This is a genomic window from Streptomyces sp. NBC_01723, assembly GCF_036246005.1.
GTDB lineage: Bacteria > Actinomycetota > Actinomycetes > Streptomycetales > Streptomycetaceae > Streptomyces.
In genome coordinates this window covers 3,744,947-3,857,653 of the sequence record NZ_CP109171.1, presented here as the reverse complement: position 1 = coordinate 3,857,653, position 112,707 = coordinate 3,744,947, and the positions used below count along the sequence as shown (strand labels likewise).

The window sequence follows — 112,707 nt, the reverse complement described above, 5'->3', positions numbered from 1 at the left end:
TCCGGACATGACCGCCCACGAGAGGGCCGGCAGGCCCCTCCCCTACGTCCTTCTCTCCGCCGCCGTCTCCCTCGACGGCTGTCTGGACGACACCGGGCCCGACCGGCTCCTGCTGTCCAGCCCCGCCGACTTCGAGCGGGTCGACGAGGTGCGGGCCTCGGTGGACGCGATCCTGGTCGGCGCCGGGACGATCCGGGCCGACAATCCGCGGCTGCTGGTGAACTCCGCCGAGCGGCGGGCGGCGCGGGTGGCGGACGGCAGGGCCGAGTACCCGCTCAAGGTCACCGTCAGCGGCAGCGGTGAACTCGACCCGGCGGCGCGGTTCTGGCACACCGGTGGGGAGAAGGTGCTGCTGACCACGGACGAGGGGGCCGGACGGGCCCGGGCACTGGGGATCGCCGGCGATGTCGTCGTCCCGCTCGGCGACTCGCTCCACTGGCGGGCGGTGCTCGAGTACCTGTACGACCGGCGCGGGGTGCGGCGGCTCATGGTGGAGGGGGGCGGGACCGTCCACACCCAGCTGCTCCAGCAGGAACTCGCCGACGAGCTGCAGCTCGTACTCGCGCCCCTGCTCGTCGGTGACCCGGCCGCGCCCCGGCTCTTCGGGCCCGGCGCCTACCAGGGCGGGCGGCTGCGGCTGGTGGAGTCGCGGCGGATCGAGGACGTCGTGCTGATGCGGTACCTGCCGACCGCACCCGGCACCGGCGACCGCGTGAGCGCCGCCGACCGGCACTGGCTGGCGCTCGCCTGCGAGCTGGCGGAGCTGTGCCCGCCGTCCCGGACGGCGTTCAGCGTGGGGGCGGTCGTGGTCGCCGCCGACGGGAGCGAGCTGGCGCGGGGGTACTCGCGGGAGGGCGGCGACGCCGTCGTGCACGCCGAGGAGGCCGCGCTCGCCAAGGTCGACCGCTCCGATCCGCGGCTCGCGGGTGCCACCGTGTACAGCAGCCTGGAGCCCTGTGCGCGCCGCGCCTCCAGGCCCGCGCCCTGCGCCCGGCTGATCCTCGACGCCGGGGTGCGTCGCGTGGTCACGGCCTGGCGGGAGCCGGACACCTTCGTGCCGGGGGCGGACGGCGGCGGGGTGCTCGCCGCCGGGGGCGCCGTCGTCGTCGTACTGCCGGAGTACGAAGGGCGGGCGAAGGCGCCCAACCGCCACCTGGCGGGATAGAGGGATACCGATGTGCATTCGGCCCCCGGGATGACGTACAGTGGTGAACACAACGACGCGGGGTGGAGCAGCTCGGTAGCTCGCTGGGCTCATAACCCAGAGGTCGCAGGTTCAAATCCTGTCCCCGCTACTGAAGGCCGAGGGCCGGAATCCGAAAGGGTTCCGGCCCTCGGTGCGTTCACCCGCTCGGCCCTCACCACTCGCCGCCCACCCCCGTCGCGGGAAACCTGGAGTACGGCACGGCAAGCGGCGCGGACAGGGGGCGGCGGGAGACCAGTGGTGCGGGCAGGCGATGTGGAGGACGAGGGAGCGTACGCCAGAGCCGGCGGCCGGCTCCCCGGCGATCCCGTGCCCGACCCGGGCCTCGGGGGCGAGATGGCGCCCGTGCCGCCCGCCGGGCAGCCGAGGCCGTGGCGCACGTCCTACGGCCGCACCCTCGCGCGCTCGCTCCCCGTACTGCTGATCGTCGTCGCCGTCCTGTACGACATCTTCACCCCGCGCTACTTCACCGCCGGTCCCCTCTACACCGCCGCGCCGCTGGTCGCCGCCCCGATCTACTCCCGGCGGGGCACCGCGCTCACCGGGATCGCCGTGGTCGCCTCGGTCATCGGGCTGCAGCTCGGCAAGGGCGTCATCCACTACGTCGACTCCCTCACCGAGCTGATCACCATCGCGACGGTCGCCGCGCTCGCCGTCTTCGTCAACGCCTTCGTCCGCCGCACCGACGAGCGCCTCGCCATCGCCCGGGAGATCGCCGAGGCCGCCCAGCGCGCCGTACTGCCCGAGCCGGCCGAGCGGATCGCCGGCTTCGAGATCGCCGCCTGCTACGAGGCCGCGCAGGCCGGCGCCTTCATCGGCGGTGACCTGTACGCGGTGCAGGACAGTGCGCGCGGCGTCCGGCTCATCGTGGGGGACGTGCGGGGCAAGGGCATGGGAGCGGTGGCCGCCGTCGCCGTGGTGATCGGCGCCTTCCGGGAGGCCGCCGAACAGGAGGCGACGCTGGAGGCGGTGGCACAGCGCCTGGAGCGGGCGCTGGCCCGCGAGGGCACCCGGCGCGAGGGACTGGACGCCTTCGAGGGCTTCACCACCGCCGTCCTCGCCGAACTCCCGCACGGCGCCGGGACCGTACGCATCGTCAACCGCGGGCATCCGCCGCCCCTGCTGCTCCACGGCGACGGCACCCTGGGGCCGCTGCCCGCCCGGGAGTCGGCGCTGCCGCTCGGCATGGGCGAGCTGGGTGTGTGGCCCGACCGCGCGGAGGAGACGGCCTTCCCCGGTGGGGCCACGCTGCTGCTGTACACCGACGGACTGTCGGAAGCCCGGGACGAGCGGGGGGAGTTCTACGATCCGTACGCGCGGCTGTCCGGTCGCGTCTTCCGTCATCCGGCGAAGCTGCTCGAAACCCTCGCCCGCGACGTGCGCCGCCACTCAGGGGGCGGGATGGCGGACGACATGGCGCTGCTCGCCGTACGGCGGCCACGGCGCGGCGACCATGATCATTGTCACGAGCCGTGACGGGGTGGCATCCCTCCGCATAACAACTGACGTACCGTCAGAAAGAAATGCCGTGAAGGGGAATACCGAGGCGCGGTCAACTCGCCCGGTTTTCACCGATCCTGAGGTGTACGTCCCGGCTGTCTTCGTTAACGATCAAGAGGAACAGCTTGGAATCCGGCCCCCGGGTCTATTAACGTTCGATAACGCAGCGCGGTCGTCCCAGCCGTCACAGAAGGCGGCTCCGTGCGCACGCGCCGAATCCCGCAAGGGAACCGGGGAACCACCACATTGGGGTGAATCGGGCGTTTGACGCCGTGGCAACACGGCTGCATGCGCGCGTAGGAGACCTTCCTGCTCCGAACCCGTCAGCTAACCCGGTAGGCGAAAGGAAGGAAAGGAGTACGCCCACGTGGCGTCCAACCGGCCTGCCCCCGAGGCCCCGTTCGTGCCCAGTCGGCACGACACCGACACCTTCGGCTACGAGAACTACCGCACCGAAGAGGGTCCTTGGGAGGAGTGGAATCCCACCGAGGACTCCATCCGCCCCGTACGCGGCCGGCACCGCGTCGCCAAGCAGCGTGGCGGGCTCGCCCGCAGCTCCACCGTCCTCGGCGTCGGTGTCATAGCCGCCGTCGGTGCGGGCGGCATGGCCAGCGCGCAGACCGGCAAGCCGCCGGTGTCGATCTCCATGCCGGACCTGCCCAACGTCGGCTCGCTCATCTCCGACGACGCACCGCAGCCGGAGGGCTCCAGCACCCCGCTCAGCGGCATCGGCGTGACCGCCGCCGCCGACACCGCGGAGGGCACCGACACCGCCGGCGCCGGTGAGTCCCTGCGGGCCCGGATCATGGCGCAGGCCGAGCAGCAGCAGGCCCAGGTCGAGACCAAGGCCGCCGCCGAGGCCGCCGCGGCCGCCGAGAAGAAGGCCGCGGAAGCCGCCGCCAAGGCGGAGAAGGAGGCCGAGGCCAAGGCCGCCGCCGCCAAGAAGAAGGCGGAGGAGGAGGCCGCGAAGAAGGCCGAGGCCGAGCGCCTGGCCAAGCTGGCCATGCAGTTCACGCTGCCGACCTCCTCGTACACGATCTCCTCGACCTTCGGTCAGGCCGGCGCCTACTGGTCCTCCGGCCACCACACCGGCCTCGACTTCGCCGCACCCACGGGCACGCTGCTCAAGGCCGTGCACAGCGGCACCATCACGTCGGCCGGCTGGGACGGGTCGTACGGCTACAAGACCGTGCTCACCCTGGATGACGGCACCGAGATCTGGTACGCCCACCAGTCCTCGATCAGCGTCAGCGTCGGTCAGGAGGTCACCACCGGTGACGTCATCGGCCGCGTCGGCGCCACCGGCAACGTCACCGGCGCCCACCTCCACATGGAGGTCCACGCCGACGGCGGCTCCGGCATCGACCCGATGGCCTGGCTGCAGAGTAAGGGCCTCACACCCTGAGCCACCGGCCCATCCGCTTCCCCGCTGGTCCCCGGCGGTCCTGACGGCAACCCCCCGACGTCAGGGCTGCCGGTTTGCGGGGTTTTTGCGTCCGTGCCGGAATGACCTGATCCGGTGCGTTCGTTGACGCCCTACATGACTTCTCTGCGCAAGCTCGGCTCCTCCGACCTGGAGGTCTTCCCCCTCGCCCTCGGCGGCAACGTCTTCGGCTGGACCGCCGACCAGGACCGCTCCTTCGCCGTCCTGGACGCCTACACGGCGGCCGGCGGCAACTTCGTGGACACCGCCGACTCGTACTCCGCCTGGGTCGACGGCAACAGCGGCGGCGAGTCCGAGACCGTCCTCGGCCGGTGGTTCGCGGCCCGCGGCAACCGTGACGACGTCGTCCTCGCCACCAAGGTCAGCCAGCACCCCGAGTACCCGGGCCTGTCCGCCGCGAACATCAAGGCGGCGGCCGACGCCTCGCTGCGCCGCCTGGGCACCGATCACATCGACCTCTACTACACGCACTTCGACAAGCCCGAGGTGCCGGTCGAGGAGATCATCGGCGCGCTGGACGAGCTGGTGAAGGCGGGCAAGGTGCGGCACATCGCCGCCTCCAACATCTCCGCCGAGCGGCTCGCGGCCTCCCTGGAGTTCTCCGACCGCGAGGGGCTCGCCCGGTACGTCGCCCTCCAGCCGCACTACAACCTGGTCTCGCGCGACACCTACGAGGGCGGGCTGCGCGACCTCGCCGAGCGGTCGGGCCTGGCCGCCGTGCCGTACTACGCCCTCGCGGCCGGCTTCCTCACCGGCAAGTACCGGCCCGGCGCGAGCGTCGACAGCCCGCGTGCGGGCGGTGCGGGCAAGCACCTGGAGACCGAGCGCGGCCGGCGGGTGCTCGCCGCCCTGGACGAGATCGCCGAGGCCCACGACGCCCCCGTCGCCACGGTCGCCCTCGCCTGGCTGGCCGCGCAACCGACGGTGGCCGCGCCGATCGCGTCCGCGCGCACGGTGGAGCAGCTGCCCGCGCTGCTGGGCGTCGCGGAGCTGAGCCTGACGGACGACGAGGTCGCGCGGCTGACGCGGGCCTCGGCCTGAGTGTGACGCCGCCGGTGCCCGCCTACGGGCGGTAGGGGCCCGGCGGTGCGTACGGGTGGGCGTACGGGACGTACGGCGCCTGAGCGGGGTACGGCGTCTGGGCCGGGTACGGCGCCGGAGGGCCGCCGCCGTACGGGCCGTAGGTGGCGTACGGGTACGCCCAGGGCGGCGCGGGCCGGGGTACGGGTGGTGCCGTCGAGCGGGCCGCGTGGTCCAGGGCCGGGCGGGCCGCGCCGCGCCGGTGCCACAGGGCGTCCAGCATCTCCCGCTCCCGCGCGGCGTAGTCGGCGCCCGCCCGGCCCCGGCGGCCGCGCTGCCGCAGGAACGCCAGCGAGGTCGCGTACGCCTCGTACTGGGCCACCGCGCGTGCCGCCTCCTTCCCGCCGTGCCGCCGGGCGTGCTGCCGGGCGACGCGGCGGGCCCGCATCGAGCCGAGCGCGTGCGGCTCCGCGGGCGTCAGCCATCCGGCCAGGACATACGCGGGCAGCTCGGCCCGTACGGTGCCCAGTTCGCGCTGCCGGGTCCAGATCACCAGCCAGGTCAGCAGGCCGAAGGCCGGCACCATGAAGGCCGCGTACACGGCGTAGAAGCCGTACTCGCCGAACGCGGCCGAGCCGTTCCACAGCGCGTGCACGCCCATCGCGAGCAGCAGGCCGGAGAGCGGGAGCAGGGCGCGGCGCAGGCGGTGGCGGCCCGCGGAGAGCGCGGCGATGCCGAAGCCGATGCCGGTGAGCACGGTGAAGAGCGGGTGCGCGAACGGGGACATCACGACGCGGACGAAGAAGGTCGCCGCGGTGACGGAGGCGATGCCGCTGCCGCCGGTGAGCTGGTCGGCGCCGAACGCGGTGCCGAGGTACAGGATGTTCTCGGTGAAGGCGAAGCCGGTGGCGGTGACCCCGGCGATCACCACTCCGTCGACTATGCCGGTGAAGTCACGCCTGCGGAACAGGAAGACCAGGAGGACCGCGGCGGCCTTGGCGGACTCCTCGACGACCGGCGCTATCACCGTGGCGCCCAGGGTGTCCGCGCTCGCCGGGTCCGCGGTGGCGGTCGCTATCCATCTGGTCGCGAAGCTGTTGGCGACGATCGCTATCAGCGCCGCCGCGCAGGCGCCCCAGGAGAAGCAGAACAGCAGGTTGCGCCAGGGGCCGGGGTCGACCCGGTCCAGCCAGCGGAAGGCGGCCAGGAGCAGCGGCACGGGCAGCACCGCGAGGCCGAGCCCGACCAGGAACCCCCGGGTGCCGGTCTGCTCGCGGACCAGGGCCAGGATCACCAGACCGGAGAGCGCGAGCAGCGTGATCAGCGCGCCGTATCGCACCCAGGACCGCTGCCACCAGTGCGGATGCGTACGCGGGAACGTGGGCTGACGCGTCGGACACGGGGGACTGGCCACGGCATGGACCCTAACCGGTGGGGGGCTGCTCTTCGTGGGGATCGCGGAGCTGTACGCGGCGGAAGAGCAGGTCGTTCACCACATGTCCCTTGTCCAGTCCCTGGCCCTCGAACCGGGTCAGCGGCCGGTGCGCGGGACGCGGCGCGAAACCGCCGTCCGGGGCGGTGTTCTCGAAGTCGGGGTGCGCGGTCAGCTCGTCGAGCATCTGCTCGGCGTACGGCTCCCAGTCGGTGGCGCAGTGCACGAAGGCGCCCGGCGCGAGCCGGGTCGCGGCCAGGGTCAGGAACTCCCGCTGGATCAGGCGCCGCTTGTGGTGACGCTTCTTCGGCCACGGGTCGGGGAAGTAGACGCGCAGTCCGGCGAGCGAGCCGGGGGCTAGCATCTCGCGGAGCAGGATGATCGCGTCGCCGTTGGCCACCCGGATGTTGGACAGGCCGTTCCGCTCGGCGAGACCGAGGAGGTTGCCCTGGCCCGGGGTGTGGACGTCCACGGCGAGGATGTTGGTGCCGGGGTCGGCCTCGGCCATCTGCGCGGTGGCCTCGCCCATGCCGAAGCCGATCTCCAGGACGACCGGGCGCGCGTCGCCGAACAGCTCGCCGAGGTCGAGGTCGCGCTGCCCGTCGATGTCCAGACCCCACAGGGGCCACAGCCTTTGCAGCGCGTCCGCCTGGCCGGCCGTCACGCGGCTGCGCCGGGGCTGGAAGCTGCGGATCCGCCGCTCGAAGTGCGATCCGGCGGGATCGGCCTTCGGCCCGTCCGGGAAGCGCGGCTCCCCCTTGGCACGGGTGTGCCTCAGGGAGGTGCCGGTGTGGGTGGCGGCTGGCTGGTGAGCGTCGGGGGCGCTGGGGAAATCAGACACAGTGCCCCCAATTTTACGGCCCGCCCGTGCCGGGCTCACGAGCCTCCCAGCAGGGTCAGTGCCCTGCGGCCCACCTCCCGGCCGATCGGCAGGGCCGCGGTGGCCGCGGGCGACGGCGCGTTCAGTACGTGCACCGCGTGGGGGCCCTCCTTGATCAGGAAGTCGTCCACCAGCGTCCCGTCGGCCAGCACCGCCTGGGCCCGCACGCCGGCCGGCGCCGCGACCAGGTCGCTCTCCGTCACGGACGGCAGCAGTCTGCGTACGGCGGTGGTGAAGGCCGCCTTGGACAGGGACCGGCGCAGCTCCCCGGTGCCGTACCTCCAGTGCCGCCGCGCGATGTGCCAGGAGCCGGGCCAGGCCAGCGTCGCGGCCAGCTCGCGGGGGCGGACGACACCCCAGCCGTAGCCCTCGCGGGCCAGCGCCGGCACCGCGTTCGGCCCGAGGTGGACGCCGCCGTCGATGCCGCGGGTGAGGTGGACCCCGAGGAACGGGAACGCCGGGTCGGGCACCGGGTACACCAGTCCCCGCACCAGCTCGGGACGCGCCAGCTCGTAGTACTCGCCCCGGAACGGCACGATGCGCATCCCCGGGTCGTCGCCGGTCAGACGGGCGATCTCGTCGCAGTGCAGCCCGCCGCAGTTGACCAGGACGCGGGCGCGGAGCACCTCGCCGGAGCGGGTGCGGACGGCGACGCCGAGACCGGGGCGGCGGTCGATGTGCCGTACCTCGGCGCCGTAGCGCAGCTCCGCGCCGGACGCCTGGGCCAGCTGCCGCGCGACCGCGACGTAGTCGCAGACGCCGGTGGTGCCGACGTGTATGGCGGCGAGGCCCCTGACCTCGGGCTCGTACTCCTGGATCTGGGCGGCGCCCAGCTCGCGCACCGGAATGCCGTTCTCCCGGCCGCGCTGGACGAGGGCGTGCAGGCGGGGCAGCTCGGCGCGGTCGGTGGCGACGATCAGCTTGCCGGTGACGGCGTGGTCGATGCCGTACTCGGCGCAGAACTTGACCATCTCGGCGGCGCCCCGCACCGCGTAGCGCGCCTTGAGCGAGCCCGGGCGGTAGTAGACCCCGCTGTGGATGACGCCGCTGTTGCGGCCGGTCTGGTGCCGGGCCGGGCCCGGTTCCTTCTCCAGCACCGTGACCCGGGTGCCCGGGGCGGCGCGCGTGATCGCGTACGCCGTCGACAGGCCGACGATGCCGCCGCCGATCACCAGCACATCGCAGTCGAACACTCGTTCCATCTCCCGGCCCACCTCCCGGCTTCGATAGTGCACTGCGCCACTGACAATGCCTTCAAACCCGGAGGGGGCGGTGCGTCGGGCCGGCCGCGTCAGGCCGGAGTCACCAGCAGCGGCCGCGCGCGCTCGCGCAGCTCGACCACGCGCGGCTCGTCGCCGTAGGGCTCCAGGCGGTGCAGGAGGTCCTTCACGTACTCGGTGGTGCGGGCCGAGGAGATGCGGCCGGCCACCTCGACCGCCCGCACGCCCTGCTCGCAGGCCGCGTCCAGATTGCCCGACTCCAGCTCGGCCACCGCCGAGACGACGAGCCTGAGGCCGTGCGAGCGTACGAACTCCTCCGTCGGTTTCGACAGGGCCTGCTCGGTGAAGCGGCGCACCTGGCGTGGTGCCTTCAGGTCGCGGTAGCACTCGGCCGCGTCGGCGGCGAACCGGTCGTAGGAGTAGAAACCCAGCCACGAGGGGTCGCTGTCGCCGGGGCGGGCGCGCTCCAGCCAGCTCTCGGCGGCCTTCAGCGCGGCGCCGGCCGCCGGTGCGTCGCCCGCGCGCGCGTGGGCCCGGGCCTCCACCAGGCGGAAGAAGCTCATGGTGCGGGCCGTGGCCAGGCCCCGGTTGCGCTCCAGGGCGGCCTGGGCGAGGTCCACGCCCTCGTCGCCGAAGCCGCGGTAGGTGGCCTGCAGGGACATCGAGGCGAGGACGTAGCCGCCCAGGGGGACGTCGGCCGCCGCGCGGGCCAGGCGCAGGGCCTGGATGTAGTACCGCTGGGCCGCCTCCTGCTGACCGGTGTCGAAGGCCATCCACCCGGCCAGCCGGGTCAGTTCGGCCGAGGCGCCGAACAGGGCGCGGCCGACCTCGTCGGAGTAGGAGCCGAGCAGCAGGGGTGCCGCCTCGACGCGTAAGCACTCGGGGACCATCGACGAACGCCAGTCGCCGCCGCCGTACTTGGAGTCCCAGCGGCGGGCGTCCTCGGCCGCCTCCCGCAGTTTCTGCACGTCGCTGTGGCCGACTTTGAGCGGTGCGCCGGAGCCCTCGGCCGGACCCACGTCGCGCGCCACCGAGCTGTCGGCCGGGGTTATCAGCCACCGGGAGGCGGGCGTCGCGTACGCGTTCACCGCGAACGAACCGGCCAGCGACTGCCAGATGCCGCCGCCGGCCCGGCGGCCGGCGAGGTCGAGACGGTACAGCTCGGTGGCGGACCGCACCGCCTGGCCGACGTCCCGTGGGAAGGCGAGGCCCACTTCGGGGGCGGGATCCGCGTCCGCCAGGCCGATCTCGTGGAGCGGCACCGGGCGGCCGAGCTTCTGGCCGATGGCGGCGGCGATGAGGTGCGGCGCCGCACCCTGCGGCACCATCCCCTTCGACACCCAGCGCGCCACCGACGTCTTGTCGTAGCGCAGTGTCAACCCGCGTTGGGCGCCGAGGTCGTTGACGCGCCGGGCGAGTCCTGCGTTGCTGATTCCCGCGAGGGCGAGAACGGTGCCGAGCTTTTCGTTCGGCCCGCGTTGCTCCCTGGACATGCGCCACCCCTCGACACAGACGGCTGCCGCGCTGGCATAACCACGCGGCATTCGTAAACCCAGCGTAGTTCGCCGGATCCCAGGCGTTAAGAGGCATTGTTCCGGATGGCGGGATTGTGGTCCGTACTCAAGTGCGGTGCATGCACGGTCCGTTGCGACGTGCTCCCGTTGTGTGGCCGTGCGCCCGTCCGTGCGCTCTTCTCCGGCCATCGCGGGAGCGATTCCATGGGCGGTGCGTGGGTCGGCCCGCTGTACTGGATCCAGTGGGCTGGGGGACACCGCCGCCTACATCCCCGCGGGCGGCGGACCGGCCCGGGGGGCGAGTCCCGCCTCCCGGGCCGAACGCCGGCGAGTGGGGCGGGGGCCTGTACGCAGCGTGTTCGAGTCTGTCCGTGTGTCGTCGATTTGGCTGAAAATCGTTCCTGGTATTTCAGGCGTACATCCTTCCTCACCACGGGAGTTGAGGGCGCGTTGGGGAGCCAAACGGCGCGTTGCGGGGGCGCATTCGAGTCGTCTTCGCGCCCTCGGACGGAGCGCGGACGGAGCACTGATTGAGCGCCGAGCGGAAGCGGAAGGGGAGTTGACGTCCTCGCACGAGTGACCGCGAGGACGCATTCACGGGAGCCAGTGCGGCTCCGCCGCTGCTCTGTGGCGCGCCCTTCATGGCAGCATGGGGAACCAGTTCGTACGGTGCACTGGTTGTCCCCAGCCTGTGGAGGCGTCGATGCGGTGGTTGGTGGGGTGGAGCAGCGCCGCCGTGGGAGCCGCGGGGATCACCGGCGCGGCCGGCTCCGCGGGCGCCACCGGGTACGACGGCGAGACCGTGCAGCCCGTCGGCGCCCAGCCGTTGTGGGGTGACCCCGACCCCCTGTGGGCGGTCGGCGACTGGCGCCCCGACGAGGTCCGCGTCGTCGACGCCGACCCGCAGACCCGGATCGCCGTCCTCGGCATCTGCGGCGCCTCCGACGAGCAGCTGCGGGTCGCCCTGTTCGCCGCGCGCGGCGGCGCCCTCCGGCACCTGACGGCGTGGCCCGGCAGCTACACGGCCGTCGTCCAGGTCGGGCGGCGGATCACCGTCTGCGGCGATCTCGCGGGCGCGCGGCCGGTGTTCCACACCCCCTGGTCCGGAGGCACCGCCTACGCGACCGCCGCGCTCCCCCTGGCCGACCTCGTCGAGGCCAACCTCGACTTCGGCCACCTCGCCGCGCTGCTCGCCGCGCCCGACGTGCCCGCCGCGCTGGACGACTCCACCCCGTACGACGGCGTCAAACGCGTTCCGCCGGGGCATGCGCTGATCCTGCGCGCCGGGGCGCGCGAGATCGCCGGGTACGAGCCGGTGGCCTCGCTCGCCGTCGCGGCGCCCTCCGCCGACCCCGGCCGCGCGGTGGACGGGGTGCGGGACGCGCTCGTGGAGGCCGTGCGCACCCGGCTCGCCGCACCGCGGCACGTCCCCGGCGACGGCATCGACCCCGGGCCCGTACCGGGCATGGGGCCCGCGGAACGGCGTGCCGCGCGCGGGATGCCCGTTCCGGGGATCGGGGCCGACCTGTCCGGCGGGCCGGCCTCGGGCACGCTGGCGCTGCTGGCCGCCGGGCTGCCGGGGATGCCGGGGACCGTGCTCGGGCACGGCACCGGGGCCGGGGAGCGGCTGCTGGCCGTCACCTTCAACGACCTCGCCGTGGGCGGTCAGGAGTCCGAACTGGTGCGGGCGGGCGCGCTGGCGGCCAACCCGCGGCTGCACCACGTGGTGGTCACCGGCGGGGAGGACATGCTGCCCTACGCCGACCTGGACGGGCCGCTCACCGACGAACCGGGCTCGTCCCTGGTCGCGGCCGCGCGGCACCGGGCGCGGCTGGCGGCGGGCAGCGCGGACCACTTCACGGGGTACGGGGCGCGGCAGGTCCTCGACGCCCATCCGGCGCGCCTGGCCGACCTGCTGATGGACCGCAAACGGCGCCATCTCGTGCGGCCGGTCGCGGCACTGGCCAAGGCCGACGGGTCGGTGCTGGTCCCCGCGCGCGTGTACGGGGCGGCGCGGCGGCTGGCGCGGACGCCGTACCGGACGGGTCTCGAGGTGCTCGCCGAGCGGCTGCTGCGGCGGCGGTTCGACGCGCTCGGTGACGGGGCGATGGACGCGTCCCTGGCCGCGCTGACCTGGGCCGGGCCCGGGCCGGCGGCGCGGTGGCTGACCGGAGAGGCGCTGGCTGAAGTATCGGTTCGCCTCCAGACCTCGTCGCAGCGGTCGGGCGTGGGGCCGGGGCAGCGGCCGGGTGACTTCCGCGCGCGTACGGCGCTGGCGCGGCAGGCCGCGGACGTGCGGGTGCTGGAGCAGGCGGCCGAGATCCGCTTCCAGCGGCTGCACGCGCCGTTCCTCGACAACCAGGTCGTGCGCGCGTGCCGTGCCCTGCCGGAGGCGCTGCGGGTGCAGCCGGGTGCGCGGGCGTCGATCCTGCGGACGGTGCTGGAGGGGGCGGGGGTGAGCGAGCTGCCGAGCGGGTGGGGGGCGCCCACGCAGGGGCTGGCCGCCTCGGCCGCACGGGCGGGGCTGCGGGTCTCCGCGGACTCCCTGCTCGGCCTCTTCGACACGCCGTTGCTCGCGCAGGCGGGGCTGGTGGAGGCGCGGGTGGTGCGCAAGGCGGTGCGCGCGGTGGCGGCGGGCGAGGCGCTGCCGCTGGACGGCGTGGCCGACCTGGTCTCCCTGGAACTGTGGCTCCGCCGCCTCCTGGCCCGCCGAGGCACCTGCTGGACGGGCACCCCGGCCCGCCAACGCGCGGTACCGGGCGGGATCGCGCCGGAGCGGGGGGCGTTGGGCGGGGCGGGGGCGGTGGTGCGGCGGGGGTGATTCCCGCGGCACTCTTCTCGCCGTACGCGGCTCTCCCGCGTGGCCGCGGGCAGTCGTGCCGCTGGGGCGGCACTCGTCGCAAAGAGCGCGGCACCCGGCAAGCGCCGGCCCGCGACACCCACCCCCGGCCCGCGCCCACTCCGGGTGCGATACGGGCGCCGGGTCACTCACCGGACTCCTTCCGGCGACAATGAACCCGTGCGGTACGGAATCCTGGGCGTCGCCCAGACGGAGGAGCACGGCACCGTCGTCACCCCCGGCGGGCCCCGGCTCCGTACGCTGCTCGCCGCCCTCGCCCTGCGACCCGGCCAGATCGTCACCCCCGCCACCCTGATCGACGAGGTCTGGGCGGAGGATCCGCCGAAGGACGCCCCCGCCGCCCTCCAGGCACTGGTCGGCCGTCTGCGCCGTACCGTCGGCAAGGGCGCCGTCGCCTCCGCCCCCGGTGGCTACCGGCTCGAGGCGACCCGGGACGACGTGGACCTGTACGTCTTCGAGCGCCTTGTACGGCACGGCACCGCCGCCCTCGAACGCGGTGACGCCGCGGGCGCCGCCCGGCAACTGGACGAGGCCCTCGGGCTCTGGCGCGGGCCCGCCCTCGCCGACCTCCCCGACGCCGCCGCCCGCCCCGAGGCCCTGCGCCTGGAGGCGACCCGGGCCCGGATCGAGGCCGGCCTGCGCCTCGGCGAGACCCACGACGCCGTACCGCGGCTGCGGGAACTGACCGCCGCGCACCCGTACGACGAACCGCTGCACGCCCTCCTCGTCCGCGCCCTGCGCGCCGCCGGCCGCGACACCGACGCCCTGGCCGCCTACGAGGACGCCCGACGTGCTCTGGACGAGGGACTCGGGACCGGACCGGGGCCGCAGCTGCGCGCCCTGCACGCCGAACTGCTCGCCGCGCCCGCCGACGAACGGCGGCCGGCGCCCCCCGCCCGGACGGGCAACATCCGCCCCCGCCTGACCTCCTTCGTGGGACGCGAACGCGAACTGGACGCCATCCGTTCCGACCTGCGTACGGCCCGGCTGGTCACCCTCACCGGCCCCGGCGGCTCCGGGAAGACCCGCCTCGCCGAGGAGGCCGCCGCCGCGCTTCCGCAGGCCTGGCTGGTCGAACTGGCCCCTCTCGACCGGCCCGAGGCCGTGCCCGGCGCGGTCGTCAACGCGCTCGGGCTGCGCGAGACCGTCCTGGTGAGCAGCGACCGGGCCGCCGTCCCGCACGACCCCGTCGCCCTGCTCGTCGAGTACTGCGCGGCTCGCGACCTGCTTCTCGTCCTCGACAACTGCGAACACGTCATCGAAGAGGCGGCCCGGCTCGCCGAGACGCTGCTGACCCGCTGCCCCGGCCTCACCGTCCTCGCCACCAGCCGTGAACCGCTCGGCGTCCCGGGCGAGTCGGTGCGCCCGGTCGAGCCGCTCACCCCGGATCAGGCCCAGCGCCTCTTCGCCGCCCGCGCGGCCGCCGTACGGCCCGACGCCGGCACCGTGCTGCGCGACGAGACCGCGGTCGCCGAGATCTGCCGCCGACTGGACGGGCTCCCCCTCGCGATCGAGCTGGCCGTGGCCCGCCTGCGGGTGCTCACGCCCCGGGAGATCGCCGACCGGCTCGACGACCGCTTCCGCCTGCTCACCTCCGGCAGCCGCACCGTCCTGCCCCGCCAGCAGACCCTGCGGGCGGTGGTCGACTGGTCCTGGGACCTCCTCGACGACGCCGAACGGACCATGCTGTGCGAGCTGTCCGTCTTCGCCGGCGGCTGGGAGCTGGACGCCGCGGAGGCCGTCGGCACCGGGCCCGCGGCCGACCTCGTCGGCGCCCTCGTCGACAAGTCCCTCGTCGTCGCCGCCCCCGGCACCCACGGCGCCGGCACGCGCTACCGGATGCTGGAGACCATCCACGAGTACGCCGACGAACGCGCCGCCGAGCTGCCCGAGCCGCGCGCCCGAGCGGAAGAGGCCCACCGCGCGTGGGTACGCGCGCTGGTCGAGGAGGCCGACCCCCGGCTGCGGTCCGCCGGGCAGCTGCCCTGGATCGCCCGGCTGGAGGCCGAGCACGACAACATCCGCGCCGCCCTCGACCGCACCCTCGACGCCGGTGACGAGCGGGAGGCCGCCGCCCTCGCCCTCGCCATGGGATGGTTCTGGTGGCTGCGCAACTACCGGCACGAGGGCGTCCGGTGGTTCGACCGGACGCTGCGTCTCGGAGCCGCCCTGGACGCGGGCGGCGGGGAGGTGCCTGCGCCGGACGTCCTCGCCCGGCGCACGGCCGCCGCCGACCCCGTGGACGCCCTCCTCGCCGTACCGGAGGGCGACACCCGGCACCCGCTGCACTCCCTGCGCATGCAGGTGCGGATGATGCACCTCCTCCTCACCTTCGAGGCCGGGCCGGGGGAGGGGCGGCTGGACGAGCGGATGCGGCGGTACGTCCTCCGGCTGCGGGACCACTTCGCCGCGGGAGGCCCGGAAGCGGCCCGGCTACCCGGCCTCATCTGGCCGCTGACCCAGTTCTTCGTCAGCGACTCCGACGACGTACGCGAGGTCATGGACGCCTCCGTCGCCAACTGCCGCGTCTACGGAGGCGAGTGGGAGATCGCCGCCAGCCTCATGTTCCGCGCGCACACGGTGGTCGACTCCTCCGGGGGACTGGCCGGCGTCGACGAGGACCTGGCGGAACTGCGCGTGCTCAGCCGCCGGCTCGGTGACCGCCTGGTGGAGGCCCAGGTGTGCAGCGCCTTCGGCGAGCACGCCATGGCCCTCGGCCGCTACGAGGAGGCCAGGGCCGAGTACGAGGAGGCCCTGAGACTCGCCGATGAGGTGGGCGCCTTCGCGGAGTCGCCCTTTCTCATCGCCCGGCTCGCCGAGATCGCCTACCGCGCGGGCGACCGCGACACGGCGCTCACCGTGCTCGACCGGGCCGGCGCCGCCGCCGACCGGTACGGCGTGGTGGACTCCAAGGCGTTCGTCCTGATGCTGCGGGCCGGACTCGCGGTGGAGGACGCGGACTTCGCGCGCGGGCGTGCCCTGTGCGAGGCGGCCCGCGAGGAGTGCGTGCGGGGGACGCCGCCACCGCAGTTCCTGGCGATGCTGGGGCTGGTGGACGCCCTCGTGACGGCGGGCGAGTCGGGGCCGCGCGAGGGTCTGCCGCTGCTGGTGGAGACCTTCCGGACGGCCCTGCACAAGCGGTGCGCCGACCTGGTCGTGGCGGCCCTCGTGGACGGCTCGGCCGAACTGCTGTGCCGCCTCGGGAACCACGCCCGGGCGGCACGGCTGCTCGGCGCGGCCGCGCACTGGCGCGGCGGCCGTCCGCGCCCCATGCCCGACCGCGCGCACGCCGAGCGGGCCGGGGCCGCCGCCCGTACCGCCCTCGGCGGTGAGCGGTACGCCGCCGAGCAGGCCGAGGGCGCCGCCCTCGTCCCGGGCGACGTCCTGGCCGAACTGGACGAGGCGGTGCGCGACCTCCGGCCACGGCAGCCGGTCCCGTAGAGCGCGGGGTGGTACGGGGGCGCTACGCGCAGGTGAAACGCGACTGCGCCCAGTCCGCCGGCGCCGCCGAGTCGAGCGGCCCGTGCGGCTCGGCCACCAGGCGTACGGTCTCGTGCCCCGAGACGTCCACATGGACGGGCACCGCCGGGTCACCGCCCTCGACCGCCCCGGAGTTCCACAGCCGGGCCCCGTCGGCGAACACCGAGAAGTGGACCTTGCCGAGCTTCATCGCCAGGTCGTCGACGCCGATCAGCGCGTCGTAGGACGAGCAGGAGCGGTTGAGGTCGATGGTGACGGAGGAGCGGCCGTGCACGGTGACGCCGTGCGCGTACCGCACGCCGTCGATCGACAGGGCGGAGCGCTGCCACACCCAACTGCTCTCGGCCAGCCGCATCTCGGGCCGGGTGCCGTCACCGATCACGTCGTACGCCAGCTCGTTCCACTGGTAGACGGTCCGGGCGGGTGGGGGCGGTGATGCGGGCGGTGGGGGTGTGGGGGAGGGCGAGGGCGTGGGGGGTGACGGGGTCGGCGTGGGGGTGGGCTTCGGGGTGGGCGTCGGCTTCGGCGTCCGGGGCGGTTCGGGTGTCGGGGTGGGGGTCGGGGTCGGTTCGGGGGCGGCCGCCGGGGGCTGGGGGCGGGGTGGGCGCGGTGAGGGCGTGGGGGAGTCGGGGGCGGGCTGGGCCACCGGGGAGGAGGCGGGCGGGGCGGCCTTCGAGGGACGGTCCTCCGGCTCGTCGTCGCCGGCCAGCGCGAAGACCAGCGCCGCCGCGGCGGCCACCGCCACCACACCGGCCGCGATGCCCGCCTTCACCGGCGCGCCCAGCCCTTCGGAGGCCGCGGCACCGCCGCCCGCCCCGCCGGACGTACCACCGGCCGCCGCCGCACCGGCCGCGCCGACTCCCGCGCCGCCGGCGACGATCCCGGCCGCCTTGGCGTACCCGGCGGCGCCGAACCAGCCGATCACGGCGACCGGCACCACGGCGGGGATGCCGCTCGCCACCTCCTCGATCTGGGTGGCGGCCAGCCGGCAGCGTGCGCACTCCTCCAAGTGCTTGCGCAGCCCGCGTTCGGCCCGGACGCGCAGCCTGCCGCGCGCGTACGTGCCGAGCTGGTCGGCGTAGCGGGCGCACTCCTCGTCGCCGGTGAGGGTGTCGCTGACGTGGGCCTGGAGGTAGGCCTGCTTCAGACCCTCGCGGGCGCGGCTGGCGAGTACCCGGGTGCCGTTGGCGTCCAGCCCGAACAGCACGGCCACCTCGCTCGGGGACTCGTCCTCGACCTCGGTGTGCCACAGCACGGCCTGCCACCGCTCCGGCAGCGACCGGAAGGCCCGCATCGCCATCGACTGCTCGGCCTGGTGCATGGCCCGGACGTCGGCGCCCAGCTCCAGGGTGTCGTCGTCGGGGCCTTCGGTGGTCCGCGCGGACTGGGCGGCGAACACGGCGAAGTCGTCGACCAACTGCTCCCGCCCGGCCGACCGCGTCCAGCCCGCGGCGACCCGCCGGACCGCGGTGAGCAGGTAGGCGCGCACGGCGTGCTCGGGCCCCGAACCCCCGCGCACCGCCTGGAGCATGCGGGCGAAGACCTCGGCGGTGAGGTCGTCCGCGGTGTGGGCGTCGCGGCAGCAGGTGCGCGCGTACCGGCGTACCGCGTCCGCGTGACGCCGGAACAGCTCCTCGTAGGCCGTGTCGTCGCCCGCGCGCATGCCCTCGATCAGCTCGGCGTCGGACGACGGGACCTCACGCGGCGGGGGCAGGACGCTGTCCTCGTGCAGCTCGCGCTGGGCCGGGACGCCGGACCCCGCCGGAGACCCGGCCTCGGCCGTACCCCCACCCGGGCCGGGCCGACTCGCGTCCGTCGGCCCGCCGCCCCACGGTGACCTGGCCCGTCCGCCCTGGCCCGGCACCTGTGGTGAGCCGGCGGGTCCCGTGTCACCGGGCCCGCCTTCGCCGTCACCGAGTGACCCGCCCCGCCCGTCAACGCTCATCGCGGAAAGCCCCCGCCGCCTGCCCAGCCAGTCCGAACACGGCGCCAGAGTGCCATATTGGCTTTTGTTCAGGACCTCCTCGGGCCGATCACCACTCGTCCGTGGGGACTTCCCGTGCGGCGGTAATGACGCTCGGCCGTTCGGGGAAGGAGAAGTACCTCGGCCCCCCGCCCCGACGGCCGCCGCGGTTCAGGAGGGACGCGACCGCAGCCCCTCCAGCAGGATGTCCAGCAGCCGGGCCGAGGCCGCCGCCTGCTGCGCCGGGTCCGGCAGCGAGGGCGCCGCCGTGGCTATCACCAGCAGCACGTCCGACACCGAGACGCCCGGCCGCAGTTCGCCCGCCGCACGGGCCCGCTCCACGAGCCGGCCCACGACCTCCAGCAGCGCCGCCGCACCGTGATCGACCTCCACGGACGCCGCGGCATCGGCCGCCGCACCGGCAGGACCGTGCTCCTCCGACACCAGCCGCAGCTCGCCCGAGCCCGGCTGTATCCGCTGCTGCGGCACCCGCGGCTCACCGGCCGGAACGGCGGCGCCGTCACCGCCCGCACCGTCGCTTGCGGAGTCCGACACCCCGACCCGCAGGACCTGCGGCGGCAGCAGCCGGCCGGCGCCCGAGGCCACCGACGTACGCAGGAAGCGGGACAGCGCCGACCACGGTTCGTCCTCCTGCCCGAGCGCCGCCCGGGCCTGGTCGGTCAGCCGCGCCGTCTCCTCCTCGGCTATCCGCCGGACCAGCACGTCCTTGCTCGGAAAGCGCCGGTACACGGTGCCGACACCGACCCGGGCGCGTCGCGCCACGTCCTCCATGGGCGCGCCGTAACCCAGCTCGCCGAAGACCTCGCGGGCCGCGCGCAGGACGTGCTCCAGATTGCGCTGGGCGTCCACGCGCAACGGAGCGTTCCGTGCCGCGTCCCCGCGTCCGCCACCCGCCGCCGCACTCATCGCGCCACCGGGCGCGACAGCCGACGCGGACGACCAATGAGAGTCCTGAACATGCATAGACAATCCCCCGGTAATGACGTCTCCCCCCGGAGACTCTCCCCGCCATCGAAAGCCGGAGTGTGCGGAACTGGCCACTTCCGCGGTCCGCCCGTCGCGGACCCGGTGAGCGCATCCCCCTGCACCCCGTCGGAAAGAACATAGTTGAGCGAGGGTCAATTCAGAAGGGGCACGTTCCGCACGGAGCGCCCCCCGATCGGAGCACGGATCACATACGCCCCGAATGTGCCGTCGGCCGCCCCCGCCTCCACCCCCGCTGACCTGCACGACCGCACCTCACCACGGTTCCGCGGCCCTGGCCGCGCCTCCGCGATCTCCGGTCACACAAATCGACGAGCCTGTGGACAAACGCAAGCGCCGGGTGCGTCATGGGATGGTGAAGGAACGTGCGCGCATTCTCGTTGTCGGCGGTGGCTACGTCGGGATGTACACGGCTCTGCGTCTGCAGCGGAACCTCAGGGGTGAACTCCGGCGGGGCGAAGCCGAGATCACGGTCGTCACCCCCGACCCCTACATGACGTACCAGCCCTTTCTGCCAGAGGCGGCGGCCGGCTCCATCTCCCCGCGGCACGTCGTCGTGCCCCTGCGCCGCCTCCTCGGCCAGTGCCGCCTCGTCATCGGCGAGGCCCGGTCCATCGACCACACGACACGCACCGCCACCATCACCACCCTCGCCACCGACGAGGAGAGCACCGGCGCCCGCCGGCTGACCTACGACGAACTCGTCCTCGCGCCCGGCTCGGTCTCCCGCACCCTGCCCGTCCCCGGCCTCGCCGACCACGGCGTCGGCTTCAAGACGCTCGAGGAGGCCATCGGCCTGCGCAACCACGTACTCGAACAGATGGACATCGCCTCCTCCACCCGCGACCCCGCCATCCGCGACGCCGCCCTCACCTTCGTGTTCGTCGGCGGCGGCTACGCGGGCGTGGAGGCCCTGGGCGAGCTGGAGGACATGGCCCGTTACGCCGCGCGGTACTACCACAACGTCACCCCCGAGGACATGAAGTGGATCCTCGTCGAGGCATCGGGCCGCATCCTGCCCGAGGTCGGCGAGGACCTGGGCCGCTACACGGTCACCGAACTGCGCCGCCGCAACATCGACGTACGCCTGGACACCCGCCTGGACTCCTGCGCCGACCGCGTCGCCGTCCTCAGCGACGGCTCCCGCTTCCCCACCCGCACGGTCGTCTGGACGGCCGGCGTCAAACCCCACCCGATCCTCGCCGCCACCGACCTGCCCCTCGACGGCCGCGGCCGCCTCACCTGCACCGCCCACCTGTCGGTCGACGGCGCCCCGCACGCGTGGGCGGCGGGAGACGCCGCCGCCGTCCCGGACGTCACCGCGTCCGACCCCGGGCGGGAGTGCGCCCCCAACGCCCAGCACGCCGTCCGCCAGGCCAAGGTCCTCGCCGACAACGTCACGCACGCCCTGCGTGGCGAGCCCCTCGACACGTACGCGCACACATACGCCGGTTCCGTCGCCTCCCTCGGCTTCCACAAGGGCGTCGCGCACGTCTACGGACGCAAGCTGAAGGGCTACCCCGCGTGGTTCATGCACCGCGCGTACCACCTCAGCCGCGTCCCCACCGTCAACCGCAAGGCGCGCGTGCTGGCCGAATGGGCCCTCGCCGGACTCTTCAAACGGGAGATCGTCTCCCTGGGTTCACTCGAACATCCTCGAGCGGAGTTCGAACTCGCGGCCGGTGGAAAGCCTTCCCAGGAACCGCCGCACAACCCGAAGGGGTCGTCCTGACCGGAGTCCGGAACTCCCCCGCCGACTGACGCGTCTGACGGATGTCGGCCAGGCCGGCACCCTGCCAGACTGGTCCACCACCGCGGGCGCGCCGCCGCTCGCCCCGCGCGGCCCCCGGGGCCCCGGCCGGTCCCGGCCGTCCCGGTCTCCGGCCGCCGACAACTACACGAGGCAAGGATTCGTGAACTTCACGCGCTGGAGCGCCCGACTCCCCGGAACGCAGCGCCGCGCCGCAGCGCGGACCGACACGACGGTCTCCCCCGACCGGCGGAGCGACGGCTCCGTCCCCGCCGCCCGCGTCGAGCAGCTGACCGAGGAGGCCCCGCCCGTCCCCGCCGTGGACGACCTGCCCGTGCGCGACGTCCTCGACCGCGTCCCGGCCCTCGTCGCCCTCGTGCACGGCCCCGACCACCGCCTCGCCTACGTCAACGACGCCTATGTCGCCGCCTTCGGCATGCGCGACCTGGGCGCACGCGCCCGCGAGGCCCTCCCCGAGCTGGACGAGCCGGGCCTCTTCCCGCTCCTGGACCAGGTCCAGCGCAGCGGCCGGCCCCGCACCCTCAAGTCCCGCAAGACCCCCGACGGCCGCTCCTACACCTTCACCTGCACCCCGGTCACCGAGGACGGCAGCGGCGACCGCGGCGTTCTGGTCTTCGCCACCGACGTCACCGACCACGCCGAGGCCGCGGCCCGCCTTCGCGCGAGCGAGCGCCGCCAGCGCGAAACCGCCGTCACCCTCCAGCGCTCCCTGCTCCCGCAGGAACTGGAGGAGCCCGACGACCTGCGCGTCGCCGCCACCTACCACCCCGGCGGCACCGAGGCCGCGGTCGGCGGCGACTGGTACGACGTGATCACCCTCGGCGGCGGCCGCACCGCCCTGGTCATCGGCGACGTCATGGGCAGAGGCGTCCGCGCGGCGGCCGTCATGGGCCAGCTCCGTACGGCGGTCAGGGCCTACGCCCGCCTCGACCTGCCCCCGCACGAAGTGCTCCAGCTCCTCGACGGCCTCGCCACCGAGATCGACGCCAACCAGATCGCCACCTGCGTCTACGCCATCCACGACCCGAACGAGGGACGGCTGGTCTACGCGTCCGCCGGGCACCTGCCCATCCTGGTCCGCGACGAGAACGGCACCGTCCAGCGCGCCGACGAGCCCACCGGCCCGCCGCTCGGCACCGGCGGCTGGGTGCACACGTCCGGCTCGATCTCCCTGACCCCCGGCTCCACCGCCGTCCTCTACACCGACGGCCTGGTGGAACGCCGCGACGAGGACCTGGACGAGGGCATCGCCGCCCTGGAGCGCGCCCTGTCCGGCGCGACCGGCACCCCGCAGGTGATCTGCGACCGCCTGGTCCGCTCCGCGGGCGTCACCCCGGACCACGACGACGACGTCGCCGTCCTGGTCCTCCAGCACCCCGCGCGCACCGGCGCGGACGCCGAACTGTTCCGCAACGCCGCCCTCGAACTGCTCGGCGGCGTGGAAGCGGCCCCACGCGCGCGTGCCTTCGCCTCCGGCGTACTGACCAGCTGGCGCTTCCCCACCGACCTGCACGATCTGGGCGTCCTGGCCACCAGCGAACTGGTCGCCAACTCCCTCCAGCACGGCACGCCGCCCATGCGGCTGCGCCTGCGCCGCACCGACCGCCGCCTGATCATCGAGGTCACCGACGGCGACGACCACCTGCCCAGGCGCCGCCGCGCGGAGCCCGGGGACGAGTCCGGCCGGGGCATCGCCATCGTCGCGACCATCGCCACCAACTGGGGGTCCCGGCGCACACCCGGCGGCGGCAAGGCCGTCTGGTGCGAGTTCGTCCTGCCGAAGCCGTGACGGACGGGAGCCCGCCACGGCTTCACACCCGGCTCACGCCTCCGCGGCCGCCACCGCGTCCGCGGGCGCCCGGCCCTGCGTGACCACCCGGCTCCGCGCCAGCGACGGCTGGTTCTGTACGTCGGTCAGCTGCCGCCCCAGCCGCACCGCCAGCACCGTGATGCCCAGCGAGAACAACAGGAACGCCACGATGTACGGCGCGTGCAGCGAGGCCCCGAGCGGCCCGCCGACCGCCGGCCCGATCGCCAGCGCGAGCTGCTTCACCAGGGCGAAGGCGGAGTTGTACTGCCCGGCCAGCCCGGTCGGCGCCAGGTCCGCCACCAGCGGGGCCAGCGTCGGCGACAGCATCGCCTCACCCAGACCGAACAGCGCGTACGTCGAGATGAAGGCGGCCGTCGCCATCGTCTGGCTGCCGTGCCCGAGCCCGGCGTACCCGGCCACGGCCCACGCCACGGCCCAGATCAGACCCACGGCGGCGATCACGCGCGACCGCTTCCGCCGCTCCACGAACTTCAGTACCGCGAACTGCGCGATCACGATCATCAGCGTGTTCGCGGCCAGCGCGGTCCCCAGCGCGGACGTGGTGATCCCGGCGGCCTCGACGCCGTACGCGCTCAGCCCCGACTCGAACTGTCCGTAGCAGGCGAAGAACAGCACGAAGCCCAGTACGCACAGCTGCACCATCGCGCGGTTGCCCAGCAGCTGCTTCCAGCTGCCCCCGGCGGCCCGGCCCGGGACGGCCTCCACGTGCGGGGCGCGCGGCGCCCGTACGGTGGCCATCACCGCGACCAGCACCAGGAACATGGCCGCCTCGATCGCGAACAGCAGCGTGAAGGACGAGGCGCTGGTGGTGTCGACCAGGTGACCGCCGATGAGTCCGCCGACGCCGAGTCCCAGGTTCTGCAGGAAGAACTGCATGGCGAAGGCCCGCGACCGGGTCTCCGTCGTGGAGCAGTCCACGATCATCGTCGCGAGCGCCGGCTGCATCACGGCCTGCCCCGCGCCCAGCGCGGCGGCGGACAGCAGCACGGTGGCCGCCGAGGCCGAGAGCCCCAGGCTCAGCGCACCGAGCGCGGCGGTGACCAGGGCGATGAGCAGCACCGGCAGCGGGCCCCGCCGGACGATGGCCCGCCCGGCGAACGGCAGCACGATCAGCGCGGCCACCGCGAAGACGGCGAGCACGAGACCCGCCGTCATGGAGCCGAGCCCCCGGACCTGCGCCACATAGACGTACAGGTAGGGGACGGTGAAGCCGAGTCCGAACGCGCTGAGTGCGTTGCCCACGTGAATCCGGCGCATCGCGGCGCCCATTGCCCTGGTCACGTTCACCCTCTCTTGGGTCGATCGCTCCAGCCGTTAGAGCTGAAGACTTAGAAGCTAAAGTTCGAAGGTAAAGAGTACATAGTGAAGGACTTCAAGGCAAAGGAGCGGCGTGCCATACTGCGGCCATGGGCGACACCTCCGGCGCCGGCGAACCGCCACTCGAAGAACAGATCGCCGCCTACCAGCGCGAGTTCCAGGACCTCGACCCCCAGGTCGAGAAGATCGTCTCGGCGCTGTCCCGCCTCAACCGCCGCATGAACGTCGCGTACGGCCGGCAGACCGCCGAGCTGGGCATCAGCAACACCGACTGGGAAGTACTGAAGGCGCTGGTCCTCTCCGGCGCCCCCTACCGGCTGGGCCCCGGCGACCTCGCCAAGCGCCTCGGCCTGACCCCCGCGGCGATGACCCACCGCATCGACCGCATGGTGACCGAGGGCCTGGTCACCCGGGAGCGCGACGAGTCGAACCGGGTCCGCGTCATCGTCGAGCTGACGTCGGAGGGGCGCGAGAAGTGGCTGGAGGCCATGCGCCTCGCCTCGGTCTTCGAGGAGGACCTGCTCCAGGACCTCTCCCCGGACGACCGGACCGCGCTCGGCGAGGTGCTCACCCGCCTCCTGCGCCGGGTCGAGCACGCCCAGCCCGACGCGGGCGGCCGGCTCAGCGACCTCGAATAAAGATCTTGACAGAGATGGTTGACAGCCCACTACGGGGTCCGTACAGTTCTTCGGGTTGCCACGGCACCGTAACGGTTCTGCGGTAGCACCTCCGCCGCAGCAGCGGCACCCAAACCACCAGCACGAGCCCCCAGTGGGAATGACTTCGGCATGTCCGAATTCAATTCCGATTGTCGCTCGACGGCCCGGTAGCCCCCGATTGGGAAACACCGAGACAGTCCGCTAAGGTTTGGGACGTCGGAACGGCCCGAGGGCCGGGAAGACAACCCCCTCTGACGGGGAATCAGAGCCCGAAAGGATCTGATAGAGTCGGAACCGCCGGAAAGGGAAACGCGAAAGCGGGAACCTGGAAAGCACCGAGGAAATCGGATCGGAAAGATCTGATAGAGTCGGAAACGCAAGACCGAAGGGAAGCGCCCGGAGGAAAGCCCGAGAGGGTGAGTACAAAGGAAGCGTCCGTTCCTTGAGAACTCAACAGCGTGCCAAAAGTCAACGCCAGATATGTTGATACCTCCGGCCTGATCGGTTCATCCGGTTCAGGTTGAGGTTCCTTTGAAATACACACAGCGAGGACGCTGTGGACGGTCGGATTATTCCTTCGACCGTTCCGCTCTCGTGGTGTCACCCGATTACGGGTAAACATTCACGGAGAGTTTGATCCTGGCTCAGGACGAACGCTGGCGGCGTGCTTAACACATGCAAGTCGAACGATGAACCACTTCGGTGGGGATTAGTGGCGAACGGGTGAGTAACACGTGGGCAATCTGCCCTGCACTCTGGGACAAGCCCTGGAAACGGGGTCTAATACCGGATACTGAACCTCGCAGGCATCTGTGAGGGTCGAAAGCTCCGGCGGTGCAGGATGAGCCCGCGGCCTATCAGCTAGTTGGTGAGGTAATGGCTCACCAAGGCGACGACGGGTAGCCGGCCTGAGAGGGCGACCGGCCACACTGGGACTGAGACACGGCCCAGACTCCTACGGGAGGCAGCAGTGGGGAATATTGCACAATGGGCGAAAGCCTGATGCAGCGACGCCGCGTGAGGGATGACGGCCTTCGGGTTGTAAACCTCTTTCAGCAGGGAAGAAGCGAAAGTGACGGTACCTGCAGAAGAAGCGCCGGCTAACTACGTGCCAGCAGCCGCGGTAATACGTAGGGCGCAAGCGTTGTCCGGAATTATTGGGCGTAAAGAGCTCGTAGGCGGCTTGTCACGTCGGTTGTGAAAGCCCGGGGCTTAACCCCGGGTCTGCAGTCGATACGGGCAGGCTAGAGTTCGGTAGGGGAGATCGGAATTCCTGGTGTAGCGGTGAAATGCGCAGATATCAGGAGGAACACCGGTGGCGAAGGCGGATCTCTGGGCCGATACTGACGCTGAGGAGCGAAAGCGTGGGGAGCGAACAGGATTAGATACCCTGGTAGTCCACGCCGTAAACGGTGGGCACTAGGTGTGGGCAACATTCCACGTTGTCCGTGCCGCAGCTAACGCATTAAGTGCCCCGCCTGGGGAGTACGGCCGCAAGGCTAAAACTCAAAGGAATTGACGGGGGCCCGCACAAGCGGCGGAGCATGTGGCTTAATTCGACGCAACGCGAAGAACCTTACCAAGGCTTGACATACACCGGAAACGGCCAGAGATGGTCGCCCCCTTGTGGTCGGTGTACAGGTGGTGCATGGCTGTCGTCAGCTCGTGTCGTGAGATGTTGGGTTAAGTCCCGCAACGAGCGCAACCCTTGTCCCGTGTTGCCAGCAGGCCCTTGTGGTGCTGGGGACTCACGGGAGACCGCCGGGGTCAACTCGGAGGAAGGTGGGGACGACGTCAAGTCATCATGCCCCTTATGTCTTGGGCTGCACACGTGCTACAATGGCCGGTACAATGAGCTGCGATACCGCAAGGTGGAGCGAATCTCAAAAAGCCGGTCTCAGTTCGGATTGGGGTCTGCAACTCGACCCCATGAAGTCGGAGTCGCTAGTAATCGCAGATCAGCATTGCTGCGGTGAATACGTTCCCGGGCCTTGTACACACCGCCCGTCACGTCACGAAAGTCGGTAACACCCGAAGCCGGTGGCCCAACCCCTTGTGGGAGGGAGCTGTCGAAGGTGGGACTGGCGATTGGGACGAAGTCGTAACAAGGTAGCCGTACCGGAAGGTGCGGCTGGATCACCTCCTTTCTAAGGAGCACTTCTTACCAGCCTCTGGCTGGTCAGAGGCCAGCATGCGAGCGAATGTCTCGCACTGGTTGCTCATGGGTGGAACGTTGACTATTCGGTCCGGTTTCGGGCCGGTGGCTGCCAGTACTGCTCTTCGGAGCGTGGAACGCACGATCACCGGACGGGACTTGGCCGGGCACGCTGTTGGGTATCTGAGGGAATGAGTTTCCTTCAGTTGCCGGCCCCAGTGCACTCGGGATTCGTCTCGGGGTGATGGGTGGTTGGTCGTTGTTTGAGAACTGCACAGTGGACGCGAGCATCTGTGGCCAAGTTTTTAAGGGCGCACGGTGGATGCCTTGGCACCAGGAACCGATGAAGGACGTGGGAGGCCACGATAGTCCCCGGGGAGTCGTCAACCAGGCTTTGATCCGGGGGTTTCCGAATGGGGAAACCCGGCAGTCGTCATGGGCTGTCACCCGCTGCTGAACACATAGGCAGTGTGGAGGGAACGCGGGGAAGTGAAACATCTCAGTACCCGCAGGAAGAGAAAACAACCGTGATTCCGGGAGTAGTGGCGAGCGAAACCGGATGAGGCCAAACCGTATACGTGTGAGACCCGGCAGGGGTTGCGTGTGCGGGGTTGTGGGATCTCTCTTCCACGGTCTGCCGGCCGTGGGACGAGTCAGAAACCGTTGATGTAGGCGAAGGACATGCGAAAGGTCCGGCGTAGAGGGTAAGACCCCCGTAGTCGAAACATCAGCGGCTCGTTTGAGAGACACCCAAGTAGCACGGGGCCCGAGAAATCCCGTGTGAATCTGGCGGGACCACCCGCTAAGCCTAAATATTCCCTGGTGACCGATAGCGGATAGTACCGTGAGGGAATGGTGAAAAGTACCGCGGGAGCGGAGTGAAATAGTACCTGAAACCGTGTGCCTACAAGCCGTGGGAGCGTCGGACATCAAGCTTGCTTGGTGTCTCGTGACTGCGTGCCTTTTGAAGAATGAGCCTGCGAGTTTGCGGTGTGTTGCGAGGTTAACCCGAGTGGGGAAGCCGTAGCGAAAGCGAGTCCGAACAGGGCGATTCAGTAGCACGCTCAAGACCCGAAGCGGAGTGATCTAGCCATGGGCAGGTTGAAGCGGAGGTAAGACTTCGTGGAGGACCGAACCCACCAGGGTTGAAAACCTGGGGGATGACCTGTGGTTAGGGGTGAAAGGCCAATCAAACTCCGTGATAGCTGGTTCTCCCCGAAATGCATTTAGGTGCAGCGTCGTGTGTTTCTTGCCGGAGGTAGAGCACTGGATAGGCGATGGGCCCTACCGGGTTACTGACCTTAGCCAAACTCCGAATGCCGGTAAGTGAGAGCGCGGCAGTGAGACTGTGGGGGATAAGCTCCATGGTCGAGAGGGAAACAGCCCAGAGCATCGACTAAGGCCCCTAAGCGTACGCTAAGTGGGAAAGGATGTGGAGTCGCACAGACAACCAGGAGGTTGGCTTAGAAGCAGCCACCCTTGAAAGAGTGCGTAATAGCTCACTGGTCTAGTGATTCCGCGCCGACAATGTAGCGGGGCTCAAGCGTACCGCCGAAGTCGTGTCATTCATACAATAGGGCCAACGCCTGTATGGATGGGTAGGGGAGCGTCGTGTGCCGGGTGAAGCAGCCGCGGAAGCGAGTTGTGGACGGTTCACGAGTGAGAATGCAGGCATGAGTAGCGATACAAACGTGAGAAACGTTTGCGCCGATTGACTAAGGGTTCCTGGGTCAAGCTGATCTGCCCAGGGTAAGTCGGGACCTAAGGCGAGGCCGACAGGCGTAGTCGATGGATAACCGGTTGATATTCCGGTACCCGCTGTGAAGCGTCAAACATCGAGCATCGTGATGCTAAGGCCGTGAAGCCGCCCTGATCTCTTCGGAGTTGAGGGGAGTGGTGGAGCCGCCGAACCAAGCGGTTAGTAGGTGAGTGATGGGGTGACGCAGGAAGGTAGTCCATCCCGGGCGGTGGTTGTCCCGGGGTAAGGGTGTAGGCCGCAAGGTAGGTAAATCCGCCTTGCATACGGCTGAGACCTGATGCCGAGCCGATTGTGGTGAAGTGGATGATCCTATGCTGTCGAGAAAAGCCTCTAGCGAGTTTCATGGCGGCCCGTACCCTAAACCGACTCAGGTGGTCAGGTAGAGAATACCGAGGCGTTCGGGTGAACTATGGTTAAGGAACTCGGCAAAATGCCCCCGTAACTTCGGGAGAAGGGGGGCCACATCCGGTGACGAGTCTTGCACTCCGAGCTGGGGGTGGCCGCAGAGACCAGCGAGAAGCGACTGTTTACTAAAAACACAGGTCCGTGCGAAGCCGTAAGGCGATGTATACGGACTGACGCCTGCCCGGTGCTGGAACGTTAAGGGGACCGGTTAGCTCCATTTCGGTGGGGCGAAGCTGAGAACTTAAGCGCCAGTAAACGGCGGTGGTAACTATAACCATCCTAAGGTAGCGAAATTCCTTGTCGGGTAAGTTCCGACCTGCACGAATGGCGTAACGACTTCTCGACTGTCTCAACCATAGGCCCGGTGAAATTGCACTACGAGTAAAGATGCTCGTTTCGCGCAGCAGGACGGAAAGACCCCGGGACCTTTACTACAGTTTGATATTGGTGTTCGGTTCGGCTTGTGTAGGATAGCTGGGAGACTTTGAAGCTCACACGCCAGTGTGGGTGGAGTCGTCGTTGAAATACCAGTCTGGTCGTGCTGGATGTCTAACCTGGGTCCGTGATCCGGATCAGGGACAGTGTCTGATGGGTAGTTTAACTGGGGCGGTTGCCTCCTAAAGAGTAACGGAGGCGCCCAAAGGTTCCCTCAGCCTGGTTGGCAATCAGGTGTTGAGTGTAAGTGCACAAGGGAGCTTGACTGTGAGACCGACGGGTCGAGCAGGGACGAAAGTCGGGACTAGTGATCCGGCGGTGGCTTGTGGAAGCGCCGTCGCTCAACGGATAAAAGGTACCCCGGGGATAACAGGCTGATCTTCCCCAAGAGTCCATATCGACGGGATGGTTTGGCACCTCGATGTCGGCTCGTCGCATCCTGGGGCTGGAGTCGGTCCCAAGGGTTGGGCTGTTCGCCCATTAAAGCGGTACGCGAGCTGGGTTTAGAACGTCGTGAGACAGTTCGGTCCCTATCCGCTGTGCGCGTAGGAGTCTTGAGAAGGGCTGTCCCTAGTACGAGAGGACCGGGACGGACGAACCTCTGGTGTGCCAGTTGTCCTGCCAAGGGCATGGCTGGTTGGCTACGTTCGGGAGGGATAACCGCTGAAAGCATCTAAGCGGGAAGCCTGCTTCGAGATGAGGACTCCCACCCCCTTGAGGGGTTAAGGCTCCCAGTAGACGACTGGGTTGATAGGCCGGATCTGGAAGCACCGCAAGGTGTGGAGGTGACCGGTACTAATAGGCCGAGGGCTTGTCCTCAGTTGCTCGCGTCCACTGTGTTGGTTCTGAAACCACGAACAACCCGCCCCCGGTCACAGGGGCGGCTGGTTGTCTGTTTCATAGTGTTTCGGTGGTCATAGCGTAGGGGAAACGCCCGGTTACATTCCGAACCCGGAAGCTAAGCCTTACAGCGCCGATGGTACTGCAGGGGGGACCCTGTGGGAGAGTAGGACGCCGCCGAACAATCATTGTATGAAAGCCCCGCACCGGGAACGGTGCGGGGCTTTCTGCGTTTATGAGGGTCTCACCAGTTTCGTGTCATAGGCCAGGATCACCGCCTGGACGCGGTCGCGGGAACCGGTCTTGGACAGGATGCGGCCCACGTGGGTCTTCACCGTCGACTCGGCCAGGTGCAGGCGCTCCGCTATCTCCGTGTTGGTCCAGCCCTGGCCCATGACCCGCAGGATCTCGGTCTCGCGGTCGGTGAGGGCGGTCAGGCGGGTATCGAGGGTGTCGTCGGGCTCGGCGGATGCGTCCGGCAGGTGGTGGACGTAGGCGTCGAGCAGGCGGCGGGTGAGGCTGGGGGCGACCACCGCGTCGCCCGTGGCCACTGACCGGATGCCGGCGAGGAGTTCCTCGGGCTGGGCGTCCTTCACGAGGAAGCCGGACGCGCCGGCGCGCAGGCCGGAGTAGGCGTACTCGTCGAGGTCGAAGGTCGTGAGGATGAGGACCCGGGTGCCGCCGCCGGTCGCGACGATGCGGCGGGTCGCCTCGATGCCGTCCAGGCCGGGCATGCGGACGTCCATGAGGACGACGTCGGGGTGGAGTTCGGCCGTCAGGCGGACGGCCTCGGCGCCGCCCGGCGCCTCGCCCACGACGGTCATGTCGTCCTGGCTCTCCAGGAGCATCCGGAAGCCGAACCGCTGCAGGGGCTGGTCGTCGGCGATGAGGACGGTGGTCACTGCGGGATTTCCTCCGGTAGGTGCAGGTGGACGCGCCAGCCGCGTTCGGGGTGCGGGCGTGGGCCCGCCTCAAGTGTGCCGCCGTACAGGGACGTTCGCTCGCGCATGCCGGGCAGGCCGCGGCCGCCGGGGCGGGCGGGAGACGGGGCGGTCCGGCCCGTATCGGTGACGGTGAGGGTGACGGCGCCGCCGGCCTCGTAGGAGAGGTCGATGTGTGCGGTGGCCTCGGGGCCGGCGTGCTTCAGGGTGTTGGTGAGGGCTTCCTGGATGACGCGGTAGAGGGTGAGTTGGCGGCCCTCGGGGAGCGTGGCGCGGCCGTTGATGCTCGTACCGACGGGGAGGCCCGCGCGGCGGACGCCGTCGAGGAGTCGGTCGAGGTCGGTGAGGGCGGGCTGCGGGGCGAGTTCGGCGGGGCCGTCCTGTTCGTCGTCGCGCAGGACGTCCAGCAGGCGGCGGAGTTCGGCGAGGGCCTGGCGGCTGGTGGTGCCGATGGCGTCCAGGGCCTGGGTGGCGCGCTCGGGGGACTTGGCGGCGGCGTACCGTCCGCCGTCGGCGAGTCCGGTGATGACGGAGAGGTTGTGGCCGATGATGTCGTGCATCTCCCGGGCTATGCGGGTGCGTTCGGCGGCTGCGGCGAGCCGGAGCTGCTGGTCCCGTTCGGTCTCCAGGCGGTTGGCTCGGTCCTCCAGGACCTCGGTGTGGTCGCGCCGGGTCCGGGTGGTGATCGCGACGAGGGCGACCACGCCGATGGACAGGAGCATCGCCCCGATCTGCTGGTGCCAGGAGCCGTCGTCGCCGTAACGGGCGGCGGTGACGAGGGTCGGGGCGGTCACCAGAGGGGTCACCCACCACAGGGAGCGCAGGGGACGGCGCAGCGTGATGTGGAAGACGAGGACGAGCTGGAGGAGGGCGGCCTGGAGAGCGGTGCCGGTCCAGGCGTTGACGAGGTCCACGGGGACCATGAACAGGAGAACGGCCACGGGGTGGGTACGGCGCCAGAGGAGGGGGACCGAGAAGGCGAGGCTCATGGCGACGACGAGGCCGCCGGGCACGTCGAGGCTGTGGGCGTTGTGGCGCCAGCCGCCGCCGGCGTAGTCGGTCAGCGCCGCGGTGACCCAGAAGGCGGTGAAGTGCAGGTCCCACACGAGCGGACGGCGTCGGTCGAAGGCGCGCAGCCGTCGGGTGACGCGCTGGACGTACTCGGTGAGGGGTTCGGCCGCTCGGTCTTCCGGGACGGGCTTCACGGGCTCCATTCGACCATGGTCGGCGGCGAGGCGGACGGGTGCGTCCGTCCGGCGGCCGTATATGAGGTGAGGGGTGTAGTACCCGGGTATTACGGTGGCCCGCATGAGTGCCTCGGTCCCCGGTGACTATGTGATCCGCTCCATACGCGCCGACGAGTGGCCCGCCGTGAAGGAGCTGCGGCTGCGCGCGCTGCGGGATCCGCTGGCGCACCTCGCCTATCTGGAGACGTACGACGACGCGGTGGCGCGGCCGGACTCCTTCTGGCAGGAGCGGGCGGCCAAGGCCGCGGAGGGGCAGACCGAGGCGCAGCAGATCGTCGCGGTGGGGCCCGGAGGGCTGTGGCTCGGCACGCTGACGGTGCTGGTGGAGGCGGCCGGGACGACCGACTGGGCCGGGTTCCCCGTGGAGCGACGGCAGGGGCATGTCGTCGGTGTGTTCGTGCGGCCCGAGTGGCGGGGGAGCGGGCTGACCAAGGCGCTGTTCGCCGTCGGCCTGGAGTGGGCGTGGGCGAACGGCGCGGAGCGGGTGCGGCTCATCGTGCATCCGGACAACGGGCGGGCGCAGGGCGCCTACCGGAACGCGGGGTTCGTGGCGAGCGGGCGGACGGTGCCGCTGGTGGGCGGGCCCGGGGACCACGAGCTGGAGTTCGTGCTGGAGCGCTGACGCGGGCCCCTACACGGGGAGTTCGTCGTGGGGCCAGCGGGCTCGGCCCTGTTCCCGGGAACGGAGCAGGGCGAGGGTCGGCATGCCGTGGTCCGCGCCGGTGGCCAGCAGCTCCGGGAGCTGGGGAAGCGGCGCCACGGCCGCGACGTCGTCCAGGACGAGGGCCATTGGTGGGTCGAGGCGACCGGAGGATGACCGTTCGGCCATGCGCCGGCCGCGCTCGACCACGCTGGAGACGAGCGCCGTCAGCAGCGGCATCGCGCCGGGGCTCGTGCGAGGGTCCTCGATGGATTCCCCCACCACGTAAAGGGTGCCCTGTTCGTGGACGAAGGAATCCAAGGCGAGGGCATCATTTCGGTTGGGAGTACAGGCCTCGCGGATGTTGACCGTGGAGAGGGCCGCGAGGGCCCGGGCGGTCAACTGCTGTGCCATGTCCCGGCGTTCGGGGTGGGCGGTGAGGGCGCCTTCGAGTTCGCCCGCGGAGCCGGGCGCGGCCTTGGGGTGAGTGCGGAGGACGCGTACGGCGTCCTGGATCTGGAGGCCCTGGGACCAGCGGTGGACGTGGCGGATGGTGCGGCCGTCGATGGCGGCGGCGTGGAGGTAGCTGCGCAGCAGGAGTTCGGCGGTGTCGCTGACGGCCTGGTCGAGGCGGGCGGTGGGGCGGATGGGGGCGAGGAGGGCGGCCGCTCTGGTCGTGGCCGTCTGTCCGTCCTCGCAGCCGGCGGTGGGGGACCAGTGGAGGCGGGCGGGGGTGTCGCAGCGGTGGGTGGGGTCGTACAGGTGGACCGGGCCGAGCTTGGCGCGGGCGTCCTTGGTGTCCGACCAGAGGTCCGGGTTGGAGGTGATGACGAGGGCTGCGCCTTCCGCGTCGCGCAGGGTTTGTGCTGCGGTGGAGTGGCGGGTGGCCGGCGTCCCGTAGTGCACCACGCCTTCGGCGCGGTTTGTCTCCCACCCACCTGCCTGTTCGCCGTCGGCCACAGAAGTGAGGGGCTGTACCTCCGGGGCCGTCTGCTGCTCCGGTGCCCTGGGGACCGGTACTTCGTGCACCGGCTCCCGCGTGGGCTCCGGCTCCGGCTCCCGCACGGGCGCCGCCACCGCCTCCGCACGCCGTCGCTGTCGTACCGCCCGCCACCGGGCCACCGTGCCCATCACGAACACCGCCAGGACGACCAGCACCATCATCTGGCCGATGAACAGCCCCCAGAACAGCCCGTACCCGGAGAGCGCGCCCGCCGGGGTGTCCGGCCAGGCGCCGGGGATGTCGTGGGGCTCGGCGATCAGCTCGCGCATGGCCAGGGGGGTGCCGGTGAAGGTCACGCCCGGGGGCCAGGAGCCGTGGGTGAACAGGGCGGACAGGCCGGTCGCGGTCCACACCAGCAGGGTCATGCCGAGGAGGAAGGCGAGTATGCCGACCAGCAGGCCGTCCGGGATACCACCCTGGGCCGGCCGCTGGTCGCGGTGGTCGTCCGGTCTCATGCGTCCGGTCCCTCCCCGTGTTCCTACGCCACCGTCGATTCGGACGAGTCGCCGATGTGCTGCTCCATGAAGGCCGCCGCCCGTTCCTCCGCCTCCAGTTCGGCGGCGCGCAGGGCGTCGTCGTTGAAGTCGGCGGAGGACTGGGTCATCGCGCGGTCGGTGAAGACCAGGGGCCGTTCGGTCTCGGTGATCAGGTGTTTGACCACCTGGACGTTGCCGTTGACGTCCCACACCGCGATGCCTGGGGTGAGGGTGGGGATGATCTCCACGGCCCAGCGTGGCAGGCCGAGGACACGTCCCGTGGCCCGCGCCTCGTCGGCCTTCTGGGCGTAGATGGTCCGGGTGGAGGCCATCTTGAGGATGGCCGCGGCCTCTCTGGCGGCCGCGCCGTCGACGACGTCGGACAGGTGGTGGACCACCGCCACGAAGGACAGGCCGAGCCGACGCCCGAACTTCAGCAGCCGCTGGAACAGCTGCGCCACGAACGGGCTGTTGATGATGTGCCAGGCCTCCTCGACCAGGAAGATGCGCTTCTTCCGGTCGGGGCGGATCCAGGTGTGCTCCAGCCAGACGCCGACGATGGCCATGAGGATCGGCATGGCGATGGAGTTGCGGTCGATGTGGGAGAGGTCGAAGACGATCAGCGGGGCGTCGAGATCGATGCCGACCGTCGTCGGGCCGTCGAACATGCCGCGCAGGTCACCGTCGACGAGGCGGTCGAGGACGAGGGCCACGTCCAGGCCCCAGGCCCGTACGTCGTCTATGGCGACGTTCATCGCCTCGGCGGACTCCGGCTCGGGGTGGCGGAGCCGCTCGACGATGTCGGTGAGGACGGGCTGGCGTTCGACGATGGTCTCGTTGACGTAGGCGTGCGCCACCTTGAGCGCGAAGCCGGAGCGCTCGTCGAGGCCGTGCCCCATCGCGACCTCGATGATCGTCCGGAGCAGCGCGAGCTGGCCCGTCGTCGTGATCGCCGGGTCGAGGGGGTTGAGGCGGATGCCGTGGTCCAGGGCGGCCATCGGGTCGAGGCGGATGGGAGTTATGCCCAGCTCCTCGGCGATGAGGTTCCACTCGCCGACGCCGTCCTCGCCCTGGGCGTCGAGGACGACGACCTGGCGGTCGCGGAAGCGGAGCTGGCGCAGGACGTACGTCTTCTCCAGCGCGGACTTGCCGTTGCCGGACTCCCCGAGCACCAGCCAGTGCGGGGCGGGGAGCTGCTGGCCGTAGAGCTGGAAGGGGTCGTAGATGTAGCCCTTGCCGGAGTAGACCTCGCGGCCGATGATCACGCCGGAGTCGCCGAGGCCGGGCGCGGCGGTCGGCAGGTAGACGGCCTGGGCCTGGCCCGTGGAGGTGCGGACGGGGAGGCGGGTCGTCTCCACCTTCCCGAAGAGGAAGGACGTGAAGGCCTCGGTGAGGACGGACAGCGGGTCCCGCATCTGGCTCAGCCCCTACCTTCGGATGCCGGTGGCGAACGGAAGTGTGTTCACGAAGGCGCGATGGTGCTCACGGTCGCACCACTCCAGTTTCAGGTACGACTTCCCGGCCGACGCCCTTATGGTCCGCTTGTCGCGGGCCAGGGCCTCGGGGTTGCGGGAGGAGACGGTGATGTAGCCGACCAGGTTGACGCCTGCCGCGCCGCTGGCGAGGTCCTCGCCGCGCTGGTCGAGGCGGCCGTGGGCGGCGACGTCGCGCGGGTCCACGGTCCGGTTCATCTTGGCGGCGCGGGACGCCTCGGCGTCGTCGTTGGTCTTCTCGGTCAGCATGCGTTCGATGGCGACCTCGGTGGGTTCGAGGTCCATGGTCACGGCGACCGTGCGGATGACGTCCGGGGTGTGGACGAGGAGCGGCGCGAGGAAGTTCACGCCGACCGGGGTCATCGGCCACTCCTTGATCCAGGCGGTGGCGTGGCACCAGGGCGCGCGGGTGGAGGACTCGCGGGTCTTGGCCTGGAGGTAGGTGGGCTCCATGGCGTCCAGCTCGGCCGGCCAGGCGTTGCGCTTGGTCATCGCCTGGATGTGGTCGATGGGGTGGTCCGGGTCGTACATGGCGTGCACGAGGGAGGCGAGCCGGCCCTGGCCCAGCGGCTGGCGTACGCGGATGTCGGCTTCCTGGAGGCGGGAGCAGATGTCGGTCAGCTCGCGCGCCATGACGACGGCGAGGCCGGCGTCCCGGTCCAGCTTGCGCCCGTTCTGCGGGCGGGCGGCGCGGGCCATGGCGTTGGCCTCGGCGGCCAGCTCGCGGTTGTAGTGCATGCAGGCGATGAGGTACGCGCGGTGCTGCTCGCTGCTGGTCGACACCATCGACTGGAGCTGGTCGTACGACTGCTGGAGCCACGGCAGCGACTTGGCGTCGCCGCGCTGGGCGACGTCCTTGGCGTGCGCGTCGGGGTCGGCCGGGAGGGTGCGGGCCAGCATCTGGATGCGGGTGACGAAGCCGTCGCCGTTGGCCACGTGCTTGAGCAGGGTGCCGAAGCGGTCGACGAGGGCTTCCTGGTCCTCGGAGTCGCGCAGGCCGACGCCGGGGCCCTCGATCTCGATGGCGGCGGTGACGGTCTTGCGGTCGGCGTGCAGCAGTACGGCGATCTCGTCGGGGCCGAACGGCGCCGCCAGCCAGCTGATGCGGCCGATGCCGGGCGGTGGGCCGACCTCGACCTCACGCCCGTCGGCCCGGGTGCCGGCCTCGATGGCGCCGGAGCGGTAGGTGGTGCCGTTGCGCAGCGTCCGCTTGAAGCTGCGGTTGATCTCGAACCACTTGTAGAACGTCCGGTGCTTGTACGGCACGTAGACGGCCGCCAGCGCGAGCATCGGGAAGCCGCAGAGCAGCACGATGCGCAGGGAGAGGACGGGGACGAGGAGCCCGCACATCATGCCGAGGAAGGCGCCCACGACGATCAGCGCGATCTCACCGGTCTCGCGGTTGCGGCCGACGATCGCGTTCGGCCGGGCGCGGCCGATCAGATACGTACGGCGGGGCGTGACCGGATGGGACACGTGGGACTCGGTCGTCAACGCCCGTCACCTCCTGTGCTCTTGCTGTTGCGGGTGTTGCCGGCGTGGGGCGTGTTCACCGGGCTGGCGGAGCGCGGTGCGGGTGCGGCGGAGGGGACATTTCCGCCGCCGCCGTTCGAGGGGCGCGAGCTGTGCGCGGCGACTCCGCCGGAGGCGGGGTTCGAGGGGCGGGCGGCCGCGGAGGACGAGGACTGGCCGCCGCCGTCGCCGTTGTGGCGGGTGCTGTGGGTTCTGATGCCCTGGGCGACGAGGTTCGCCGGGGAGCTGATCACCGCGGCGGCCTTGCCTTCGGCGCCCTGCATGATGCGGTTGTTGCGGCCGTTCGCGATCTCGTCGCCGAACCCGGGGACGAAACGGTAGATCATCGCCGAGGCGAAGATCGCGAGCAGGATGATGGCGAGGCCGGAGACGACGGCCGAGAAGGCGTCGGGTCCGTCGTCGGCGGACAGGGCGCCGGCCAGCCCGAGGACGATGACGATGACGGGCTTGACGAGGATCACGGCGATCATGATCCCGGCCCAGCGGCGGACGTGGCCCCACAGGTTCTTGTCGACCAGGCCGGCGTAGACGACGGTGCCGAGCAGGGCGCCGACGTAGAGCAGGGCGGCGCGGATGACGAGTTCCAGCCAGAGGACGCCGGCGGCGAGGATCGACACCAGGGAGACGACGATCAGCATGATCGGTCCGCCGCCGATGTCCTCGCCCTTCTCCAGGGCGCCGGAGAACGTGCCGAAGAAGGTGTCCGTCTGGTCGCCGGTGGCGTTGGCGAGGACGTCCGTGACGCCGTCGGTGGCCGAGACGACCGTGTACAGGATCAGCGGCGTGAACGCCGACGCGAGGACGGTGAGCCAGAGGAACCCGATCGCCTCGGAGAGCGCGGTGGTGAGCGGGACGCCGCGCACGGCTCGCTTGGCGACGGCCAGCAGCCACAGGAGGAGCGTGAGGATCGTCGAGGCCGCGAAGACGACGGCGTACTGCTGGAGGAACGTCGGGTTCGTGAAGTCGACGTTGGCGGTGTCCTGGACGGCGTCGCTGAGCTTGTCGATGGTCCAGGAGGCGGCCTTGGCGCAGCCCTTGGCGAGGGAGGAGAGGGGGTCGAGGGTGGCGGTGGGGCTGTAGTCGCCTCCGCCGGCACCGCCGGTGGACCCGCCGCCTTCGCCTCGTCGGCAGTAGTCCTTGGCGGGGCCCACGATGAGATCGCAGTTGTCGTCCGACGGGGTCGGCGAGGGTGTGGGTGCGGCGACGGCGCGGCTGGCGAGCAGAACGGCCGTGGCCTGTACGGCGGTCAGCGCGGCGGCGACCTTGAGTACGCGGCGCGGGTTAGCGGGCATACGTGAACCCTCCGTACTCCTGGACGGCCTTGGACATCTCGTCGGCGCTGGACGCCTTGTTGTCCCCGGGGACGGGCGCGGGGCCGTCCTTCTGGGAGAAGGACTCGACCTTCCAGTCGCCGTCCGCCCAGCGCAGCTGCAGGGTCATGGTGAACCAGTCGCTGCTGACGGGGTTGGTGGTCTTCTCGCCCGCTGTGCCGAACACCCCGGTGCACCAGACCTCCACGGTCGTGGAGGCATCGGTGGACTGGGTGACCTTGGTGCCGATCGGCATGGTGCGCGAGACGTAGGTGCTGCCACGCGTGGCGTTGCCGTTCGCGTCCAAGCCGATGGAGCTGAGGAACTGCTTGCTGTAGGCCTTGTCGAACTTGTCTCCGAGCGCGGCCTGCTTGTCGGCCACGAAGACCTGACGCACGATCTCGTCACGCCGGGCCGGCTTGAGGATGTCGGCGGAGACGAGAGCCACCGCGTAGTTCGCCGCCGCGCTCTGTGCGCCCTGGTCGTCGTGGGCGAAGCCCGACTGGACCGGCTGGGTGCCGGACGGGGCCGTTGCCGAGGTTTTCGGGTTGCTTGCCGCCGCGTCGTCGTCCGGGGATGCGGAATCGTCTCCTCCACGGTTCGCGAAGGCGATCGCCGCGATGAGGAGGACGACGACGCCGACCACCGTGACCAGGCTCCGTGAGGACGAGCGGCCGCCGCGCCGCGGCCCCCCGTCCGCGTCGGGCAGTCTGGTCCGTGTCTGACCGGTGCCGCCGTAACCGCCGGAGGACTGGTGGTCGTCTCCGAGACTCATGCCGCGTACGCCCCCTCGACGTCGTGCCTGCCGTAGAAGTACGACGGTAGCCGTGCTGGTTCCCGCGCGGGCGCGGTGTGGTGACTCGACATCAGGGAAACGCAACCTCAGCCGGTTGGCACGACGGGCGGGTGGGGTGGGGGAGACAGGGACCGTGGGGTGCCGGGCTACACGGCCATCCCGTACACGATGGTGAAGAGGGTGCCGAGCGAGCCGATGATGAACACGCCCGTCAGCCCGGCAATGATGAGGCCCTTGCCCTGCTCCGCGCTGAAGGTGTCGCGCAGCGCGGTGGCGCCGATGCGCTGCTTGGCGGCGCCCCAGATGGCGATGCCGAGGCAGAGCAGGATGGCGACGGCCATCACCACCTCGATCATGATCTTGGCCTCGTTGCCCAGGCTGCCGAAGGGGCCCCAGTCCGGAGCGATCCCCCCGATGATGGTGTTGATGTCTCCCTCGTCGGCCGCAAAGAGCATGTAAGTCACCGCCCCTGTTGGGTAGTTCCGCGCCCTCTGCGGACGTGCAGAGGTCAGGCCTCATTGTCGCCGACAATGCCGCCGTCGTATGTCGACTTGGCGTCATTGATTGGCGGGTTTCGTACGAATAGCTTGCCACCACTTCACGCCGGGTGCTCAGGGAGGCGCGTGACGGAGTACGAAGTGTCGTATCGTCACTCTGTGTATCACGGCAGGTCACGAGGGGCAACGATGCGTGAGCGAAACCTGCCGGGTGGTTCGGTCGTTAGGCCCTTTCAGGCCGTCTTCGACTCCGGGTGGCGGATTCTGACGGGTGGTCGGGTGAAGGGCCGTTTTGGTGTTCGTCCGGTGACGGCCGCCGCAGGGGTGTCGCCTCTACACTGAACCGGGCGGCGACTCCTGGACGGCGAGGGGCGGTTGACGGTGCGTAAGGCGTGGATCGCGGGGACCGTGGTCGTCGGGTCCGGTCTCTCCTTCGTGATGCTGCTGGTCGTGGGCGTCTACCTGGTCGCCGGAGACCTCGCGGGAGGCGCCGGCGGAGGGACGAAGAAGCTCGCCAAGGGGTCGGTGCCCGCGGCCTACCAGCCGCTCGTGCAGAAGTGGGGCAATCTCTGCCCCGCCATCAACCCGGCGCTGCTCGCCGCCCAGCTCTACCAGGAGAGCGGCTTCAACCCGAAGGCGCAGAGCCACGCGGCGGCGCAGGGCATAGCGCAGTTCATCCCCGGTACGTGGGCGACCCACGGCATCGACGGGGACGGGGACGGCGACCGGGATGTGTGGGATCCCAACGACGCGATCCCGTCGGCCGCCTCGTACGACTGCTCCCTCGCGTCGTACGTGAAGGACGTGCCCGGGAATCCGACCGAGAACATGCTGGCCTCCTACAACGCGGGGGCCTACGCGGTGATCAAGTACCAGGGTGTCCCGCCGTACAAGGAGACCCGGAACTACGTGAAGGTGATCACCACCCTGGAGAAGAGCTTCGCGGCGCCCCAGACGCGGGTGGATCCGTCGGAGCAGGCCGCCGGGGCCATCGCGTACGCGCAGAAGAAGCTCGGCACGCTCTATCTCTGGGGCGGGAACGGGACGCCCGAGCAGGGCGGGCGGTTCGACTGTTCGGGCCTGACCAAGGCGGCGTACGAGAGCGTGGGGATCAAGTTGCCGCGCGTCGCGAACGATCAGTACAACGCGGGGCCGCATCCCTCGCGGGACGAACTGCTCCCCGGCGACCTGGTGTTCTTCTCGGACGATCTCACCAACTCCCGGGCCATCCGGCATGTGGGGATTTACGTCGGCGGCGGCTACATGATCGACGCCCCCCGCACGGGTGCTGTGATCCGGTTCGACCCGATCGACACCCCCGACTACTTCGGGGCCACGCGGGTGACCGAGGATGGCGCGAAAGCGCTGCCCACCACGGTGTGAATGCGAGGGTTTGAACCCAGCGTGAAACCCTGCCCTGAGCTGCGGCGACGTGTTTCTCTTCGATAACGTCTGCGTGATCATTCAGTGGAGTGTGGAACGTATCAACGGGGGCCGTGCGTTCCTGTGTTCGTGTAGGTGACCACGGGGGTGGCGCAAGAGGCGCGCGTTCGGCGCGCCGGAGGACATGACGAAGGGGCCGCAGCACCATGGCTGGACTCGCCGAATCCGGGTCGAACCCCGACGTCGAGCTGCTCTACGACATCAATGGCCTGGCCAAGGACGCGCCGCACTGGTTCGACCGGGTCATGGAGTTCGTCGGTGAGTACGGACTGCTGTTCGCGATCGTGCTGCTGGTGCTCTGGTGCTGGTGGGGTGTGCGGCGGCGCGGCGGTCAGGACGCGGCCTCCAACGTGGCGGCCCTCGTATGGGCGCCGCTCGCGGCCGGTGTCGCGGTACTGATCAACGTCCCGATACGGGGTTTCGTGGAGCGCCCCCGGCCCTTCAAGACGCATGACGGGCTCGAGGTGCTCGTCGACGGGAAGAACGACTTCTCCTTCGTCAGCGATCACGCGACGCTCGTGATGGCGCTGGCCGTCGCCCTGTTCGTGGCCCACCGCAAGTTCGGGATCGCCGCGATCGTGCTCGCGCTGTTCGGCGGCTTCGCCCGGGTCTACATGGGCGTGCACTACCCGACGGACGTCGTGGGCGGTTTCGCCCTCGGCACGGCCGTCGCGCTGCTGCTGTCGCCGGTCGCCATGGCCCTTCTCACACCGCTGACCCGCGCGATCGAGCGGTCGCCCCGGGTGGGGTGGCTGGTCAGCGCGCGCGGCCCGGAGGGCGCGGCCGGACGCGATGCCGTGATCCCCGGGGCGCGCAAGGAGAGCGCCGGGGCGGGAGAGCGGGATCTCGCCGCCTAAGGCGTACGCGGGCGCCTTTCTAGAGCGCCTGGGGGTTGTTGAAGACGCGGTCCGGGTCGTACTGGCGCTTGAGTTTCGCCAGGCGCGGGGCCGCGTCCGCGTAGTAGGCCTTCCGCCAGTCCGTCAGGGTCGGGTCCGTGTAGTTCTGGTAGGCGGCGCCCGAGGCGTACGGGCGCATCGACTTGTGGGCGGAGGCCAGCCAGGACTGGGCGTCCGTGCCGCTCGTGCCCGGCCGCCACGAGACGAGGTACTGGGCCAACGTGCGGGAGCGGCGGTGCACGAACGCGGTCGCCGTCGGGGAGACGCGGTTCACCGCGCCGCCGAGCGCGGTGAACGCGATGCTGCCGGCGCCGCCGCGCACCGAGGTGAGGCGGGAGAGCAGGGCGCGGATGCCGTCCGCCGGGATCGAGCGGTCGAAGAAGTCCGAGCGGGCCGCGTACGTCTCGCGGCCGAGTCCGCCCTCGGGCGAGCGGCCCGGGGTGGAGCCCGGGAGGTGGCAGCGGGCGTCGGTGGAGAACGACGAGCAGCCCGCGTACATCTCCATCGACTCCTCGTACGAACGCCGCTTGAGGTACACCTTGCTCGCGGATGAGCCGATGCGGCCGGCCAGGCGGTCCACGGCGTTCTGCAGTTCGCGGTAGCCGCCCAGGGAGAAGGCGGCGACCGAGACGGTGGGCGTGCGGCCGGGGGCGGCGGCCAGGTGGAGGGACGACCAGATCTCGTCGGGCTGGTCCGGCCCCCACTCCTGCCAGGCGCGGACGACCGCGGCGGCCCTGCGCCAGGGCCAGGTCAGGTACGCCGTCACGGCCCGCGGGGCCGGGTGGGTGCGGAACTGGAACTCGGTGACCACGCCGAAGTTGGCGTTGCCCGCGCCGCGCAGGGCCCAGAACAGGTCCTTGTGGCCGTTGGTGGCGTCGGCGGTGATCTGCTTGCCGTCCGCCGTGATCAGGGTGGCCCGGGTGAGGCTGTCACAGGTCAGGCCGTAGGCCCGGGAGACGACGCCGTGGCCGCCGCCGAGGGTGAGGCCGGAGACGCCGACGGTGGGACAGGAGCCGGCGGGGATGGTGACGCCCTTCGCGGAGAGGGCGCGGTACACGTCGATGAGCTTGGCGCCGGCGCCGACGGTGGCCTCGTTGCCGCTCGCCCGGACGCGGTTGAGTTTCGAGACGTCGATGATCAGACGGCCGTCGCCGGAGGACCAGCCCGCGTAGGAGTGGCCGCCGTTGCGGACGGCCACGGGGACGTGGTGGGCACGGGCGTAGGAGAGAGCCGTGCGGATGTCGTCTGGGTGGGCGGCGTAGGCGACGGCGGTCGGTTTGAGGGTGTCGAAGCGGGTGTTGTAGAGGCGGTGGGCCGATTGCCAGGCGCGGTCGCCGGGACGGATCAGGGGGCCGTCCAGGGATTTGGCCAGGGCTGCCCAGGAGGTGGGGGTGGGGGTGCGGGTGGAGGTTGCGGTGTGGGTGAGGCGGGGGGTGGTCTGGGGGTTCTTCGCCGGGCCGGGGCCCGTGCCGGGGTCCGTGCCGGGGCTTGTGCCTGTGCAGGCCGAGGCCGTGGTTGCGGTGAGGGCGGCGGCTGTGGAGCCGCCTAGGAATGTGCGCCGGTGCATGTCGCCTCCGCGTCCCGTGGGGGGGTCTTGGGAGGAGACGGGGGTGCGGTGGTGGGGGTTCCACGAATGGGCCTGGCGGGTGGTCCTGTGTGGGGACGGGGTGGGTGTCGCGGGCCGGCGGTGGGCGGGTGCTGTCGCGTTGGTGGGCCGGGGGTGGGTGTCGCGAGCCGGCGCTTGCCGGGTGCCGCTGCGCCCACCCGTGCCGCCCCGGCGGCACGATTGCCCGCAGCTATGGGGGGTGGGGCTACGTGCTGGGGTGGGATTCCGCGTCCGTGCGGGCCTGGCTTCTGGCTCTTCGGGCCGGGCCTCGCCAGCCGCAGGTGCAGCGGGCCAGGCAGAACGGGCCCTGCTCGACCGTCGTCGTGAGGTGTTCCGGGGCGTCCCCGGGGGCTTCGATGCCGTCCTGTTGCGCCACGCCCGCCACGTTACCGGGGTCGCCTGCCCCTCGTTAACCGGGACGGCAGCGGGTCCGGAACGGGCGGGACGGCTTGGGGCAGGTGGCGATGGTCGGGCGGGAGCGGGAGCGGCGGGGCAGGACGAGGGCGGGCGGTGGGCTCGCCCCGGCCGTGGGTGTCGTGTGCATGTGTCTGACCGGTGCCGCGTGCTCCGGGCCGGGGTCCACCGCGCAGGGGGCCGACGGCGGTGATCCGGTCGCCGTGCTGCACCAGGCCGCCGACCGGCTGGTGGCCGCCGGGAGCGCCAAGGCGCGCACCGCGATGGAGATGGCCAGCGGCGGGACCCGGGTGACCATCCGCGGCGAGGGTGTGTACGACTTCGATGCACGGCTCGGGCGGCTGAAGGTACGGCTGCCGCAGGACCCGGCGGGGGCGAGTGAGCATCGGCCGATCACCGAACTGCTCGCGCCGGGGGCACTGTTCATGAAGAACCGGGGCGCCGGCGTGCCCGACGACAAGTGGGTGCGGGTCGAGACCGCCTCGCTGTCCGACGGGAACCTGGTGACCGGCGGGGCGACGGACCCCTTCGCCGCCGCCGAGGTGCTGCGCGGCACGCACCGGGCGACGTTCGTGGAGCGCACCGAGGTCGCGGGGACCGCGGTGCGGCACTACCGGGGGACCGCCGATCTCGCGCGGGCGGCACGCGGTGCCTCGGACGGCAACAAGGAGGCGCTGGCCGCGGCGGCCGAGGGGTTCGCCACCGCCGAGGTGCCGTTCGACGCCTACCTCGACGACGAGGGGCGCATCCGCAAGCTCCGGCAGCGCTTCAGCTTCGTCAACGGGCGCGAGGAGGGCACCGTGGCCGTCGCCTCGACGACGCTGCTCTTCGGCTTCGGCACCGCCGTCCGCGTACGGCTGCCCGAGGAGCGGGACATCTACGCCGGCCGGATCGCGGCGGAGCCCGGTGAGGCGGCGGCCGGGGCCGCGGATGAGGCGGCGGACGGCAAGAACTAGCCCTTCCGTGCCATGCGCGGTGCGTAGGCCGCTCCCTACTCTAGGAAGCCGGTGACGGCAGAGACGAGGTGACGGGTGTGGCTCCGGTCGGCGGCACGGCGGTTCAGGACCACGTGGCCCTCGCCGAGATCGAGCTGTGCGGTGAGCTGATCATCGCGGCGTCGGCCGCCCGGGAGCGGCTCAGCCTGGAGAGCATCGACGAGGTGCTGCGCGTGGCCGAGGAACGCTCACGTGCGCAGTAGCCGTCCGATGGCCTTCGTCGCCTCTTCCACCTTCGCGTCGATCTCGGCGCCGCCCTTGACGGCCGCGTCGGCGACGCAGTGGCGCAGATGCTCCTCCAGGAGTTGCAGCGCGAAGGACTGGAGGGCCTTCGTCGAGGCCGAGACCTGGGTGAGTATGTCGATGCAGTAGACGTCCTCGTCGACCATGCGCTGCAGGCCGCGGATCTGGCCCTCGATGCGGCGCAGGCGCTTGAGGTGTTCGTCCTTCTGCTTGTGGTAGCCGTGCACGCCGCGGTCGTGGTCGGTCACGATCTCCGTGCCGGCCGTCTCCACCTGTTCCACGGCGGCGGAGGACGCACCCGCGCCGGCCTCGGTGGTCGTCATCGCGTCCTCCTGCTGGATTTCGGGGGTTCCGGGGGATTGCAGACATATACCCCTGACGGGTATATGGTAACGAACTTTCCTGGGTAAGGGGCCCTTGGCAGAGCCTCGGCATCGCCCCCCTGCTCATCACTCTGCCTGATGGGCGACACTGGGGGACGGCCCGTTAGCCGTGGCCGGATGATGCGCCTAGCATCAGCCTGACCGAAACCCATGCACCCCGAGGACCCCACGTGCGCTTTCGTCTGACCCCCAGGGAGACGAGCTTCTACGACATGTTCGCCGCCTCCGCGGACAACATCGTCACGGGCTCGAAACTCCTGATGGAACTGCTCGGGGCGGACGCGTCCGCCCGGGCCGAGATCGCAGAGCGTATGCGGGCCGCCGAACACGCGGGTGACGACGCCACGCACGCGATCTTCCACCAGCTGAACTCCTCGTTCATCACGCCCTTCGACCGCGAGGACATCTACAACCTCGCGTCGTCCCTCGACGACATCATGGACTTCATGGAGGAGGCCGTCGACCTGGTCGTCCTCTACAACGTCGAGGAGCTGCCGAAGGGCGTCGAGCAGCAGATCGAGGTGCTGGCGCGGGCCGCCGAGCTGACCGCCGAGGCCATGCCGAACCTGCGCACCATGGACAACCTCACCGAGTACTGGATCGAGGTCAACCGCCTGGAGAACCAGGCCGACCAGATCCACCGCAAGCTGCTCGCGCACCTCTTCAACGGCACCTACGAGGCAATAGAGGTGCTGAAGCTCAAGCAGATCGTGGATGTGCTCGAGGAAGCGGCCGACGCCTTCGAGCACGTGGCGAACACGGTGGAGACCATCGCCGTCAAGGAGTCCTGACCTCTTCATGGACACCTTCGCTCTGGTCGTGACCATCGGGGTCGCGCTCTTCTTCACGTACACCAACGGCTTCCACGACTCGGCGAACGCGATCGCGACGTCCGTGTCGACGCGTGCGCTGACGCCCCGGGCGGCGCTCGCGATGGCCGCCGTCATGAACCTCGCCGGCGCGTTCATGGGCTCCGGGGTCGCCAAGACCGTCAGCGAGGGGCTGATCGAGACGCCCGAGGGCTCGAAGGGGATGGGGATCCTCTTCGCCGCCCTCGTGGGAGCGATCGTCTGGAACCTCATCACCTGGTACTTCGGTCTGCCGTCCTCGTCCTCGCACGCGCTGTTCGGCGGCATGGTGGGGGCCGCGCTCGCCGGGAGCACGACCGTGTACTGGCACGGGGTCGTCGACAAGGTCGTCATCCCCATGTTCCTGTCGCCGGTCATCGGCCTGGTCTCCGGCTATCTGGTGATGACCGCGATCATGTGGATCTTCCGGCGTTCCAACCCGCACAAGGCGAAGCGCGGATTCCGTATCGCGCAGACGGTCTCGGCGGCGGGCATGGCGCTGGGGCACGGTCTGCAGGACGCCCAGAAGACGATGGGCATCGTGGTGATGGCGCTGGTCATCGCCGATGTCGAGGACTACGGCGACCCGATCCCGGTGTGGGTGAAGATCGCCTGTGCGCTGATGCTGTCCGCGGGGACGTACGCCGGTGGCTGGCGGATCATGCGGACGCTGGGTCGCAAGATCATCGAGCTGGATCCGCCGCAGGGGTTCGCCGCGGAGACGACCGGTGCGTCGATCATGTTCGGGTCGGCGTTCCTGTTCCACGCGCCGATCTCCACGACGCATGTCATCACGTCGTCGATCATGGGTGTCGGGGCCACGAAGCGGGTGAACGCCGTGCGGTGGGGGGTTGCGCGCAACATCATCATGGGGTGGTTCATCACCATGCCGGCGGCTGCGGCGGTGGCCGCGGTGTCGTTCTGGATCGTGGATCTGCTGATCCTCTAGCCGTCGCGCGCACCGGCCGGGTGTACGACGTTGGGCCCGCCCCCGGGTTCGGGGGCGGGCCCTTGTGCTCCTCGCGGTGGCACCGCCATGCAGCACCGCGAGGGGATCGGGAGGCGTGTCTAGCCGAAGCGGCCGGAGATGTAGTCCTCCGTGGCCTGGACCGACGGGTTGGAGAAGATGCGCTCCGTGTCGTCGATCTCGATCAGCTTGCCGGGCTGGCCGACGGCCGCCAGGTTGAAGAACGCCGTGCGGTCGGAGACGCGCGCCGCCTGCTGCATGTTGTGCGTCACGATGACGATCGTGAAGCGCTCCTTCAGCTCGCCGATCAGGTCCTCGATCGCGAGGGTGGAGATCGGGTCGAGGGCGGAGCAGGGCTCGTCCATGAGCAGGACGTTCGGCTCGACCGCGATCGCCCGCGCGATGCACAGGCGCTGCTGCTGGCCTCCGGACAGCCCGGAGCCCGGCTTGTTCAGGCGGTCCTTGACCTCGTTCCAGAGGTTCGCGCCCCGCAGGGACTTCTCGACGACGTCGTCCAGCTGCGACTTCTTGTACTTGCCGTTGAGGCGCAGGCCGGCCGCCACGTTGTCGTAGACCGACATCGTCGGGAACGGGTTCGGGCGCTGGAAGACCATGCCGACCTCGCGGCGCACGGCGACCGGGTCGATGCCGGTGCCGTAGAGGTTCTCGTCGTCCAGCATGACCTTGCCGTCCACCCGGCCGCCCGGGGTGACCTCGTGCATGCGATTGAGCGTGCGCAGGAAGGTGGACTTGCCGCAGCCGGACGGGCCGATGAAGGCCGTCACGGAGCGGGGCTCGACGGTCATCGAGATGTCCTCGATGGCCAGGAAGGAGCTGTAGTAGGCGTTGAGGCCGCTGACATCTATGCGCTTGGCCATGGGTATCACTGCTTCTTTCGGGTCAGGTCGCTGACTGTTTCCGCCGGTCGCGTCAGCGACCCGTCTTCGGTGCCTTCCAGCGCGCGACGCCGCGCGCGGCCAGATTGAGGATCATGATGAACGCGATGAGCGTCAGGGCCGCCGCCCAGGCACGGTCGTAGGCCGCGTCGGAGCCCGCGCTGTACTGGAGGTAGATGTACATCGGCAGCGACTCCTGCGGATCCTGGAACGGGTTCGCGTTGATGAAGTCGGTGCCCCAGACCAGCAGCAGCACGGGGGCCGTCTCGCCGGTGATGCGGGCGACGGCCAGCATGACACCGGTGACGATGCCGCCGATCGACGTCGGCAGGACCACCTTGAGGATCGTGCGCCACTTGGGCACGCCCAGGGCGAGCGACGCCTCGCGCAGCTCGTTCGGGACGAGCTTGAGCATCTCCTCGGTGGACCGGACGACCACCGGGATCATCAGGATGCACAGGGCGAAGGAACCGGCGATGCCGGACGGGCCCATGTCGAGGATCAGGACCCACAGGCTGAGGACGAACAGACCCGCGACGATCGACGGGATGCCCGTCATGACGTCGACGAAGAAGGTGACGGCCTTGGCGAGCCGGCCGCGGCCGTACTCGACCAGGTAGATCGCGGTGAGCACGCCGATCGGCACGGAGAACAGGGTGGCGAGGCCGACCTGCTCCAGGGTGCCGAGGATGGCGTGGTAGATGCCGCCGCCGGGCTCGCTGTCGGCGACCACGCCCATCGAGTGGCTGAGGAAGTAGCCGTCGAGGACCTTCACGCCCTGCTTCACGGTCTCCCAGATCAGGGAGAGCAGCGGGATCAGCGCCATCAGGAACGCGACCCAGACCATGCTGGTCGCCACCCGGTCCTTGGCCTGGCGCACGCCCTCGACGCGCGCCGAGATGGCGTACGTGCCGGCGACGAAGAGCACCGCGGCGATCAGGGCCCACTGGATGCTGCTGTTCAGCCCGGCCGCGGCGCTGATGCCCAGGCCGGCGAGGACCGAGCCGCCGGCGACCGCCCAGGGGAACCACTTGGGCAGGGTCGCGCCGCGCAGGGAGCTGCGGCTCTTGGGGGTAAGGGTTGCGTGGCTCATGCGTTGGCCCCCGAGTACTCCTTGCGGCGGGCGATGATCATGCGGGCCGCGCCGTTGACCGCCAGGGTGATGACGAACAGCACCAGGCCGGAGGCGATCAGCGCGTCCTGGCCCATCACGGTCGCCTCGTTGAACTTGCTGGCGATGTTCTGCGCGAAGGTGCCGCCGCCCGGGTCGAGCAGGCTGGGGCTGATGTCGAAGGTCGGCGAGAGGACCATGGCGACGGCCATGGTCTCGCCGAGCGCGCGGCCGAGGCCGAGCATCGAGGCGGAGATGACGCCGGAGCGGCCGAAGGGGATCACCGACATCCGGATGACCTCCCAGCGCGTGGCGCCGAGGGCCAGGGCGGCCTCCTCGTGCATGCGCGGGACCTGCCGGAATACCTCACGGCTGACGTTGGTGATGATCGGCAGGATCATGATCGCGAGCAGGATGCCCACGGTGAACAGCGAGCGCGGCGCGCCGCCGTTCCACTCCAGGATCCCGGTCCAGCCGAGGTACTGGTCCAGCCAGCCGTAGAGCCCGTTCAGGTGCGGCACGAGGACGAGCGCACCCCACAGGCCGTAGACGATCGAGGGCACGGCGGCGAGCAGGTCGATCACGTACGCGATCGGGCCGCCCAGCCTGCGCGGCGCGTAGTGCGTGATGAACAGGGCGATGCCGACCGCGATCGGGACCGCGATGACCATGGCGATGATCGACGACACGATGGTGCCGAAGGCCAGGACCGCGATGCCGAACTCGGCCGGGACGCCGCTCGGGTTCCACTCGAAGGTGGTGAAGAAGTTGGCCTCGTCCTTGCTGATCGCGAGGGTGGCGCGGTAGGTGAGGAAGGCCGCGATGGCGGCCATGATGACCAGCACCAGGATGCCGGACCCGCGGGAGAGCCCGAGGAAGATCCGGTCGCCGGGGCGGCCGGCGCCGCGGGCGGCGCGCTGGTCCCCGGGGGTGGTGGGCGGGGGTGTGGGGGAGGGCGTCGGCTTCTGGGTGTCCGTAGTTATGTCCATCGGGTTCTCCGGTCTGCGGAGCCGTCGTACGCGGCGGCTCGGGCGGAGCCCGTCGGGGGCTCCTGGCGGCGGTGCACCGGACGGTGCGGCCCGGCCCCCGTTCGGGGACCGGACCGCACTCGGGTCAGCTCAGGCCCGAGATGGTCTCGCGGACCTTGGTGATGATCTCGGTGGGCATCGGGGCGTAGCCGGCGTCCGCCAGCAGGCCCTGGCCGTCCTCCGAGGCGATGTAGTTCAGGAAGGACTTGGTGGCGGGCAGGGTCTCCGCCTTGTTGCCCTTGTCGCAGGCGATCTCGTACGTCACCAGGACGATCGGGTAGGCGCCGGCGGCGTCCGGGGTGTAGTCCAGCTCCAGCGCGAGGTCCTTGCCGGTGCCGACGACCTTGGCCGCGCCGATGGCGGCGGTGGCGTTCTCGACGGTGGCCTTGGCCGGCTCGGCGGCGGCGGTCTTGACGTCGACGGTCTTGATGCCGTCCTTGGCGTAGGACAGCTCGAAGTACGAGATGGCGCCGGAGGTCTGCTTCACCTGCGCGGCCAGGCCGGAGGAGCCCTGCGCGGACTGGCCGCCCTTGGCCTCCCAGGACTTGCCGCCCTCGTACTTCCAGTCCTTGGGCGCGGCGGCCTTCAGGTACTTGGTGAAGTTGTCCGTGGTGCCGGACTCGTCCGAGCGGTGGAACGCCTGGATCTTCAGGTCGGGCAGCTTGGCGTCGGGGTTGAGCTTGGCGATGGCCGGGTCGTTCCAGTTGGTGATCTTGCTGTCGAAGATCTGGGCGAGCGTCGCGGCGTCCAGGTTGAGGGTGTCGACGCCGGGGACGTTGAAGCCGACCGCGATCGGGCCGCCGACCATCGGCAGGTTGATGGCCTGGCCGTCCTTGCAGACCTTCTTGGAGGCCTCGACCTCGTCGGGCTTCAGCGCGGAGTCCGAACCGGCGAACGCGGTCTGGCCCTGCGTGAACGCGGTGATGCCCGCACCCGAGCCGGTCGGGTTGTAGTTGATCTGCACGCCCTGGCAGGCGGCGACGTACTGCTTGACCCAGGCGTCGATCGCGTTCTTCTGGGCGGAGGAGCCGGAGGCCTGGAGCTGGCCCTTGGCGTCCTCGCACTTGATGTTGCTGGCGTTGGCGCTGCTGTCCCCGCCGCTGCTGTTGCCGCCGGTGTCGTCGGAGCCGCACGCCGTGAGGGCCAGGGCGCCGGAGACGGCGAGAGCACCGAGAGCGAGGGCCCGCCGGTTCATGCGCTGAAGCTTCACTTGAGGGAGTTCCTTCCAGGAGCCGCCGTCCTGAATCCGGCGGCGTGCGAGGACTGCGATGCAGGCTGTGTGCTGCGGGGTCTTGCGGGTGGTGCGGGTCACGCGGGCTTGGCGATACGGACGCGTTTTCGGGATGCGGCCCGTATCGGCTAAGGCCGAAATTAGGCAGAACAGGTGAAGCCGCCGATGGGCGTAAATGAACGCGGGGTGAACCCCTGTGGACGGTGCGGTGAGGTCACGGAACGCTTACGTCAAGGACACGGAGTGGTCCCGGGCGGGAGGGTCCCGAGGAGGGCGTCCACGAGGGCCCGGTCGCGGGGCTGGGTGAGCCGGGCGCGGGCGGCCGCGGGCTCCAGCCACAGGATGCGGTCGACCTCGTCGGACGGGGCGAAGGCGCCGGTGGTGGCCGTCGCCGCCCAGTACCGGACCACTTTGGGGCGGCCGTTCGCCAGGTAGCGCACCGTGGGCAGCTCGACGCCCGGCCGGGCGGCGTACCCGGTCTCCTCCGCGACCTCGCGCAGGGCGGCGGCGAGCGGGTCCTCGCCGGGCTTGAGCTTGCCCTTCGGGTGCGACCAGTCGTCGTACTTCGGGCGGTGGACGAGGCACAGCTCCAGGGCGGAGGGGTGCTCCGGGGCGGAGCGCCACAGGACGCAGCCGGCCGCCTGGACGGTGTCTGCGGGGGTCACCACTGTGTGCTCGCGCCTCCTGTCCCGGTTCCGAGGAGAGACCCACGGCAGCGGCTACGGCAGCCTGATGGGTTCCTTGTGCCAGCTGTGCTGGAACGCGTACCTCGCCGCCTCCACCTCATGCCGCTGGTCGGCGTGGAGCACGCCCAGCGCGTACGCCGTCGCCGGTGCGATGCGCGGCGTACGGGCCGCCTGGGCCGCGGCCGCCGCGGCCTCCGAGGCGTCGCGGTGCAGGTCCAGGGCCTCGCCCGCGGCGAGCAGGCGTACGTCCGCGCAGTCGTCGGGGTCGGTGTCCGCGGTGTGCCCGGTGGCCTCGCCGGTCAGCACTTCGAGGGCGTACCGGTGCAGGCGCAGGAGCAGGCGGACCTGGTGCCAGGGGGCGTCCTGCGGGTGCGGCGACGGGTCGGGGGAGAGGCCGTGGACCAGCGCCTGGGCGTTGTACGGGCTGCCCGCGGTGACCAGCGGGAGGGCGGCCACGGCGTCGGTCAGGCGGTCCTCGGCCGCGGTGGCCAGGGGGCGGAGGCCGGTGGGGGTGGCGGCCGCGGGGGCGGTGAGGGGGCCGGTGGTCCGCAGCGGGACCTCGCTGGCCAGTAAGGCGACCTTGTCGGCGACCGCGTGGAAGCGGCTGCTGCCGAGGGCCTGGAGGGCGGTGGAGTGGGCCCGGGTGCGGGCCAGGGTCAGCTGACGGTCGAGCAGCGCGCCCGCCTTGGCGGCGCCCACGGTGAGGTTGCCCCGGTCGGGGTGGGCGGTGGGGGGCGTGGTCGGTGGTGGCGCTGCCGCCCCGGCGCTGCCGCTCACCGGGCGCGGGGACGGGAGCGGTGAGGAACCCGAGAGCCGGTGCAGGGCCTGTAGCAGGCGGTCCAGGCGGGACGCGTACGCGTGTTCCATCGCCAGCGTGCCGGACAGCCAGGCCAGCTCGGGGCGCATGCCCTCCGCCCAGTCGGCGTCCAGCAGGGGCTGGAACGTGTGCAGCGTGCCGCTGAGGCGGCGGGCGGCCCGGCGCAGGGCGCGGGCCGTGTCCACGTGGGTCGTGGGCGGGACGGGGGGCGCCGCCGACCTGGTCGCCGGTGACGCGCCGTTCGGGGACGCGCCCGACTCGCGGTGCCGGCGCAGGGCACGGAGGAACTCCGTGGCCTGGGCCCGCAGATAGGACGCCAGGGCGTCGGTGTCCGAGGCCGGGTGCGCCACCGCTTTCGCGGGGGCCCGGTCCGTCGGGTCAAGGTGTCGCTGTGCCACGCCGGCGCCTCCGGGCGTCTATGAGCATCTCCTGGATGTTGCGCAGGGGCTGGCCGTCCGCGTCGGCCGCGTGCCGGGTCCACTCGCCGTCCGGGCCGAGGTGCCAGGAGGCGGTGCCGTCGGACATGCCGGTCTCGAGCAGCCGGTTCAGGGCCGCCCGGTGGGCCGGGTCGGTGACCCGGACCAGGGCCTCGATCCGGCGGTCGAGGTTGCGGTGCATCATGTCGGCGCTGCCGAACCAGACCTCCGGCTCGCCGCCGTTGCCGAAGGCGAAGACCCGCGAGTGTTCGAGGAAGCGGCCGAGGACCGAGCGGACGCTGATGTTCTCCGACAGGCCCTCCACGCCGGGGCGCAGCGCGCAGATGCCCCGCACCCACACGTCGACCGGGACGCCGGCCTGGGACGCCCGGTAGCAGGCGTCGACCACGGCCTCGTCGACCATCGAGTTGACCTTGATGCGTATGTACGCGGGGCGGCCGGCGTGGTGGTGCTGGATCTCCTTGTGGATCCGGGAGACCAGGCCGTCGCGCAGGGACTTGGGCGCGACCAGGAGCCGGCGGTAGGTCTCGCGGCGGGAGTAGCCGGAGAGGCGGTTGAACAGGTCGGAGAGGTCCGCGCCGACCTGCGGGTCCGCGGTGAGCAGGCCGAGGTCCTCGTAGAGGCGGGCCGTCTTCGGGTGGTAGTTGCCGGTGCCCACGTGGCTGTAGCGGCGCAGGGTCTCGCCCTCCTGGCGGACCACCAGGGAGAGCTTGCAGTGGGTCTTCAAGCCGACCAGGCCGTAGACCACGTGGCAGCCGGCCTCCTCCAGCTTGCGGGCCCACTTGATGTTCGCGTGCTCGTCGAAGCGGGCCTTGATCTCGACCAGGACCAGGACCTGCTTGCCCGACTCGGCCGCGTCGATGAGCGCGTCGACTATCGGGGAGTCGCCCGAGGTGCGGTACAGCGTCTGCTTGATCGCCAGGACGTCCGGGTCGGCCGCCGCCTGCTCCAGGAAGGCCTGGACCGAGGTCGAGAAGGAGTCGTACGGGTGGTGCAGGAGCACGTCCCTGCTGCGCAGCGCGGCGAAGACGTCCGGCGCGGAGGCGGACTCCACCTCGGCCAGGTCGCGGTGGGTGCCGGCGACGAACTTCGGGTACTTCAGCTCGGGGCGGTCGAGACTGTGGATGCGGAAGAGGCCGGTGAGGTCCAGCGGGCCGGGGAGCGGGTAGACCTCCGCCTCGCCGATCTTCAGCTCGCGGACGAGGAGGTCCAGGACCTCGCGGTCCACGCTCTCCTCGACCTCCAGGCGGACGGGCGGGCCGAAGCGGCGCCGCATCAGCTCCTTCTCGAGGGCCTGGAGGAGGTTCTCCGCGTCGTCCTCCTCCACCTCCAGGTCCTCGTTGCGGGTGAGGCGGAAGGCGTGGTGCTCCAGGACCTCCATGCCGGGGAACAGCTCTTCCAGATGGGCGGCGATGACGTCCTCGATGGGGACGTAGCGGCCCGGGGACGCCTCCAGGAAGCGGGAGAGCAGCGGCGGGACCTTGACGCGGGCGAAGTGGCGGTGGCCCGTGACGGGGTTGCGGACGACGACCGCGAGGTTGAGGGAGAGGCCCGAGATGTACGGGAAGGGGTGGGCCGGGTCGACGGCGAGGGGGGTGAGGACCGGGAAGATCTGGTGCCGGAAGAGGGTGAACAGGCGGGCCTGTTCCTTCTCGGCCAGTTCGCTCCAGCGGACCAGGTGGATGCCCTCCTCGGCGAGGCCCGGGGCGACGTCCTCGTGGAAGCAGGCGGCGTGGCGGGCCATGAGCTCGCGTGAGCGGGCCCAGATCATGTCCAGGACCTCGCGGGGCTGGAGGCCGGAGGCGGAGCGGGTGGCCACGCCGGTCGCGATGCGGCGCTTGAGGCCGGCGACGCGGACCATGAAGAACTCGTCCAGGTTGCTGGCGAAGATCGCGAGGAAGTTGGCACGCTCGAGGAGGGGGGTGGCGGGGTCCTCGGCGAGTTCGAGGACGCGTTCGTTGAACGCGAGCCAGCTGCGCTCGCGGTCCAGGAAGCGGCCCTGCGGGAGCTGGGCGCCGCCGGCCTGGGACTCCTCCGACTCCTCGTACGCGTCGAGATCGGCGTCGATGTCCGGCTCCAGGTCGGAGACCGTGGCGGCCACGGTGTGCGAGCGGTGCGCGGCGATGGAGCCCACGGAGGGCTGCGTGTGCTGGACCTCTGCCTGGGTGTTCGGCTGCCTCATGAACCCATTCTTCCGCGCCGCGCGCCGGACAGGCGCGTCGGAGGGCACGGAAGGCTCTGGCTCGGTGGGCTTCATTCGGTGAGGGTCGCAAGGCTGTCTGAATCGATGGTTACGGGGACATGACGTGTGGGATAGCGGGAGACCTCTGGCGGGATGCCTGACGGCGGCCTGCGGCCGCTCCGGTGGGGCCGCCACGTCCAGCCGGCCCGCGTCCACGCCGGTGCACCCCGCACGAAAGGCTCACTGCGATCGTGTGAACCGATGCGTGGGGCTCGTGCGATGAGGAGATGTGAGCGAAACGAGAAGCGACGGGGAGCTGTTGCGGGCCGTCGCGGGGGACGGTGACCGGCGGGCCTTCGAGGAGCTGTACCGCCGGTACGCCCCCTGGCTGACGGCCCGCATGCGCAGCCGCTGCTCCGACGCCGGCGTCGTCGACGACGTCGTGCAGGAGACGTTCCTCGCGGTGTGGCGCGGTAGCGCTCGGTACCGGGAGGACGGGGACGTCCCGGGGTGGCTGTGGCGCATCGGGTCGCGGCGCCTCATCGACGTGCTGCGCGGCGACGGAGCGCGCGGACGCCTGCGGCAGGCGCTGGCGCGGTTGCGGCACCGGGACGAGGTCTCGGCGGAGGAGCGGGTGCTCGCCGGGGTCGAGCACGGCGACCTCGCCGGTGCGCTCGTACGGCTGTCGCCGGAGCTGCGCGCGGTGCTCCAGGCCACCGTCGTCGACGGGCTGACCACCCGCGAGGCGGCCGTCCTGCTCGGCATCCCGCCGGGCACGGTCAAGACGCGGGCCATGCGTGCCCGCCGGCAGCTGCGGGAGGCGCTGGCATGAGTGACGAGGACAGCCGCCGGCAGGGGTGGCACGTGGATGAGGGTGATCTTCGGGCCTATGCCCGGGGGGAGCTGGCGGCGCCCCTGCTGTGGTCCGCCGACGCCCATCTGAGCGCCTGCGCGGAGTGCCGGGGCGTGCTCGCCGAGGTGAGTGACCGCGCTGCCCTGGACCTGGGGTGGGAGCGGCTCGACACCGAGCTGGACGCACCCCGGCCGGGGTGGTTCGAGGGGCTGCTGGTGCGGGGCGGCGTCGGTGACGGCACGGCCCGGCTGCTCGCGGCCACGCCCGTACTGCGTCGCTCCTGGCTCGGTGCCGTCGCCGCCGTACTGGTCACGACCTTCTTCGTCGCCTTCTCGGCCGGTGCCGCCGAGCGGCCCACCCTCTTCCTCGCCCTCGCCCCGCTGCTGCCGCTGGCCGGCGTGGCCCTCGCCTACGGGCCCGTCATGGACCCGACGTACGAGATGGCCGTCGTCTCGCCCATGCACGGCTTCCGGCTGCTGATGATCCGTACGGTCGCCGTGCTGGTCGTGGCCCTCGGGGTGAACGGGCTGGCCTCCCTCGCCATGCCCGGGTACGGGCTGACCGCGCTGGCCTGGCTGCTGCCCGGGCTCGCGCTCACCACGGCCGGGCTCGCGCTGACCCCCCGGCTGGGCCCGGTGGCGGGGCCGGCGGCGGTGGCCGGGGCCTGGGTGGTGCTGCTGGTCGTGGCCAGTGCGGGGCGGGGCGAGGACGTTCCGCTCGCGCCGTTCACCGCGGCCGGGCAGGGCGTGTCCGCGGGGCTCGCCCTGCTGGGTGCCGGGCTTCTGTTCATCTTCCGGGACCGGTTCGACGTGCTCGGGCGGGGGGCCGTGTGAGGTCGCCGGCCGGTTCCTTGATCTTTCTCTTGTACGGGAGTGGCGTATGACCCCCACTGTTTCCGCGTCCGGGCTCAGCCTTCACTACGGGCGCACCCGGGCCCTCGACGACGTGTCGCTGCGGCTCACCCCGGGCGTCACCGGGCTGCTCGGACCCAACGGGGCAGGGAAGACCACCCTGTTGCGCGTACTCGCCACCGCCGTGCCCGCCGACCACGGGGCCTTCACCGTGCTCGGGCACGACCCGGGTACCTCGCGCGGGCGGCAGGAGGTGCGGCGGCGGCTCGGGTACCTGCCGCAGACGCCCGGCTTCCACCAGGACTTCACCGCCTTCGAGTTCGTCGACTACGTCGCGATCCTGAAGGAGCTGGCGGGGCGGCGGGAACGCCATCGCGAGGTGCGGCGGGTGCTGGAGGACGTCGGGCTCGGGGACGTACGCGGACGGAAGATCAAGAAGTTGTCCGGGGGGATGCGGCAGCGGGTCGCCCTGGCCGCCGCCCTGGTGGGCGACCCGGGGTTCCTGGTGCTGGACGAGCCGACCGTGGGTCTCGATCCCGAGCAGCGGATGCGGTTCCGCGAGCTGATCGCCGGGGCGGGGGAGGGCCGGACCGTGCTGCTCTCCACCCACCAGACCGAGGACGTGGCGATGCTCTGCCACCGGGTCGTCGTGATGGCCGAAGGCGTGGTGCGGTTCGACGGGACACCGGCCGAACTGACCGCCCGCGCCGAGGGGCGGGTCTGGAGCAGTGCGGAGCGGGATCCGGGGGCGAGGGCCGGGTGGCGTACCGGGACCGGTGCGTTCCGGAACGTCGGGGATCCGCCCGCGGGGGCGGAGCCGGCCGAACCCACCCTGGAGGACGGCTATCTCCTCGTCCTCGACGGTGACGGCAACGGTGCGGAGGTGGCCGCGTGAGTGCCGTGGTCGCCGATGCCCCGGCGGGTGAGGAGACCGGGGTGCGGGGCTCCTCGAACGGGACTCTGCTCGCGCTGGCGCGGTTCGAGGCGCGGCGGCTGCTGACGAGTCCTCCCGTGGTCGTCGCCTTCGTGGCGTATCTCGCCTGGATCGGCTGGCGTACGCCCGACTCCTGGGACGGGTATCCCGCCCTCCAGGACGCCGACCGGAGCACCCAGACGATGCCGATGCTCGTCGGGCTGGCCGTCCTGGTGTGCGCCAACTTCGCCGTGCTGCGCTCCGGACGGCACGGTACCGAGCACCACTTCGGGGTGCTGGTGATGCCGCGCCGGCGCCGTACGGCGGCCCACGCGCTGTCCGTCGTACCGGCCGCCCTGCTCACCGCGGTGTGCGTGGGCGGGCAGTTCACCTGGGAGGCGCTCAAGCCGGGCGCGGTCGGGCACGGTTCGCCGGCCGAGCTGGCCGTCGGTCCGCTGGTGGTGCTGGTGTTCGGGATGTTCGGGGTGCTGCTTGCCCGGGTGGTCCGGTCGGCGCTCGCGGGGCCGCTGACGGTGGTGCTGCTGCTGTACACGTTCGTCCTCGGCACGGGGCCGGACGGCGCGGACGGCATGTCCTGGCTGGCGCCGGTCGTCGTGGAGACCGGTGCCGGCGCCCTGCCGTCCGAGCTGCTGGGGCGGCCCGCCGCCTGGCACGCCCTCTACCTGGCGGGCGTGGCCCTGTGCCTGGCCCTCCTCGCGGTGCTCGTCGCCGGCGGGCGGAGCATCGTCGTCCGGACGGGTGTCGTCCTGGGGCTGGCCGTGGCGGTCACCGGGGGCGTCCTGCAGGCCCGGGGAGTCGCGCCGTCACCGGAGCTGACCGCCGCCCGTGAGCGTGCCGTGTCGGACCCGGGACTGAGGTGCGCCGAGCGCGGCCGGTCGACGTACTGCGCCTTCCCCGAGTGGACGCCCCGCGTCGGCACCTGGGCCGGAGTCGTGGACCGGGTCCAGGCGCTGGCCGGGGGCTCCGCGCACGAACGGCGGCTCGACGTACGGCAGCGGGTCGTCGCCACGTACGGGCTGGTCAACGACGCCGCGATGGCTCCGCAGACCGGCGCCGGACAGGTGACGGTGGGTACCGCCTGGGGCGGCAACCGGGTGCCCGAGTTCTCCAGCGCCGTCGCCGCCGTGCTCGTCGCGGGCAGCGAGAAGGCGGGGAGCGAGGTCTGCGACGGGCGGATGGTCACCCTCATGTGGCTCTCCCTGAGCTGGCAGGACGACCCGGTGAACGCCCTGCGCCGGGTCCGGGTGGACGACAGTGTGCGGGGGTCCGCGATCGTGCTGTCGCCCACCGAGCCGCTGTCCATGACGGCGGGCCAGACGGACGTCGTACGGCGGCTGCTGGAGAAGCCGCCCGCCGGGGTCGGCGAGCGGGTGAAGGCGCACTGGTCCGAGCTGACCGCGCCGGGCGTCACGACCGCCCGCGCCGCCGAACTGCTCGGTGTGGCCGGGCCGGAGAAGGCGGACTCGTGCGAGGAGTGACGGCGGATCTCGTGGGCGCCGTGTGGCGCACTCTGCCGTGGCGGGTACTGGCGGCGGCGGGGGCGCTCGGGCTGCTGATCGCCGCCACGCCGGTCGTCACCGGTGCCGAGCCCGGTCCCTGGGAGACGCTGGTGCTGCTGCGGGGCGTCGCCCTGACCGGCGCCCTCGGGCTGGCCTTCCTGCTGGACGACCCGGCCCGGCACCTCACCGCGCCCGTGCCCACCCGGCGGCCGGTCCGGCAGGCGCTGCGGGTGGCACTGGTCGCACCACTCGCCGCCCTGTGGTGGACGGCCGCGCTGCTGCTCACCCCGTCGGAGTCCCGGCCCCCGGCCGGTGACATCACCCTGGAGGCGGCGGTGGCGGCCCTGCTGGCGCTCGCCGGTGCCGCCGCGGCGGTACGGCTGACGGACGAGGCCCGCCCGGGGCCGCTCGTCGCGGCGGCCCTGCTCCTGGCGGCCGTCCTCGCGCCGCTGTCGCTGCCGGAGGGCTGGGCGCTGTTCGTGACGCCCGACGACCCCCGGTGGGCGGCCGGGCACGACCGGTGGGCGGTGCTGCTGGCGGCGGTGGCCGCGGCGGGGGCGTGGTGCGGGCCGGAGCCGCTGGGACGGCGGCGGGTGCGCCGGGCCGTGTGAGGGGGGCTCAGGATTCCGTGCGGTACATCAGGTCCGTCTCGTGGGTGACGAAACCCAGGCGCTCGTAGACGGACACGGCGGCCTTGTTGTCCGCGTCCACGTACAGCATCGCCGTGGGCAGTCCCTGTCCGGCCAGGTGCCGCAGGCCGATGGTGGTCAGGGCCTTGCCCAGGCCGCCGCCCTGGACGTCGGGGCGGATGCCGAGGACGTACACCTCGCCCAGGCGCTCCTCCGCGTGCACCTTGGTCCAGTGGAAGCCGATCAGCTCGCCCGCCCGCTCGGCCAGGAAGAAACCGGCCGGGTCGAACCACTCCTCGGCCTCGCGGTCGTCGAGGTCCCGCTGGGTGAGGGAGCCCTGCTCGGGGTGGTGGGCGAAGGCGGCGGCGTTCACCGCGAGCCAGGCCGCGTCGTCCTGCCCGGGTACGAAGGCGCGGACGGTGACCCCCTCGGGCAGCCGCGGGTCCGGCAGGTCGAGGCCGGCCAAGGGCCGTCGCATCTGCCGCAGTTCGCGGAACAACGTCAGGCCGAGCACCTGCGCGAGGTGCCGGGCGGCGGAGTGGCCGCCGTGCGCCCAGACCCGCAGCCGCTTGCCGGAGGCGGCGAGCAGCGCGGAGCCCAGGGCGCGTCCGTGCCCCTGGCCCCGGTGCGAGGGGTGGACGACCAGTTCGGCGGCCGGCGGCTCGATCGGGTCGGTGCCCTCGAGCTGGGCGTAGCCGACGAGTTCGCCGTCGACGGTGAGCAGGAGGTGCGCGATGCCCTCCCGCGCGGGGCCGCGCAGGTGCAGCCGGCCCTGCTCGGACACGGCGTGCTGCCCGTCGTTCCGGGCCGCCTCGGTGAGCAGGGCGAGGACCGCGCCGGTCTGCTCCGGGGTCAGTTCGGCGAGGGTCTCGATCGAGCGGGGGCGGCCGGGCCGCGCGGTGTCGTCGCTGGTCATGCGTACGAGGGTAAGGGGCGGGCCGGTGGGCGGGCGGGAAGGTAAACCAGGATGTAACCCGAACCCCCCTGTCGCGCTACGCGCGTTGACTCTAGGCTGCCGCTCCGACGAGCCGTCCCTCAGCGGCTCGCGCCACGCACACCCACAGGGGGGCGCATGCCAGCCACAGCACAGCCGCACCAGTCGCGCCGCAGACGCCGCACGGGCCGTCTCCTCGCCGCCGCCACGGTCGTCACCGCCGGGGCGCTCGCCGCCGCGGCCCTGCCGGCCTCGGCGAACGCCGACGCGAGCCGGCACGGACACGGGCACGGCCGCTACCAGGACGTCCAGCTGCTCTCCTTCAACGACCTGCACGGCAACCTGGAGCCGCCCGCCGGATCCTCCGGCCGGGTCACCGAGGTCCAGCCGGACGGCACGACGAAGACGGTCGACGCGGGCGGTGTGGAGTACCTCGCCACCCATCTGCGCGAGGCCCGCAAGGGCAACCGCTACTCCGTCACCGCGGCCGGCGGCGACATGGTCGGCGCGTCCCCGCTGCTGTCCGGTCTCTTCCACGACGAGCCGACCATCGAGGCGCTGAACAAGCTCGACCTGGACGTGACGTCGGTCGGCAACCACGAGTTCGACGAGGGCGCGAAGGAGCTGGCCCGCCTCCAGAAGGGCGGCTGCCACCCCACCGAGGGCTGCTACACGGACAAGAGGTTCAAGGGCGCCGACTTCCCGTACCTGGCCGCCAACGTCCTGGACGAGAAGACCCGGAAGCCCATCCTCGAGCCGTACTGGGTGTGGAAGAAGAACGGCGTCAAGGTCGGCTTCATCGGCGTAACCCTGGAGGGCACGCCGGACATCGTCTCGGCGGACGGCGTGAAGGGCCTCTCCTTCAAGGACGAGGCCGAGACGATCAACAAGTACGCCAAGGTGCTCCAGCGCCAGGGCGTGAAGTCGATCGTCGCCCTCATCCACGAGGGCGGCTTCCCGGCCTCGACCTCCTACAACTACGACTGCGACGCCCCGGGCGCCGGCGACGGCGTCTCCGGCCCGATCGTCGACATCGCGAAGAACGTCACGCCGCAGGTCGACGCGCTGGTCACCGGGCACACGCACAGCGCGTACGTCTGCACGATCCCGGACCCGGCGGGCAACCCCCGCATGGTCACCTCGGCCGCGTCCTTCGGCCGCCTCTACACGGACACCACGCTGACCTACGACCGGCGCACGGGCGACATCGCGCGTACGTCGGTGAAGTCGGCGAACCACGTGGTGACGCGGGACGTCCCGAAGGCGCCCGACATGACCCGGCTGATCGACAAGTGGGGCACGCTGGCCGCCCCGATCGGCAACCGCGCGGTCGGCCACATCTCCGCCGACATCTCCCGCGACGGCACCGAGTCCCCGCTGGGCGACCTGATCGCCGACGCGCAGCTCGCGTACGGGAGGGCCCAGGACCCGGAGACCGACCTGGCCCTGATGAACCCGGGCGGCATCCGGGCCCCGCTGACCTACGCGGCCTCGGGCGCCGAGGGCGACGGCGTGGTCACCTACGCCGAGGGCTTCACCGTCCAGCCCTTCGCCAACACGGTGAACCTCAAGGACTACACGGGCGCCCAGCTGGTCCAGGTCCTCAAGGAGCAGGTCAGCGGCCCGAACGAGGCGGCCCCGAAGATCCTCCAGGTCTCGTCCGGCCTCACCTACACCCTGGACCTGACGAAGTCCGGCGCGGACCGCGTGGTGACGGACTCGATCCGCCTCGACGGCGCCCCCATCGACCCGGCGGCCACCTACCGCGTCGCCTCCAACAGCTTCCTCGCGGGCGGCGGCGACGGCTTCCCCACCCTGAACGAGGGCGCGAACGAGCTGGTCGGCGGCGACGACCTGGCCGCGCTGGAGCAGTACCTGACGGCCAACTCGTCGGCCGGCGACCCGCTGGACCCGCCGTCGGCGGACCGGATCACGGTCGTGCGGTAGCCGGCAGCCCGAGGTTCCTTCCGAGGCCCGGCCCGCGCCCACCCGGGGTGCGGGCCGGGCCTCATCCGACCCGGGCGACCGCGATCCGCAGCACGTCCTCCGGGGCCTCCGCCGACCTGGCCGGCGCGAACCGCACCGCCCGTTCCCCGGCCCGCGTCGCCGAGCACGGCCCTGGCCCCGGCGAGCACCTGTTTTCCGGAGTCCAGCCGGGCTTCCTCGATGTGTCCGCGAGCCGTGACAGGAGGCTGCCGCGATCCTCAGGGCGTCGTTCGTACTCCAGCCGCAGATCGTGATCTTGCTGGTCGAGGCCCGGGCGGGGGCAGCATCCGGGGGGTAACCCCCTGCACCGCCCTGAGGACAGCGCATCGGTATGCCGGGGGAAAGCTGGATGGGGCGCCCCCTCCTCTTCTGGTGGGATGGTTGCCGACCGCCGGCTCCCGGGGGCGACACAGTCGCAGGTCACAGCCCGAGCGGTCCCTGCTCACGCGCGCAACCTGAAGCGAGAAGAGGTCGTCATGCACGGGTTAAGAAGGCGTCGGCGAGGTCTACTGGTCTTGGCCAGCCTGGCTACAGCCGTCCTCGTCGCACCGACCGCGTCCACGGCGGCGGCGAACCCGCGGCCGGCCGGTCCGCTCCAACGGCAGGTGGAGGCGATCCACGACACCGGGGCCGTCGGTGTGCACGCCGAGGTGACGTCCCCGGAGGCACGCGACAGCGCGTACGCCGGGACGGCCGCGACGAACACAAGGAGACCCATGCCGCGGGACGGCAGGTTCCGGATCGGCAGTGCCACCAAGACCTTCACCGCCACGGTCGTGCTGCAACTCGTCGGCGAGGGGCGAATGTCCCTGGAGGACACCGTCGAGCAGTGGCTGCCGGGAGTGGTGCGGGGCAACGGCAACGACGGCAGCCGGATCACCGTGCGGCAGCTGCTGCAGCACACCAGCGGCATCCCTGATGTGGGGCCGGAGATACCGGCGTTGAACAGCGCGGACGGCTATCGGGCCGAGCGGTTCCGCACGTATGCCCCCGAGGAGCTGGTGGATCTGGCGCTGAGGCAAAAGGCCTCCCCGGGCGCCGGCTGGTCGTACTCCAACACCAACTACATTCTCGCCGCGATGATCATTCACAAGGTCACCGGCCGGAGTTGGGCACGGGAGGTGAAGGGCCGGATCATCCGCCCCCTGGGCCTGAGGGACACCAGTACGCCCGGCGTCTTCCCGTTCGTCCTGGGCCCGCACGCCCAGGGCTACGCCGCGTTCGGCACCGACACCGGCATCGACGTCACGAAGCTCAATTCGAGTATGGCCGTCGGCTCCGGTTCGATCATCAGCACCGCGCATGATCTGAACCGGTTCTACGCCGCGCTGCTCGGCGGCCGTCTGCTGGCTCCGGCGCAGCTCGACGAGATGACGACCACCATGCCCGCGCTGCCCGAGCTGGGCGTGAGGTATGGACTCGGTCTTGCCGAGATCCCGTTGCCCTGCGGCGGCAGCTATTTCGGCCACCGGGGCGAACTCCTCGGCTATGTCACCTGGGGCGGCGCCACCCGAGACGGGGCCCGGACCGCCGTGGTGTACGTCACCAGTGACGGCGGCCAGGACACCCAGCAGGCCATGATCACCCTCGTGGGTCAAGAACTGTGCCGGGCCCGCTCCTAGCACGCCGGCCGTGGACATCGACTCTGCCGGTGGACCGGCTGCGGGAAGGCCACGGCCACCGCCGGGCCTGGCAGAAGCCCCGGCAGCCTCCGGCTGCTGATCCGCCGCAACCGCACCACCTCCGTGCCGCGCGCCGGGATCTCACCGTCTCGGCTCTGCCTGGGGAGGGGGCAGGGAGTGAAGCGGGTGGAGCGCCGCGGACACTCTCGGGTGAAGAGAGCGACGGACGCCACTCCCTTGGCTGTAATGAGATTACAGTAGCGCTATGGCGGAGAACACGACCATTCAGGTGTCCCGAGAGGCCCGCGACCACCTCGCCCAGGTGGCCAAGGAGCGGGGCATGACCCTCGGCCAGCTGGTCGAGCGGTTGGCCTCGGAGCAGTCGACGGCGGAGCAGATCGCGGAGCGGGTAGCGGCCACGCGCGCCGTGCTGCGTGAACGGCTGGGCTGCACACTCAGCGACGAGGAGTTCGACAGCGGACCGGACGTGCTGGCCAACATCTACGCGATGGCGGCGGACAAGACCCGGGCCCTCCGGGAGAACGCCAGGTGATCATTCTCGACTCGGGTGCGGCTCTGGCGCTCGCCCATGGTCACGAGGCTCTCCATCGCCTCGCCGACAACCTCGCGCACACGCCGGGTGACTGGCTGCACCTCCCGGCGCTGTGCCTCATGAAGGCCGAGGAGGGCGAGGCGAACGTCGGAGGCGCACTGATGGCGCTTCCGGGTCTCCAGGTCGATCCGCTCGGTCAGGCCGCGGCCGTCACCGTCGGCGGCATGGTGCGTGACGGCTGGGGCGGAGCCGACACGTGTCACGCGCTCTACGTGGCGACGCCGCACCTGGGCTCGGGGGGCATGTCGATCATCCTGACGGGGCGGGAGGACCTCTATCCGCCCGGCTTCCTCACCGTCGACATCGACGCCCCCGGCATGCTCGGCTACCACTGACCCGCGTCGGCCGCGCCCGGCTCCGGCGGTGGCACCGGCGCTCCCGGCAGCCGCACGGTGACGACCGTCCCGCCGCCACCGTCCTCGCCCGGGGTCAGGGTCACCTCGCCGCCCGCATGCTGCACCGTGCGGGCCACGATCGACAGACCCAGGCCGGATCCCGGCAGGGCGCGGGCCGACGGGGAACGCCAGAACCGGTCGAAGACGTGCGGGAGTTCGTCGGCGGGGATGCCGGGGCCGTGGTCGCGGACGGTGAGGACGCCGTCGGCGAGGCGTACGTCGACGGTGCCGGACTCCGGGCTGAACTTCACCGCGTTGTCGAGGATGTTGACGACCGCGCGCTCCAGGGCCGACGGTTCCGCCCGTACGTACCAGGGCTGTACGTCGGCCGTGATGGTCAGCTCCCTGCCGCGCAGGCGGGCGCGGCGCAGCGCCGACTCGACGACGTCGTGCCACGGGAGGATCCGCGTGCGGCCCTCGTGCTGGCCGGTGTCCGGGCGGGACAGCTCCTGGAGGTCGCCGATCAGCGCGGCCAGTTCCGTCATCTGCGCCTTCACCGAGGCGAGCAGCGCCTTGCGGTCCGCCTCCGGGATCGGGCGGCCGGTCTCCTCGCTGCGGGTGAGGAGTTCGATGTTCGTACGGAGCGAGGTGAGAGGGGTGCGCAGTTCGTGGCCCGCGTCGGCGATGAGCTGCTGCTGGAGGTCACGGGAGCTGGCCAGGGACGCCGTCATGCTGTTGAAGGAGCGGGAGAGGCGGGCGATCTCGTCGTCGCTGTCGTCCTCGACGGGGATGCGGACGGTCAGGTCCTCGGTGCGGGCGACGTGTTCGACGGTACGGGTCAGTTCGTCCACGGGCCGCAGTCCCGTCCGGGCCACCCACAGGCCGGCCGCGCCGGCGCCGACGACGCCCGCTCCCGCCACGAAGACGAGGACGAGCGCGAGGTTGTTGAGCGAGCTGTTCACCTCGCTCAGCGGGCGCGCGGCGGAGACGGCCACGTCGGACAGGCCCGGCACGGTGTAGGTGAAGACGCGGTACTGGGTCCCGTCCGAACCGGTGGCGTCGTGCAGGGCGTTGGCGGACGAGCCCTCGGCCACGGCGCGGTCGGCGTCCGTGAGCGGGACCTCCTCGGTGCCGATGATGAGGCAGCTCGTGTTCTGCCGGGCCACCAGTTGCACGGACGAACCGTAGGGGTTCTGCTCGTGCGTGAGCGGGTCGTGGGAGCAGAGACCGGTGCGCAGGTCCACGTACCGGCTCACCTGAGCCCTGTCCATCCGGTTCGCCTTCAGAGCCTCGTCCAGCGAACTCACCAGCACGCTCTTCACCACGAACCAGCACGCCACCGCCCCCGCCGTCACGGCGAACGCCACCGCCCCCGCCACCAGCAGCGCCAGGCGCGAACGCAGCGGCAGCGCGCGATAGCGGCGCACCAGACCTGTCACTCCGCGCCGCCCTGCCGCAGCACGTAGCCGACGCCCCGGACGGTGTGGACCAGGCGCGGCTCGCCGCCCGCCTCGGTCTTGCGGCGCAGGTACATGACGTACACGTCGAGGGAGTTGGACGACGGCTCGAAGTCGAAGCCCCAGACCGCCTTGAGGATCTGCTCCCGGGTGAGGACCTGGCGCGGGTGCGCCATGAACATCTCCAGCAGGGTGAACTCCGTGCGGGTCAGCTCCACCGGGCGCCCGGCCCGGGTGACCTCCCGCGTCGCCAGGTCCATGGTCAGGTCGGCGAACGTCAGGGTGTCGTCGTCCTCGGCGGTGGCCTCCACCGCCGCCGCGTAGGAGCTGCGGCGCAGCAGCGCGCGGATGCGGGCGAAGAGTTCGTCCAGTTCGAAGGGCTTGACCAGGTAGTCGTCGGCGCCGGCGTCGAGGCCGGTGACCCGGTCGCCGACGGTGTCCCGGGCGGTCAGCATCAGGATGGGCGTCGTGTCGCCCCCGCCGCGGATCCGGCGGGCGGCGGTCAGGCCGTCCATGCGGGGCATCTGGATGTCGAGGACGACGAGGTCGGGCCGGTACGCCGCGGCCTTCTCCAGGGCGTCGGCGCCGTCGACGGCGACCTCGGTGCCGTATCCCTCGAAGGCGAGGCTGCGCTGGAGGGCTTCGCGGACCGCCGGCTCGTCGTCGACGATCAGGATGCGCTGGACGTCACGGTCGCGGTCGGCGTCTGCGGGGCTCATGGGTTCAGCGTCGCACGTTCGTCGCAGGTACTCGTGACCGCTCAGTTGCTCGCGCCCGCGCGCAGGTCGGGCAGGTCCGCCTTGACGGTGTTGACCGGGATGGCGAAGCCGAGGCCGACGCTGCCGGCGCTCGCGGACGCCTCGGTCGCCGAGTACATCGCGGAGTTGATGCCGATGATGTTGCCGTTCATGTCGATCAGCGCGCCGCCGGAGTTCCCCGGGTTGAGGGAGGCGTCGGTCTGGATCGCCTTGTACGTCGTCGTGGACGAGCCGGTGTCGCCGTTGAACTCCTGGCCGCCGAACTCGAACGGCCACTGGCCGCCGCCCTGCCCCTGCTGTTGCTGCTGCTGCCCCTCGTCGGTCGAGACGGTCACGTCGCGGTCGAGGGCCGAGACGATGCCGCTGGTCACGGTGCCGGTCAGGCCCTCGGGCGAGCCGATGGCGACGACCTGGTCGCCGACCCCGACGGCGTCCGAGTCGCCGAGGCTCGCGGCCTTCAGACCGGAGGCGTTCTCCAGCTTGATCAGCGCGAGGTCCTTCCTGCTGTCCGTGCCGACGACCTCGGCGGTGTACTGCTTGCCGTCGCTGGTCCTCACCTTGACCGACGAGGCGCCGGAGACGACGTGGTTGTTGGTGATGATCTCGCCGTCGTCGGTGATGATCACGCCGGAACCGGTGGACGAGCCGGCGTTCGAGGTGGCGCTGATCTCGACGATGCTGGGGCTGACCGCCTTCGCGACCCCGGAGACCGTGCCCTTCTGGCTGGAGGGCACCACGTTCGTGCTGGTGGCGGAGGCGACGGTGTCGCCGCCGGCCAGCTCCTGGATGCCGTACGCGGTGCCGCCGCCGATGGCCGCCGCGACGATGGCCACGGCCGCGAGCAGCGCGACGGGGCCGCGACGGGCCCGGCGCCTCCGCGGCGGCTGCTCGGGCTGCCCGTCGGCGGCGAACCCGGCGTGGGGTGCCGCGGGCGGCTGGGCCGGCGGGGGCGGCCACTCGGGGTTGACGGGAGAGGAGGCGTGCTGCTGGGCGCCCTGGTACGGGTTCCCGTACGGGTTCTCTTGCGCGTGCTCGTACTCGCCGTTGCGGCGGAGGCTCTCGGTCATGTCCATGAGCTTCGCGCCCGAGGATGAGAGCGGCCTGAGTGCCGCCTGAGAAGCCCGGCAGAACCTCGTATGCCCGATACAAGGACGGCTGCCGGGCGGGTGCTACACGCAGCCGCAGGACTGCCGTACGACCAGCTGCGACGGGAACACCTTCAGCCGCTCGCGCCGGGAGCCCGCGACCCGCAGGCCGTCGTCCAGGACCAGGTCGACGGCGGCCCGCGCCATCGCCGGACGGTCCGAGGCGACCGTCGTCAGCGGCGGGTCGGCGAGATCCGCCTCCTTGATGTCGTCGAAGCCGGCCACCGCCAGCTCGCCCGGCACGTCGATGCGCAGCTCGCGGGCGGCCCGCAGCAGGCCGATGGCCTGGTCGTCGGTGGAGCAGAAGATCGCCGGCGGGCGGCGCGGCCCGGCCAGGATCTCCAGGCCCACCTTGTAGGCGTCGTAGCGGTTGTACGGCGCCTCGAAGAGCCGGTCCTCGGTGGACAGCCCGGCCTCCTTCATCGCGCGCTGCCAGCCCTCGACGTGGTCGGAGACGGGGTCGCCGACGGACGGGGTCTCGGCGGTGCCGCCCATACAGGCCACGTACTCGTAGCCGTGCTCCAGCAGGTGGCGCACGGCGAGCTGGGCGCCGCCGAGGTCGTCGGTGACCACGGCGACGTCGTCGATGGCCTCGGGCCGCTCGTGGAGCAGGACGACCCGGGCGTCCCAGGCGTCGATCTCGGCGGCGGCCAGGTCGTTCAGGGCGTGGCTGACCAGGATCAGACCGGAGACGCGCATCCCGAGGAAGGCCCGCAGGTAGTGGACCTCGCGCTCGCCGACGTAGTCCGTGTTGCCGACCAGGACCATCTTCCCGCGCTCGGAGGCGGCCTGCTCGACGGCGTGCGCCATCTCCCCGAAGAAGGGCTGGCGGGCGTCCGGGATGATCAGGCCTATGAGGTCCGTGCGCCGCGACGCCATGGCCTGGGCGACCCGGTCCGGGCGGTACCCCAGCTCCTTGATCGCGGCGAGGACACGCTCGCGCGTGGCCGGGGCGACCGGCCGGGGTCCGTTGTTGATGACATAACTGACGACGGCGGTGGAAGTTCCCGCCAGCCGCGCCACATCATCCCGAGTCACCTTGGCCACGCGCGGAGTCTACGCGGATGGACCCGCTCCGGGCAGGGCGTATCACACCTTGGATGACCTTGCCGCCGCCGTGTCCGGGGCCTCCGCCCCGGCGGGCGCCGCCTTCTCGCGCTCCGGCTTCTCCCGCTCCGTCTTCTCGGACTTCGCCTTCTCCGGCTTCTCCGGCGTGACGAAGCGGTAGCCGACGTTGCGGACGGTGCCGATCAGCGACTCGTGCTCGGGGCCGAGCTTGGCGCGCAGCCGCCGTACGTGCACGTCGACCGTGCGGGTGCCGCCGAAGTAGTCGTAGCCCCACACCTCCTGGAGCAGCTGGGCCCGGGTGAAGACCCGGCCCGGGTGCTGGGCGAGGTACTTGAGCAGCTCGAACTCCTTGAAGGTCAGGTCCAGGACCCGGCCCTTGAGCTTGGCGGAGTACGTCGCCTCGTCCACCGAGAGGTCGCCGTTGCGGATCTCCATCGGGGAGTCGTCGCCGACGATCTGCTGGCGGCCCATGGCCAGCCGCAGCCGCGCCTCGACCTCCGCCGGTCCCGCGGTGTCCAGCAGTACGTCGTCGATGCCCCAGTCGGCGGTGACGGCGGCGAGGCCGCCCTCGGTGACCACGAGGACCAGCGGACAGCTGAGCCCCGTGGACCGCAGCAACTGGCACAGGCTGCGGATCTGGGGAAGGTCACGGCGCCCGTCGACGAGGATCACGTCGGCGCCGGGGGTGTCGACGAGGGCCGGGCCCTCCGCCGGAGCCACGCGGACGTTGTGCAGCAGCAGGCCGAGGGCGGGGAGCACCTCCGTCGACGGCTGAAGGGCATTGGTGAGGAGCAGCAGAGAGCTCATCGCGCCCCACCTGCCTGGGTCGTCCTACGGTCGTGCACGCTTCGCTCGCCCATAACGTCTGGTTCCTCCTCGGTCCCTGCGAGGACGTTTACGGCACTGCTTCGTACGGTGCGGATCCCGTGCCCGTGGGGCCCGCTGTGCGTCCGGGAGGTGAACGATCGGCCACGCTCCTGGAAGCACAAAAGGACCCGGGGGCTACTTTGCCCGAGTCCTCTACGCAGCAGAATAGCCGACATGAGCTACCGAGCGTCAGGTCATGTGGCGCGTTCCACCTCTCGTCCAGGGAATCGTCCGCATTCCGAGACGCCGGGGGGAGCGCCCCGCCGCATGCCCGCACGCACCTTCCTGCGCAGCGCCGACGGGGTCCGGATCGACGCCGTGTACAAGCCGGCGGCGACCGGCGGTGACCCCTCCGACCTGGTGTTCGTCGTCGCGCACGGCTTCACCGCGGGCGCGGACGAGGCGCACGTGCTACGCATCGCGCGGACGTTCGCCCGGTACGGCGCCGTGGTCACCTTCTCCTTCCGGGGCCACGGTGCCTCCGGCGGACGGTCGACGGTCGGCGACCGCGAGGTCCTGGATCTGGCGGCGGCCGTCGCGTGGGCACGCGGCTTCGGGCACGCGCGCGTGGTGACGGTCGGTTTCTCCATGGGCGGCTCGGTGGTGCTGCGGCACGCGGCGCTGTACGGCCCGGACAGCGCGGCGCGGACGGACGCCGTGGTGTCGGTGAGCGCGCCCGCCCGCTGGTACTACCGGGGCACGGCGCCGATGCGCCGGCTGCACTGGATGGTGACGCGCCCCGAGGGCCGGTTCGTCGGCCGCTACGGCTTCCGCACCCGCATCCACCACCTGGCCTGGGACCCGGAGCCGCTGTCGCCGGTGGACGCGGTGCCGCGGATCGCCCCGACGCCGCTCCTCCTCGTGCACGGCGACCGGGACGGCTACTTCCCCCTCGACCACCCGCGGATGCTGGCCCGGGCCGCCGGTGACCACGGCGAACTCTGGCTGGAACCCGGCATGGGCCACGCGGAGCACGCGTCGGACGAGGCCCTGCTGGGCCGGATCGGCGCCTGGGCGGTCTCCAAGGCGGGCTAGCCTGACGGTGTTCACCGTCAACTGATTGAGGAACCAGATGGCAAAGGTCACGGTGCGCTACTGGGCCGCCGCGAAGGCCGCCGCGGGAGTGGCCGAGGAGCCGTACGACGCGGCCACGCTCGCCGACGCGCTCGGCGCGGTGCGCGAGCGGCACCCCGGCGAGCTCACGCGCGTGCTGCTGCGCTGCTCGTTCCTCGTCGACGGCGACCCGGTGGGCACCCGCGGGCATGACACGGTACGGCTGGCCGACGGCGGCACGGTCGAGGTGCTCCCGCCGTTCGCAGGAGGGTGAGCGATGACCGACCAGCCTTATCAGCCGCATCAGCCGCATCAGCGGTACGAGGGGTACGACGAGCACGGGAGATGGGTCGGGCAGGGCGGGTACGACGCCCAGTGGCCCGATCAGCAGGTCCACCAGACCCACCAGGCCCACCAGGCTCCTCAGGGGTACGAGGACCCGAACGCCGGCCAGTACACGCAGCAGTGGCACGGGCAGACCTGGGAGACGCAGGTGCACCAGACCCAGCCGCCGGTCCAGGCGGAGGAGACGGCCTACCTGCCGCCGTACGGGTCCGAGCCGCAGCAGCAGTACCAGCAGCCTCCGGCACAGACGTACGCACCTCAGTACCAGTACCAGTCCCAGCAGCCGCAGCCGCAGCCGCAGCCGCAGCCCCAGCCGTACGCTCCCGCGGCCCCGGCGCCCTCCGCCTCACCTGCCTCGCCCGCCTCGCCCGCCTCTCCTGGCGACGCCGGCTACGGTCCGGCCACCGTCGCCGGGAACACGCGGGTGACCGACGCGCAGCGGGCCCGTGCCGAGGGGCGTTCGCCGATCATCGACCCGGGGATGCAGCCGGCCGGGCTCACGGCGCTGCTCGGGCTGCTGCTGGCCGGCGCGGCGGCGCTCGGCACGTACGCCCTCCTCGTCCCGCTCGTCGCCCTCCAGGCCGTCACCGCGGCGGGCTGGTTCCGCCTGAACGGCATGTGGCCGGCCCGGCAGGGCATCGCGCTGGGCTTCGCGGCCGCGCTGGCCGCCGACGCGGCGATGCTGGTGTCGGACCGCTCCCCGGCGGCGATCCTCGGCACGCTCGGGGTGTGGGTGCTGCTCTCCCTCGTCCTGCAACTGCGCTCGCACGCCGACCCCGACGAGCGGATGTACGGCCTGATGGCGACCGTCGCCGCGGCGGCCCTGGCCGTGATCGCGGGCGGGTACCTCGCCGCCGACGCGGACGCGGTGACGGTCGGCGCGGTCGCGGTGGCCGTGGCGGTCGTGGCCCGCGCCCTGCCGCTGCCCACGGCGGGTTCCGTGGTCGTCGCGCTGCTCGCGGCGGCCGGCGCGGGGATCGCGGTCGGCTCGGCGACGGACTTCGGGGCGTCGGGAGCGCTGCTCGGCGGGGGAGCGGCGGTGTGCGCGCTGGTCGGCCTCCGGGTGGCGGCGTACGACTACCCGTCCCGTTTCGTCCACTTCACGGCGGGCGTGGCCCTGCCGCTGGCCGCCGCCGCGCCGGCCGTGTACGTGCTGGGCCGGGCGCTGGCCTGACGCGCCGGACGCCCGGCGCGGGTGTCACAGGTGGTCTACAGAACCCGGGCGGCGTCACCCGCCCGGGTTACGCTCGCGCCTGGACGGCCACCGGCCGTCGGGGGACCGCTGTCGTCGACCGTCCAGGGTTGGGGAACTCCACATGCGCGCACTGCGAATACTGTTGGTCGTCGTCGTGATCCTGGGCGGCCTCTTCGTGATCGCCGACCGCGTGGCCGTCAACTTCGCCGAGGACGAGGTCGCGGACAAGGTGCGCAGCACCGAGAACCTGCCGTCGACGCCGGACGTGTCCATCAACGGCTTCCCGTTCCTCACCCAGGTCGCCGGCGGTGAGCTGGACGACGTCCAGGTGGGCATCGACGGTTACGAGGCGTCCACCGGCAAGGGCGACGAGAAGATCCGCATCGCCGAGCTGCGCGCGGACATGAAGGGCGTCGCGTTCTCCGGCGACTACAGCTCCGCCACCGCGGCCACCGCCACCGGCACCGCGACCGTCGCCTACGACGAGCTGATGAAGGCCGCCAAGTCCGAGCCCACGGACATCGCTCCCGGCATCACCGCCAAGGTCATCGGCCTCTCCGACGGCGGCAACGGCAAGATCAAGGTGTCCCTCCAGGCCACGGTCCTGGGCGTGGACCTGCCCGAGCCGGTCGAGGTGCTCAGCTCGGTCAAGGTCAAGGACAACGACGTCGAGGTCGTCGCCGACGGCCTGCCGGAGATCGGCGGCCGGCAGCTCGCCGAGTCCCGGATCCGGGCCATCACCGACTTCCAGCAGACCATCGACGAACTGCCGGGCGGCATCGAGCTGGACAAGGTCGAGGCGGCGAAGGACGGCGTCGAGATCACGGTGAAGGGTTCGAACGTCAAACTGGCCGGGTAGGGGCCCAGGGGGCCGGAAGTCCGACAGGCGAGACGACGCTGTCCGTACCGCAGATGCGAAGGCGGGCCACCCGCCCGCCCCGGCGTCTGCGCTGCCCCGGGCTCTCCTTCGATCCCACAGTGCGGACGATCCCGTCTCAGGATGCGACACGTCGGTGACATGGCCCGGCATCCGTCCCTACGATCGGTACCCATGAAGCGACAGGCGGATCTGACGAAGCGGCGGGCAGTGGACCTGTGCCGCGTTGCCGCCATGCTCTGTCGCACCTTCTGACCGGACGGCGCCGTCGCCGTCCGTCCCCCTCACCCGCCCTGCCCAGGGCACCCGCGCGCCGCCGCACGGCCCGAGCGCGCGCACCCTCTCACCGCTCGCCCCGCCGCAACTGCCCCGGAGGAGAAAACATGAGCCGCAGCGACGTCCTGGTCGACGCCGACTGGGTGCAGGACCACCTGGACGACCCCAGCATCGCGATCGTAGAGGTGGACGAGGACACGTCCGCCTACGAGAAGAACCACATCAAGAACGCGATCCGGATCGACTGGACCCAGGACCTCCAGGACCCGGTCCGCCGCGACTTCGTCGACCAGGAGGGCTTCGAGAAGCTCCTGTCGAAGAAGGGCATCGCCAACGACACGCTGGTGGTCCTCTACGGCGGCAACAACAACTGGTTCGCGTCGTACGCCTACTGGTACTTCAAGCTCTACGGCCACGAGAACGTCAAGCTCCTCGACGGCGGCCGCAAGAAGTGGGAGCTGGACGCCCGCGAGCTGGTCGCCGGCGACGAGGTCCCGCAGCGCCCGACCACCGACTACAAGGCCAAGCCGCAGAACACCGCGATCCGCGCCTTCCGCGACGACGTGGTCGCCGCCATCGGCGCGCAGAACCTGGTCGACGTCCGCTCGCCCGACGAGTTCTCCGGCAAGCTGCTCGCCCCGGCGCACCTGCCGCAGGAGCAGTCGCAGCGTCCGGGTCACGTCCCGTCCGCCCGCAACATCCCGTGGTCGAAGAACGCCAACGACGACGGCACCTTCAAGTCGGACGACGAGCTGAAGCAGCTCTACACCGACGAGCAGGTCGACCTGGCGAAGGACACCATCGCCTACTGCCGCATCGGTGAGCGCTCGGCCCTGACCTGGTTCGTCCTGCACGAGCTGCTCGGCGTGGAGAACGTCAAGAACTACGACGGCTCCTGGACCGAGTACGGCTCCCTCGTCGGCGTGCCGATCGAGCTCGGCGCCAACAAGTAAGTCCGCCCCCCAACCCTCAGGAGTACGACATGTGCGGAGCGAAGGCCGGCGGCCCCGACGCCTCGACGATCAAGCCCGGTGAGACCACCATCCAGGGTCACGTGACCCGTGACGGCGAGCCGGTGACGGGCTACGTCCGTCTGCTGGACGCCACCGGCGAGTTCACGGCGGAGGTCCCGACGTCCGCGACGGGCCAGTTCCGCTTCTACGCGGCCGAGGGCACCTGGACCGTACGGGCGCTCGTCCCCGGCGGCACCGCCGACCGCACGGTCGTCGCCCAGCAGGGCGGTCTTGCGGAGGTCGCGATCGCCGTCTGACGGCACCCGCGCCACGCGACGGCCGAGGGGCCGCACCCACCGGGTTGGACGCCTGGGGTGCGGCCCTTCGGCATGTCCGGATCCGGCGTCCGGATCTACCCTTGAGGCATGTACGCGCGGCGGCGGCACGTCTACTTCGCCATGATGGGGACCTGCATCGCGCTCTTCGTCCTGGCGTGGGGAGTCGTGCGCCTGTGGTCCGTGCCGGCCGCGGTGGCCATGTGCGTGGTCGCCATGGTCATCCCCCCGCTGGCCGCGATGGTCGCCAACCGGCGCGGCCCGGACGACCGCTGGTGGGACGACCCGTCGGGCGACCCCAAGTCCGACGAGTGGTGGGACGAGCTGGACGGGAAGAAACCGCCGCGCTAGATCCGGCCCGGGAACCACGACGGCCCGGCAATGATGGCGGGCATGTCTCCGACGAAGCCGTCCACCGTCGTGCCGGACGCGCACGACGCCCACGAACTCGCCGGCTTCCACCTGCGCGCTTCCACCTGCGGCTGCTGGGCTACGAGGTGCGTGCCGAGGAACCGCACTGGGTGCTCATCGGCCCGCCGCCCGGCACCGGGGGCACCTCGCCGGCCTTCGAGACGGAGCCCGCGTACGTGCCGCCCGTCTGGCCGGGCCGGAACCCGGGCGACCAGCAGATGATGCTGCACCTCGACATCGAGGTCGACGACCTGGCGGCGGAGACCGCGCGCGCCGTGGCCGAGGGCGCGCGGCTCGCCGAGTACCAGCCCCAGGACGACGTACGGGTGCTGCTCGACCCGTCGGGACACCCCTTCTGCCTGTGGACGCAGGCCGCCATGGCCGAATCGTGATCAAGGCCGCCACAACCCCGGAGCCGCGTCGCAGGTCTCCTGTGCGCACGCTTGATCGAATTTCTGCGCGACGTTCCGTGGGGGGACGAGTTGGCACCAGAAGTGGGAGCTGAGGAAGCGACGGCACCCGGGGGAGGGGGCGGGGCGTCACCTGACGTGAGGACTGAGCAGGCCGCACGGCGTCGGTCCCGACGCGGACGCACCACATTGCTCATTTCCACCGCCGCCGCGCTGGGGCTGGTGGCCGGAACGTGCGGCGGTTACCTCGTACAGGCGGACCGCTCTCCGACGAAGCTGCCCTCACTGGCTCAGCCGCTGTCATCACCGGCCGCCGGCCAGACGTCGAAGCCGCTTCCGGCCGCTCAGGACCGTCGCGCGCGCACCAACGGCGACCTGCGCAAGCTTCTCGTGAAGAAGCCGCGGGGGGCGCGCGAGGCCGAGTGGGTCGCGGGCGCCGACGGTTGGATGGACCTCGCGAGCTACGCCGAGAAGTACGAGCAGACGGGCAAGAAGTTCTCGCAGTACATCCACGACGAGTTCCGTCGCGCGGCGGTCGCGAGCTGGACCGTCGACGGCTCGTACACCGTCGAGGTCTATCTGGTCCAGTTCCATCAGGAGGAGGCCCTGGCGGCGGTCGAGGCCAGCGACACCGGCCGCCACTGGGCGTCGTGGATGGCGGACGCGGACATCTCGGCGATTCCCGGGACCGGCGACGGCGAGACGTTCGTCCACAACCAGCCGAAGCCGGGAAGAGCCCACGGGCGCCAGGCGTATGTCGCCGAGGCCTACGCCTGGCGGGGCGACATCGAGATGGAAATCCTGATCACCGGCTCCGAGCGCATCAGCAAGAAGCTGATCGCGGATCTGGCGAAGCGGCAGATGGAGCGGCTGTGACCGAGAACGAACAGACCGCGCCGGGCGCGCGGGCGACGCGCCGGAGGTGGGTCGCTCCCGTCGCGGTCGCGGTGGTGCTGGTCGCCGCGGTCGGCGGAGCCGCCGGGTATACGGCCCACATCGTCAAGGAGGCCGACCGGACCGCAGGCGCACCCGTCTGGACGGCGCCCCGTGCCGCGACGGACGACGAGACGACGACGCCGGCGACCGGATTGTCCGCGGCCCTGGTGCCGTACCGGCCGGACGGGTGGACGCGGGGACCGGACCTCGGAGAATTCGGGGCCGACGTCGAACTGAGCGGCGCTCATGCGGCTGCCCTGACCAAGGAGTCGCTGAACGACCTGCCCCGCTCCCAACGCAGAGCGCTGGAGAAGGAGATCGACCGTCGGCACATCTCGGGCGTGGCCATGCGCAGTTACGCCACGACAGGGGGCTTCCACAACGGTGAGCACACCGGTGCGGCCACGGTGGCCGTCGTGCTGACGCGGATGAATCAGGACGCGGCCCGTTCCGGCGCGGTCGGTCAGAACGAGTTCTTCGAGGCACTGGACGGCCTCGAGGCGGGCCCGGCCGTCAAGGGCCACAAGAGCGCCCGTTGCTACCGCCTGCCGGGCGAATCGGACGAGGAACTGGACATCATGTTCTGCAGCGCCCACCAGGCAGACGTCCTGGTCTCCGCCGTCGCCGAGGGAGTGCCGCCCTTCGGTGCCAAGGGCGTCGCCGCGCTCCTGGCGGAGCAGCTCGACCGCATCGGCGGGACCGGGGAGGCGGTGTGACCGAGAAGACCGAGGACACGGAGCGGGCCGAGCAGCTACTCCCGCCGGCCCTGCCGCCCGACGATGCGCTGCCGGGCGGGGAGCCCACGGCCGTCGAGGTCCCACCCGAGGTGCGGAAGGACCGTCGGGTCCTGCGGGGCGTGCTGCGCTGGACCGCGGCCGTCGCCGTCTTCGCCGCCGTCGGATCGGCCGCGGCGTACGGCGTGACGCGCATGGAGCGGACGGACGTACCGGGCCTGGCGACCCGGACGGACGGGCGCTGGACGTACCCCGAGGTGACGATGCCGGCGCTGCCGTCGGGCAGTCCCCGGCCCTTCGCTCAGGCCAATCCGGCCGGCGCCCACTACGCGGATCTGCGGGAACTCGTGCTGCCCGCGCCCGAGGGCGCCCAGCCGGACGAGGCTCTGAGGGGCAAGGACGGCTGGCTGGCGACGGACCGGTTCCTCAAGGAGTACCGGGACGCGTCCGAGCACGGCGAGCTGCGGCAGCTGTTCGTCGATTTCGGGCTGCGGCACATCGCCGCTCGCGGCTGGACCACGTCCGACGGGACGCACACCCGGATCTACCTGCTGCAATTCGACACCGCGGCTGTCGCGGACGATCTACGCAACCGCCACCTCGTGTCGTACAGCGAGCCTGCTTACGCCGTGCGCGGCACGGACCGGAGCGTGCCCGACGAGGACTTCCCGATGGAGGCCCTGAGCGACGACCTGGTCCCCTCGGTCTACGTCGAGCCCGAGCCCTACGGCGCCGAGCAGGTGCGGCAGGCCTACCTCGGCGCCGGGGACGTGCTGGCCGTCGTCCTGCAGAGCCGCAAGGGCGAGGCCGCGGCCGTGCCCTTCCAGCAGACGGTCGCCCTGCAGAGCGGACTCCTCGGCTGATCCGCGGCGGGGCGGGGGCCTCGTCGACGACGCGGACCGCTCAGTAGACGAGCGCCTGCGTGTCGTCGGCGAGGGCCTCCTGCACGAAGACCTGCGCGCCCGCGATCCGCACGCCCTCGATGACGTCCTTCTCGGTGAGGTCGCGGCGGGCCGCGCACTGGGTGCACAGCGTCACCCGGCCGCCCGCCAGCAGCGAGTCGAGCAGGTCGGGCAGCGGCGCGGCGTGCGGCAGCTCGAACTCCGCGGCCCGGCCCGGCACCGCGAACCACGCGGACTCGCCGGTCAGCCACAGCGAGACGTCGACCCCACTGGCCACGGCCACCGCCGCCACCGTGAACGCCTGAGAACACCGCTCGGGCGCGTCCGCCCCCGCCGTCACCTTGATCACGAGCTTCTTCGCCATGCCGGGAAGCGTAGCCCTCCTCGGCGGCGTCAGAGAGCGACGGTGATCGTCACCAGGAGCGTCGCGACGCTGAGCACGGTGAGCAGGCCGCTGACGGTGGCGCCGTCCAGCCTGACGCACCGCCGGGGCCGGACCACACGCCTCGGCACGGGCCTGGGCGGGTGGGCCTGATGGAACGGGGGCGTCGCGAAGCCGGGTGAGAGGGGAGCCCGGTCCCGTCGCGGCGCGAGCCGCTGGGCCCGCTTGCACTCCTCGTAGGGCAGTCCGCCGTCGTACGTCATGCCTCGTGCTCCTTGCGCTGGTGCTGGCGCAGCAGGACGTTCGCGTCCGTCACCGCGCTGTGGTCGTGTGCCGCCCTCGCGTCCTCCCGCCGGTCGGCCAGCCAGGCGCAGGCCGCGCAGCCGACGACCGGCGTGGGGGCCCGGCTCAGGTCGCCCGGGTCCGGGGGCGCGGCGAGTGCCCGTGCGTTGGCCGTGCGGACGCCCGCGCCGAGCCGTTCACGGTCGGTCGCCGGGCGCAGACCGGCCGGCTCCGCCTCCCACTCCCGGCCGCCGCCGACGGGGCGGAGCAGCGCACGGGGACCGGCGAGGCCCTGGTACTCGCCGACCTTGGCGGTGGCGGGGTCGTAGAGGACGGCGCCGGGGTCGAAGGTGGCCGGTTCTGTTCTCACGGGTTCGCTCCCTTATGCCAACATCTATACGTAATGCGACAGTTGCCCTACTCTGCGTAGTGCTGGGCAGTACGAGCATGACCCACACCGGGGGTCGCCGAGCCCGGAACGGCCGCTAGTGCCACAAAGGGCGCTCCAAGTTCCACAAATTCCACAGCCGGGAGGGGTGCGGTGCCGCAGCGGAGGGCGATCACGGGTCGCAGTCAGGAGCCGAGGGCGCGGTTCGCGGAGGAGCTGCGGCTGCTCCGCCACGGGCGGGGCATGTCCCTGCGGGGCGTGGCGGAGGCGGTGGGGTGGGACGCGTCCCAGTTCGGAAAGATGGAGAACGGCCACACGCTGGGCGGCCCGGAGATCGTCGAGGCGCTCGACCAGTACTACGGCACGGGCGGGATGCTGCTCACGCTGTGGGAGCTGGCGGTGGCCGATCCGACGCAGTTCAAGGAGCGGTATCGGCGGTACATGGTTTTGGAGGCCGAGGCGGTGAGTATGTGGCAGTACTCGCCGAGCATCGTGCCGGGTCTGCTCCAGACGCCGGGGTACGCGGCGGAGCTGCTGAGCCAAGGCGGACTGGCGGGCGTCGAGCTGGAGAAGCAGGTGCTGGCACGCATGGGACGCCGTGAGCCGCTGCTGGCCGAGGGAGGGCCGCAGTTCCGGGCGCTGCTTTCGGAGACGGTGCTGCGTAGCACGCTGCGAAGTCCGGCCGAGTGGCGTGCGCAATTGGGCCATCTCCTGGCGATGGGCGAGCGCGCGAACATCAGCATTCAGGTGGTCCCCTGTGCGGCGGGGTTGCACGCCCTGACCAATACCGACGCCATGTTCTTGCACCGTTCGGGCCGGATCGTCGCCTGGGTGGAGACGGGCTACTCGGGCGAACTGGTCCAGGAAACAACGGCGGTCGACCAGTTGCAGCTCCGATACGATCGGGTGCGCGATACGGCCCTGTCTCCGGCCGAGTCGCGGGAGTTCATCGAGCGGATGCTGGAGGAAGCGCCATGCGAGCCATCGACCTGAGCGCGATCACTTGGTGCAGGAGCAGCTACAGCAACCAGGACGGCGGCAACTGCGTCGAGGTCGCCCACGGCATCCCCTCCCTCGTCCCCGTCCGGGACAGCAAGGCCCCCACCCTCGGTGCGCTGCTCTTCACCGCGCCCGCGTGGGTCGCCTTCGTGGGTGGAGTCCGACGGGAAGAGCCGGGAGGGGCCGCGTAAGCTGGGCCCCGGCCCTGTCGTATGCCCCCCCGCTCAAGGAGCACCCCGTGGAGATCTTCTTCGAAGCCCTGCTGGTCCTGGTCTGCGTCGGCGTTCTCGCCTTCGCCGGTCTGACCGTGAAGAAGCTGTACCAGGGCCAGCGCTGATCACCGACGCCAGGAAGTACCGCTCATGATCGAGATCCCGTCCGACCTCCACAAGGACCTCGTCCCGCTCGTCTTCCTGCTCGGCGACTGGGCCGGCGCGGGTGTGCACGACTTCCCGGGCGACGAGAAGTGCAACTTCGGGCAGGAGGTCTCCTTCACCCACGACGGCCGGGACTTCCTGGAGTACCGCTCCCACACCTGGGTGCTCGACCAGGACGGCAACAAGGTCCGCCCGCTGGAGTCCGAGTACGGCTTCTGGCGCATCGACGCGAACCGCAGGGTCGAGGCCACGATGACCCGCGACGACGGTGTCATCGAGATCTGGTACGGCGAGCTGGCCGACCAGAAGCCGCAGATCGACCTGGTCACCGACGCGGTGGCCCGCACCGCCGCCTCCCGGCCCTACACCGGCGGCAAGCGGCTGTACGGCTACGTCAAGAGCGACCTGATGTGGGTCGGCGAGAAGCAGACCCCCGAGGTCGAGCTGCGCCCCTACATGTCGGCGCACCTGAAGAAGGTCGTCACCCCGGAGGACGTCGAGCGCTGGGCCAAGGCCCTGCCGGACGACATGCCGGACGACGGGATCGCTTTCTTCAAGTAGTCCTAGACTCATGGGTGTGGTGAGCACCGACTGGAAGAGCGACCTGAGACAGCGCGGCTACCGGCTGACCCCGCAGCGGCAGCTGGTGCTCGAAGCCGTGGACACCCTCGAACACGCGACACCCGACGACATCCTCGGCCAGGTGCGGAAGACGGCGTCGGGTATCAACATCTCCACCGTCTACCGCACGCTGGAGCTGCTGGAGGAGCTGGGGCTGGTCAGCCACGCCCACCTCGGGCACGGCGCGCCGACGTACCACCTCGCCGACCGGCACCACCACATCCACCTGGTCTGCCGGGACTGCACCGAGGTGATCGAGGCCGACGTCTCGGTCGCCGCCGACTTCACCGCGAAGCTCCGCGAGGAGTTCGGCTTCGACACCGACATGAAGCACTTCGCGATCTTCGGCCGGTGCCGCGACTGCTCCCTGAAGGGTTCAACTACCGAGTCGTAGGCTAGGCGTATGAAGAGCCCCCTGCTGTCCCTGCCCGGCGCGGTCCCCGCCGAGGGCGTGGACGAAGGCGTCGCCGCCCATTACGGCGACCTGTTCCGGGAGCAGCGTGCCCTCGCCGACGGCACCGGCTTCGTCGACCTCTCCCACCGCGGTGTCCTCACCGTCACGGGCGACGACCGGCTGGCCTGGCTGCACCTGCTGCTCACCCAGCACGTCAGCGACCTGCCGGCCGGCGAGGCCACCGAAGCGCTGATCCTCTCCGCGAACGGCCACATCGAGCACGCCCTGTACCTCGTCGACGACGGAACGACCACCTGGGCCCACGTGGAACCCGGCAGCCAGGAGGCGCTGATCGCCTACCTGGAGTCGATGAAGTTCTTCTACCGGGTCGAGGTCGCCGACCGCACCGCCGACACCGCGGTCGTGCACCTGCCCGCCGGCTCCATCGCCGAGGTCCCCGCGGGCGTCGCCGTCCGCGAGACGCCGTACGGCCGTGATCTCTTCCTGCCGAGGGAGCGGCTGGAGGCGTTCGCCGACGGGGCCGGTCCCGCGGCCGGGATCCTCGCCCACGAGGCGCTGCGGGTCGAGCAGCACCGGCCCCGGCTGGGTTTCGAGACCGACCACCGGACCATCCCGCACGAGCTGGGCTGGATCGGCACGGCGGTGCACCTCCAGAAGGGCTGCTACCGGGGCCAGGAGACCGTCGCCCGGGTGCAGAACCTCGGCAAGCCGCCGCGCCGCCTGGTCTTCCTGCACCTGGACGGCAGCGAGGTGCACCTGCCGCCGGCCGGGGCGGAGATCCGGCTCGCGGACGACGGGCCCGAGGGCCGCAAGATCGGCTTCGTCACCACGTCCGTACGCCACCACGAACTGGGCCCGGTCGCCCTCGCCCTGGTGAAGCGGAACGTGCCGGTGGACGCCCGGCTGACGGCCGAGGGCACGGCCGCCGCCCAGGAGACGGTCGTGGAACCCTGAGCCTTCGCGCTCAGACCTCCACCAGGACCGTGAACGGGCCGTCGTTCGTCAGCGACACCCGCATCTGCGCGCCGAACCGGCCCGTCGCCACGGTCGCGCCCAGCGAGCGCAGCTGTGCGACGACCTCGTCGACGAGCGGTTCGGCGACGTCGCCGGGCGCCGCCGCGTTCCAGGTGGGGCGGCGTCCCTTGCGGGCGTCGCCGTAAAGGGTGAACTGGCTGATCACCAGGAGCGGTGCGCCGAGGTCGCTGCACGACTTCTCGTCGTGCAGGATCCGCACCGACCAGAGCTTGCGGGCCAGCTGGGCCGCCTTCTCCTTGGTGTCCTCGTGGGTGACGCCGACCAGGACGCACAGCCCCGCGCCGTCGATCGCCCCCACGGTCTCGCCGTCCACGACGACACTCGCGCCGTCCACCCTCTGCACCACTGCACGCATCCCGCCATGATGCCGTGCGCCCCCGGGGCCGGGACGGGCGGGCCCGTACGGGGTCTTTTTTTGCCACCTACCCCCCCATCTGGGGCCGATCATGGGCACTCGGTCACATAGCGGCCATCCGGGGTGGCACGATGCTTCCCAGACGCCGGGCGAGGGGACGGTAGGGCACATGAGCACACCGAGTACGGGACGGTCCCTGGGGACAGTCGCGTTCACATGTCCGGGTGGCCTGGAGGCGCCCCGGCCGCCCGTGCAGCGCACGGACAGCCCGGAGCTGCCGGCCGAGCACCCGGAGCGCGACCTGACCGCGCTGAGCCTGCCGGAGCTGCGCACGCTCCGCCGGGACGCACAGCGCGAGGAGGCGGACCTCAGCTATGTACGCCGGCTGCTGCAGGGGCGTATCGACATCCTCCGCGCCGAGCTGGCGGGGAGGGGGCCGGCGGCCGTGGTGACCACCGCGGTGACCGGTTCCGTGGTGGAGCGGCTGTCGGAGATCCTGGCCGACGCCCCGGCGCGGCACCGCTCCTCCGCCCGGCACGTGACGCTGGGCACCCCGCGGAGCGAGGAGTGCAGCCGGCTGGCCGCGGAGATGCTGGGCGAGGTGGAACTGTCGGACCTGACGGCCCGCACCGACACCGAGCTGACCAACGGGATGGGCCGGCTCGTGCGCTACGAGCAGCGGGTCTCCCGGGACCGGCAGCGGCTGCAGCGCACGGCGGACGGCTGCAGCGCGGAGATCGCACGCCGGTACCGTGAGGGGGAAGCACAAGTCGACGACCTGCTCGTGTGACGCGGGGGGCGGCCATCCGCGCCGCCCGCCGGTCCGGTGATCCCGGGCCGTCGCCGCGGCGGGTCACCCGTCCGGAAGGCCACCGCCGATGCCCGCGTCCCAGCCGTCGCAACCGTCCCAGCCCGCCCCCACCTCCGCCCTCTCGCCCGTCGTGCCGCCCGTCCTCGCCGAGGTCGTCCGGTCCGGCTTCGTCGAGGGGCGGCACCGGGGCAGTCTGGTCGTCCTGGGCGCCGACGGGGCCGTGGAGCTGGCCCTCGGCGAGGTGACGGCGCCGGTCTTCCCGCGCTCCGCCAACAAGCCGATGCAGGCGGCGGGCGTGCTGCGGGCCGGTCTCGACCTCGCGGAGGAGCGGCTGGCGCTGGCCTCCGCGAGCCACTCCGGAGAACCGTTTCACCGCGACCTGGTCCGCAAGATGCTCGCCGAGTACGGCCTCGACCCGGCCCAGCTCCAGTGCCCGCCCGACCTGCCGCTGGACGCCGAGGAGCGGGACACCTACCTCGCCTCGGGCGCGGTGCCCGACCGGGTCACCATGAACTGCTCCGGCAAGCACACCGCGATGCTCGCGGTCTGCGCGCAGCGCGGCTGGCCCCTGGAGACCTACCTCGACCCCGAGCACCCGCTCCAGCGCACCATCCACAGGGTTGTGGAGGACGCGGCGGGCGAGCCGGTCGCCGCCGTCGGCACGGACGGGTGCGGGGCGCCGCTGATGGCGATCAGCCTGGTGGGTCTCGCCCGCGCCTTCCGCTCCTTCGTGGGCGCCGAGCCCGGAACGGCCGAGCGCCGGGTCGCCGACGCGATGCGCGCCCACCCCGAGTACGTCGCCGGCACCCGCCGCGCCGACACCTGGCTGATGCGGGAGGTGCCCGGCAGCCTCTCCAAGATGGGCGCCGAGGCCGTCCAGGCGGTGGCCCTGCCGGGCGGCCGCTCCCTCGCCTTCAAGGTCGAGGACGGCGCGACGCGGGCCCTGGGCCCGGTCCTGGCCCGCGCGCTGGCGCTGCTGGGCGTGGAGGGGGACGTGGTCGACCGCATCGGCCGTACGCCGCTGCTGGGCGGCGGACGCGAGGTGGGGGAGATCCGGGCGGCCTTCTGATGACCTCACCGGCCGCCCCCACCGACCGTAAATCCGCGCGACGCCGGGGCGGTGGCCGACCTACGGTGAGCCCATGACCCGCCGCACCGACATAGACGTACGTCCCATCACCGAGGCCGACTTCACCGACTGGAACCGCGCCCTGAACACCGGTTTCCTGATGCCGCCCGCGGTGGCGGCGGCGCAGGTGGAGGCCCGTCGCGAGCTGTTCGTGCCGGGCCGGTCGCTCGGTGCCTTCGACGAGGGGCGCTGTGTGGCGACCTTCCGGTCCTTCCGCCAGGAGATCACCGCCGTCGGGGGCGCCCTCGTCCAGGCCGACGCGGTCTCCAACGTCACGGTCACCGCGACCCACCGGCGCCGGGGTCTCCTGACCCGCATGATGGCGCAGGACCTGGCGGCGGCGAAGGAGCGCGGGGACGTCGTCGCCACACTGATCGCGGCCGAGTACCCGATCTACGGCCGGTACGGCTTCGGACCCGCCACCACCATGACCGAGTGGGCGGTCGACGTGCCGCGGGCCGGTCTCGACCCGCGCTGGGCGGGCCCGGCGGACGGCGGGCGGATCGACCTGGTGGACGGCGAGGACGTGCGCAAGCTCGGTCCCGGGCTGCACGACCGGGTGCGCCGGTCCCAGCCGGGCGCCGTCAGCCGGCCCGAGCTGTGGTGGCGGACGCGGACCGGTGTCGTCAGCACGGACGGCGCCCCGTGGACCGAGCCCTTCTACGCCGTGTACCGCGCGGCGGACGGCGAGGTCGAGGGCATGGTCTCGTACCGGGCCGACGACCACTGGGGCGACGCCAAGCAGCCGATGGAGACGGCGACCGTCGACTGGCTGCTGGCCGCGACGCCCGCCGCCGAGCGCGCGCTGTGGCACTACCTGTGCTCGATCGACTGGATCACGACGGTGAAGAGCGGCTGGCGGGCCCCCGACGACCTGCTCCCGGACCTCCTGCCGGACCCGCGCGCGGCGAGGGTCGTCACGCAGGCGGACTGGCTGTGGGTGCGGATCCTGGACGTCGTGCGGGCGCTGGAGGCGCGGACGTACGAAGGGCGCGGGTCGGTGGTGCTGGAGACCGTGGACCGGGGAGGGCTGACCGGCGGGCGGTGGCGGCTGGAGGCCGGGCCGGACGGGGCGTCCTGCGCGCCGACCACCGAGAGCGCCCATCTCGTGCTCGACGTGGGCGAGCTGGGGGCGCTGTGGCTGGGCGACGAGTCGGCGGTGCGGCTGGCGGCGCTCGGCCGGGTGCGGGAAGAACGAGCGGGCGCCGCCCGTGTGGTCGACGCCCTGCTGCGTACCTCCAGGCGGCCTTGGTGCCCGGACGTGTTCTGAGGGGCTCTCCCTTCTGCCGGTGACGGTGGACGTGCGCATCCGTAGCGCGTGCTCTTCGGTTGTGGTTGTTGTGCCGCTGTTCGGTTGTGGTTGTTGTTCCGTGGTGCCTTGGTGCCGACTGACTGTCCGGGCTCCCGGCTCCCCTCCGGAAGGGGGCCCGGACAGCAGTACGTCGGTATCAGCCGGACTGGGCGAGCAGCATCACGAGGATCACCGCGCCCACACCGCCGATCATGGTGTTCTTCGCCTTGATGCCGATGGACAGCGCGACGAACGCGATGATGCCCATCGGCCCGTACTTCCATTGCACGAGCTGCTCGAAGCCGATGGCCAGAGCGGCGACGACGATCGCGATGAGCGGCATGGTGGACCCCCTGTTCACCGTGGTGGCCAACCCCCGTAAGGTCCGACCACGTTGCTCAAGTTGGCTGCCAACTTCACTGTACTTATCTCCGCTTGGACGCGTCTCATAACCACCTTTCCGTGAACTGCCTAAAGATGGCGAGAAGTTGTAGTGTTTGGTCGTGGAGCGGGAACATGCCTCCGTCAATGGGCGGAAGAGACCGCAGCGGCCACAGACGACACATCGCGAGGTGGCCGACGAGCTGCGCGCCCGGATCAGGTCCGGTCGGCTGCGGCCGGGCCAGCGCATGCCCACCCAGGCCCAGTTGGCCGACGAGTTCGGCGTGGAGCGCGGCGTCGTACGCCAGGCACTGCGCGTCCTCCAGTCGGAACGTCTGCTCACCAACGTGTCCAAGGGGAGCCCCGCGACCGTCGCGCCCGACCTCCACGGTGCTCCGACCGGCCCTCCGGCGCCGCCGATGCCCACCACCGTCGCCCTCGCGCCCCGGATCGCGGCGGCCTTCGCCGCCCCGCACGTGGAGATCGACGCCCTGTGCCTGACCTCCGTCTCCCTGACCCTCGCCCTCGGTGAATCGCTGCGCCAGATCCACGCGGGGCGACTGAAACCGGCCAAGGTCGACGTCCGCGTCCTGCTGCCGAGCCGCGACATCGACCTGGCCTTCCCGGTGCCGGTGGGCGGCGGCAGGGCCGGCGGCCCGGTGCACGAGCGGTGGCTGGCCATGCGCAACGCCCAGGGCCAGGTGCTCCAGCACAACCTGCTGAGCCTCAGGGCCACGCACGGCATCGACGTGCGGGTCTCCTTCCGCGCGCTGCCCTTCACCCCGCCGGTGAAGCTCTACCTGCTCAACGGCGAGGAGGCGCTCTTCGCGTACTACACGCTCAGCCGGCGCGAGCAGGAGATCGGTCACGAGCAGCTGGAGATGTACGACGCGGAGGGTGTCCGCTCGACGCTGTTCGCCTTCGACCAGCGCGGTGGCCTGCGCGACGGTGTGTTCGTGAAGCAGTCCCGGCTGTGGTTCGACGCGCTGTGGGGGACGATCAGCTCGGAGCTGACGCTCACGGGCTGACCGCCCCCCGGTCACAGCGCGGGACCCGCGACCAGGAGGGCCAGCAGGACCGCGCCGGCGGAGCTGACGGACGGGCTCTTGGCCTTGATGCCAATGGTGAGCATGAGCAGTCCGACGATCCCGGTGGCGCCGTACCGCCACTGGACGAACTGCTCGAAGCTGATGACGAAGACCGTGGAGACCAGGGCGAGGACAGGCATGGTGTTTCTCCCCCCTTCGGGAAGTCCGGCACGTTCTGGAAGTCAAACTTCCGCCAACTAGGGTAAGTTGGCAACCAACTCTGACTATGTTGTCCCCACTTGGCGACTACCTATAAACAAGTTTCAAACAACTCCCCGTAGGTAGGTCGGAGTTGTAGCGTTTGGTCGTGACTCAGGAGAACGTGTCCGTGAACGGCAGCAGAAGACTCTCGGCCCAGGAGATCGCCGACGTCCTGCGGGAGCGGATCCGCGGGGGAGACCTCAAGGCGGGCGACCGCCTGCCCACCCAGGCCGAGCTGGCCGACGAGTTCGGTGTGGAGCGCGGCACGGTGCGCCAGGCCCTGCGCGCCCTCCAGGAGGACGGTCTCCTCACCAACGTCAGCAAGGGCAGCCCGCCGCGCATCGCCGAACCCGCCACCTCCCGGGGCGAGCCCCAGCCGACGATGGTCTCGCTCGGGCCGCGGCTGGCGGCGGCGTTCGCGGCACCGCGCGTGCGCGTCGACGTCGTGTGCCACACCTCGGAGACGCTGATGCTGGCCCTCAGCGAGCCGCTCCGCCTGATCCACGAGGGCCGCATCCGGCCCGAGGCCATCGACTTCCGCGTCCTGATGCCCTCGCGCGACATCGAGCTGGCCTTCCCCGTCCTGGTGGAGGACGAGGAGGACGACCCGGTCCACCAGCGCTGGCTCCAGATGCGCAACGCCCAGGCCCGGGTGCTCCAGCACAACCTGCACGCCGTGCGCTCCACCCACCGCGTCGACGTGCACATCGCCTTCCGCGCCCTGCCGTTCACCCCGCCGATGAAGCTCTACCTGCTCAACGGCGAGGAGGCGCTCCTCGGCTACTACATGCTGACCCGGCGCGAGGAGGAGTACGAGAGCCGGACGCTGGAGATGTACGACGCCCTCGGCTCCCAGTCGCTGCTCTTCTCCTTCCTGAAGCGGGCGGGTCATCGGGACGCCGTGTTCGTGGAGGAATCACAGAAGTGGTTCGACGCCCTCTGGGAAACCATCACCACTGACATGACACTCTCCTAGTGACTCCTGATACGGACCAGACGGACCAGACGGATCAGATGGACCGGGCGGACCGGGCGGACCAGGCGGGCCCCGCGGAACCGGTGACCGAGGGGACCGGCGGCCTGGGGGACCTGGTCGGGGGTGCCCGCGTCGTCCTGTGGGACTTCGACGGACCCATCTGCAGGCTGTTCGCGGGCTACTCCGCCGACCGGGTGGCGGGCGAACTGGTGGACTGGCTGGAACGGCTGGGCCTCAAGGGGATGCTGACCCAGGAGGAGCAGGTCCACCCCGACCCGCACGTCCTGCTGGGCGCGGTCAACCGCCGGCGCCACGACAGCGACCTGGTCGCCGACTTCGAGGAGCGGCTGACCCGGGAGGAGCTGCGCGCCGTACCCACCGCGTGGCCGACCGCGTACGCGGACCCGCTGATCCGCACCTGGTCGGCGCTCGGGGTCGGGCTGGCGGTGACGACCAACAACTCCCCCCGCGTGGTGGGCGAGTACCTCGCCACGCGCGGTCTGCTGGACTGCTTCGCCCCGCACATCTACGGCCGCACCCAGGATCTGCACCTGCTCAAGCCCGACCCCTACTGCCTCAACCGCGCCCTCAGCGCCATGGGGGTGGCCCCCGCGCAGGCGCTGATGGTCGGCGACACCACCTCCGACCTCACGGCCGCCCAACGGGCCGGGGTGCCGTTCCTGGGCTACGCGCGCAACGAGGAGAAGGCGAAGGCCCTCAGGCAGGCGGGCGCGGAGACGGTCGTCGACTCCCTGCAGCCGGTCCTGCGGCTGCTGTGGAAGGACGCGGCGGGGCGGGTGCACGCGTGAGACGCAGTCGCTGCGGTCGCCGGCCACGGACACCTCCTGCGTCAACTGGGCTTCTTGGCTGCTTAATTGGACGGTTTCTCTCCCCAGGTTGGTCCCCTTGTTGGCTGATCGACTAACGGAAACCGGCGATTAATCAGTCCAACTGGCCGAAGGTTGACTGCCTGTTGTCTCCTTCGCGGACCGATGTGACGGAAAGCGGTTTGCGTGTCGGTGCCCGGCGGTACGGTCGCTGCATGAGCGCGGAACGCGGTGAGGGAGGCGGCAAGGAGTTCGAGCGCGTCCTGGAGGCGCTGCGCGAGCAACTGGCCGACGGCACCTACGGACTGCACGCGACCCTCCCCGCCCAGCGTGAGCTGGCCGGTGAGTTCGGCGTCTCGCGCGACACCGTGCAGCGGGTGCTCGGCGAGCTGAAGGCGGAGGGCTGGGTCGAGTCCCGGCAGGGCAGCGGGACCCGGGTGATCAAGCTCCCCATCCACGCGGCGGTCCGCCCGAAGGCGGAGCCGGCACCGGTACGGGTCTCGCTCGGTCCGTTCGTCGCACGCGCCTTCGACCGGCCGGACGTGCGGCTCGACGTGTTCACCCTGACCTCGGAGAGCCTGGACGCGCACATCCGGCTCCAGGCGGAGCGGATCCGGACGGGGGAGATCGAGCCCGACGGCATCACCCTGCGCATGCTGCTGCCCTCGGAGGGGCTGGAGCTGCCGTATCCGCGCCCCAGGACGGCCCCGGACGCCACCGGTCGCGAGGACTCCGCTCAGCGGCTGCGGGAGCGCTTGCAGCACCGCCTTCGCGGCATCACCGAGCGCCACACGGCTTCGCTGCTCGCGGCCCTGCACGACCTGAGGACCGAAGGGCTGGTGCCGTCCGTGGACGTGGAGGTCCGGCACGTGCCGCTGGTGCCCGCCTTCAAGCTCTACCTGCGCCCGGAGGCGGAGGCCCTCCACGGGCCGTACCAGGTCGTGGAGAGGACGATCCTGCTGGACGACGGCACCGAGGTCGAGGCACTGGACGTCCTGGGCCTGGGCTCGGTGCTGACCCGGCACGTGCACGACGAGGGGGACGCGGGCTCGGCGGGCTCGCTGTTCGTGCAGAGCATGCAGGCCTGGTTCGACTCGTGCTGGGAACTGCTGGCCGACCCGGTCTGACCGGCGGACTGTCCATTGGGAGCAGTGGTTCGCCCGTTCCGGTCACCCGGGTTGCCCCTGGGGGTCCCGAATACTGGAGTACTCACAGCGGACCGTGGGACGTGGCTGTACTGTGTGGCCACTTTCTTCGTCGCAGCGAAGATCTGGCGCGTGGCACGTCCCTCCTGGAGCACTCTGTGAGTCGTCCCTCCCCGCTTGGCAATCCGGCGCTGGAGCGGGCGGCGGACGACGCGTTCGACCGGTTCCTGGCCTCGGCGACGGCGCTCGGGAAGTTCGGCCGGGGGCACCACAACCTGAACTACATGGTGCGGCCGCTGACCGACGGGGACTCCAGGCTGGTCGCCGCCGAGCGCGGCGCGCGGGTCACCGTACGCAAGCGCATCCCCTCGGCGCTGCCGGTGGTGATCCGCACCTGGCAGGACGAGGCCGACCTGCTCAACCGGATCTGGGGGGTGCTGCACAACGTTCCGCGCTGCCTGGCCAAGCACCGCGACGTCGTCGTCCTCAGCTATGTCGAGGGCGTGCCCCTGTCGAGCATCTGCCCCAACGACACGCCGGTCGACTACGACCTGATCGTCGCGCTGGCCGGGCTGCTGGCGGACATGACGCAGGTGCGCCGGCAGCACCTGCCGCCGCTGCCCGCGTACTGGCCGCGGTCGAGCCGGGACGGCGGGGCCTTCCTGAGGGCGCTGGCGTTCGCGGCGGACGAGCAGATCAGGCGGCGCAACCGGGCCGACTTCGGGGGCCTGTTCGCCATGCTGGGCATTCCGGAGGACGCCCTGGTCCGGTTCGCCGAGCGGGTGCCCACGCTGGTCAGCCGGCCGTTCAGCCTGGTCCACACGGACCTGCACCGCGACAACGTGATCGTCTCCTACGCCGGGGACCCGCCGCTGATCTGCGTCGACTGGGAGCTGGCCAGCTACGGCGACCCCCTGCACGACCTCGCCACGCACCTGGTGCGGATGCGCTACCCCGACCACCAGTGGCCGGAGGTCGTCGAGGCCTGGCGCAAGGTGATGGGGGAGCGGCGGGGCAAGGCGGTCAACGGCCTGGACCGGGACCTGAGGCACTACGTCGCCTTCGAGCGGGCCCAGTCGGTCTATCCGGACGTCATGCGGGCGGCGAAGTCGCTGGGGGACTCCTTCGACCAGCGGGACCTGGACGCCGCGACCCGGGCGGTGCGCAGGGCGCTGCTGGCGGCCGAAGAACCGTTGCGCCTCAAGAGCGTGCCGGACGAGCCGGCCATCGAGCGCATCCTCTACCGGTGGCACGAGTCCCGGGGGGTGCGGTCCAGCCGCGAACGGAAGCTGTCCCAGATCGTGTGGCAGCGCGATTCGAGGCTCCCGGTCCGCAGCGACTTCCCGCTGTGGGCCGTCAACCGGGCCCTGCTGGAGGAGGGCGCCGCCTCCGCCGACCGGGTGTTCAAGGGCACGGCGCATCTGAACACGGCCGTGGACGTCGAGGGCATCGACTTCCCGGTCGTGGTGCGCCGCAAGGTGGGCGCCGCGGACTCCCGGGAGCGCAGGTTCCTCAGCGAACACGCCGTCCTGAGGGAGATCGAGAATTCCGGGGCCCGCGTCAAGGCTCCGCGCGTGCTGGCCCTGGGCAGGAGCGGGCTGCGGGAACCGTTCACCATCCACTCCTACGAGGGACCGGCGAACGGCTTCGCCCCGCCCGAACATCCGGCGCACGGGCTGCGGCCGTACGAGGCGGACGATCTCGTGGACCAGCTGGGCGAGCTGACCCGGGTGGGATGCGGGCGGCTGGACCCGCTGAAGGGGGCCGCCTTCTACCCGTGGCTGCGCAGCGAGCTGGTCCGCCTGGTGAGCGAGCTGCCCAAGGCCACGATGGAACTCGCCCGCGAACTGGGTCTGCCGGACAACGTGCGGCTCGCCGAGATCCTCGCCCGCCACACCCTGAGCCGACGGCGACCCGTGCTGCTGCACGGCGATCTGAACCCGTGGAACCTGGTGCGCCGCCCGGACGGTGGCGGCCTGACGCTCATCGACTGGGAGATGGCGATGGTGGGCGATCCCCTGTACGACCTCGTCCGCCACATGCACCTCACGCCCACCCGGCCGGAGATCCGCGACCGGATGTTCCGGCGCTGGGAGCGCCTGCTCCCGCCCGACTGCACCCACCACTGGCGGGACGACTGGCGGGTGTACCGGTGGATCGAGACCGTCCGGTCCGCCTACGTCGACCTCGATCGTCTGGTGACCGGCGTGAGTCTGGGCGCCCCGAACGTCAAACGCGCCGTCCAGACCTACGCCATGACCCTCGCCGCGGCCACCGCGGCCCTGGGCCTGCCGGACAAGTCCATGGCCAATCCCTACCTTGCCCGCGCGTTGCCCCTCGGCGACCATGGGGGGTCACGAGCGGCCAGGTTCCCGGCGGACGTCTGAGCCGCTCCCGACGCGACGGCGGGGGGCCGCGTATGTCCGGCAGGTCGGGCGGGACGGATTCCGAGGGAATGGCGCAGCGTTTCCGGCGTCTTCAGGCCCGTTACGAGCCGACGGTGACACGAACCCTGCTCCTCGGCCTCTTCGTCGTCGGTGTCAGCGCCCAGTTGGTCAAGCCGATCGGCGACGCCCTGGAGGACAAGGCCTTCCTGGGAGGCGCGCTGCTCAGCCTGGTGGGCTACGTGCTGTACGAGTCGGTGAAGGACCTGGCGTCGTCGCTGCGGCTGCCCGCGCGTGCGCAGGTCGAGTCCCGGGAGCTGGGCACGTTCGTGAGCGAGGCCTTCGGGGCCCGCACCGTGGAGATCGGCTTTCTCGGGTACACCGGGGAGACCCTGTACAACGAGCTCTACCACCGCCTGGAAGGGCTGCTGGAGGACCCCGGCCCGATCCGGCACGTGAACGTGCGGTTCCTCATCCCAGACTTCGGGCGGCCCATGACCGTCCCGTCGAGGGTCGGCGAGGGCGGCAGGCCGGTGGACGACCCGGACTTCCGCAAGCGGCTCGAGGAGAAGTGCCGGGAGTACGACGAGACGCTCTCGGTCATGGCGGAGCGACTGACCCTGCTCGGCAGGGTGACGGCTCACTGCGAGTACCGTCTGCATCCCGGCATACCCACGGACAAGGTCTGCGTCTTCAACCGGGAGCTTGTCCTGCACGGGCTGTACGACGTGACCGCGCGGACCGTCCTGCGCAGCACCGATCCGGAGTACTACGACCCCAAGGGCTACCGCACCGACCTCACGGTCTGGTCCCAGGAGGGCGGCGACGACGCCAAGGCCGCCCTGGCCACCTGGAACCGGCACTTCGACAGCCTGTGGGGCCTGGCGGCGACACCTCCCTGGCGTGCGGCGGCCGCCGCGTGAGCGGGCCGGCGGCGCCTCCGGCGTAGGGTCGTCGCATGGTGGAGAGCGGGCTGCGGGAGCGGAAGAGGCAGCGGACGTTGCAGGTGTTGTCGGACGTCGCCGTCGGGCTCTTCCTGGAGAAGGGGTTCGACGCGGTGTCCGTCGCGGAGGTGGCCGCCGCGGCCGAGGTGTCCAAGCCGACGCTCTTCCGGTACTTCCCGGCGAAGGAGGACCTCGTCCTGCACCGCATCGCCGACCACGAGGACGAGGCGGCGCGGGTCGCGGGGCAGGGGCCGGATCCGCTCGACGCGCTGCGGCGGCACTTCCTGGCGGGCCTGGAGCAGGGTGATCCGGTGACCGGGCTCAACGACCATCCCGCGGTACTGGACTTCCACCGGCTGCTGTACGGCACGCCCGCCCTCGTCGCCCGGATGCACACGCAGCTCGAACGGTCCGAGGCCGCGCTCGCGCGGGTGCTCGGCGGTGATCTGGAGGCCCGGCTGGCCGCCGGTCAGATCATCGCCGTACAGCGGATCCTCGCGCTGGAGAACTGGCGGCGGATCGCGGCCGGGGAGCGGGTGGCGGACGTGCGGCCGGACGCGGTGGCGGCGGCGGAGCGGGCGTTCGGGGGGCTGGCGGCCGGGCTGCCGGGATTGGCCATTACTCGGTAAGAAATGTAACTCGGTCACGTCATCCGGTACGGTTGCTGGAATGACGTCGACCGAACCCGCCCTCCAGCACGCCCTCGCCCTCGAACGCGCCCGCCACGAGCGCTGCCGGGACGTCCTCGCCGCCATGATCGACGGGGCCCGGGAGCACGTCGTCACCGGCGAGGACGTCTCCGCCTCCGGTGCCGACGCCGAGGTGCTGGGGTACCGGCTGCGCAGCCGGGCCAAGGAACTGCGCGAGCTGCCCGAGGGCCCGCTGTTCTTCGGGCGGCTGGACTTCGCGGAGGCGGAAGAAGTGGCGGAGGCGTCGGAGGCCGAGGCGCGGGTGCTGCATCTGGGGCGGCTGCGGATCGGTGAGCATCCCGCCTCCCCGCCCCTCGTCGTCGACTGGCGCGCCCCCGTCTCCCGCGCCTTCTACCAGGCCACCGCCCGTGACCCCCGGGGCGTCGCCGTCCGCCGCCGTTTCGGCTGGGCGCCCGGCAGTCGCGGGGACTCGGCCGACCTCACCGGGCTGGAGGACGAGCACCTCGGCCGGGGCGAGTCCCGGGCCAGTGTCCTCGTCGCCCGGGAGATCGAGCGGCCCCGCGTCGGGCCCATGCGGGACATCGCTGCCACCATCCAGCCCGAGCAGGACGACCTCGTCCGGGCCGGCCTCACCACCACCGTCTGCGTCCAGGGCGCCCCGGGCACCGGCAAGACCGCCGTCGGCCTGCACCGGGCCGCGTACCTGCTCTACACCCACCCGCAGCGCATCCGGCGCGGCGGCATGCTGATCCTCGGACCCAACCCCACCTTCCTCTCCTACATCGCCGAGGTGCTCCCCGCCCTCGGTGAGACCGGCGTACGGCAGTCCACCCTCCTGGCGGAGATCGCCCGGCACCCGGTCACCGGCACCGACGGCGAGCGGACCGCCGCCGTCAAGCACGACGCCCGGACGGCGGAGGTGCTGCGCCGCGCCCTGTACGCGCGCGTGGCGCCCGAGGCGGCCGGCGACCTCGTCGTGCCGGACGGGTCCTACCGCTGGCGCGTCCCGGCCGACGCGCTGGCCCGGATCGTCGCGGACGTGCGCCAGGAGGAGCCGCCGTACACCGTGGGGCGCGAGCGGGTGCGGACCCGGATCGTGCGGTACGTCCAGGAGCAGGCCGAACGGCGCGCCGGACCCCGCCCGCACGCCTGGGTGCGCCGCGTCGAACGGGCCCGGCCGGTCGGCGCCCACCTCGACGCGGTGTGGCCCCGGGTGCGTCCGGAGGAGGTCGTCGCACGGCTGCTCGGCGACCCCGGCGCGCTGGCGCGGGCCGCCGAAGGGCTGCTGGACGACGACGAGCGGCGGGCGCTGCTGTGGCCCACGGGGGCGCCGCGGTCGTGGAGGTCGGCGCGCTGGTCCGCCGCCGACCTGGTCCTCCTCGACGAGGTGGCCGGACTCCTCGAACATCCCGAGGGCTACGGTCACGTCGTCGTCGACGAGGCGCAGGACCTCTCCCCGATGGAGTGCCGGGCGATCGCCCGTCGCTGCGCCTTCGGCTCGCTCACCGTCCTCGGCGACCTCGCCCAGGGGACCACGCCGTGGGCCGCGCGGTCCTGGGCCGCGACCCTCGCCCACCTGGGCCGGCCGGACGCCGCCGTGGTGCCGCTGACCACGGGGTTCCGGGTGCCCCGGGAGATCGTGGGCCTCGCCAACCGGCTGCTGGCGCGGCTGGACGTGGACGTACCGCCGGCCCGCTCGCTGCGCGGAGACGGCGAGCTGTGCGTGCGCGAGGTGGCGCCCGGTGCGGTGCCGGGGGCGGTCGTGGACGCCGTACGGCATGCGCTCACCCGGGAGGGCTCGGTGGGTGTCGTCGCCGCCGACGCGGACGTGCCCCGCCTGCGGGAGGTCCTGGACGCGGCCGGGATCGAAACGGCCGGCCCGGAGGTGCCCGGCGCCCGGGGGGCCCTGCTGCCCGCGAGCGTCGTCAAGGGCCTGGAGTACGACCACGTCGTCGCCGTCGAACCGGCCGCGATCGCGGCGGCGGAGGGCTCCTCGGGGCGGGGCCTGCACCGCCTCTACGTGGTGCTCACCCGCGCGGTGTCCCGGCTGGACGTGGTGCACGGGCGGCCCCTGCCGTTCTGAACCCCCGGGGTGCGGGAGTCAGCGCCGGGTGATCACGTCCGCGACCCGGGTGTACCCGTCCGTGCCGTGCCCGAGCGCGACGACCCGCCGGGCCTGCCCCTCGATGACGCGCATCAGGCTCGCGTCGATGCCGTGCGCCTCGGAGGCGTGGACGATGTGCGCCATGGTCGACACGGCCGAGGTGATGGGGTTCAGCTCGCCCGAGTACGTACCGGCGTCGGTGTCGGCGGCGAACTCGGTGAACAGCGGCGGCAGGATCGCGGCGATGCCCTGCGCGAAGGGGGCGAGTTCGGCGCCGGTGACACCCTCCGCCCGGGCCACCGCGAGCGCGTGCGCGTAACCCGCCATCGCCGTCCAGAAGATGTCGAGCAGGGCGACGTCGTAGGCCGCGGCCCGCCCGGCGTCCTCGCCCAGGTGGGTGTGGCTGCCGCCGAGCGCGGCCAGCACGGGCCGGTGCTCCCGGTACAGCTCCTCGGTGCCGCTGTACAGGAACACCGCGTCGTCCGTGCCGATGGTCGGGGTCGGTGTCATGATCGCGCCGTCCAGGTAGCGGACGCCGTGCCGCCCGGCCCACTCGGCCGTGTCCCGGGCGCGCTCGGGGGTGTCGGCGCTCAGGTTCACCACCGTGCGGCCCTTGAGCGCGGCGGCGACGGGCTCCTGGCGCATTACGGCGTCCGAGGCGTCGTAGTTCACCACGCAGACGACGGTCAGCGGCGATGCGGCGACCGCCTCCTCGGCCGACGCCGCCACGGCCGCGCCGCGGGCGGCGAGGTCGCCGTCCCGGCCCGGGGTGCGGTTCCAGACGGTGGTGCGCAGCCCGGCGTCCAGGAACGCGCCGGCCAGCGCCCGGCCCATGGGACCGAGCCCGAGAACGGTGACGGCGGCGGCAGACTGGTCGGTGTGCATGGTCATTGGATGAACTCCCTTAATGTAATGAGAAATTGGTGTACGTGAGGGTCGTGCCGCACGTGCCGCCGCGGCGGTTGACGGCCGAAGGGTGACGGAAGGGGTACGGCATGGCGCACCGGCGTCAGGACGCGAACGCCTGCGGAGTGGCCGCCGCGATCGCCGTGATCGAGGGCAGGTGGAAGACCACACTGCTGTGGCTGCTGGAGTCCGGCCCGCGCCGTCCGGCCGAACTGCGGCGGCTGGTGCCCGGCCTCAGTGAGAAGGTGCTGACCCAGGCGCTGCGCGAGATGGAGGCGGACGGGCTCGTGGACCGGCGGGTGTACGACGTGCTTCCGCTGAAGACCGAGTACTCCCTCACCGAGTTCGGCCGTGATCTCGCCGAGGCTCTCTCTCCTCTCTCCGACTGGGGCTACCGGCGCATGGCCAGGCAGTCCGGGCCGGACGCCGCCGCCCGCGCGACCTCCTGACGTCCACCCGCCTCATCAGCTTCGGCGGGGTGGGCGCCGCTGCCAAGTACGCACAAAAAAGTGGGTGCGTGGGCCGAATGGCGCACTATTGCAAGCAGCTTGCTTGCAATAGTTAGCACGGTCGGGCATGGTGGAGGCATGGCCTCGCTCAACGTCGGCAATCTCGGTGAGTACCTGCGCGAGCAGCGGCGCAACGCGCAGCTGTCGTTGCGGCAGCTCGCCGATGCCGCGGGCGTGTCCAACCCGTACCTGAGTCAGATCGAGCGCGGGCTGCGCAAGCCGAGCGCGGAGGTGCTCCAGCAGGTCGCCAAGGCGCTGCGGATCTCCGCCGAGACGCTGTACGTCCGCGCGGGGATCCTCGACGCCGAGCGGGACCGGGACGACGTGGAGACGCGCGCGGTCATCCTCGCCGACCCCTCGTTGAACGAGGGACAGAAGCAGGTCCTGCTCCAGGTCTACGAGTCGTTCCGCAGGGAGAACGGGTTCGGGACCGATGCGGACGGCGACGGCTCCGTCATACCGGGCCCGCCGACCGCGAAAGCACCACAAAACCCTCAGTAACACGTCATTCCGGAGGACCAGCACCATGGCCATCACCGACGACCTGCGCAAGACCCTCAGCGACCCCACCCCGCTCTACTTCGCCGCGGGCACCGCCGACCTGGCCTTCCAGCAGGCCAAGAAGGTGCCGGTGCTGGTGGAGCAGCTGCGCACCGAGGCGCCGGCGCGTATCGACGCCGTGCGCAACACCGACCCGAAGGCCGTCCAGGAGAAGGCGACCGCCCGCGTCAAGGAGACCCAGGGCACCCTGCAGGCCAAGGCCAACGAGCTGTTCGGCTCCCTCGACGCCGACTTCAAGAAGCTCGGCGAGACCGCCCAGGACCTCGCGCTGCGCTCGGTCGGCGTGGCCGCCGAGTACGCCGTCAAGGCCCGCGAGACCTACGAGAAGGTCGCCGAGCGCGGCGAGCACGCGGTGCGCACCTGGCGCGGCCAGGCCGCCGAGGGCATCGAGGACATCGCCGAGGACGTGGAGGAGCTGGCCGTCGCCGTCGAGCCGGCGAAGCCCAAGCCCGCCCCGTCCGAGCCCGTCCGCCTCACGGACGACAAGGCCGCCGCGGCGAAGAAGACCCCGGCTCCGCGCAAGGCCCCGGCCAAGAAGAGCCCCGCCGCCAAGAAGACGACCCCGCCCGCCAAGTAGGCGGCGGAGCGGTCACTGGGAGCGGGCCGGGCACCCTTGGGGTGTCCGGCCCGTTCTCCGGGTACGGTGACCGCGTAATGACGACCCGAGTCTGGTGGTGGACGTTGTGCTGATGCAGGGTTTCGCAGGCTTCATGTGGCTGCTGAGCATCGCCCTGATCCTTTTCAGCGGCTTCGCTTTGATCGACGCCGCCACGCGCCGCGAGGACGCCTACCGCGCGGCCGACAAGAAGACCAAGCCCTTCTGGCTGATCATCCTCGCGCTCGCCTTCGTGGTGAACCTGATCTTCAACATCCTGTCGTTCCTGCCGATCATCGGCCTCATCGCGACCATCGTGTACATGGTCGACGTGCGGCCCGCGCTGCGCGGACTGCCGGGCGGCGGCCGCAGCACCCGCCGCGGCTCCAGCAGTGACGGCCCCTACGGCCCGTACAACGGCGGCCGCTGACGGGCCTGACCGGCCCCCGCGCGGCGCGCGGTCACCGGGACCGGGCGGCTCAGGCCGTCCGGTCCAGCAGGACCACCGCCAGGTCGTCCGCCAGCTCGCCGCCGTTCAGCTCGCGGACCTCGTTCACGGTCGCCCGCAGCAACTGCTCGCCCTGCAGCCCCTCGGCGAACTGGCGGCGGACCATCTCCACCATGCCGTCCTGGCCCAGCCGCTCCCGGCCCTCGCCGATGTGGCCCTCGATCAGGCCGTCGGTGTAGAGCATCAGGCTCCACTCGGCACCCAGCTCCACCTGCATGCGCGGCCAGCGGGCGCCCGGCAGCAGACCCAGCGCCGGGCCGTTGTTGTCGTACGGCAGGAGCCGTGCGGGCCTGCCCGGGGCGGCGACCAGCGGAGCCGGGTGCCCGGCCAGGCACAGGCCGGCCCGGCGGCCGTCCGGGGAGATGTCCACCGCGCACAGCGTCGCGAAGATCTCGTCGTCGGCGCGCTCGTGCTCCAGCACCTGCTGGAGGGTGCCGAGCAGTTCGTCGCCGCAGAGCCCCGCCAGCGTCAGCGCACGCCACGCGATCCGCAGCTCCACGCCGAGCGCCGCCTCGTCCGGGCCGTGCCCGCAGACGTCACCGATCATGGCGTGCACGGTGCCGTCGGGGGTGCGCACGACGTCGTAGAAGTCACCGCCGAGCAGCGCCCGGGAACGGCCCGGGCGGTAGCGGGCGGCGAAACGCAGCGAGGAGCCCGCGAGCAGCGGGGTCGGCAGCAGGCCGCGCTCGAGACGGCGGTTCTCCTGCGCCCGCAGCCGGCCCTCGGCCAGGCGCCGCTCCGCGAAGTCGGAACGCTTGCGCTCCACGGCGTACCGGATCGCCCGGCTCAGCAGACGGCCGTCCAGCTCGTCGCGGAACAGGTAGTCCTGGGCGCCGACCGCCACGGCCTCCGCGCCGCGCTCGGCGTCGCTGGAGGAGGTGAGCGCGAGCACGGCGTGCCGGGGCGCCAGCTCCAGCACGTGCCTGAGCACCGCCAGCTCGTCGTGGCCCTCCCCGCTCCCGTCGCCGTCGGCGTCCGCGTTGGCGCGGGCCGGGGCGGGAGCCGACAGGGCGAGGTCCAGCAGGATGCAGTGGACGTCGTCGGTCAGCAGCCGCGCGGCCTCGGTGAGGTTGCGGGCGGTGCGGACGCGGATCGGCTTGCCGGTCTGGTCGATCAGGTCGGGCACGAGCGGCGAGCCGGCCGGATCGTCCTCGATCAGCAGCAGCGTCAGGTTCGTGGGGATGGTGCTCCCACGGCGGCTGGTGGGGCTCTCGCTCTTCTCCGTCGTGTTCTCTCGCTGACTGGTGAGGTTGTCGGCCGGGTTCGTCCCGGGCGGGGCCTGTTCCTTGGAAGGGCCGCTGTCCGGGGACGCGGCGGGCGCCTGACCACACTCCACGGCCGGGATCGCCCTCTGCCGCGGTACGGGTACGGGCATTGTCTTGGTTTCCTTCCCTCCCCCCGAGGGCATGGCGGGGCGAGGGACCTCGACCCACCGACGGGGACCATAACGGGTGACGGCGCCGCTGCGGAATGGTCCAGCACACGCCGGTCCGCCATCGGCCACTGTCATATGCCGCGTTATCGGCCGCAGTTGGACAGGTCGCCCCCCGACCGGGGATGACGAACGTCACGCGGGGGGTGCGCCAGGGCGTGCGGTGGGTCACGTGGCCCGCTTCACGTCCCCGGCGCGGGGCGCGTGGCCCGCGTCACTGATCCGGTGTCGCCGGGTCCGGCCGGACCACCCCGAGGATCGGCATCGTGCCCGCTCCGGCGATCGTGATCGAGCGCCCCGGACGCGGGGCGTGTACGACGGAGCCGTCGCCGACGTACATGCCGACGTGGCTGGCGTCGTCGAAGTAGATGATCAGGTCGCCGGGGCGCATGTCCTCCACGTCGACGCGCGTCAGCTGCTTCCACTGCTCCTGAGAGGTGCGCGGGATCGTCTGCCCGGCCGCGATCCAGGCCTGGGAGGTCAGGCCGGAGCAGTCGTAGGACTTGGGCCCCTCGGCGCCCCACTGGTACGGCTTGCCGATCTGGGCGGTGGCGTATTCGACCGCCTTGCGGCCCCGCTCGGTCGACTCGCGGTCGAGGTCCTTGAGGATGCCGGAGTCGAGCCACGCGGTCTGGGCCTTGGCCTGGGCCTCCCGCTCCAGCTTGGCGAGGCGCTCCTTCTCCTCCTTGGCCAGCTCGGACTCCAGCTTCTCGGCCGCCGCGATCTGCTTCTCGATCTTCTTCTGAGCGGTGGCCTTGGCCTTGCGGTTCGCCTCCAGCTTCTTGAAGCGGGCGGAGGCGTCCGCCGCGTAGGTCTTCAGGTCCTCCTGCGCGCGGGACAACTCGCCGAGCAGGCCCTTGGTCGCCCGCTGGCCCTGGAGCACCCGGCCGCTGCCGTCCAGGAAGGCGCTCGGGTCTTCGCTGAGCATCAGCTTGGCCTCGTCGGGCAGGCCGCCGGTGCGGTACTGGGCGCGGGCCGCGGCGCCGGCGCGGTCCTTGAGGCGGTCCAGCTTCTCCTGGCCCTTGACGATCTTCTTGGCCAGCTCGACGATCTCGGCGTTCTGCTTCTCGGCCTTCTCCTCGGCGGCGTTGTACTCGTCCGTGGCCAGGGCGGCCGCGCGGTAGAGGGAGTCGAGCTTCTTGCGCACGGCCTCCAGGTCCTTGGCGCGCCCGGGGCCCGGGGCGGGGGAGGCGCTGGGCGCGCCCCGTGACGGTGCGGGGCCGGGGTCCGCGAACGCGGTGCCCGGCGCCGCGAGCACGGTGACCGCGCAGACCACGGTCACGGCAGCGGTCATCAAGCCATGCTTCCCCGTACGCATCCGTCGCCCCCAAGCTGGTTAACCGTCAGTAACATAGCGCTCGGGGGATCGTGCCATGCCGGCGCGGAAAGCGACAGAGGCCGCGCTTCCCTCCTGCTTCCCCTCTTCTGCCGCGCCGTACGACGATTCCCCTCGGTGTGTGACGAACGCCGCACGGAGATCGTTCCCGCCCGGCGGGTTCAGCCGCGCGGCGCCAACGCCTCCCAGCGCACCGTCACTTCGCCCTGGCGCCAGCGCGCCGGTCCGTCCGTCACCGGCCAGTCGGCCGTCAGGTCCCGCACCGCGCGCATCCAGCGCTGGCGGGCGCCGTAGGAGGCGTAGGGCGCGGCGGCGGCCCAGGCGCGGTCGAAGTCGCGCAGGAAGGCGTGCACGGGCTCGCCGGGGACGTTGCGGTGGATGAGCGCCTTCGGCAGCCGCTCGGCCAGGTCGGAGGGGCGGTCCAGGGAGCCGAGGCGGGTCGCGAGGGTGACCGTGCGCGGACCCTCGGGACCCAGCGCCACCCACACGTGCCGGCGCCCGATCTCGTCGCAGGTGCCCTCGACCAGGAGCCCTCCGCGCGAGTGCTCGGACGCCGGCGCGAGCCGCGCGCACAGCCGCCGCCAGACGGCGGCGACCTCGTCCTCGTCGTACTGGCGGAGCACGTTCGCCGCGCGGATCAGCGACGGGGCCGGGGAGACGGGCACCTCGAAGCCGCCGTGCCGGAAGACGAGCCCCGCGCGTGCGTACGGTTCCGCCGCCGCGACCCGGGCCGGGTCGATCTCGACGCCCACCACGCGCGCGTGCGGGGCGACGGTGCGCAGGCGGCGCAGCAGCTCGACGGCCGTCCAGGGGGCGGCGCCGTAGCCGAGGTCGACGGCGACGGGGTCGGCGGCGCGGCGCAGTTCGGCGCCGTGCGTGGCCGTGATCCAACGGTCCATGCGGCGCAGGCGGTTCGGGTTCGTGGTCCCGCGCGTGACCGTGCCCAGGGGGCGGGGGGCGCGGGGAGGTGGCATGCGTACGAGGGTATGCGGCCGGGCGGGGGGCGCGGTTCCGGGCAGTCGGGGCTTGACTGGCTAACGGCGTTAGCCTTACTGTCCAGATAGGGCTAACGACGTTAGCTCACTCGCTCCCCGGGAGGCACCCATGAGCACGGTCGCACCAGCAGGCACCGCCCGCACGGTCACCGCCCGCACGGTCACCACCCGCACCGTCGTCAGCCGCACCGCGTGGCTGCTGAACGCCCTCTTCTGGTCGGCGTTCGCCGTCCTGGAGGCCGTCGACCACGGCTGGGTCGCGGGCCTGCTCGCCTTCGCCTTCTTCCTGGCGCCCGACCTGACCTTCCTCGTCGGCCTGTCCGACGCGCCCCGCATGGAGAAGGGGCGGCTGACGCCCCGCGCGGTGCCGTACTACAACGCCGCCCACCGCGCCCTGATCCCGCTCGCGCTCATGGTGCTCCACGCCGTGACGCCGGTGACCTGGGCACCCGCGTTCGCGGCGCTGTGCGGGTGGCTCGCGCACATCTCGTACGATCGCGCCTTCGGTTACGGACTGCGCACCAAGGAGGGCTACCAGCGTGGCTGACCGCCTGTCCCCCCGGGCCCGGGAGATCGCCGCGGCCGCCCGCACGCTCCTGGAGGAGTCCGGGCCCGCCGCGCTCACCCTGCGGGCCGTCGCCGACCGCCTCGGCATCAAGGCCCCCTCCCTGTACAAGCACTTCCCCGACAAGGAGGCGGTCGAGACCGAGCTGATCGTCCAGGCGCTCGCCGAGGCGGGCGAGGCCATGGAGGCCGCGGAGGCGAAGGAGCCCGGCTCGTTGGCGGCGCTGGCGGAGGCGTACCGGGCCTACGCGCTGGCCCACCCCCACCTGTACTGCCTGATGACCGAACGCCCGCTGCCCCGCGCGTCCCTCCCGGCCGGCCTGGAGGACCGGACCGCGGCGCCGCTGATGCGGGTCTGCGGTGGGGACCAGGACCTGGCCCGCTCGTTCTGGGCGTTCGCCCACGGGATGGTGGTACTCGAGATCCACGGCAGGTTTCCGGCCGACGCGGACCTGGGGGCGGCCTGGGCGCGGGGGGTCGGGGCGCTGCGCCCGTAGGGCGCAGGGGGTGCCGGGTGGCACGCGCCCGATGCTCGAACGGTTGAGCGACAGCCGGTAATGATTCGGCAAAGGTCGGGAAACCGGAAATGGAGCACGGCCGTCCGGTGTTCCACACCCTTGGAGGGCGGCGCGTGTCCTCCGACCGGCATGCCCGCAGCGAGGAGGAATGGCTCGTGAGCCAGTACGTCAGCATGCTCGGGCGTCGCTCACCGGCGGCCTCCCCGCGGCTCCGGCTGCTGCGCAGGCCCCGCCGCGTCGCCATGCTCTCCGTGCACACCTCACCGCTCCACCAGCCCGGCACCGGCGACGCCGGCGGCATGAACGTGTACATCGTGGAGCTGGCTCAGCGCCTCGCCGCGATCAACATCGAGGTCGAGATCTTCACGCGCGCGACGGCCGGGGGACTCCCGCCGTCCGTCCAGCTCGCCCCCGGCGTCCTCGTCCGGCACGTCGACGCGGGCCCCTACGAGGGACTGGCCAAGGAGGAACTGCCCGCCCAGCTCTGCGCCTTCACCCACGGCGTCATGCAGGCGTGGGCCGGACACCGCCCCGGCCACTACGACCTGGTCCACTCCCACTACTGGCTCTCCGGCCACGTCGGCTGGCTCGCCGCCCAGCGCTGGGGCGCCCCCCTCGTGCACGCCATGCACACCATGGCCAAGGTCAAGAACGCCAACCTGGCCGACGGCGACACCCCCGAACCGGCCGCCCGCGTCATCGGCGAGACCCAGATCGTCTCCGCCTCCGACCGCCTCATCGCCAACACCGCGGAGGAGGCCGACGAACTCGTCCGCCACTACGCCGCGGACCCCGCCAAGGTCGCCGTCGTCCACCCCGGCGTGAACCTCGACCGCTTCCGCCCCTTCCCCAAGGGCGCCGTCCCCGGACCGGACCGCAGCGGCAACGCCCGCGCCGCCGCCCGCGCCCGCCTCGGCCTGCCCCAGGACGCGCTGATCCCGCTCTTCGCGGGCCGCATACAGCCCCTCAAGGCACCGGACGTACTGCTGCGCGCCGTCGCCGTACTCCTCGACGAACGCCCCGAGCTGCGCTCCCGCATCGTCGTCCCGGTCGTCGGCGGCCCCAGCGGCAGTGGCCTCGCCAAGCCGGAGGGCCTGCAGAAGCTCGCCGCGCGGCTCGGCATCGCCGACGTCGTGCGCTTCCGGCCGCCCGTCGGGCAGGAGCAGCTCGCCGACTGGTTCCGGGCCGCGTCCGTGCTGGTCATGCCGTCGTACAGCGAGTCCTTCGGTCTGGTCGCCATAGAGGCCCAGGCGGCCGGCACGCCGGTGCTCGCCGCGGCGGTCGGCGGCCTGCCGGTCGCCGTGCGGGACGGGATCACCGGCCGTCTCGTGCAGGGCCACGACCCCGCCGCGTACGCGCGCGTGCTGGGCGACTTCGCCGACAACCCGGAGCTGACGCCGAGGATGGGCGACGCCGCCGCCCGGCACGCCCAGTCCTTCGGCTGGGGCAGTGCCGCCGCCGCCACGGCCGACGTCTACACGGCCGCCATCCAGGCCCACCGCCGTCGCGTACGCTCGCACCATGGCTGACGCGCGCGGGACGACGGCAGAGGTGATCGAGGAGGCGCTCAAGGACGCCGACGTCGAATGGGAGAGCCCGGAACCCGGCAACTACGTCGTCAAACTCCCCGGCACCCGCAAGCTGTCGACGACCGTCTCCCTCCTCCTGGGCCGCCACTCGCTCTCCCTCAACGCGTTCGTCATCCGCCACCCCGACGAGAACGAACCGGCCGTCCACCGCTGGCTGCTGGAGCGCAACCTCAAGCTCTACGGCGTCGGTTACGCCGTCGACCGCCTCGGCGACGTCTACGTCACCGCGAAACTCCCCCTGGCCGCCGTCACCGCCGACGAGATCGACCGGCTCCTCGGACAGGTCCTGGAGGCCGCCGACGGCGCCTTCAACACCCTGCTGGAGCTGGGCTTCGCGTCCGCCATCCGCAAGGAGTACGAGTGGCGCACCGCGCGCGGGGAGTCGACGCGGAACCTGGAGGCGTTCCAGCACCTGATCGAGCGCGGCAGCGACTGACACCGGTGGCCGCGCCGCCGGTCAGCGGCCGCCGCTGCCGCGGTAGCGGCCCGGAGTGACGCCCACCAGACGCTTGAAGTACCGGGTCAGATGGGCCTGGTCGTAGAAACCGGTGACGCCGGCCACGTCCGCCGGGGCGTGTCCCGCCAGCAGCAGCCGCCGGGCCCGGTCCACCCGGCGGGACATCAGGTACTGGTGCGGTGCGATGCCGTAGGCGCCGCTGAACGCCCGTACCAGGTGGGCCGGATGGGCCGGCACCAGCGCGGCCGCCTCCGCCAGGCCGATGCCCTCGACGACCCGTTCGTCCAGCAGCTCCCGCAGCCGCCGGGCGAGGTCGGGGTCCCGGCGCCCCACGCCCGCCTCGTGCCGGGGCACCAGGTGGGACCGCAGCCGCTCGCCGACGAACGTCAGCCGGCTCTCCGCCTCCAGCTCGTCACCGGGCAGGGCGAGCGCGGTGTGCAGCTGCCCGACCCGGCGGCGCAGCAGCGGATCACGCAGGTCCGGGGCGTCGACGGCCGGCCCGATCAGCTCGTCGCCCAGCCGGGAGGCGTCCAGGTACAGGACCCGCTTGCGGAAGCCGTCCGGCGTCGCGGGGGAGCCGTTGTGCGGCACGTGCGGCGGCAGCAGCGACACCGTGTCGTGCGGGGTGCCGTGCTCGTGCCGGTCCAGGTCGTACCGTACGGCGCCGTCGTCGACGATCAGCAGCGTCCACGCGTCGTGCACGTGCATCGGGTAGGCGTACTCGGTGTAGTGGGCGTGGAAGACCTCGACGACGCCCGGGACGCGGGGTCGCCAGGCGGACACGCTCCGCTGGTCGTTCCGCCGGCCGTCCATGCAAAAAACGTACAAGACCCGGCGGGGTGCGGGTCGGCAGTCTCATCGTATGAGCACGCACGATGCAGCCCCTGAGGCTCCCGAGGCCGAGACCCCCGTCCGCTTCGACACCAAGATCGCCGTCCTGCTCCGCGAGGACCTGGAGACGTGGCAGCGCCTGAACGTCACGGCCTTCCTGGTCAGCGGCCTGGCCAAGGAGTTCCCCGAGGTGATCGGGGAGCCGTACGAGGACGCGGACGCCGTCGGCTACCTGCCGATGTTCCGTCAGCCGGTGCTGGTCTTCGAGGGCACGAAGGAGACGCTGACGAACGCCCACGCGCGCGTGCTGTCGCGCGCCCTGCCCCGCGCGCTCTTCACGTCCGACCTCTTCGCCACGGGCAACGACCGCGACAACCGCGCGGCGGTACGGGCCGTGCCCACGGCGGAGCTGGACCTGGTGGGGCTCGCGGTGTACGGGCCGAAGAACGCGGTGGACAAGGTGCTGAAGGGGACGCGGATGCATCCGTGAGGGCAGGGCGGGTGGGGCGCCCGGTGCCGGGTCAGGCGGTGCTGACCTCGGTCTCGGACTTCGCGGGCGAAGGCGTTCCGGCCGTGGCCGCGGCCACCTCCGCCTCCTCCGTCGGCAGCCCCCGCATCAGCGCCCAGTACCCGGCCGCCGCCACCGTGCCGACGACGGCGCAGATGCCCCACAGCCACTCGGCGCCCCAGCGGTCGATGACGAAACCGGACATCAGCGGGGCGACGAGCGAGGCGACGGCCCAGGACATGGTGTACATGCCCTGGTAGCGGCCGCGCCCGTGCACCGGGGAGAGGCGGACGACGAGCCCGGTCTGCGTCGGCGCGTTGACGATCTCGGCGAGCGTCCACACGCACACGGTGAGCGCGAAGACGCCGACCGACCCGGCGAAGGCGGTGAGCCCGAAGCCGTACCCGGCCAGCAGGGACGAGGCGACGAGCAGCAGTCGCGGATCACGGTGCTCGATGAACCGGGTGACGGGAATCTGGAGTACGACGATCAGGACGCCGTTGACGGCGATGGCCATGCCGAAGTCCGCGGGCGTGAACCCGGCCTCGCCCATGGCGATCGGCAGCCCCAGGTACCCCTGCTGGAAGATCACGGCGACGAGGAACGACAGCCCGACGACGCTCATGTACCGCCCGTCGCGCAGCACGGTCCCGAGCGAGACGGCCGCGTCCTTGCCGGCGGCGTCGGTGCCGCCCTGCGGCTGCGGCCGTGACTCGGGCAGCTTCACGAAGACGAGGACGGCGCAGACGAGGGTCATCCCCGCCTCGATCATGAATCCGGCGAGATAGCTGACCTCGGCGATGAACCCGGCCGCCATCGAGGAGATCGCGAAGCCGAGGTTGATCGCCCAGTAGTTGAGCGAGAAGGCCCGGATACGGTCCTCGGGCCGCACGATGTCCGCCATCATCGCCTGCACGGCGGGCCGGGAGGCGTTGCTGGCCATGCCGACCACGAACGCGACGGCGGCGATGGCGACGGGGTGGTGCACGAAGCCGAGCGCGGCGACGGACAGGGCGGTCGAGGTCTGCGCGACCAGCAGCGTGGGCCGCCGCCCGAGCCGGTCGGTCATCACCCCGGCGCCCACCGAGGACACGACCCCGCCGAGCCCGTGCAGGGCGGCGACCAGACCGGCGTACGAGGCGGAGTAGCCGCGGTCGATGGTCAGGTACAGCGCCATGAAGGTGGCGACGAAGGCACCGAGCCGGTTGACCAGGGTGCTGGTCCACAGCCACCAGAACTCGCGGGGGAGCCCGGAGACGGTCTCCCGTGCGGCACGTCTGAGACCGGCGACGGACATGGGACCCCCGTGGATGTGTAAGCGGCTGGAGCGGCACGCACAACTTACGAACTCGGGGTCGCCGGAGGCCACCGGATTAACACTTCCCGTCAACCGTCCGCCCACCGGGCGCCCCGCGCGGGTGGCCGGAGGGTTCGATTACGCTCGGAGCCATGGCCGACGCACCGTACAAGCTGATCCTCCTCCGCCACGGCGAGAGCGAGTGGAACGAGAAGAACCTGTTCACCGGCTGGGTGGACGTCAACCTCACCCCGAAGGGCGAGAAGGAGGCGACGCGCGGCGGCGAGCTGCTCAAGGACGCCGGCCTGCTGCCCGACGTGCTGCACACGTCCGTCCAGAAGCGCGCGATCCGCACGGCCCAGCTCGCGCTGGAGGCCGCCGACCGCCACTGGATCCCGGTCCACCGCCACTGGCGCCTGAACGAGCGCCACTACGGCGCCCTCCAGGGCAAGGACAAGGCGCAGACCCTCGCGGAGTTCGGCGAGGAGCAGTTCATGCTGTGGCGCCGCTCCTACGACACCCCGC

105 protein-coding genes, 1 tRNA gene, 3 rRNA genes and 1 riboswitch (1 of these 110 running past the window's edge) are annotated in these 112,707 nt (G+C 71.6%); of the genes, 66 read left to right on the top strand and 43 right to left on the bottom strand.

All coding sequences use genetic code 11. The features are described from left to right. Positions 1-7 precede the first annotated feature (7 nt). The 5 genes from OIE75_RS17685 (at position 8) to OIE75_RS17665 (ending at position 5,189) form a co-directional block, all read left to right on the top strand. Positions 8-1,165, top strand: a complete 1,158-nt coding sequence (locus OIE75_RS17685) for a dihydrofolate reductase family protein (protein WP_329471444.1) — start codon at positions 8-10, stop codon at positions 1,163-1,165. Positions 1,166-1,221: 56 nt separating this feature from the next. Then, positions 1,222-1,295: transfer RNA gene (locus OIE75_RS17680), tRNA-Met, on the top strand. A 149-nt stretch (positions 1,296-1,444) separates the two neighbouring features. Beyond that, the gene (locus OIE75_RS17675) at positions 1,445-2,680 is read left to right on the top strand and encodes a PP2C family protein-serine/threonine phosphatase (RefSeq protein WP_307013532.1); all 1,236 of its coding nucleotides are present in this window, start codon (positions 1,445-1,447) and stop codon (positions 2,678-2,680) included. Between the two features lie 224 nt (positions 2,681-2,904). Further along, positions 2,905-3,061: riboswitch (cyclic di-AMP (ydaO/yuaA leader) on the top strand. 10 nt (positions 3,062-3,071) lie between these two features. Then, a complete protein-coding gene (locus OIE75_RS17670; protein WP_329471443.1) occupies positions 3,072-4,109 on the top strand; it encodes a M23 family metallopeptidase in 1,038 nt (345 codons plus the stop codon). Positions 4,110-4,244: 135 nt separating this feature from the next. Beyond that, a complete protein-coding gene (locus tag OIE75_RS17665) occupies positions 4,245-5,189 on the top strand; it encodes an aldo/keto reductase (protein WP_329471442.1) in 945 nt (314 codons plus the stop codon). Between the two features lie 22 nt (positions 5,190-5,211). Here OIE75_RS17665 and OIE75_RS17660 read toward each other — a convergent pair whose 3' ends face one another. The 4 genes from OIE75_RS17660 to OIE75_RS17645 form a co-directional block, all read right to left on the bottom strand. After that, positions 5,212-6,582 carry a PrsW family intramembrane metalloprotease gene (locus OIE75_RS17660; RefSeq protein WP_329471441.1) on the bottom strand — a complete coding sequence of 457 codons (1,371 nt, stop codon included), beginning with the start codon at positions 6,580-6,582 and terminating at the stop codon, positions 5,212-5,214. A 10-nt stretch (positions 6,583-6,592) separates the two neighbouring features. Further along, entirely contained in the window at positions 6,593-7,441 is an 849-nt protein-coding gene (gene trmB / locus OIE75_RS17655; protein ID WP_373462977.1) for a tRNA (guanosine(46)-N7)-methyltransferase TrmB, read from the bottom strand. Positions 7,442-7,476: 35 nt separating this feature from the next. Continuing rightward, positions 7,477-8,682 carry an L-2-hydroxyglutarate oxidase gene (gene lhgO / locus OIE75_RS17650; protein WP_307013526.1) on the bottom strand — a complete coding sequence of 402 codons (1,206 nt, stop codon included), beginning with the start codon at positions 8,680-8,682 and terminating at the stop codon, positions 7,477-7,479. A gap of 89 nt (positions 8,683-8,771) precedes the next feature. Beyond that, a complete protein-coding gene (locus tag OIE75_RS17645) occupies positions 8,772-10,193 on the bottom strand; it encodes an MFS transporter (RefSeq protein WP_329471440.1) in 1,422 nt (473 codons plus the stop codon). Positions 10,194-10,917: 724 nt separating this feature from the next. Between OIE75_RS17645 and OIE75_RS17640 the strand changes: the two genes are divergently transcribed. Next, positions 10,918-13,035 (top strand): asparagine synthase-related protein, encoded by a 2,118-nt coding sequence (locus tag OIE75_RS17640; protein ID WP_329471439.1) that lies wholly within the window; start codon positions 10,918-10,920, stop codon positions 13,033-13,035. Positions 13,036-13,233: 198 nt separating this feature from the next. Next, positions 13,234-16,515, top strand: coding sequence for a BTAD domain-containing putative transcriptional regulator (locus OIE75_RS17635; protein WP_329471438.1), 3,282 nt, complete (start codon positions 13,234-13,236; stop codon positions 16,513-16,515). Between the two features lie 22 nt (positions 16,516-16,537). On the opposite strand, the gene OIE75_RS17630 is transcribed toward OIE75_RS17635, so the two are convergent. Both OIE75_RS17630 and OIE75_RS17625 read right to left on the bottom strand, forming a co-directional pair. Next, the gene (locus OIE75_RS17630; RefSeq protein ID WP_329471437.1) at positions 16,538-18,499 is read right to left on the bottom strand and encodes a sigma-70 family RNA polymerase sigma factor; all 1,962 of its coding nucleotides are present in this window, start codon (positions 18,497-18,499) and stop codon (positions 16,538-16,540) included. A gap of 189 nt (positions 18,500-18,688) precedes the next feature. After that, positions 18,689-19,501 carry a helix-turn-helix domain-containing protein gene (locus tag OIE75_RS17625; protein WP_307013519.1) on the bottom strand — a complete coding sequence of 271 codons (813 nt, stop codon included), beginning with the start codon at positions 19,499-19,501 and terminating at the stop codon, positions 18,689-18,691. 373 nt (positions 19,502-19,874) lie between these two features. Between OIE75_RS17625 and OIE75_RS17620 the strand changes: the two genes are divergently transcribed. Continuing rightward, the gene (locus tag OIE75_RS17620) at positions 19,875-21,254 is read left to right on the top strand and encodes an NAD(P)/FAD-dependent oxidoreductase (protein ID WP_329471436.1); all 1,380 of its coding nucleotides are present in this window, start codon (positions 19,875-19,877) and stop codon (positions 21,252-21,254) included. A gap of 181 nt (positions 21,255-21,435) precedes the next feature. After that, positions 21,436-23,082, top strand: a complete 1,647-nt coding sequence (locus OIE75_RS17615) for an ATP-binding SpoIIE family protein phosphatase (RefSeq protein WP_329471435.1) — start codon at positions 21,436-21,438, stop codon at positions 23,080-23,082. Positions 23,083-23,115: 33 nt separating this feature from the next. Here OIE75_RS17615 and OIE75_RS17610 read toward each other — a convergent pair whose 3' ends face one another. Then, the gene (locus OIE75_RS17610) at positions 23,116-24,393 is read right to left on the bottom strand and encodes an MFS transporter (protein WP_329474009.1); all 1,278 of its coding nucleotides are present in this window, start codon (positions 24,391-24,393) and stop codon (positions 23,116-23,118) included. Between the two features lie 137 nt (positions 24,394-24,530). Here OIE75_RS17610 and OIE75_RS17605 point away from each other — a divergent pair, with 137 nt between their 5' ends. The 4 genes from OIE75_RS17605 to rrf all read left to right on the top strand — a co-directional run bounded on the left by OIE75_RS17605 (position 24,531) and on the right by rrf (position 30,877). After that, positions 24,531-25,079 carry a MarR family winged helix-turn-helix transcriptional regulator gene (locus tag OIE75_RS17605; protein ID WP_307013514.1) on the top strand — a complete coding sequence of 183 codons (549 nt, stop codon included), beginning with the start codon at positions 24,531-24,533 and terminating at the stop codon, positions 25,077-25,079. A 642-nt stretch (positions 25,080-25,721) separates the two neighbouring features. After that, positions 25,722-27,247, top strand: a 16S ribosomal RNA gene (locus OIE75_RS17600). A 303-nt stretch (positions 27,248-27,550) separates the two neighbouring features. Continuing rightward, positions 27,551-30,673, top strand: a 23S ribosomal RNA gene (locus OIE75_RS17595). 87 nt (positions 30,674-30,760) lie between these two features. Continuing rightward, positions 30,761-30,877 (top strand): 5S ribosomal RNA (gene rrf / locus OIE75_RS17590). The 16S, 23S and 5S rRNA genes sit together here, the layout of an rRNA operon. 50 nt (positions 30,878-30,927) lie before the next feature. Here the strand turns inward: rrf and OIE75_RS17585 are convergent. Continuing rightward, on the bottom strand, positions 30,928-31,596 hold the full coding sequence (locus OIE75_RS17585) for a response regulator transcription factor (RefSeq protein WP_329471434.1): 669 nt from the start codon (positions 31,594-31,596) through the stop codon (positions 30,928-30,930). Next, a complete protein-coding gene (locus OIE75_RS17580; protein ID WP_329471433.1) occupies positions 31,593-32,849 on the bottom strand; it encodes a sensor histidine kinase in 1,257 nt (418 codons plus the stop codon). The genes OIE75_RS17585 and OIE75_RS17580 overlap by 4 nt, the downstream gene beginning before the upstream one ends. Positions 32,850-32,943: 94 nt before the next feature. On the opposite strand from OIE75_RS17580, the gene OIE75_RS17575 reads away from it, so the two are divergent. Beyond that, positions 32,944-33,504, top strand: a complete 561-nt coding sequence (locus OIE75_RS17575) for a GNAT family N-acetyltransferase (RefSeq protein ID WP_329471432.1) — start codon at positions 32,944-32,946, stop codon at positions 33,502-33,504. 9 nt (positions 33,505-33,513) lie between these two features. Here the strand turns inward: OIE75_RS17575 and OIE75_RS17570 are convergent, their stop codons facing one another. From OIE75_RS17570 to OIE75_RS17545, 6 genes are all read right to left on the bottom strand, one after another. Further along, on the bottom strand, positions 33,514-34,980 hold the full coding sequence (locus tag OIE75_RS17570; protein ID WP_329471431.1) for a type IV secretory system conjugative DNA transfer family protein: 1,467 nt from the start codon (positions 34,978-34,980) through the stop codon (positions 33,514-33,516). A 23-nt stretch (positions 34,981-35,003) separates the two neighbouring features. Then, a complete protein-coding gene (locus tag OIE75_RS17565; RefSeq protein WP_125495625.1) occupies positions 35,004-36,416 on the bottom strand; it encodes an ATP-binding protein in 1,413 nt (470 codons plus the stop codon). Positions 36,417-36,428: 12 nt separating this feature from the next. Beyond that, positions 36,429-37,988 carry an SCO6880 family protein gene (locus OIE75_RS17560; protein WP_122621152.1) on the bottom strand — a complete coding sequence of 520 codons (1,560 nt, stop codon included), beginning with the start codon at positions 37,986-37,988 and terminating at the stop codon, positions 36,429-36,431. Next, positions 37,985-39,319 (bottom strand): hypothetical protein, encoded by a 1,335-nt coding sequence (locus OIE75_RS17555; RefSeq protein ID WP_307013504.1) that lies wholly within the window; start codon positions 39,317-39,319, stop codon positions 37,985-37,987. The genes OIE75_RS17560 and OIE75_RS17555 overlap by 4 nt, the downstream gene beginning before the upstream one ends. Then, complete coding sequence (locus tag OIE75_RS17550; RefSeq protein WP_307013502.1) at positions 39,309-40,112, bottom strand: hypothetical protein; 804 nt, start codon at positions 40,110-40,112, stop codon at positions 39,309-39,311. Before OIE75_RS17550 ends, OIE75_RS17555 begins: the two co-directional genes overlap by 11 nt. Before the next feature lie 167 nt (positions 40,113-40,279). Further along, positions 40,280-40,588, bottom strand: a complete 309-nt coding sequence (locus tag OIE75_RS17545) for a hypothetical protein (protein ID WP_055417641.1) — start codon at positions 40,586-40,588, stop codon at positions 40,280-40,282. 417 nt (positions 40,589-41,005) lie between these two features. On the opposite strand from OIE75_RS17545, the gene OIE75_RS17540 reads away from it, so the two are divergent. Both OIE75_RS17540 and OIE75_RS17535 read left to right on the top strand, forming a co-directional pair. Next, on the top strand, positions 41,006-42,013 hold the full coding sequence (locus tag OIE75_RS17540; protein WP_234961481.1) for a C40 family peptidase: 1,008 nt from the start codon (positions 41,006-41,008) through the stop codon (positions 42,011-42,013). Between the two features lie 206 nt (positions 42,014-42,219). Next, the gene (locus OIE75_RS17535) at positions 42,220-42,930 is read left to right on the top strand and encodes a phosphatase PAP2 family protein (protein ID WP_307013500.1); all 711 of its coding nucleotides are present in this window, start codon (positions 42,220-42,222) and stop codon (positions 42,928-42,930) included. 19 nt (positions 42,931-42,949) lie between these two features. Here OIE75_RS17535 and OIE75_RS17530 read toward each other — a convergent pair whose 3' ends face one another. Next, on the bottom strand, positions 42,950-44,536 hold the full coding sequence (locus OIE75_RS17530; RefSeq protein ID WP_329471430.1) for an FAD-binding oxidoreductase: 1,587 nt from the start codon (positions 44,534-44,536) through the stop codon (positions 42,950-42,952). Positions 44,537-44,780: 244 nt separating this feature from the next. After that, on the bottom strand, positions 44,781-44,951 hold the full coding sequence (locus OIE75_RS17525; protein WP_307013498.1) for a hypothetical protein: 171 nt from the start codon (positions 44,949-44,951) through the stop codon (positions 44,781-44,783). 88 nt (positions 44,952-45,039) lie between these two features. Here OIE75_RS17525 and OIE75_RS17520 point away from each other — a divergent pair, with 88 nt between their 5' ends. Beyond that, positions 45,040-45,945: a hypothetical protein gene (locus OIE75_RS17520; protein WP_329474008.1), complete on the top strand. Its 906-nt coding sequence runs from the start codon at positions 45,040-45,042 to the stop codon at positions 45,943-45,945. Between the two features lie 77 nt (positions 45,946-46,022). Beyond that, the gene (locus OIE75_RS17515) at positions 46,023-46,187 is read left to right on the top strand and encodes a hypothetical protein (RefSeq protein WP_007451049.1); all 165 of its coding nucleotides are present in this window, start codon (positions 46,023-46,025) and stop codon (positions 46,185-46,187) included. Here OIE75_RS17515 and OIE75_RS17510 read toward each other — a convergent pair. Next, entirely contained in the window at positions 46,173-46,550 is a 378-nt protein-coding gene (locus OIE75_RS17510) for a metal-sensitive transcriptional regulator (protein ID WP_307013496.1), read from the bottom strand. The two genes, OIE75_RS17515 and OIE75_RS17510, sit on opposite strands and share 15 nt — an antisense overlap. A gap of 230 nt (positions 46,551-46,780) precedes the next feature. On the opposite strand from OIE75_RS17510, the gene OIE75_RS17505 reads away from it, so the two are divergent. Both OIE75_RS17505 and pitH read left to right on the top strand, forming a co-directional pair. Then, positions 46,781-47,401, top strand: coding sequence for a DUF47 domain-containing protein (locus OIE75_RS17505; RefSeq protein ID WP_122621147.1), 621 nt, complete (start codon positions 46,781-46,783; stop codon positions 47,399-47,401). Between the two features lie 7 nt (positions 47,402-47,408). Next, positions 47,409-48,407, top strand: a complete 999-nt coding sequence (pitH, locus tag OIE75_RS17500) for a low-affinity phosphate transporter PitH (protein ID WP_307013494.1) — start codon at positions 47,409-47,411, stop codon at positions 48,405-48,407. Positions 48,408-48,526: 119 nt separating this feature from the next. Here the strand turns inward: pitH and pstB are convergent, their stop codons facing one another. From pstB to OIE75_RS17465, 7 genes are all read right to left on the bottom strand, one after another. Then, on the bottom strand, positions 48,527-49,303 hold the full coding sequence (gene pstB, locus OIE75_RS17495; protein ID WP_122621145.1) for a phosphate ABC transporter ATP-binding protein PstB: 777 nt from the start codon (positions 49,301-49,303) through the stop codon (positions 48,527-48,529). 52 nt (positions 49,304-49,355) lie between these two features. Beyond that, complete coding sequence (gene pstA, locus OIE75_RS17490; RefSeq protein WP_307013493.1) at positions 49,356-50,414, bottom strand: phosphate ABC transporter permease PstA; 1,059 nt, start codon at positions 50,412-50,414, stop codon at positions 49,356-49,358. Continuing rightward, positions 50,411-51,421, bottom strand: a complete 1,011-nt coding sequence (pstC, locus tag OIE75_RS17485) for a phosphate ABC transporter permease subunit PstC (protein ID WP_307013491.1) — start codon at positions 51,419-51,421, stop codon at positions 50,411-50,413. Before pstC ends, pstA begins: the two co-directional genes overlap by 4 nt. Positions 51,422-51,545: 124 nt before the next feature. Further along, the gene (gene pstS, locus OIE75_RS17480; RefSeq protein ID WP_307013490.1) at positions 51,546-52,670 is read right to left on the bottom strand and encodes a phosphate ABC transporter substrate-binding protein PstS; all 1,125 of its coding nucleotides are present in this window, start codon (positions 52,668-52,670) and stop codon (positions 51,546-51,548) included. Between the two features lie 251 nt (positions 52,671-52,921). Beyond that, on the bottom strand, positions 52,922-53,356 hold the full coding sequence (locus tag OIE75_RS17475) for an NUDIX hydrolase (protein WP_307017990.1): 435 nt from the start codon (positions 53,354-53,356) through the stop codon (positions 52,922-52,924). A 54-nt stretch (positions 53,357-53,410) separates the two neighbouring features. Beyond that, positions 53,411-54,592: a CHAD domain-containing protein gene (locus tag OIE75_RS17470; protein WP_329471428.1), complete on the bottom strand. Its 1,182-nt coding sequence runs from the start codon at positions 54,590-54,592 to the stop codon at positions 53,411-53,413. Then, on the bottom strand, positions 54,573-56,813 hold the full coding sequence (locus OIE75_RS17465; RefSeq protein WP_307013487.1) for an RNA degradosome polyphosphate kinase: 2,241 nt from the start codon (positions 56,811-56,813) through the stop codon (positions 54,573-54,575). Before OIE75_RS17465 ends, OIE75_RS17470 begins: the two co-directional genes overlap by 20 nt. 289 nt (positions 56,814-57,102) lie before the next feature. Between OIE75_RS17465 and OIE75_RS17460 the strand changes: the two genes are divergently transcribed. Genes OIE75_RS17460 through OIE75_RS17440 form a run of 5 tightly spaced genes read left to right on the top strand, consistent with a single transcriptional unit; the run spans position 57,103 to position 61,561 of the window. Continuing rightward, complete coding sequence (locus OIE75_RS17460; protein ID WP_307013484.1) at positions 57,103-57,645, top strand: RNA polymerase sigma factor; 543 nt, start codon at positions 57,103-57,105, stop codon at positions 57,643-57,645. Next, the gene (locus OIE75_RS17455) at positions 57,642-58,499 is read left to right on the top strand and encodes a zf-HC2 domain-containing protein (protein WP_329471427.1); all 858 of its coding nucleotides are present in this window, start codon (positions 57,642-57,644) and stop codon (positions 58,497-58,499) included. The genes OIE75_RS17460 and OIE75_RS17455 overlap by 4 nt, the downstream gene beginning before the upstream one ends. Positions 58,500-58,545: 46 nt before the next feature. Then, on the top strand, positions 58,546-59,412 hold the full coding sequence (locus tag OIE75_RS17450) for an ABC transporter ATP-binding protein (protein ID WP_329471426.1): 867 nt from the start codon (positions 58,546-58,548) through the stop codon (positions 59,410-59,412). Continuing rightward, the gene (locus OIE75_RS17445; RefSeq protein ID WP_443078370.1) at positions 59,409-60,929 is read left to right on the top strand and encodes an ABC transporter permease; all 1,521 of its coding nucleotides are present in this window, start codon (positions 59,409-59,411) and stop codon (positions 60,927-60,929) included. Before OIE75_RS17450 ends, OIE75_RS17445 begins: the two co-directional genes overlap by 4 nt. Then, positions 60,917-61,561, top strand: coding sequence for an ABC transporter (locus OIE75_RS17440; protein ID WP_329471425.1), 645 nt, complete (start codon positions 60,917-60,919; stop codon positions 61,559-61,561). Before OIE75_RS17445 ends, OIE75_RS17440 begins: the two co-directional genes overlap by 13 nt. A 7-nt stretch (positions 61,562-61,568) precedes the next feature. Here the strand turns inward: OIE75_RS17440 and mshD are convergent, their stop codons facing one another. Next, entirely contained in the window at positions 61,569-62,495 is a 927-nt protein-coding gene (mshD, locus tag OIE75_RS17435) for a mycothiol synthase (RefSeq protein WP_329471424.1), read from the bottom strand. Positions 62,496-62,651: 156 nt separating this feature from the next. On the opposite strand from mshD, the gene OIE75_RS17430 reads away from it, so the two are divergent. The 4 genes from OIE75_RS17430 (at position 62,652) to OIE75_RS17415 (ending at position 67,069) form a co-directional block, all read left to right on the top strand. Continuing rightward, complete coding sequence (locus OIE75_RS17430; RefSeq protein ID WP_307013476.1) at positions 62,652-64,460, top strand: bifunctional metallophosphatase/5'-nucleotidase; 1,809 nt, start codon at positions 62,652-62,654, stop codon at positions 64,458-64,460. Between the two features lie 515 nt (positions 64,461-64,975). After that, positions 64,976-66,121, top strand: coding sequence for a serine hydrolase domain-containing protein (locus tag OIE75_RS17425; protein WP_329471423.1), 1,146 nt, complete (start codon positions 64,976-64,978; stop codon positions 66,119-66,121). A gap of 265 nt (positions 66,122-66,386) precedes the next feature. Next, positions 66,387-66,674: a hypothetical protein gene (locus OIE75_RS17420; protein ID WP_307013473.1), complete on the top strand. Its 288-nt coding sequence runs from the start codon at positions 66,387-66,389 to the stop codon at positions 66,672-66,674. After that, positions 66,671-67,069, top strand: coding sequence for a hypothetical protein (locus OIE75_RS17415; protein WP_307013472.1), 399 nt, complete (start codon positions 66,671-66,673; stop codon positions 67,067-67,069). The genes OIE75_RS17420 and OIE75_RS17415 overlap by 4 nt, the downstream gene beginning before the upstream one ends. Here the strand turns inward: OIE75_RS17415 and OIE75_RS17410 are convergent. The 5 genes from OIE75_RS17410 to OIE75_RS17390 form a co-directional block, all read right to left on the bottom strand. Then, on the bottom strand, positions 67,060-68,508 hold the full coding sequence (locus OIE75_RS17410) for a sensor histidine kinase (RefSeq protein WP_307013470.1): 1,449 nt from the start codon (positions 68,506-68,508) through the stop codon (positions 67,060-67,062). The two genes, OIE75_RS17415 and OIE75_RS17410, sit on opposite strands and share 10 nt — an antisense overlap. Beyond that, positions 68,505-69,245, bottom strand: a complete 741-nt coding sequence (locus OIE75_RS17405; RefSeq protein ID WP_307013469.1) for a response regulator transcription factor — start codon at positions 69,243-69,245, stop codon at positions 68,505-68,507. Before OIE75_RS17405 ends, OIE75_RS17410 begins: the two co-directional genes overlap by 4 nt. Positions 69,246-69,286: 41 nt before the next feature. Beyond that, positions 69,287-70,351: a S1C family serine protease gene (locus tag OIE75_RS17400; RefSeq protein ID WP_329471422.1), complete on the bottom strand. Its 1,065-nt coding sequence runs from the start codon at positions 70,349-70,351 to the stop codon at positions 69,287-69,289. 102 nt (positions 70,352-70,453) lie between these two features. Continuing rightward, positions 70,454-71,476 carry a LacI family DNA-binding transcriptional regulator gene (locus OIE75_RS17395; protein WP_307013466.1) on the bottom strand — a complete coding sequence of 341 codons (1,023 nt, stop codon included), beginning with the start codon at positions 71,474-71,476 and terminating at the stop codon, positions 70,454-70,456. 42 nt (positions 71,477-71,518) lie between these two features. Next, positions 71,519-72,304 carry a response regulator transcription factor gene (locus tag OIE75_RS17390; RefSeq protein WP_122621129.1) on the bottom strand — a complete coding sequence of 262 codons (786 nt, stop codon included), beginning with the start codon at positions 72,302-72,304 and terminating at the stop codon, positions 71,519-71,521. 234 nt (positions 72,305-72,538) lie between these two features. Here OIE75_RS17390 and OIE75_RS17385 point away from each other — a divergent pair, with 234 nt between their 5' ends. The 11 genes from OIE75_RS17385 (at position 72,539) to OIE75_RS17335 (ending at position 80,752) form a co-directional block, all read left to right on the top strand. Further along, positions 72,539-73,399 carry an alpha/beta hydrolase gene (locus tag OIE75_RS17385; RefSeq protein WP_307013463.1) on the top strand — a complete coding sequence of 287 codons (861 nt, stop codon included), beginning with the start codon at positions 72,539-72,541 and terminating at the stop codon, positions 73,397-73,399. A gap of 37 nt (positions 73,400-73,436) precedes the next feature. After that, the gene (locus OIE75_RS17380; RefSeq protein ID WP_307013461.1) at positions 73,437-73,691 is read left to right on the top strand and encodes a MoaD/ThiS family protein; all 255 of its coding nucleotides are present in this window, start codon (positions 73,437-73,439) and stop codon (positions 73,689-73,691) included. A 3-nt stretch (positions 73,692-73,694) separates the two neighbouring features. Beyond that, entirely contained in the window at positions 73,695-74,936 is a 1,242-nt protein-coding gene (locus OIE75_RS17375; protein WP_329471421.1) for a hypothetical protein, read from the top strand. Positions 74,937-75,078: 142 nt separating this feature from the next. Continuing rightward, positions 75,079-75,816: an LmeA family phospholipid-binding protein gene (locus OIE75_RS17370; RefSeq protein ID WP_122621127.1), complete on the top strand. Its 738-nt coding sequence runs from the start codon at positions 75,079-75,081 to the stop codon at positions 75,814-75,816. A 401-nt stretch (positions 75,817-76,217) separates the two neighbouring features. Continuing rightward, positions 76,218-77,063, top strand: a complete 846-nt coding sequence (locus OIE75_RS17365) for a sulfurtransferase (protein ID WP_125493076.1) — start codon at positions 76,218-76,220, stop codon at positions 77,061-77,063. A gap of 29 nt (positions 77,064-77,092) precedes the next feature. Next, the gene (locus OIE75_RS17360) at positions 77,093-77,380 is read left to right on the top strand and encodes a DUF1416 domain-containing protein (RefSeq protein WP_031047895.1); all 288 of its coding nucleotides are present in this window, start codon (positions 77,093-77,095) and stop codon (positions 77,378-77,380) included. 108 nt (positions 77,381-77,488) lie between these two features. Beyond that, the gene (locus tag OIE75_RS17355) at positions 77,489-77,749 is read left to right on the top strand and encodes a DUF3099 domain-containing protein (protein WP_122621125.1); all 261 of its coding nucleotides are present in this window, start codon (positions 77,489-77,491) and stop codon (positions 77,747-77,749) included. Between the two features lie 146 nt (positions 77,750-77,895). After that, positions 77,896-78,201: a VOC family protein gene (locus OIE75_RS17350; RefSeq protein ID WP_443078369.1), complete on the top strand. Its 306-nt coding sequence runs from the start codon at positions 77,896-77,898 to the stop codon at positions 78,199-78,201. Between the two features lie 207 nt (positions 78,202-78,408). Beyond that, complete coding sequence (locus OIE75_RS17345) at positions 78,409-79,095, top strand: hypothetical protein (protein ID WP_329471419.1); 687 nt, start codon at positions 78,409-78,411, stop codon at positions 79,093-79,095. Further along, complete coding sequence (locus OIE75_RS17340) at positions 79,092-79,871, top strand: hypothetical protein (RefSeq protein ID WP_329471418.1); 780 nt, start codon at positions 79,092-79,094, stop codon at positions 79,869-79,871. Before OIE75_RS17345 ends, OIE75_RS17340 begins: the two co-directional genes overlap by 4 nt. Next, complete coding sequence (locus OIE75_RS17335) at positions 79,868-80,752, top strand: hypothetical protein (RefSeq protein WP_329471417.1); 885 nt, start codon at positions 79,868-79,870, stop codon at positions 80,750-80,752. The genes OIE75_RS17340 and OIE75_RS17335 overlap by 4 nt, the downstream gene beginning before the upstream one ends. Before the next feature lie 40 nt (positions 80,753-80,792). Here the strand turns inward: OIE75_RS17335 and OIE75_RS17330 are convergent, their stop codons facing one another. Genes OIE75_RS17330 through OIE75_RS17320 form a run of 3 tightly spaced genes read right to left on the bottom strand, consistent with a single transcriptional unit; the run spans position 80,793 to position 81,825 of the window. Beyond that, on the bottom strand, positions 80,793-81,155 hold the full coding sequence (locus tag OIE75_RS17330) for a DsrE family protein (protein WP_003974797.1): 363 nt from the start codon (positions 81,153-81,155) through the stop codon (positions 80,793-80,795). Positions 81,156-81,184: 29 nt separating this feature from the next. Then, positions 81,185-81,436: a hypothetical protein gene (locus OIE75_RS17325; RefSeq protein WP_329471416.1), complete on the bottom strand. Its 252-nt coding sequence runs from the start codon at positions 81,434-81,436 to the stop codon at positions 81,185-81,187. Continuing rightward, positions 81,433-81,825 (bottom strand): hypothetical protein, encoded by a 393-nt coding sequence (locus tag OIE75_RS17320; protein WP_329471415.1) that lies wholly within the window; start codon positions 81,823-81,825, stop codon positions 81,433-81,435. Before OIE75_RS17320 ends, OIE75_RS17325 begins: the two co-directional genes overlap by 4 nt. A 171-nt stretch (positions 81,826-81,996) precedes the next feature. Here OIE75_RS17320 and OIE75_RS17315 point away from each other — a divergent pair, with 171 nt between their 5' ends. The 5 genes from OIE75_RS17315 (at position 81,997) to ygfZ (ending at position 85,209) form a co-directional block, all read left to right on the top strand. Continuing rightward, a complete protein-coding gene (locus tag OIE75_RS17315) occupies positions 81,997-82,836 on the top strand; it encodes a helix-turn-helix domain-containing protein (RefSeq protein ID WP_329471414.1) in 840 nt (279 codons plus the stop codon). Further along, complete coding sequence (locus OIE75_RS17310) at positions 82,818-83,033, top strand: DUF397 domain-containing protein (protein WP_329471413.1); 216 nt, start codon at positions 82,818-82,820, stop codon at positions 83,031-83,033. The genes OIE75_RS17315 and OIE75_RS17310 overlap by 19 nt, the downstream gene beginning before the upstream one ends. A gap of 171 nt (positions 83,034-83,204) precedes the next feature. Further along, positions 83,205-83,780: an FABP family protein gene (locus tag OIE75_RS17305; RefSeq protein ID WP_122621124.1), complete on the top strand. Its 576-nt coding sequence runs from the start codon at positions 83,205-83,207 to the stop codon at positions 83,778-83,780. Between the two features lie 16 nt (positions 83,781-83,796). Beyond that, entirely contained in the window at positions 83,797-84,234 is a 438-nt protein-coding gene (locus OIE75_RS17300) for a Fur family transcriptional regulator (protein WP_307013440.1), read from the top strand. A gap of 9 nt (positions 84,235-84,243) precedes the next feature. Then, positions 84,244-85,209 carry a CAF17-like 4Fe-4S cluster assembly/insertion protein YgfZ gene (gene ygfZ / locus OIE75_RS17295; protein ID WP_307013438.1) on the top strand — a complete coding sequence of 322 codons (966 nt, stop codon included), beginning with the start codon at positions 84,244-84,246 and terminating at the stop codon, positions 85,207-85,209. A gap of 10 nt (positions 85,210-85,219) precedes the next feature. Here ygfZ and dtd read toward each other — a convergent pair whose 3' ends face one another. After that, positions 85,220-85,645: a D-aminoacyl-tRNA deacylase gene (dtd, locus tag OIE75_RS17290; protein WP_161328490.1), complete on the bottom strand. Its 426-nt coding sequence runs from the start codon at positions 85,643-85,645 to the stop codon at positions 85,220-85,222. Positions 85,646-85,814: 169 nt separating this feature from the next. Here dtd and OIE75_RS17285 point away from each other — a divergent pair, with 169 nt between their 5' ends. The 3 genes from OIE75_RS17285 (at position 85,815) to OIE75_RS17275 (ending at position 88,855) form a co-directional block, all read left to right on the top strand. Next, positions 85,815-86,435 (top strand): RsiG family protein, encoded by a 621-nt coding sequence (locus tag OIE75_RS17285; protein WP_329471412.1) that lies wholly within the window; start codon positions 85,815-85,817, stop codon positions 86,433-86,435. Positions 86,436-86,523: 88 nt separating this feature from the next. Further along, on the top strand, positions 86,524-87,525 hold the full coding sequence (locus OIE75_RS17280) for an asparaginase (RefSeq protein ID WP_307013435.1): 1,002 nt from the start codon (positions 86,524-86,526) through the stop codon (positions 87,523-87,525). A 73-nt stretch (positions 87,526-87,598) separates the two neighbouring features. Beyond that, positions 87,599-88,855, top strand: a complete 1,257-nt coding sequence (locus OIE75_RS17275; RefSeq protein WP_307013433.1) for a GNAT family N-acetyltransferase — start codon at positions 87,599-87,601, stop codon at positions 88,853-88,855. Positions 88,856-89,033: 178 nt separating this feature from the next. On the opposite strand, the gene OIE75_RS17270 is transcribed toward OIE75_RS17275, so the two are convergent. Further along, positions 89,034-89,219 (bottom strand): hypothetical protein, encoded by a 186-nt coding sequence (locus OIE75_RS17270; RefSeq protein WP_003974784.1) that lies wholly within the window; start codon positions 89,217-89,219, stop codon positions 89,034-89,036. A gap of 154 nt (positions 89,220-89,373) precedes the next feature. Here OIE75_RS17270 and OIE75_RS17265 point away from each other — a divergent pair, with 154 nt between their 5' ends. Further along, a complete protein-coding gene (locus OIE75_RS17265; protein WP_329471411.1) occupies positions 89,374-90,285 on the top strand; it encodes a FadR/GntR family transcriptional regulator in 912 nt (303 codons plus the stop codon). An 11-nt stretch (positions 90,286-90,296) separates the two neighbouring features. On the opposite strand, the gene OIE75_RS17260 is transcribed toward OIE75_RS17265, so the two are convergent. Then, on the bottom strand, positions 90,297-90,485 hold the full coding sequence (locus OIE75_RS17260) for a hypothetical protein (RefSeq protein WP_307013428.1): 189 nt from the start codon (positions 90,483-90,485) through the stop codon (positions 90,297-90,299). Positions 90,486-90,646: 161 nt separating this feature from the next. Here OIE75_RS17260 and OIE75_RS17255 point away from each other — a divergent pair, with 161 nt between their 5' ends. The 7 genes from OIE75_RS17255 to OIE75_RS17225 all read left to right on the top strand — a co-directional run bounded on the left by OIE75_RS17255 (position 90,647) and on the right by OIE75_RS17225 (position 99,555). Further along, positions 90,647-91,522, top strand: coding sequence for a winged helix-turn-helix domain-containing protein (locus OIE75_RS17255; protein ID WP_307013426.1), 876 nt, complete (start codon positions 90,647-90,649; stop codon positions 91,520-91,522). Continuing rightward, a complete protein-coding gene (locus OIE75_RS17250) occupies positions 91,522-92,331 on the top strand; it encodes an HAD family hydrolase (RefSeq protein WP_443078368.1) in 810 nt (269 codons plus the stop codon). The genes OIE75_RS17255 and OIE75_RS17250 overlap by 1 nt, the downstream gene beginning before the upstream one ends. A gap of 233 nt (positions 92,332-92,564) precedes the next feature. Continuing rightward, positions 92,565-93,476, top strand: a complete 912-nt coding sequence (locus OIE75_RS17245; protein WP_329471410.1) for a winged helix-turn-helix domain-containing protein — start codon at positions 92,565-92,567, stop codon at positions 93,474-93,476. Positions 93,477-93,778: 302 nt separating this feature from the next. Beyond that, entirely contained in the window at positions 93,779-95,881 is a 2,103-nt protein-coding gene (locus OIE75_RS17240; protein ID WP_329474005.1) for a phosphotransferase family protein, read from the top strand. Between the two features lie 113 nt (positions 95,882-95,994). Continuing rightward, positions 95,995-96,801: a hypothetical protein gene (locus tag OIE75_RS17235; protein WP_307013421.1), complete on the top strand. Its 807-nt coding sequence runs from the start codon at positions 95,995-95,997 to the stop codon at positions 96,799-96,801. Between the two features lie 35 nt (positions 96,802-96,836). Further along, positions 96,837-97,451, top strand: a complete 615-nt coding sequence (locus tag OIE75_RS17230; RefSeq protein ID WP_329471409.1) for a TetR family transcriptional regulator — start codon at positions 96,837-96,839, stop codon at positions 97,449-97,451. A 40-nt stretch (positions 97,452-97,491) separates the two neighbouring features. After that, positions 97,492-99,555, top strand: coding sequence for a HelD family protein (locus OIE75_RS17225; RefSeq protein ID WP_329471408.1), 2,064 nt, complete (start codon positions 97,492-97,494; stop codon positions 99,553-99,555). 18 nt (positions 99,556-99,573) lie between these two features. On the opposite strand, the gene OIE75_RS17220 is transcribed toward OIE75_RS17225, so the two are convergent. Beyond that, positions 99,574-100,467, bottom strand: coding sequence for an NAD(P)-dependent oxidoreductase (locus tag OIE75_RS17220; RefSeq protein WP_329471407.1), 894 nt, complete (start codon positions 100,465-100,467; stop codon positions 99,574-99,576). A 104-nt stretch (positions 100,468-100,571) separates the two neighbouring features. Between OIE75_RS17220 and OIE75_RS17215 the strand changes: the two genes are divergently transcribed. The 4 genes from OIE75_RS17215 to OIE75_RS17200 all read left to right on the top strand — a co-directional run bounded on the left by OIE75_RS17215 (position 100,572) and on the right by OIE75_RS17200 (position 102,577). Continuing rightward, positions 100,572-100,931 carry a winged helix-turn-helix transcriptional regulator gene (locus tag OIE75_RS17215; RefSeq protein WP_307013413.1) on the top strand — a complete coding sequence of 120 codons (360 nt, stop codon included), beginning with the start codon at positions 100,572-100,574 and terminating at the stop codon, positions 100,929-100,931. 138 nt (positions 100,932-101,069) lie between these two features. Continuing rightward, positions 101,070-101,492 carry a helix-turn-helix domain-containing protein gene (locus OIE75_RS17210; RefSeq protein ID WP_307013412.1) on the top strand — a complete coding sequence of 141 codons (423 nt, stop codon included), beginning with the start codon at positions 101,070-101,072 and terminating at the stop codon, positions 101,490-101,492. A gap of 25 nt (positions 101,493-101,517) precedes the next feature. After that, on the top strand, positions 101,518-102,129 hold the full coding sequence (locus OIE75_RS17205; protein ID WP_307013410.1) for a hypothetical protein: 612 nt from the start codon (positions 101,518-101,520) through the stop codon (positions 102,127-102,129). 112 nt (positions 102,130-102,241) lie between these two features. Next, a complete protein-coding gene (locus OIE75_RS17200) occupies positions 102,242-102,577 on the top strand; it encodes a DUF2516 family protein (protein WP_307013409.1) in 336 nt (111 codons plus the stop codon). Positions 102,578-102,626: 49 nt separating this feature from the next. Here the strand turns inward: OIE75_RS17200 and OIE75_RS17195 are convergent, their stop codons facing one another. The 3 genes from OIE75_RS17195 to OIE75_RS17185 form a co-directional block, all read right to left on the bottom strand. Next, positions 102,627-104,030, bottom strand: a complete 1,404-nt coding sequence (locus OIE75_RS17195; protein WP_307013407.1) for a PP2C family protein-serine/threonine phosphatase — start codon at positions 104,028-104,030, stop codon at positions 102,627-102,629. 271 nt (positions 104,031-104,301) lie between these two features. Next, positions 104,302-105,405: a C40 family peptidase gene (locus OIE75_RS17190; RefSeq protein ID WP_329471406.1), complete on the bottom strand. Its 1,104-nt coding sequence runs from the start codon at positions 105,403-105,405 to the stop codon at positions 104,302-104,304. A 179-nt stretch (positions 105,406-105,584) separates the two neighbouring features. Then, complete coding sequence (locus OIE75_RS17185; RefSeq protein WP_329474004.1) at positions 105,585-106,370, bottom strand: class I SAM-dependent methyltransferase; 786 nt, start codon at positions 106,368-106,370, stop codon at positions 105,585-105,587. Positions 106,371-106,527: 157 nt separating this feature from the next. On the opposite strand from OIE75_RS17185, the gene OIE75_RS17180 reads away from it, so the two are divergent. The 4 genes from OIE75_RS17180 (at position 106,528) to OIE75_RS17165 (ending at position 109,525) form a co-directional block, all read left to right on the top strand. Next, complete coding sequence (locus OIE75_RS17180; protein ID WP_329471405.1) at positions 106,528-106,965, top strand: DUF4260 family protein; 438 nt, start codon at positions 106,528-106,530, stop codon at positions 106,963-106,965. Then, on the top strand, positions 106,958-107,479 hold the full coding sequence (locus OIE75_RS17175; protein WP_307013402.1) for a TetR/AcrR family transcriptional regulator: 522 nt from the start codon (positions 106,958-106,960) through the stop codon (positions 107,477-107,479). Before OIE75_RS17180 ends, OIE75_RS17175 begins: the two co-directional genes overlap by 8 nt. 176 nt (positions 107,480-107,655) lie before the next feature. After that, a complete protein-coding gene (gene mshA / locus OIE75_RS17170; protein WP_307013400.1) occupies positions 107,656-109,029 on the top strand; it encodes a D-inositol-3-phosphate glycosyltransferase in 1,374 nt (457 codons plus the stop codon). Then, positions 109,022-109,525 carry a YbjN domain-containing protein gene (locus OIE75_RS17165; protein ID WP_307013398.1) on the top strand — a complete coding sequence of 168 codons (504 nt, stop codon included), beginning with the start codon at positions 109,022-109,024 and terminating at the stop codon, positions 109,523-109,525. Before mshA ends, OIE75_RS17165 begins: the two co-directional genes overlap by 8 nt. Before the next feature lie 21 nt (positions 109,526-109,546). Here OIE75_RS17165 and OIE75_RS17160 read toward each other — a convergent pair whose 3' ends face one another. Then, on the bottom strand, positions 109,547-110,359 hold the full coding sequence (locus OIE75_RS17160) for an AraC family transcriptional regulator (protein ID WP_329471404.1): 813 nt from the start codon (positions 110,357-110,359) through the stop codon (positions 109,547-109,549). A gap of 49 nt (positions 110,360-110,408) precedes the next feature. Here OIE75_RS17160 and OIE75_RS17155 point away from each other — a divergent pair, with 49 nt between their 5' ends. Beyond that, on the top strand, positions 110,409-110,867 hold the full coding sequence (locus OIE75_RS17155; protein WP_329471403.1) for a DUF2000 domain-containing protein: 459 nt from the start codon (positions 110,409-110,411) through the stop codon (positions 110,865-110,867). A gap of 31 nt (positions 110,868-110,898) precedes the next feature. Here the strand turns inward: OIE75_RS17155 and OIE75_RS17150 are convergent, their stop codons facing one another. After that, positions 110,899-112,182 (bottom strand): MDR family MFS transporter, encoded by a 1,284-nt coding sequence (locus OIE75_RS17150; protein WP_329471402.1) that lies wholly within the window; start codon positions 112,180-112,182, stop codon positions 110,899-110,901. A gap of 152 nt (positions 112,183-112,334) precedes the next feature. Between OIE75_RS17150 and OIE75_RS17145 the strand changes: the two genes are divergently transcribed. Further along, positions 112,335-112,707 carry the 5' end (the start) of a phosphoglyceromutase gene (locus OIE75_RS17145; protein ID WP_307013391.1) on the top strand. Its footprint extends 389 nt past the window's final position, so only the first 373 of its 762 coding nucleotides appear in the window; it begins with the start codon at positions 112,335-112,337; its stop codon lies off the right edge, out of view.

Bases quoted from the DNA above. Each gene is read 5' to 3' on its own strand.
- OIE75_RS17550 (WP_307013502.1), bottom strand. From the start codon at position 40,112: ATGAGTCTCGGAGACGACCACCAGTCCTCCGGCGGTTACGGCGGCACC.
- OIE75_RS17225 (WP_329471408.1), top strand. From the start codon at position 97,492: ATGACGTCGACCGAACCCGCCCTCCAGCACGCCCTCGCCCTCGAACGC.
- OIE75_RS17155 (WP_329471403.1), top strand. From the start codon at position 110,409: ATGAGCACGCACGATGCAGCCCCTGAGGCTCCCGAGGCCGAGACCCCC.
- OIE75_RS17545 (WP_055417641.1), bottom strand. From the start codon at position 40,588: ATGCTCTTTGCGGCCGACGAGGGAGACATCAACACCATCATCGGGGGG.
- OIE75_RS17425 (WP_329471423.1), top strand. From the start codon at position 64,976: ATGCACGGGTTAAGAAGGCGTCGGCGAGGTCTACTGGTCTTGGCCAGC.
- OIE75_RS17605 (WP_307013514.1), top strand. From the start codon at position 24,531: ATGGGCGACACCTCCGGCGCCGGCGAACCGCCACTCGAAGAACAGATC.
- pitH (WP_307013494.1), top strand. From the start codon at position 47,409: ATGGACACCTTCGCTCTGGTCGTGACCATCGGGGTCGCGCTCTTCTTC.
- OIE75_RS17530 (WP_329471430.1), bottom strand. From the start codon at position 44,536: ATGCACCGGCGCACATTCCTAGGCGGCTCCACAGCCGCCGCCCTCACC.
- OIE75_RS17405 (WP_307013469.1), bottom strand. From the start codon at position 69,245: ATGAGCCCCGCAGACGCCGACCGCGACCGTGACGTCCAGCGCATCCTG.
- OIE75_RS17240 (WP_329474005.1), top strand. From the start codon at position 93,779: ATGGTGCGGCCGCTGACCGACGGGGACTCCAGGCTGGTCGCCGCCGAG.
- OIE75_RS17190 (WP_329471406.1), bottom strand. From the start codon at position 105,405: ATGCGTACGGGGAAGCATGGCTTGATGACCGCTGCCGTGACCGTGGTC.
- OIE75_RS17365 (WP_125493076.1), top strand. From the start codon at position 76,218: ATGAGCCGCAGCGACGTCCTGGTCGACGCCGACTGGGTGCAGGACCAC.
- OIE75_RS17455 (WP_329471427.1), top strand. From the start codon at position 57,642: ATGAGTGACGAGGACAGCCGCCGGCAGGGGTGGCACGTGGATGAGGGT.
- OIE75_RS17665 (WP_329471442.1), top strand. From the start codon at position 4,245: ATGACTTCTCTGCGCAAGCTCGGCTCCTCCGACCTGGAGGTCTTCCCC.
- OIE75_RS17520 (WP_329474008.1), top strand. From the start codon at position 45,040: ATGGTCGGGCGGGAGCGGGAGCGGCGGGGCAGGACGAGGGCGGGCGGT.
- lhgO (WP_307013526.1), bottom strand. From the start codon at position 8,682: ATGGAACGAGTGTTCGACTGCGATGTGCTGGTGATCGGCGGCGGCATC.
- OIE75_RS17580 (WP_329471433.1), bottom strand. From the start codon at position 32,849: ATGGAGCCCGTGAAGCCCGTCCCGGAAGACCGAGCGGCCGAACCCCTC.
- OIE75_RS17380 (WP_307013461.1), top strand. From the start codon at position 73,437: ATGGCAAAGGTCACGGTGCGCTACTGGGCCGCCGCGAAGGCCGCCGCG.
- OIE75_RS17640 (WP_329471439.1), top strand. From the start codon at position 10,918: ATGCGGTGGTTGGTGGGGTGGAGCAGCGCCGCCGTGGGAGCCGCGGGG.
- OIE75_RS17375 (WP_329471421.1), top strand. From the start codon at position 73,695: ATGACCGACCAGCCTTATCAGCCGCATCAGCCGCATCAGCGGTACGAG.
- OIE75_RS17165 (WP_307013398.1), top strand. From the start codon at position 109,022: ATGGCTGACGCGCGCGGGACGACGGCAGAGGTGATCGAGGAGGCGCTC.
- OIE75_RS17270 (WP_003974784.1), bottom strand. From the start codon at position 89,219: ATGCCGCTCATCGCGATCGTCGTCGCCGCTCTGGCCATCGGCTTCGAG.
- OIE75_RS17230 (WP_329471409.1), top strand. From the start codon at position 96,837: ATGGTGGAGAGCGGGCTGCGGGAGCGGAAGAGGCAGCGGACGTTGCAG.
- OIE75_RS17510 (WP_307013496.1), bottom strand. From the start codon at position 46,550: ATGACGACCACCGAGGCCGGCGCGGGTGCGTCCTCCGCCGCCGTGGAA.
- OIE75_RS17430 (WP_307013476.1), top strand. From the start codon at position 62,652: ATGCCAGCCACAGCACAGCCGCACCAGTCGCGCCGCAGACGCCGCACG.
- OIE75_RS17200 (WP_307013409.1), top strand. From the start codon at position 102,242: ATGCAGGGTTTCGCAGGCTTCATGTGGCTGCTGAGCATCGCCCTGATC.
- OIE75_RS17285 (WP_329471412.1), top strand. From the start codon at position 85,815: ATGAGCACACCGAGTACGGGACGGTCCCTGGGGACAGTCGCGTTCACA.
- pstA (WP_307013493.1), bottom strand. From the start codon at position 50,414: ATGAGCCACGCAACCCTTACCCCCAAGAGCCGCAGCTCCCTGCGCGGC.
- OIE75_RS17625 (WP_307013519.1), bottom strand. From the start codon at position 19,501: ATGCATGTTCAGGACTCTCATTGGTCGTCCGCGTCGGCTGTCGCGCCC.
- OIE75_RS17620 (WP_329471436.1), top strand. From the start codon at position 19,875: ATGGTGAAGGAACGTGCGCGCATTCTCGTTGTCGGCGGTGGCTACGTC.
- OIE75_RS17390 (WP_122621129.1), bottom strand. From the start codon at position 72,304: ATGAGCTCTCTGCTGCTCCTCACCAATGCCCTTCAGCCGTCGACGGAG.
- OIE75_RS17310 (WP_329471413.1), top strand. From the start codon at position 82,818: ATGCGAGCCATCGACCTGAGCGCGATCACTTGGTGCAGGAGCAGCTAC.
- OIE75_RS17325 (WP_329471416.1), bottom strand. From the start codon at position 81,436: ATGACGTACGACGGCGGACTGCCCTACGAGGAGTGCAAGCGGGCCCAG.
- OIE75_RS17215 (WP_307013413.1), top strand. From the start codon at position 100,572: ATGGCGCACCGGCGTCAGGACGCGAACGCCTGCGGAGTGGCCGCCGCG.
- OIE75_RS17275 (WP_307013433.1), top strand. From the start codon at position 87,599: ATGACCCGCCGCACCGACATAGACGTACGTCCCATCACCGAGGCCGAC.
- OIE75_RS17195 (WP_307013407.1), bottom strand. From the start codon at position 104,030: ATGCCCGTACCCGTACCGCGGCAGAGGGCGATCCCGGCCGTGGAGTGT.
- OIE75_RS17180 (WP_329471405.1), top strand. From the start codon at position 106,528: ATGAGCACGGTCGCACCAGCAGGCACCGCCCGCACGGTCACCGCCCGC.
- OIE75_RS17305 (WP_122621124.1), top strand. From the start codon at position 83,205: ATGATCGAGATCCCGTCCGACCTCCACAAGGACCTCGTCCCGCTCGTC.
- OIE75_RS17570 (WP_329471431.1), bottom strand. From the start codon at position 34,980: ATGAGACCGGACGACCACCGCGACCAGCGGCCGGCCCAGGGTGGTATC.
- OIE75_RS17205 (WP_307013410.1), top strand. From the start codon at position 101,518: ATGGCCATCACCGACGACCTGCGCAAGACCCTCAGCGACCCCACCCCG.
- OIE75_RS17450 (WP_329471426.1), top strand. From the start codon at position 58,546: ATGACCCCCACTGTTTCCGCGTCCGGGCTCAGCCTTCACTACGGGCGC.
- OIE75_RS17555 (WP_307013504.1), bottom strand. From the start codon at position 39,319: ATGCCCGCTAACCCGCGCCGCGTACTCAAGGTCGCCGCCGCGCTGACC.
- OIE75_RS17645 (WP_329471440.1), bottom strand. From the start codon at position 10,193: ATGTCCAGGGAGCAACGCGGGCCGAACGAAAAGCTCGGCACCGTTCTC.
- ygfZ (WP_307013438.1), top strand. From the start codon at position 84,244: ATGAAGAGCCCCCTGCTGTCCCTGCCCGGCGCGGTCCCCGCCGAGGGC.
- OIE75_RS17220 (WP_329471407.1), bottom strand. From the start codon at position 100,467: ATGACCATGCACACCGACCAGTCTGCCGCCGCCGTCACCGTTCTCGGG.
- OIE75_RS17610 (WP_329474009.1), bottom strand. From the start codon at position 24,393: ATGGGCGCCGCGATGCGCCGGATTCACGTGGGCAACGCACTCAGCGCG.
- dtd (WP_161328490.1), bottom strand. From the start codon at position 85,645: ATGCGTGCAGTGGTGCAGAGGGTGGACGGCGCGAGTGTCGTCGTGGAC.
- OIE75_RS17160 (WP_329471404.1), bottom strand. From the start codon at position 110,359: ATGGACGGCCGGCGGAACGACCAGCGGAGCGTGTCCGCCTGGCGACCC.
- pstB (WP_122621145.1), bottom strand. From the start codon at position 49,303: ATGGCCAAGCGCATAGATGTCAGCGGCCTCAACGCCTACTACAGCTCC.
- OIE75_RS17385 (WP_307013463.1), top strand. From the start codon at position 72,539: ATGAGCTACCGAGCGTCAGGTCATGTGGCGCGTTCCACCTCTCGTCCA.
- OIE75_RS17280 (WP_307013435.1), top strand. From the start codon at position 86,524: ATGCCCGCGTCCCAGCCGTCGCAACCGTCCCAGCCCGCCCCCACCTCC.
- pstC (WP_307013491.1), bottom strand. From the start codon at position 51,421: ATGGACATAACTACGGACACCCAGAAGCCGACGCCCTCCCCCACACCC.
- OIE75_RS17210 (WP_307013412.1), top strand. From the start codon at position 101,070: ATGGCCTCGCTCAACGTCGGCAATCTCGGTGAGTACCTGCGCGAGCAG.
- OIE75_RS17685 (WP_329471444.1), top strand. From the start codon at position 8: ATGACCGCCCACGAGAGGGCCGGCAGGCCCCTCCCCTACGTCCTTCTC.
- OIE75_RS17565 (WP_125495625.1), bottom strand. From the start codon at position 36,416: ATGCGGGACCCGCTGTCCGTCCTCACCGAGGCCTTCACGTCCTTCCTC.
- OIE75_RS17535 (WP_307013500.1), top strand. From the start codon at position 42,220: ATGGCTGGACTCGCCGAATCCGGGTCGAACCCCGACGTCGAGCTGCTC.
- OIE75_RS17630 (WP_329471437.1), bottom strand. From the start codon at position 18,499: ATGAGCGTTGACGGGCGGGGCGGGTCACTCGGTGACGGCGAAGGCGGG.
- OIE75_RS17245 (WP_329471410.1), top strand. From the start codon at position 92,565: ATGAGCGCGGAACGCGGTGAGGGAGGCGGCAAGGAGTTCGAGCGCGTC.
- OIE75_RS17360 (WP_031047895.1), top strand. From the start codon at position 77,093: ATGTGCGGAGCGAAGGCCGGCGGCCCCGACGCCTCGACGATCAAGCCC.
- OIE75_RS17420 (WP_307013473.1), top strand. From the start codon at position 66,387: ATGGCGGAGAACACGACCATTCAGGTGTCCCGAGAGGCCCGCGACCAC.
- OIE75_RS17575 (WP_329471432.1), top strand. From the start codon at position 32,944: ATGAGTGCCTCGGTCCCCGGTGACTATGTGATCCGCTCCATACGCGCC.
- OIE75_RS17330 (WP_003974797.1), bottom strand. From the start codon at position 81,155: ATGGCGAAGAAGCTCGTGATCAAGGTGACGGCGGGGGCGGACGCGCCC.
- OIE75_RS17370 (WP_122621127.1), top strand. From the start codon at position 75,079: ATGCGCGCACTGCGAATACTGTTGGTCGTCGTCGTGATCCTGGGCGGC.
- OIE75_RS17150 (WP_329471402.1), bottom strand. From the start codon at position 112,182: ATGTCCGTCGCCGGTCTCAGACGTGCCGCACGGGAGACCGTCTCCGGG.
- mshD (WP_329471424.1), bottom strand. From the start codon at position 62,495: ATGACCAGCGACGACACCGCGCGGCCCGGCCGCCCCCGCTCGATCGAG.
- OIE75_RS17400 (WP_329471422.1), bottom strand. From the start codon at position 70,351: ATGACCGAGAGCCTCCGCCGCAACGGCGAGTACGAGCACGCGCAAGAG.
- OIE75_RS17355 (WP_122621125.1), top strand. From the start codon at position 77,489: ATGTACGCGCGGCGGCGGCACGTCTACTTCGCCATGATGGGGACCTGC.
- OIE75_RS17260 (WP_307013428.1), bottom strand. From the start codon at position 90,485: ATGCCTGTCCTCGCCCTGGTCTCCACGGTCTTCGTCATCAGCTTCGAG.
- OIE75_RS17465 (WP_307013487.1), bottom strand. From the start codon at position 56,813: ATGAGGCAGCCGAACACCCAGGCAGAGGTCCAGCACACGCAGCCCTCC.